The sequence below is a fragment of the Turicimonas muris genome, from assembly GCF_002221595.1.
GTDB lineage: Bacteria > Pseudomonadota > Gammaproteobacteria > Burkholderiales > Burkholderiaceae_F > Turicimonas > Turicimonas muris.
Genome location: NZ_NHMP01000008.1, coordinates 1 through 107,171, shown reverse-complemented (window position 1 = coordinate 107,171; position 107,171 = coordinate 1). Strand labels below are relative to the sequence as shown.

Below are 107,171 nucleotides of genomic sequence, written 5' to 3'. Positions count from 1 at the left end.
TTTGCTATCTGCTTCTTTCAGCCTGTACATCACTGCACACACCTTGCAGATTCGCTAGCTCTTCCCACTAGCGGGCGAGCTCGGGACTTTCACCCTTTAGATTGCACTCATGCCGAGCACACAAAAAGAGGGACCGCCTTTCGGGCGGTCCCTCTAAATTTTGTGCTGTGTCTAAACCTAATCTTCTTTTTCCATCAGTTCTCTCTGGCGATTGAAAAATTCTTGAATCGTATTGATACCGCGTTTCTGAAGAATAGCGCTTCTTACCGCAGCTTCAACCAACACAGCTAAATTTCTGCCGCCCCCGACAGGAATAATCATGGTTCGAACCTGCTGCCCGAGAATTTCTGTATACAGTTCGGTTTCTGGCAGACGATCCATTAATTCCCCTTGCTCAAACTGTTTTAATTCAGCTACCAGATCAAGCTTCATCTTTCTTCTGACAGAAGTTTCACCGAAGATGGTTTTGACATCTAAAAGACCGATTCCGCGAACTTCTAATAAGTTGGCTAATAGGGCAGGGGCGGAACCTTCAATTTGATTAGGTCCTCTTTGAATAAAGTCCACAACATCGTCTGCAACGAGCCCGTGGCCTCGTGTGACTAGTTCCAAACCCAATTCGCTCTTGCCAATGCCGCTTTGTCCAGTCATCAGAACACCAATTCCGAACACATCCATGAACACCCCGTGCATAGAGCACGAAGGAGCGGCTAACCGCACCATGTTATGGCGGATATTTGTTAAGGTATCCTCAGCACACGCATCAGAAGTGAAGAAAGGAATGTTCTCTTCAATGACAGCTCGGACAAAATCTTCAGGGAGCTCTAAATCTTTACAGATCACGAAACCGAGACTATTGTTTTTTCTGAATTGCTGAACGATACCTAGTCTGTCCGGTACTGAAAGACCTTGCAGAAAGGCTACCTCTGGCGCCCCGATAATGTGAAGTCGCTCGGGATGGATGATGTTAAGAAACCCAACATACAAAGAAGGATAATGAGAGCTTTGAGCGTCTGAAAGAAAGTTTCTGCCGTTTTGATTCTTGCCGTAAAGCCATTGGAGCTTGAATTTTTTGCTGCAAAGCTTGATTAGTTCTTCATATGTAGCCATAGTGTGCGTTTGCTCCTATTTTTCTTTATCGTCCGAATGCTGAGCACACCACTGATTGATAACTTCGGCAAATTCAGCCACGGTGGATGCTTCCTTCAGTTTCTCTCTTTCTTGTTTGTCAGAGAAAATTTCTGAGATTTGAGCAAGGATTTGGAGATGCTCGTCCGTTTCCTCTTCGGGAACAAGCAGAAAAAAGAAGGCTTCAATTGGTTCAGACTCGGTATTGTTTTCGAGACGATCGTTCAATCGAATAAACAGAGCTCGAGGCTGATCCAGATCTTTCATTCTGCAGTGAGGTACGGCTAGTCCATAACCTAAATAAGTGGAACCTAAGCGTTCACGTGCATTTAAACCGTCAAAAATTGCTTTTTTATCCAGGTGGTAGAGCAGGCTTAAAGTCTGGGCACCTAACTCAAGAATTCTTTTTTTACTTGAGGCAGAAATACCCAGAAGAATATTATCGGGTTTTAAAAGGGCACAAAGTTTAATCATTTTATGGACTCATCATGGTCGAACTTTATTCTAATTCATTAGCATCGTTTTCTTAGCGATGCAGGGGGCAAACCGAGAGCTTCTCTATATTTCGCAACGGTTCTGCGGGCCACTGTAAAACCTTTCTGCTCTAGGAGCTGTGAGAGTTTGGCATCAGACAAGGGCTTGGCTGGGTTTTCCCCGAGAATTATCTTTTTTAGCTCCGCTTTAATAGCCGAAGCCGAAACTTCTTCATCAGATTTTCCCGCGGCAAAGTGAGATGAAGAAAAAAAGTATTTCAGTTCAAAAGTTCCGCGGGAACAAATTAAATATTTCCCTGTTGTAATACGGGAGACGGTTGATTCATGAATTCCTAACTCATCAGCGATTTCTCGAAGCACCAAAGGTTTGAGTTTTTCCGGGCCGGTTTCAAAGAAATCTCTCTGTCGATTAACAATGAGTTCGGAAACGTTTAGCAATGTGGTTTGTCTCTGCTCAACGCTTTTAATAAATTGACGGGCTTCTTCTAAACGCCCTTGCCAAATTTTGGTATCTCTTTCAGTTTGCGTGCTGGAAAAGGCATCTGCATACATTCGGTTCAGGGAAATTTTTGGAGCATTTCGAATTAGTTTCGGTTTCCACTTCCCTTTGACTTTTTCTACTTTGATTTCGGGGAGAACAAAATTGATCTCAGGGTTGGAAAAACGAGAAGTAGGCCGAGGGTCAAGATGCGAAATCACATACAAAGCTTCTTCGAGCTCCTGTTCATTGCAGTCTAAGGTCTTCTTCAACTTTTCTACCTGACGTCTTGCGACCTGCTCAAGATAACTTTCAATGATGCGAAGAGCTAAGTCAGCTGTGCTTTTTTCAATCTCTTTGCGAAGCAGAAGAGTGTTGATTTGAAGAGAAAGTACTTCTAGGCAATCTCTTGCTCCGATACCGGCAGGATCAAAGGTTTGAAGAAGATGCAGAGAACTTTTCCAATCTTCGAGTGAAAAATTGTTCTCTGCCGGAAAAGAGTCTTTGATTTCTTCAATGCTTTCTGTCAGCAGCCCCCGGGAATCTAAGGCGCCGATAATCCATTGAACTCTCAGACTTTCCTCAAGACTGATTTTTAAGCAGGACAGCTGTTCCAGCAGATAGGAGGTCAGAGACTGAGGAGCCTCTTCCCAATCCCAATCTTCCTCTTCAACCTCGGTCCGAAACCCAGACTCCCATAACAGCTCTCCTTTGTCTTCTCTTTCTGCTTCTTGTTCCTCAGAGGAACTTTCTTCTGCAGTAAGAAAAGGATTTTCTTGGAGCTGAGTGGAAATCTCCTGGATAAGTTCCTGCGTAGGCAGCTGAAGAATCTTTAAAGCCTGCTGTAACTGGGGAGTTAGAGCAAGTTTTTGAGTTTGCTTTAAAGATAGACCGATCAGCATGATTTACATACGGAAGTTCTTGCCTAAGTACGCTTTGCGGACCAATTCGTTTTCGATAATGGCTTCAGGTTTGCCGGAGGCTAAGACAGTACCGTCGCTGATAATGTAAGCGTGATCACAGATGCCCAAAGTTTCGCGGACGTTATGGTCAGTGATGAGAACGCCGATGCCTCTTTCTTTGAGGAAGTGAACGATTCTCTGAATTTCAATAACGGCAATTGGGTCAACGCCGGCAAAAGGTTCGTCCAGCAGAATAAAGCGAGGCCTTGCGGCCAAGGCACGGGCAATTTCCGTTCTTCTTCTCTCACCTCCGGACACGGTGGAAGCAATACTCTTGCGAATGTTAACAATCTGGAGTTCATTGAGAAGCTTTTCTAATTCTTCCTTAATTTCCTTAGAACTCAGCTTGGAGCCATCCGGATTGACTTGAAGTTCCAAAATAGCCTGGATGTTTTCTTCCACGGTTAGTGAACGGAATACGCTGTTTTCCTGAGGGAGATATGTCACCCCGAGTCTGGATCTCTTATAAATCGGCAAATGTTGAATAGACTTGCCGTTTAAGAGGATTGAACCGCCGTTTGTAGAGACAAGACCGACAATCATGTAGAAGGTGGTGGTTTTACCTGCACCGTTCGGACCCAATAGCCCTACGACTTCACCGCTTTTTACGCTGATGGAGACGTCTTTAACAACGGTGCGGTTGCCGTAAATCTTTTTTAAATTGACAGCTTCTAAGACACTGCGGGTGCCGTCATCTTTACGTTCTTCCGTCATTGAGTAACTCTCGTGTTACGTTCAAGTTCAACGCCTTTGGAGCGAGCAGGGCTGGCAGAAGAGTCTCTCGGAGCAATGACCGTGCTTACACGGCCGGCAGAACCGCGGGACTTGTCGCCGGTAATATCAGCGGTGGAGTTTGTCATGTTGTAGACAATGCGGACACCGCGGCTCCGATCTTTGAGTACTCCGTTTTCTGTTCTGAAGACTTCGGCGTTGTTGGTGAGAATCAACTGGTTAGATTTTTCGTTATAAGTAAGCTTATCTCCCTCTCCGTGCATCCATTCTTCTACGCCGGGCGTCTGCTGATCACGTCTTTGTTTAAAACGGACCAGTTTCCCTTTTTCCGGAGTCATAACCGCATGACGAAACCCCTGAGGGTCAATGGACAAGACAAGCTTAGCACCATGAATCTCTAAAGTACCTTGGTGAACTGCCACGTTGCCCGTGTAAATAGCCACTTGTCTAACGTCGTCTCCATCGAACTTGTCAGAGAATATCTGTACGGGTTTGTCAGAGTCTCCCGATTCTGCAAAAGAAATCATCGGGAGCATTAGAGTTAGGGCTACGGCAAAACTAATACGCTGGAAGTTCATTTTAGTGGCTTTATATAGTTGTCCAATTCTCGTAAATCCTGTCTATTGTAATTTCTTTTTAGGAAATTGGTATGAAAGACTTTTTCTCGATTTGTGGCCCGAGAAACGAATGAGCGGAATTACTGAGCGTTTTTCGATGCCTGACTTTCGTTCTTATTCAAGCCGGATTGAATGGAGCGGGGCATAAATTCACTTTGAACCCTTGAACGCAATTTGAAAGTGCGCTCAACATTGTCAAAGTCCATCCCAATACCTTTGGAGATATCGCTCCCTCTTGTCAGCGTGACCGGCTTGTCAGAAGAGTAAACATCTTCATCCGGGTAGGCGTCAAGCTGGCTTGTTTCTAGGCGGCTCGCGGGCTTGTCGCCATGTGCTTGCTGACGGATATCAACATTGTTATAGAAATGAAGTGTTTCTCCGCCGGAGACCATTTCACCGGAATCAGAACGGGCCGTTACCTGGGGCTCGTTTGGGTTAAGGGAGTAGTACTCAGGAAATTCAGCTGTGGCATGGCCGTCCGAATAGTGATCTATTCGTTTAGCAAATACTTTATATGAGGCTCCCCCGGATTTATCAAATTTGGTCACTGTAATATCGTGAGCAATAAAGTCAGGAGAATTTAGATCGGAGAGATGGCCTTGGCCTTCCATTTCTGCTTTAACGGAATACCAATAGCTCATGCCTACCAAGGTAAGCAGGAGTGCAACAGCGATGATGGAAGTAAGACGATCTCTCATTAACTAGATTTCAATCCCAAAGCGTTTTTGAACAACGGAAGCAAATTTATCTTGTGAGTTTAGAATAAATTCGGCTAATTCGCGAACTGCCCCTCTGCCGCCCGGATATGTGGAGACCCAAGCAGCTTTAGATAATGCTATTGGTGCGGCATCACATGGAGCACATGCTAACCCGACTAACGGGAACAAGCAGAGGTCCGGAATATCGTCTCCCATGTAAGCAACATTCTGCGGCTCAACATTGGCTTGTATGCAAATGTTGGTAAAACCGACCCGTTTGTCTTTTTCGCCCTGCATGACGAGCTTGATGCCGAGCTCTCTTGCCCTTTCTTCGACGATATCGGAAGTGCGGCCGGTACAAATAGCCACCGCAATGCCGGCGTCTTGAAGAAATTTAATTCCCAATCCGTCACGTACAAAGAAAGACTTAAAAAGCTCTCCGTCTCCGCTGATATTGATGCAGCCGTCGCTCAGGACACCGTCGACATCAAGAATAACTAGCTTAATCTGTTTAGCAATTTCTTGAATTTCCATTAGATCACCTTTGCCGTCATGAGATCGTGAATATGAAGGGCACCGATAAGTTTGTTGTCTTTATCTACCACCAGAAGCTGATTGCGCAAAGTTGTTTCAAGGACTTTGGCGGCTTCCATTGCCAAAGCATCTGCGGTTGTTGTTGACGGATGCTTCGTCATCACGGAGGCGATAGAGATTGGACGGATATCGCCGACTTTTTCAATGAGTCTTCTTAAGTCGCCTTCAGTGAAAATTCCGACGACTTCATTGGCTTCATTGGTGATGGCAGTCATGCCAATCTTCTTGCGCGTAATTTCTTTCACGGCATCGAGGACGGAGGCACTGTCTTTAACAACAGGGAGATCGTCTCCCGTTCTCATGACATCCTTGACATGTGTGAGTAAGCGGCGTCCCAAAGCTCCGCCCGGATGAGATCTTGCAAAATCTTCCGGTCCGAAACCTTTAGCGTCTAAGCAGGCAACGGCTAAGGCATCACCGAGTGCTAAGGTTACGGTGGTGGAAGAGGTAGGTGCCAAATTCAGAGGGCAGGCTTCACGTTCAACATGAATATTCAGGTTAACCGTTGCATGATTGGCTAACGGATTTGAATCGGAACCGGTAATAGCGATAATTGGTGTGCCCTCTCGAACAATCGTCGGAACAATCGCCAAAAGTTCGGAACTCGAACCGGAGTACGAAATAGCAATGACGACGTCTTCTTTGGTGATCATTCCCAAGTCGCCGTGGGCGGCTTCAGCGGCATGAACAAAAAATGCCGGTGTACCGGTGGAGGCTAAAGTCGCAGCTATCTTGCGGGCAATATGGCCGCTCTTGCCGACCCCGCTGACAACGACGCGCCCCTTACAGGCTAAGAGGATTTGAACAGCCTTAATGAAGTTTTCATTGAGAGTGTCGGAGAGGTGGCAGATGGCTTGAGCTTCAGCTTGAAGAACTGCTTTGCCGAGTTCGAAGATCCCTTTTGTTGAAGAGGTTCCGTTCATTTTTGTTTCGCAAAAAATAGGTTAAGGATGAATTATAGTCGGGAGGAAAAGAAGTCTCCTTAGGAGCCTCTTAACTTAGTAAAAAAAGTTGAAAACTGAAGCCCGCTTTTTGCGCTTGCGCATAAACAAAAAGCCTGTCAAAACTGTGTCCCGGCGCCGTGTCAAAAGACAATTAATGATTGAGAATTTTTGCTAAGAAAGCCTGTGCTCTCTCGCTTCGTGGAGTAGAGAAGAACTCTTCTTTCGGAGCTTCTTCAACAATTTCGCCTGCGTCCATGAAAACGACTTTATCTGCAACCTTACGTGCAAAGCCCATTTCATGAGTAACTACCATCATGGTCATGCCTTCTTTAGCCAGCTCAACCATAACATCCAGCACTTCGTTAATCATTTCCGGGTCGAGAGCGGAAGTCGGTTCGTCAAAGAGCATGCAGATCGGATCCATTGCTAGAGCTCGAGCGATTGCGACGCGCTGCTGCTGACCGCCGGACAGCTGCATTGGAAATTTATGGGCGTGCTTGGCGAGACCGACTCGATCAAGCAGTTTTAAACCTCTTTCAATGGCTTCATCGCGAGTTCTTTTCAGGACCTTCATTTGCGCAAGAGTAAGGTTGTCGCAAATGGTCAAATGAGGAAAGAGTTCGAAATGCTGAAAAACCATGCCGACGTGAGAGCGCAGTTTAGGCAGATCGACACTAGGAGCACCGACATCGACCCCATTTACGAAAATGCTTCCGCTTTGGAACGGCTCAAGGGCGTTGACGGTCTTAATCAGGGTGGATTTTCCGGAGCCGGAAGGCCCGCAGATAACGACAACTTCGCCTTTTTCGACCGATGTGGAGCAATTGCGGAGAACTTGAAAGTCTCCGTACCACTTGCTGACATTTTTTATCTCGATCATAGGCATAGTCGCATTTCCCGTCTAATTTAAATCTAGGTCTAAAGTATACATTTTGACTATCAATGAAGGCTAAAATCCAAAAGCTAAATTTTGGAGAACTTATGGCAGACAATTCAAACAAAAAAGACAATCAAGTTCCGTCACTTCCTGATTGCGATGTAACTTTCAGAGTGATGCCGATGCCTCCTGATACCAATCAGTATGGCGATGTTTTCGGCGGCTGGATTATGAGCCAGGTAGACTTGGCAGGAGCTTCCGTTGCAGCCCGCAGAGCACGCTGCAGATGCACCACCGTTGCAGTAACCAACTTCGTTTTCAAAGAGCCGGTATGGGTCGGTGACGTTGTCTCTTTCTACGGAAGAATCCTGAAAGTAGGCCGAACCTCTGTCACCGTTGACGTAGAGGTTTTTGCAGAAAGACTTCACAAAGACAATCATAAGATTGTGAAAGTGACCGAAGCTCAGCTGGTATACGTTGCTATCGGACCGGATGGCAGACCGCAACCGGTTGACAGACCTGACGAAGAAAATACTGCTGTTCCGAACAGAGACATTCTTCCTCATGTTCGTCAGCAGGTGCCTGACAAGAATTAATGAGCTGAAAATAGATCAACTAATTAGGTCGTGGTCTCGCTGGAGAACACGACCCAAATTCTTCTTACTTCTACGGCTTAATCAAAATTTGGTTTTCTTTTTTCCATAAATGCGTTAAAGGCTTCTTTCATTTCTGCGCCGTCAACTAATTGGTCAAAAGTTTCTTGTTCAAGCTCTTTTTGTTCCTTTGTTCCCGACAAGTACGCTGCCTTCAAAAGACGTTTGGTAGCATTCAGCGCTTTAGGAGGAAGATTACCTAAGCGGGTTGCAGCCAGGAAAGTCTGAGGGAGAACTTTGTCGTCTTCGAGGACATGATTGATAATGCCCATGGCAATGGCCTCGGAAGGACTGATAGGTTCAGAAAGAAGAATCTTCTGTGCTGCAAGTTTGTATCCGGCGCTCTTAACCGCGAGAAGGCTGATGCCGTACAACGGTGTTTTGCCAAGAGCAATATTCGGCAGGGAAAATAAGGCGTGTTCTCCGCAGAACACTAAATCACAGTGATAAAGAAGCGCGACGCCTTCAGCGACGGCAGGACCTGTCACAGCAGCTAGTATCGGCTTTTCGACATAGTCCAATGCATCGATCACTTTCTGGAAGGCTTTTAGGATTTCTTGAGGCTTGTTGAGCATCTCATCAATGTCTAAACCGGCGCAGAACACATTGGTTTCACCTGAAATGACAATCGATCGAACGGCATTGTCTTCATTGCATTCCAAGAGCTGCTTTTTTAATTCATTGCACATCTCGATATCGAGAGTGTTTCTTTTGGCCGGACGCTGGATAGAGAGCCGAGCGGTCTTATCTTCAATTGTAGTAACAACAGGCATTTTTTTTTAACTCCACAATATTCTTTTTATTCTGAAGATGTTTTAAAGGATGTAGTCTGAAAACTCACCATTATGGTCTTAACTATCGGGAAGTGCGTGACGAAAGTATACGAGATACTTTATTTTTGGCTTGGGTTATCCTCTATTCAAAAAAAATTTCCTGGTGGTAATCTCGAATAATGATGAAAAGAATTATTCGATATATCCCAGCGATCTTATTGCTTCTGGCTCTTTCTTTTGTGCCTGCCCACGCAGAAAAAGAGCCGGAAGCAGTTGTCTCCATTGGTTTGCTGGACTCTTTTAATCCGGAAGTTGAACGGGAATTGATTCTGCCGACAATGGAATATCTTAAGCAGAAGTTCCCTCAGATTCGCTGGAGTTTGGTTCATCTCAATACATTGAAACCTGTGGCTTCCGTTGAACAGTCAAAAGCAGATTTCGTTTTCTCTTCGGCAGGAACCTTTCAAGAGCTTCACCAAGTTTTAGGCTACAACCACGTGGTTACTTCAAAAAGCGTGTTCTCAGATAATCCTTCCGAATCCGTCGGCAGCGTTTTTATTGCCCGGAAATCCCGCGAAGATCTAAAAGATATTCCGTCGCTGAAAGGGAAAGTAGCTGTCGCTTCTCAGCCTAATTCATTTGACGGATGGCTGATTGGCACCCACGAGATTGCCAAAGAGGGATACGATCCGGATAAGTTTTTCTCGAAAGTTATCTTTTCTCATTTCCAGTTTCCGGATTCTTTGGCTATTCTTGCAGCAGGTAAAGCTGATGTTGGGGTCTTTTCCGCTTGTTTGCTAGAAAAGCTGGAAAAGGAAGGTTTGGTCAGCACGGAAGATTTCAAAATCATTTCTCCTAAAGACAAGGAGTCTTTGAAGTGTTCACATTCAACGGAACTTTACCCCGGAATTGTTTTGTCTACGGGAGAAAATACAGATCCGAAACTTGTTTGGGAAGTGACTTCGGCTCTTCTTTCCATGCCGAGCATTAATAACAGCGAGTGGACCATCAGCCAGAAGTTCTCTAAGGTCAACCAGCTGTATCAAGATCTCAAGATTGGGCCTTATTCCTATCTCAAGGAGCAGTCCCTTTCCGCCCTTTGGCAGCGATTCAAGAATGTCATTTTGATAATTGCCGGTATTGTTCTTATCTTAATTGTCAATGAGATTTATTTGCGTTCTGCCGTGGCTTGGAGGACTCGACAGCTCAAGTCAGCTCTCAAAGAAAAAATTAGAGCTGAAAGAGATGCAAGAGAAAAAGGAAAACAGCTGGCTCAAATGGAAAAATTCGGCGTAATTTCTCAAATGTCAGGAATGTTGGCTCATGAGCTCCAGCAGCCGTTGTTGGCAATCGGTAATTTCACAAGCGGCCTGAAGATGTATATGAATAAACAGGAAAGGCTCGACAAGGTAAGCTCGGAGGCTATACAGCACATTGAGAAGAATACGAAGCGAATAGCCGATATTGTCGGCCGAGTTCGATCCTACGCTAAAAACAAAAGAGGACAGTTTGAATTGGTAGATTTGGCTGAAATTGCCAAGAGGGCGTTGACTAGCGCGAAGGGTTCGGCATTTGCTGATATTCCAATCCGGCTGAAGGTTCCTGCCAAGGCTGAAGTATACGGCCAGCCTCTTGAGCTGGAGCTAATTATGGTCAACTTGCTGAAAAACGCTTGCTCTGAGGTGAAAAAAGTCAAAGATCCGCAGATTGTTTTGTCCATTGAAGATGAAGGGAAGTGCTGGAGGGTGAGCGTTAGAGACAACGGACCGAAACTTTCCCCACAAGAATTTCTTAGACTCAGGCAGATGGGCGACAGCGTGAAAGATGACGGATTGGGAATTGGATTATCGTTGGTTCGAGGCCTATGCGATTCTCATGGCGCCTCTTTGAGTTTCAGTCAAATAGAACCGCAGGGAATTTGCGCTGCGTTTGTAATAGAAAAAAGGAGTGATGATGGAGCCGATCGTAAGAATAATTGATGATGACGAAGAGGCACGAGAATCCACTGCCTTTCTTCTGACAATGGCCGGATGGTGTACGCAGACTTATGAGAGCGCCCAGAGTTTTTTAGATAACGATGATGTTTCGGTACCGGGCTGTATTTTGCTGGATATACGGATGCCCGGAATGACGGGAATGGAACTTCAGTTAAAGCTGAGCGAAGATCACGTAGAGCTTCCGATTATCTTTTTGTCCGGCCACGGAGATATGTCGATGGCGATTCATGCCTTCCGCATAGGAGCTGCAGATTTCTTGGAGAAGAATGTCACATCCGAGGAACTACAGGCAGCCGTGAAGAAGGCTGTAACTGCATCAATGAAGAACTTTTCGTCTAATTGCGAGAAGAAAAAACTCCTTGAACTTTATGAAAGCCTCACGCCGAGGGAAAAGCAAGTCTGTGTCGGGGTGGCTCAAGGAAAACTCAACAAGGTAATTGCTTACGAATTGGATATCGCGGAAAGAACCGTGAAGATGCACAGAAGCCATTTGTTGGAAAAATTAGAGGTCAAAAGCCCGGTGGAACTGGCATTCTTGTTGAAGAGCATAGGAGTGTTGGATGCTGAATAGGCGAAGATTTACTCATTTGGCTTTGGTTTTGCCGACTGTTCTGGCCTCTCCCGCAGTATTAGCCAAAAGACCAAAGAAAACCAATAGCGTCATCGTGATCGGGGGAGGAGCTGCCGGGCTTGCAGCTGCGATCTCGGCAAAAGAACATGGCGCTGCAGCAGTAACAGTTCTCGAAAAGGCCTGTTTTCTCGGAGGACATACGGCTTTTGCCGGCGGTTCCGTTAACTTTGTTGATCCGGAAAGACAGAAGAAAATGGGTATCAATGACTCAGAGGAGTTATGGCAAAAGCAAATCATTGAAACCGGAGGTGGGATCAATGATGTTGAACTGGTTAGAACACTAGTTTCTTCCGCAACGGGGACTGGGAAATGGTTGGAAGACATGGGAGTTAAGTGGCTTCCGATGGTGTATGAAGCCTGGTCAGGGAAGTTCCCTCGAGCTCATCAAATTGCCGGGAAAAGATGCGGGATGGAATACATTCGCTGCCTCGCTAAGAGAGCAAAGCAGTTGGGTGTGCAGATCATCTTGAATGCCGAAGTTATTTCTCTTGATTGTCAAAAGAAAGGCGGCTGCACTGTAACCTACAAGAAAAATGGTCGCTCGCTTCCTCTAATGTCCGATGCAGTTGTTCTGGCTACCGGCGGTTTCTCTGCGAACCAAAATATGAGAATGCTTTATGACCGGCGCCTTGATGAAACGGTAGGAACCACGCTTAGTGCTTTTAATTTTACCTATGACGGCTCCACGGGTGAGGGCATCCAGATGGCTCAAGCTCTCGGCGCAGAAGTCTGGGATATGGAGTATATGCAGCTGATTCCGCTGAACGGAGGGCGCCTGCTTGACTATTCTGGCGGCGAAATTTTTGTTGATTCTTCGGGTAAAAGATTTATTGATGAAGCAAGTGAGGTTAGATATATTGCCGACGCGTTCTTAAAGCTTCCGGATAAGACGATGTGGGTCATCACCGATTCGACAACTCGCAAAAATTCATCTTTTGAACAAAAACTGATGACTGGGGTCGTGCAGGAAGCTGATTCCGTCCGAGAAATGGCTAAAGCCATGAATGTGCCTGCCTCCGTGCTGCAGGCTACTTTGGGCGAGTATAACGAGAGCATTCCCAAAGCCAGTGCGGGTGCAGAGAAGAATATTGTTAAACAGCCTCTGTTGACTCCGCCTTTCTACTTCGGAAAGGAAAGATTTGATTTGCATTTTTGTTGCGGCGGCCTGGCTATTAACAGCAAAGGGCAAGTTCTTCGAACCGATGGTCAGCCGGTGCCTAGACTGTATGCTGCCGGCGAGTGCACGGGCGGTATTCACGGGAAAGACAGACTCGGAGGAGACTCATTAATCAGCTGTTTTGTTTTTGGAAGAATTTCCGGAGCATCGGCTGCAAATACCAAAATCTAGTATGCACTTTGGTGCATATGCACTAACGGACATTTTGAGAAAAAGGCCCGATCTTTAAGCTTCTACTTAACAAAGAAACCCAAATTAACCCAATAGGAGCTTAAAGATGAAGAAAACATTAGTTGCATTATTCGTAACAGGTTACGTTGGAATCGCATTTGCCGATCAAGTCGTTGATACCGATATCGTTGTCGTCGGTGCCGGCGGTGCAGGTTTCTCTGCAGCCGTTGCAGCAGCCGAAGCAGGTGCAAAAAACATCGTTTTGTTGGAAAAGAATCCGGTTGTCGGCGGTCATACCGTAATTTCCGGCGGTTCCGTTAATGCTGTTGACACCAAGCGTCAAAAGGCCATGGGCATTGAAGACAGCGCTGATAAGATGGCTGCTCAAACATTGAAGGCCGGTGACTACCGTGCTGACCCAGCTTTGGTTAAGACTTTAGCTGATAACTCCGAAGCAGCAATTAACTGGATGGAAGGTCTTGGTGTTCAATGGAATCCTCGCGTATTCGAAGCTTGGGGCGGTTTGTTCGCCAGATCTCACAACTCCGGAGATAAGAATGCCGGGCATGATTACATCCGCGTTTTGAATAAAGCAGCTAAAGCTCACGGCGTACAGATTAAAACCAACACAAAGGCTGTTGAACTTCTTCGCAAAGACGACCAATCTCCGGTTACAGGCGTAGTCGCTCAGGCTAAGAACGGCGAAAAAATTACATACAACGCTAAGGCAGTTGTCCTCGCAACCGGCGGCTTTACAGCTAATGTTCCGATGCGTATGCGTTATGACCGTCGTCTCGACGCCAGCTTCAAGACAACAGCTAATCCGACAGGTAAAGGATTTGACGGTTCTACCGGTGATGGTATCAACATGGCTACTAAGGTTGGAGCTGATACAGACGGTATGAACTACATCCAGCTTATCCCATTTGTCGGCGGCCGCGTTATTGATTATGTGGGAGGGGACATCTTCGTTGATCCTCAAGGCAAACGCTTTGTAAACGAAGGCGGCCGCCGAGACGCAATTGCTGATGCAGTTCTTGCTCTTCCGGGACGCACTATGTGGGTTATTACCGACGACCAGTCTCTCAAAGGCGCCTCTTTGGAAACCAAACTGAAGAAAGGCATCGTATTTAAGGCCGACACCGTCGAAGAAATGGCCAAGAAGATGAATGTTGATCCGAAGGTTCTCCAACAGACACTCGATCGTTACAACGAATTTGCTGCTAAGAAAGAAGATCCGGACTTCGGTAAGACAACATTTACTCAGTTGATTAACAAACCTCCGTATTATTTCGGAACCGAAACTCAGGACGTTCACTTCAGCTGCGGCGGTTTGAGAATTACTCCTCAGGCACAAGTTGTTGACGTTAACGGCAAGGTTATCCCGGGGCTTTATGCAGCTGGCGAAACTACCGGCGGTATCCACGGTACAAACCGTGCAGGCGGAAATGCCCTTATCGATAACTTTGTATTCGGAAGAATCGCCGGCCAACAGGCAGCGGCAACTGCAGCTAAGTAAGGTGGTACTATGAAGTTCAGACTATTAATCCTCTGTCTGTCATCCTTTCTGGTCTTGGCTTTGAATGCCAATGCAGCCGGGATAGCCGACAGTCACATGAAGAAGAGTATCCCCTGCACGTCTTGCCATAAGACAATGAAGGGCGGAGACGATGTCGAAAGGACTGATTGTTTGAAATGCCACAATGAGGAACAGCTCAAGGTCGCAGGTGAAAAAATCAAGCCTAAATTTGACAACCTTAACCCTCATAAGCCGCATTTCGAAGATTTGGCTTGTACAGAGTGTCACAAAGGTCATGCCGAACAGGTTAACTTCTGCGCATCCTGTCACGGCAACCGTTAATCTCTAAATAGTTCTCCTTGGTTACGAGACACCTTCGAGTGTCTCGTTTTCTTAGAAGTTTTAATCGGCAGCCTCTTCAGGCAATTCAAGGGAGAAAAGGTTAATGTGCGGATCTGTCTCATCTTCAGTTTGACTGTATCCGCGTTTTTGCATCATCTTGGACATGCCCCCGTTATCTTTGAGAACGTAGCCCACCAGTTCAGTCAGGCCTCTTGAAAGAGCTTCTTCTTCCAAAGCAGCCATCAAAAACTTAGACAGTCCCTTTCTTTGGTAGTTGTCTGCGATAGAAATGCCGAATTCTGCAGATTTACCGTTGGGAAGCAGCGAGAAGGTAGCTTCACCTACAACGGCAGGCCGTGTCTTGGAAGGTTCAGTCAGAATAATTGTGTAGGAGCGGTCAGGATCATTGGTCAAAGCTCTGGCAGCAATTTCTTCCGGCGTTGTACTTAGTCCATGGAAGCGCAGGCGCATGGAGCTCTCCGAAAGATTCGTGATGTAGTTGGTGAATCCTTCAATATCTGCTGGCTGGGCTTGTCTGAGGAGCAATTCTCCGAAGTCTCCTGAAATTTTCTTCGCCGGCTTGGAAAGCACCGTCGGAAATACTAAATGTTCCGCTTTAGCAGAAGGTCTCAGCGGTTTGTCCCAAATAGCGGCATGGGCATCTAAAACAATGGCGGAGTCCGGGCCTACAAGAAGAGGATCAATTTCAATGGACTTCAGAGCCGGGATGGAAACAGCAGCCTGAGAAAGACGCAGAAGGGCAGTGCAGAGCAATTCTTTGTTGACTTCAGGGAAGCCCTTGTAGGCTGAAAGCAGTTTACTGATTGAAGGAGCTTCCAAGAGCTGGAGGGCATCTGACTTGGAGATAGGAGCGAAGTTGAATTCTTCTTTGAATCCTAAATCCCCGTATAAGCCGCCTACTCCGATGTAAACAACGGGACCAAACTGTTTGGTGTTTCTCATTCCGACTTTCAGTTCTCTGGCGTAGGCATCGCTGAGGGTTCTCTGGATGGTGACGGCGAAATCTTCTTCGGGAATGTGGTTTTCTCCGGCTTTAGTCTGAAGTGCCTTATAGGCGTTTCTTAGTTCTTTTTCGTTGCGGATTCCGAGGATTACTCCGCCGATGTCGCTCTTAGAAAGAATTCCGTCACTGCGGATCTTCAAGGCAACCGGAAAGCCGAGAGCTTTCGAGGCCTCAATAGTTTCGCCTAAAGAGCCGGCATATAACGAAGCGGTTGTTTCAAAGCCGATACTGGCTAGGAGACGCTTAGCTTCTTCGTCATAAAGAATATTTCGATCTTCTTTTTTAGCTTGCTGGATAATCTTTCTGGCGCCGGCAAAGTTTCTATCCGACAGAGACTGCGGTGGCACGGATAATGCGCTCTGGCTTTTTCTAAAGTTAAAGAATTTTTCTGTCAGCGAAACGGATAGGCAGGCATTCTTTATTCCTTCCAGAGCAAGAATGCCGTTGGTCAGCAAGTACTTGATGGCCGGCTCAATTTCGTGAGATCCTAGCCATGCAGTGATAACTGGCTTGGATGCTTGTTTAATGATGGGCGCAATGGCTTTAGCAATCTCTACCGGTGAAATTAAGGGATTGGAAACAAAAGCCAAGAGAACGCCGGAGCAGTTTTCTTGCTTTAAAGAAAAATCCAAAATCTGAGAAATGATCTTCGGTGAGGCATCTACACCGACATTAATTGGGTTTGCAAACGGGAAAAGTACTTTAAATTTCGTGCTGATAACTTCCGCAGCTTCGGGAGGAATGACTGCCGGCACGATTCCGTAGGCGCCCATTGTATCGGCAACCAACGTATCCAGTCCTTTACTGTTGACGATGCTGTATAGGGCGCCGTCAAAGAATGCTTTTCTTAAAGAGAACGCCTGGATTGCATAAGACAAGTCATAGATGGAGTCTAGGAGGAGGGCTCCGGAGCGTTTTAAGGCTTTTTCGATTACATCGTGATGATCTTGCGGACGGCCGTTGTTGTTAATGACGATGTCGCCCGAGAGTGAGGATTTCCCGCCTTTAAGCAGAATGACCGGTTTATTTTTCGCTGCCAGACGAATGGCCGAGAGCATTCTTCTCGGATCTTTAAAGTTTTCAACGTAAAGAACAATGCACTGTGTCTGATTATCTTGAGCTAATAAGTCAATGTAGTCGGCTGTCGTTAATGAATACTCCAGCCCTGGATCGATAACGTAAGAGAAGCCGCCTTTACAGCTGGAGGCAATGTTAATGATCGTGTGCACGAGTCCGGGAGATTGACTGATAAGGCCGATATTGCCTGCCATCGGCATGTGAGGAAGGAAGGAGACGTTTAGTGCGGCAGGAGGGTATAGGTAGCCTAGGGACTGAGGCCCTACGATGTACATTCCGGCCTTTTTACACTCGTCAAGTTTGTTATAAAAATCTTCCGTGAGTTCTGTTTTCGGGAAGCCTCCACAAAGAAGTACGGCTTTGACTTTTTCCTCTAAAGCGGCGGTAAGGATTTTGACGTAATGCTCCGGAGGACAAACAATGACGACTAAGTCCAGGCTCTGCTTAACGGCACTTAGCGTGGGATAGCATTTATAAGATCCTAGAGTTTTGTATTTCGGGTTGATCGCAAATAAGTTGGCAGCTCCGTGCCCTGCAGTCAGATGCTCCCACATCGTTGTCCCAAGGCTTCCGGCTTTCTCACTGGCTCCCACAACAGCGATGCTTTTAGGATTGAATAGAACGTTCAAATAATGCCTAAAGTCCATTTTGTTTGCCTTTCAAACTTCCACCTTGGGAAGTTTAAACGAGCGGAGGAGAAGATTTGAACAATATGATGCTGACAGCCAAGATAGAGGAACATCTTTCAAATATCTGGTTTGAAATGAGTAAGATTCCAAAAGCAATATCAGAATAAGTGGTAAAAATGAAAAAAGACGAAGAGAAGTATTGGAAAAAGCCCGACGGCTCCTTAGTGTCTTGTACTGAAAAAGTAAAAGTTTTGAATGAGAATTTTGACGAGATCAAGCATCTTCTCCAGGATGCTATCGATGATGCCGTCTTAATGGGTTGTTCTGAAGAAAATGTTAAAAAGATTTATCTGGACCTGCTTAACTCCACAAAAGCAGCTTATCCAGAGATCAAATAGGTGAAGATTATGACGAAATACCTCAACTGTTTGAAAGCCGTTGCGTTGGCTTTTGTATTCGGGCTGCTTGCAGCGTGTGCCCATCCCGATTCAGTGAATTTGGGAACTTCCTATGATTCCGTAATGGACAAGCTCGGAGCTCCGGATTCAAGAACAGTTCTGCCGGACGGGACTCTTCGATTGGTTTACTCTCTGCAGCCAATGGGTCAGCAGTCCTACGTCATGATTTTTAATAAAGAAGGGCATTTAATTTTCAAAGAGAATCTTCTTCAGCAGAAGTACTTCAATGAAATCAAACCCAAGATAATGAACGAGCAGGATATCTACAACATGTTCGGACATCCTTGCGAAAAGTGGACTTACGCACTATCGGGCGAACATACCTACATGTACCGCTTTCAAGATGGCGGTATGGACTGGGCTTTATGGGTTGACTTCGACAATAAGACAAATGAAGTTCTCAGATACGTCATCAGCATTGATCCTTGGACCCAAAGAGACGGGGATGACGATAAAAATATCTAAGTTTGGATATTATTGCGCCTCTTCTTTTTTCCTAAGCAATTAAATGTCTGTACCTCAACGGCACAAATTCGGTTTTAAGGCATGGCTGCCCACTATTGGGCTGGCCTTTGCTGCTTTTGTATTCAATACTTCGGAATTCCTCCCGGTCGGCCTTCTCCCTAATATCGCAGAAAGCCTTCATGAGACGACATCTCAAACCGGCTTAATTATTACTGTCTATGCCTGGGTAGTAGCTTTGATGTCGCTTCCTCTGACGGTGATGACGGCAAAGTTAGAAAGACGAAAGCTGTTATTGGCACTGCTCCTTCTCTTTGCAGGAAGTCACTTCATTGTTTTGTGGGCTGATACGTTCGTGAAACTGATGGGCGCGCGAATTTGCGTTGCGTTCACACATTCCATTTTCTGGTCCATTATGACGCCGTTAGCGGCGAGAACAGCGCCGTTCGGCAAACAATCTTTGGGACTGGCGGCGGTCATGGGCGGAAGTATCGTTGCTACAGTTCTTGGTGTGCCTATCGGTACGAGATTAGGACAAGAAGTGGGCTGGCAAGGCGCTTTCTTTATTGTCGGTATTGCTGCTCTTATCGTTTTAGTACTTATCTATTTCGTGCTTCCGATTTGTCAGAGTGATAGAGCCGGATCTCTGAAGAGCCTGCCGGTTCTCTTTAGACGTCCTCCGATTGTCCAGCTGTATCTTCTGACCGTTACCGTCGTTTTAGGACAGTTTACGGCTTATTCCTTTATTGCTCCGATTCTGATGAATATCGGTGGCGTGAGTGAATCAACCACTGTTGTGGCGTTGTTTGTTTATGGTATTTCGGGAATTTTAGGAACGGTAATCGGCTCTAAATTTGTCGATAAACATACCTCATGGGCTCTTGTCATTCCTCTTTTCATTGTGACGTGCTCTTTAGCCTCCATTACGATGCTTGCCCCTCACTGGAACGCTTTCTTGGTCATGGCCGTTTTCTGGGGTGCAAGTACCACTGCCGTTATTCTGGCATTTCAAACGATTCTGCTGCGTTATGCGAAGGATGCTGCAGACGTTGCCACAGCGCTTTTCAGCGGAATCTTTAATATTGGAATCGGAGGAGGTGCCTTCTTGGGAAGTCATCTTTCGGTTGCATTCGGCTTTTCTTCGCTCGGGTATGCCGGAGCGGCGTTGGTCGGTATTTGTCTGCTCGGCTGCCTTATTTTGTGGATCACAAAGGGAAACGCAATCCTCGGCGCACAAGAAAAGGTGTAGCTATTAGATGTCTTAACTAAACAAAAACGCGGCCGAAGCCGCGTTTTGTGCAGAAGCTAATCAGAAATTAATCGTGCTTGTGTTCGTTGCGAAGACGAATATGAAGTTCTCTGAGCTGCTTTTCATCAACCGGAGAAGGAGCTTGTGTGAGCAAGCACTGCGCACGCTGTGTCTTCGGGAAGGCGATGACGTCGCGGATGGAGTCTGCACCGGTCATCATGGTAACGATACGGTCGAGACCGAAAGCGATACCGCCGTGCGGAGGAGCACCGAACTGGAGAGCGTCAAGCAGGAAGCCGAACTTCTGTCTGGCTTCTTCCGGACCAATCTTCAATGCATTGAAGACTTTGCTCTGGACGTCTGCCTTGTGGATACGGATAGAACCGCCGCCGATTTCCCAGCCGTTAAGAACCATATCGTAGGCTTTGGCTAAGCAATGTTCAGGATCGGTAACCAATTCGTCTTCATGGCCGTCTTTCGGGCTTGTGAACGGATGGTGGCAAGCAACCCAACGATCTTCTTCTTCATCGAATTCGAACATCGGGAAGTCGATGACCCAAAGAGGTTTCCAGCCTTCTTCGAACAAACCGTGAGATTTACCGAAGTCGCTGTGACCGATCTTCAGGCGCAGAGCACCGAGAGAGTCGAAGACGATCTTCTTACGGTCAGCACCGAAGAAAATAACGTCGCCGTCTTCAGCACCGGTTCTGTTGAGAATCTCAGTAAGAACTTCATCGCTCAAGTTCTTGACGATCGGGCTCTGGAGACCGTCTCTGCCCTTGGCTTTTTCGTTGACCTTAATGTAGGCCAAGCCTTTGGCGCCGTAAATCTTGACAAAGTCTGTGTAGGAGTCGATTTCGCTGCGCGGCATCTGAGCACCTTGCGGAACTCTCAAAGCCATGACACGGCCGTCAGACAATTCTGTAGCGGATTTGAATACCTTGAAGTCAACGTTGGTCATCAAGTCTGTGAGCTCTGTGAGCTGGAGCTTGACTCTCAAGTCAGGTTTGTCGGAACCGTACTTGTTCATGGCGTCTGCATAAACCATGATCGGGAACGGATCAACTAAGTCAACATTAATGGTTTCTTTGAATACGTGACGAACCAAATTTTCCATAATGTCGCGGATTTCCTGCTCGTTAAGGAAGCTGGTTTCGATATCAACCTGTGTGAATTCAGGCTGTCTGTCGGCACGTAAATCTTCGTCACGGAAGCACTTAACGATTTGATAGTATCTGTCAAAGCCTGCGCACATCAGCATCTGCTTGAAGAGCTGAGGAGACTGTGGCAAAGCGTAGAAGTGGCCGTCGTGAACACGAGATGGAACCAAGTAGTCGCGGGCACCTTCCGGTGTGCTCTTTGTCAGCATCGGAGTTTCGATGTCGATGAATCCGAGTTCGTCCAAATGACGGCGGAAAGCCATGGCTGCTTTGTAGCGCAGTTTCATGTTGCGCTGCATTGGAAGACGTCTCAAGTCCAAAACACGGTAGGTTAAACGAGTTGTTTCGGAGAGGTTTTCGTCGTCTAAAAGGAACGGAGGTGTGGCTGAAGGATTCAAAATCTTCATTTCTTGAGCAAGCACTTCAACGCCGCCGGAAATCAGATTGTCATTACGAGTGCCTTCAGGACGCGGTCTGACAAGACCTTTCACTTCAATAACATATTCATTACGGACTTTGTCAGCCGTTTCAAACACGTCGGGACGGTCCGGATCACAAACCACCTGAACAAGACCTTCTCTGTCGCGAAGGTCGATAAAGATAACACCGCCGTGGTCGCGGCGACGATGGGCCCAACCGTACAGGGTTACGGTTTTACCGATGAACTTGTCATCAATAAGGCCTGCATATTCTGTGCGCATGAAGTACTCCGCAAAAATTAGACCCCTATTAAGGAGTCTTTATAGTGTCAATCCGACATATTCTAAATTAACTGATAGTTAAGTTCCAAATTCGGCTCAGGTTATTTTTCGGGAGCACTTCTTAGGAATAACTACTTGCTTTCAGAGGATTTGTTTTCGTTTGCATGTGAAGCGGGAAGAGCGGCGGAAGAGCCTCCCTTGAAATCAGTCGCATACCAACCTTTGCCCTTCAGTTCGAATCCGGGAGCAGAGAGCTGCTTGACCAATGTTTCTTTCCCGCAATGCGGACAATGAGTCAGCGGATCGTCAGACATTTTTTGCAGTGCGTCTTTTGTATATCCGCAGTTAGAACACTTGTAAGCGTAAATTGGCATTTCAAAAAAATGATTAAGTCTCAAAGGGAAAGCATTATAGTTTTTTGAAAGCACTGCTATTGAAAACCTCAGAATGTTTTGAGCAAAAAGAAAAGCCGCATCGTCTGCGGCTCTTCTTCAAAATGAGAGTTAACTAATCAAAGATTAGTCGTCTTCATCCTTACGCTGGAAGTTCGCAGCCAATTCCATCTGTTTCTGGACTGGAACCGGAGCGTATCCGGAAAGTTCCATGGAGTAGCTGCCTGCGCCTTGAGTGATGGCATTCAAGCGTGCTGCATAGCCGTCGAGCTCTGCCAAAGGAACAACGCCGGAAATAATCATCATGCCGCCTGCCATGTTGGCTGTGCCTGTAACCTGACCGCGTCTGCTTGCCAAGTCACCGGTGATGTCGCCGATGGCGCTGTCGGGAGCAACGATTTCAATATCGACGATTGGTTCAAGAAGAGTCGGTTTAGCTTTTGCAATGGCATCAAGCATAGCTTTGCGGCCGGCAGAAACGAAAGCAACTTCCTTGGAGTCAACTGGGTGGCTCTTACCGTCATAGACGACAACGCGGACATCGTGAACCGGGTAGCCGGCGACATAGCCGGAAGTTAAAGCTTCACGAACACCCTTTTCAACGGCTGGAATGAAGTTATAAGGAATAGCACCGCCTTTGACTTCATCAACGAATTCAAAGCCTGTTCCTCTTTCTTTCGGTTCGATGCGCAGATAAACTTCACCGAACTGACCTGCACCGCCGGTTTGTTTCTTATGACGAGCGTGGCCTTCCGCACCTTGTGCAATAGTTTCACGGTATGGAATGCGCGGCGTGCGTGTGTTGACTTCGAGTTTGAACTGAGCGGCCATTCTTTCGAGAACGCTCTTCAAGTGCTGTGCGCTAATACCGCGAAGAACGGTTTCATTCAAGGTAGTATCGTGCTCGAGTTCCAATGTTGGGTCTTCGGAGAGCATCTTGTTAAGAATGTCAGACAATCTGCCTTCATCGCCGCGGCGTGCCGGGGCAATTGCCAAGCCATACATCGGTTTCGGGAAGCTTAGCGGTTTCATGCGGATATTGTCGTGATCATGAGAGGCATGAATGACGCTGTCGAAAACCAATTCATCGATCTTGGAAATAACGCCGATATCGCCCGGAACCAGTTCGCGGACTTCTGTAGTTTCCTTACCCTGAAGAATCATCGGGTGAGAAACCTTGATAGCTTTCTTGTTGTCGCCTACGAAGAGCAAATCATCACGGCGCATTGTGCCCTGATGAATTCTGAATACGCCGACTTTGCCGATGTACGGGTCGTTAACAACTTTGAATACATGAGCAACCAATGGAAGTTCCGGATCAGGAATTAACTTGATGTCGTTGCCTTCAGCATCTGTGAACAACGGATCGTTACTTTCAGCAGGGTTCGGGAGATGGCGGACCATAACGTTAATCAGATCGTCAACACCGGCGCCTGTCTTGCCGGAAACGAAGCAGATTGGAATGATGTGGCCTTCACGAAGTGCTTGAGTCAATGGGCCGTGAAGAGTAGAAGGATCTGCATTGCCTTCTTCCAAATATTTTTCCATGGCCTCATCATCTACTTCAACAACCTGTTCGATGAATTGACGGTGTACTTCTTCAACGCTGAGGAAATCCGCTTCGCCGTGATCTTTAGCAAAGCAGTCGATAACGCGTGCTCCGTTGTTAGCCGGAAGGTTAATCGGCATAACTTCATTACCGAAGGCTTCCTTCAATTCTTCGATGAGTTTCGGAAGATCGACGTGTTCTGCATCAATTTTGTTGACGATAAGGATTCTGTTGAGATTGCGTTCTTTTGCCCAGTCCATCATTCTGCGTGTCATGAGCTGGATGCCGGCTGTGGCGTCAACAACAATGGCTGCTGTTTTGACAGCATCGAGAGAGCCGAGAGCCTGCCCGACGAAGTCAGGGTATCCCGGGGTATCAATCATATGAACGCGGACTTCAGTCCCATCTTCTTTATCGGCTTCGAAGTGTGTGCAGGCTGCTCTCAAGGAGTGCTGAACGGCTTTTTCAAGTGGGTCAGAATCGCATACTGTCGTTCCTCTTTCGACAGAGCCGCATGTAATGATCATTCCGCTCTTGGCAAGAATGCCTTCTGCCAACGTGGTTTTGCCTGAGCCGCCATGACCAAGTAATGCAACTGTTCGAAGATTTTCGGTTGAGAAGATGGGCATAATTACTCCCTAATATTTATGAAAATGCTAAAAATTATCTTTGGATTGTGTACCATGACTCAACGTTTGTCGAGAGGTATTTTTAAAATTTTTTAAATCTCTCTCAATAGGAGTCGAGTGCAATGCAAAAAAAGACCTACTGCGGAGATTGTTCTCCCGAAGAATTCCAGAAATTCGAACCATCTTTCAGACAGCTTATTAGCCTTGCTAATAAAGAAATCTTGCCGAGATTTTTATGCGGCATCGCGGTTTTAGAGAAGAGCGATCACACACCGGTTACTGCCGCGGACCGCAGAGCAGAGAAGGTGATGAGAGAGTGGCTCGAGCAGGAGTATCCGCATCATGGAATTTACGGGGAAGAATTCGGAATTAAAGAACCGGTTGGAGATTTTCCTCATTACCGCTGGATTTTGGACCCTATTGACGGAACTAAGAACTTCATCACAAATGCTTTTCAGTTCGGAACATTGATTGCACTGGAAAAAGATAACGGCGATGGTTTTAAACCTTTGATCGGCGTTATTTCACATCCGCAAGTCGGAGCTTGGCTTATCGGAGATGGCAAAAAAACGGTTCTGCATTTGTCCGATAATCAAGAAATTTCCTGCGAAGTGAGAAACACCACGGACCTTAGCCAGGCCACATTGCTCACTAGTTCTCACTGGACCACTCCCGAGCAGCACGGAACCAAAGTGATTCAAGACCTTATTGACCAAGTAAAACTTTATCGGACCTGGGGCGACTGCTTCGGTTATTTCGCCGTAGCTACCGGCGGAGCCGATATCATGCTGGACAATGAATTGAATTATTGGGATGTAGCAGCGGTTGTCCCTGTTATCGAAGGAGCTAAGGGTGTAATTTGCAGTACAAGCGGAGGAAATCCTCTTAAAGAGCTCTCTGCCGTGGCATCTAATCCGGGTTTGATTGACAAGGTCTTAGACGTTCTAAACAATAAGAACGGCTAGCCAGTTGGTGTTGACTTCAAAATTGCTCTCTGCTTCTTTTCTCAACCTGGGATAAGAAGCATTTTTCCTTTGATTTTCAATAGTAAAAATGCGTTGCATAGGAAACAACTATTTTCAATGTGAAAAACTTGGTTTCTTACTGATTCGGATTTAGTTGAGAAAATCATTTCAGGAATTAGATTAGAAGAAACCTATGATGCCCAGGATTTATCTACTTTCAGCCGCATGCTTAGCCGCTTTGTTGACAGGATGTGTGACTACTCCTGATTTCGAAATGAGCCCTGAGCAAAAATCCGTCATTCCTTCCCAATGGAATGCTCCTGCATTAAATCCGCATCTTTCTCAAGATACGGCCGATTGGTGGAGTTCTTGGGAAGAAGCAGAGCTTTCGGATTTGATTTCCCGTGCGATGTCGGCCAATACCTCCGTCAAAGAGGCTCAAGCTAATCTGAGATATGCCATGGCTGGCTTGACGGTAAGCGGATCAAATTTAGTTCCTAAAGTTAACGGAACCGGATCGGGCGGACGCAGTCACTCCAAACGTACAGGCGCTAACAGCTTTTCAATCGGAGTGAACGGAAGCTGGACTATCGATGCCGGTGGAAACTATGCAGATTATTTGGCGAGTAAAGCAGATCTGATGTCTGCGGATGCTTCTTTAGGAGATGTTCAAACAGCGATTGCCGCTCAAGTTGCCGCAGCCTATGTCAATCTTCGTCTAGCCCAAAGGCAAGTCTCCGTGGCCGAGCAGAATCTAAAAACTCAGAAAGAGGCTTTGGATATTGCTGATTGGAGATACCGCTCAGGTCTTGTAGATTCTACAGACGTTGATCAGGCGCGCACCTCTTTAGAGCAGACCCGTGCCAGTATCCCTTCTCATAAAGCCAATGTTGTAAGAAACCGAAACCTTTTGGCGAAGCTGACAAGTCAAAAACCGGAGAGCATCGGAATTCTTCCCGTAAAGCAGATTCCGGTTCCGCCTAATAATCTCAGTCTAAGTATTCCAGCCGATACTTTGAGACATCGTCCGGATGTTAGGGCCGCTGAGGCAGACGTCATGGCCGCAATGGCTCGTCATACATCGGCAAGGTCCGCTTTATTCCCAAGCTTAACCATTAACGGAAGTTTGGGGTTGGCAGGAGTGACGGTTGGAATGTTGGGAGACCCCGGGACTCATAATTCTTCGATCTTGGGTTCTATCAATTTACCGATTTTTAATGCCGGGGCACTCCGGGCACAAGTTGAGCAGCGAGATGCTCAGGTCCAGGCTGCTAATGCCAGGTATGAAGCAGCTTTGCTCACGGGTATCCAGGAAATAGAAGATGCATTAAATGACATCTGGGCGGTCCAACAGCGGATCAAGTCTCTGCAAGTGGCGGTGGAATCCGCTAAACGGGCCGCAACGAATGCCAGACAGAATTACCAGGCCGGGCTGCAGGATTTTACGGTTGTTCTTACTACACAAAGGACACTGTTGACTGTCGAGGAGCAATTGGCCCAGACGGAGGCTAACCTCTCCTTGTCTTTTATCGACCTGTATAACGCACTTGGCGGCGGATGGAAAAGTTCTTTGAACCAGAAGGAAGAAAACGATGTCAGAAAATAAAAATGATAAGAAAGATATAACATCTCTTCTCGGAGATTCAGTTAAAAAACCGGTCTATAAGAGACTGTCTACTTGGCTTATTTTGGCTGTCCTGGCGGGAGGAGCCTACGGGGGATGGACATGGTACCAAGATTCCAAATCCTCGAAAGTGTCTTACGTAACTGCGAAAGCAGAAAAAGGAAATCTTTCCGTTGAGGTTTCGGCCAACGGGACTATTCAGCCGGTAAGGACAGTCAGTATCGGCAGTGAACTCTCAGGCATTGTTAGAAATGTAGCCGTTGACGTCAATGATCACGTAAAGGCCGGCGACGTTTTGATTGAACTGGATGATACTAAGCTGAAAGCTTCCGTAGAGCGCGCTAAAGCTAACTTGGAGTTGTCAAAAGCGGCTTTAGCCGAGGCTAAGGCAACTTTGAAAGAGGCACAGGCAAAACTTGCTCGTTTAAATGAGGTCAGAAGACTTTCCGGCGGAAAGAGCCCGAGTAAGACCGAAATTGACAGTCAGGTTGCCATAGTGGCGAGAGCAGAGGCCTCGGTTCAGAGTGCCGAGGCAAAAATTATTGACAGTGAAGAGGCCTTAAAGTCAGCACAGTCGGATCTCTCCAAAACACAGATTAAGTCTCCTATCGACGGGATAGTTCTCACAAGAAAGGTTGAGAACGGTTATGCCGTTGCAGCAAGTTTGCAGGCAGTAGAACTTCTGACAATCGCAACCGACATGAAAGACTTGGAACTTCAAGTAAATGTCGATGAAGCAGACGTGGGAGTTGTTAAACCGGGACAGAGAGCCTATTTCACGGTCAGTGCCTATCCGGACAAAAAGTTCCCTGCAGACATTACCAAGGTTGCCTTCGGATCAACTAAGACGGATAACGTTGTTACCTATGTGACCTATCTGTCGGTCAAAAATTCGGACTTGATGCTGAGACCGGGTATGACCGCAACTGCAAATATCCAAACAGTTGCGATTAAAGACGGCCTGCTGGTGCCGAATACCGCTCTTAGGTTTAAACCGGTCACAAAGACTGAAAACAAAGCCCCTACAATGAGCATGTTCGGGCCTCCTATGCACAACAGAAAACAGAAAACGGCCGGAACGGTTTCCAGTTCCTCCGTTACCAGTAAACCAGCTACCGTCTATGTGATTAAAAATGGAGAACCTACGGAACTGCCTCTGACTATCGGTGTGAGCGACGGAAAGGTCACGCAAGTTCTAGAGGGAGATTTGAAACCCGGACAGGAAATTATTATCGATCAACGCAGAGGTGCATGATGCCTCGAAACGAAACGCCTTTAGTCGAGCTTAGAGGTATAGGGAAACGCTACGGTTCGGGAGAAACTGCGTTCAATGCCCTCCAAGACGTAAATTTAAAAATATACGACGGTGAGTTTGTAGCTATCATGGGACCGAGCGGTTCGGGAAAATCAACTTGTATGAATCTCATTGGAGCTTTGGATACTCCGACTTGCGGTCAATATCTATTCAACGGTTATCACGTAGAGCATTTCTCGCGTGACCAACGCGCCCTTTTAAGAAGAAAATACTTGGGATTTGTGTTCCAAGGATTCAATTTGCTTGCCCGCACAAGTGCCTTGGAGAATGTTGAACTTCCTCTTCTCTACCGCGGAGAACCGGCAAAGGTGCGTCATGAGCGAGCCATGGAAGCTCTCGAAAAAGTAGGATTGACGCCATGGAAAGATCATACGCCCGCTGAATTATCCGGAGGTCAGCAGCAGCGCGTTGCAATCGCACGAGCTATTGTGACAAGGCCGAAACTTCTTTTGGCCGACGAACCGACGGGAAGTTTGGACTCTCATCGAAGTGTAGAAATTATGGAACTTCTTCAGCAACTTAATGAAGAAGAGAAAATTACCGTCGCGTTGGTTACCCATGAGCCGGATATGGCCGAGTACGCCAAACGAAAAGTTCACTTTCGTGACGGACGCTTGGCTTCCGATTCTGCGGAGGAGTTCACATGATTGGCAACGCTTTATTACTAGCTCTGAGACAAATTTTCCGCAATCCTCTTCGCTCAATGCTGACGGTGTTGGGTATTGTGATTGGCGTGGCGGCCGTTATTACGATGGTCACGGTCGGTAATGGAGCTACTCAGCAGGTTCGCGATCAAATCGCATCTCTAGGCTCGGACACTTTGATGATCCGTCCGGGACAAAGAATGGGTCCAGGCCAATCCATCGGAGCTCCGTCTTTTAAAGAAGCAGATGCAGAAGCCATTTCACAGCAAATTGCCGGTATTCGTGCGGTCGCTCCTTCCAGAAGTAATTCAACCGTTGTCGTTGCCAATGGAAAAAACTGGCTGACCACCGTCGTAGGGTCTACCAATTCGTACTTTGATGTGAACAATCTGACTTTGAAAGAGGGCAGATTTTTTGAACCGGCTGAGGTGCGGGCCGGAAGTGCTGTATGCGTAATTGGTCAGACATTGCAAAAAGAACTCTTTGACAATCAATCCGTTCTTGGAAAGCTTGTTCGCATTAAAGGGTTCTCTTGCCAGGTAGTCGGACTGTTGGATGCTAAAGGACAAAGCGGATTCGGTCAGGATAAAGACGATATTGTCATCATCCCCTTAAATACTTTCCAAAGACGTTTGAGCGGAAATGTCCGTGTGCCGTTGATAACAGTAGCAATTGAGCCTCAGAGTGATATCGAACGCGTGAAAGAGGGCGTAAGACTGCTTCTAAGAGAAAGACGTTCTTTGTCCTCGGGCGATGCAGACAACTTTAACGTGTTAGACACCTCTGAGCTCATTGAAACTATTTCCAAGACTAGTCAGGTAATGACGATGCTGCTTGGGGCCGTGGCTGCCGTCAGTCTTTTGGTTGGCGGCATCGGGATTATGAATATTATGCTCGTCAGCGTAACGGAGCGTACTCGCGAGATTGGTGTGCGATTGGCCATCGGCGCGATGGAAAGAGAAGTGCTTCTCCAATTCTTGATTGAATCCATTATGTTGGCTTGTTTAGGCGGATTAATTGGAATTGTGCTTGCGTTGGTCGCTTCTATCGCATTGACTTCCTATATGCAAGTCCCCTTCGTATTCAGTCCGGCGATTAATTTACTGGCATTTGGGTTTGCTGCGTTTATTGGAGTTCTTTTTGGTTATTTCCCGGCCAGAAGAGCAGCAAAGCTCGACCCGATTGAAGCGGTTAGACACGAATAAGAGGTTTAGATTTCAGGAAGGAGATCAGCGAATTGAATAAGTTCGCTGATGTCCTTAATTCCAAGTTTATGAAAAATTCTGCTGCGGTGAGTTTCTACTGTACGAATGCTGATGCCCGTTATTTCGGCTACTTCTCGGTTAAGCAGACCTTTGGCAATTAGGTCAGCGATTTCAATTTCTCTCGGTGTAAGAGTTCTGAGTTTTTCTTTAATTTCCGTCGGTTCCAGAGAAGCTCCGTTTTTTAATTTGTCAATTTTGATAGCGCGTCCGATTGACTTCAAAAGTTTTTCTTCGCTGACAGGCTTTTCCAAAAAATCCACAGCACCAGCATGCAGCGTATTTACTGCTGTGTCGATGCTGCCATGTGCAGAGAGAAAAATAATCGGAAGGCGGTACTCTCTTTCGCTCATTTCTCTTTGAAGCTCGAGACCGGTCATGTCGGGCATCCGAATATCCAAAATTAAACAGCCGGGAACGGACGGAGCGTCCTGGACGAGAAAATCTTTTGCAGAAGAATAAGCCGCTACTCTCCAGCCCTGAGCTTTCAGCAGAAAAGATAACGCATTACGAAGATCATCGTCATCGTCAACAATTCTTATCAGCGGTTGTGCCGGCTTCTTCATTCTTCTCCTTCCTCTCCAAGGCAAGGAATCTGGATTTCTACAATCAGTCCCTTTGGGATATTTGGTCTGAATGTTATTTTACCCCCGTGGGCCTCAATAATGCTTTTAACTATCGGAAGTCCTAATCCTAAGCCTTTTGCTTTAGAAGAATTTAGTGGCTTTTCTATTTTCCAAATTTCTTCTTGGCTCATGGCCTTTGCTTGATCGGAAATCGTGATTAAAGCTAGACCTTTTTCAGTGGAAATTGATATATCTATTGGGAGTATCGAGTCTGTATTTTGGGCTTCAAGAGAGTTTCTAAGAAGGTTGACCAGAACCAGTTCCAGTTCAAGCTTATCTCCGGAAACTAGGATGGAAGATGGTCCTTTTAACCGGATGTCAACTTGGTTCTTTCGGCTGGTTCGGAAGTTCAGAATGGATTCTTGGACTACCGTTTTTAAATTAAGAACTTGGTTTCGGCTGCTTTTAGATTTCGAGTAACTTCTAACTTTTTCGACAATAGCGTTTATCTTGCTGCACTGTTGATCAATAAGATAGACCGCATTTTGAATATCTTCTGCATTGGCCTTAATCGCACCAACTCCTCCGTCGATAATCCGCTGAATTCCTCTTCCGTACAATTGAATCGAAGCTATTGGTTGGCGTATTTCATGAGCGAGCATCCCGGACATCAGACCTACTGCTCCCATCTTTTGTAAACTTTCAAGGCGAGAGTTTGCTTCCTCAGCTTGGTGAAGAACCTTTGTATGTTTTTTATGCGCTTTCGACAGTTGCACCGTTTTGATTTTAATCAGTCGTTCACAGCGGATAACGTGTGCAATTAAGCCTGTTATGCAGACGAAAAGCAGCATAATCCAAGGCCAATACTCGTTAAGGAATCGCTTTAACGTCCATTCACGTAGATAAGCCCAAGGTCCGAGCTTAAGATCTTTTAGAAGGGTGTCGACAGAATGATAGTCAGAGGCAGGGCTCCAACGGACACCATTACTGCTTGGAGGAATCGCCAGCAGCGTTTGAAGCAGCTCGCGTGCTTGTGCAGGAGAGATTTTGGGAGTGATAGAAATCGTCCACGAAGGATAGAGAGATGTGGAGTGTGAGCAAGCTAAACGGTTTGACTTACGGTCTCCGATAATTTTGAAATCCTCTTTTTTGTAGCCTGCTTTTTCAAGCATATCTTCGAAATAGCAGAGTCTGAGAAAACCTACGTCGGCTGTCCCGTTTTTCAACGCTTCGAGAACGTGTTTCATTCGATGTTCTTCTCCGACAAATATCTGCTTTGAGAAGAATTTTTCAGGATCGTAGCCTTTTTTGGAAATCTCGTGCATTCCGATGTGGTAACCCGAAAACCCCGTCGGAGAGTTCGCTGCCAGAATTTTTCCTTTTAAGTCCTTGACCGTTTGAAGATCCGTTCTGTCTGCTCTTGTCACAAAAGCTGTCCCCTCGCTCTGGTTGGGATCCGGGTAGCGAGGCGAGGACAGGGCTACTAGATCACGGACGCCTTCGGGAAGCAAGCGTCTGTACATCCCTGCGCTTGACTGCATGAAGTCAACTTGGCCTGCCTTAACGGCTTCTTCAAGTCCTTTTAACGAGTAATAGGTGACTTTGACGTTATCAGGACCAAACTTGTTCTTCAAAGTTTGAATGGTGGTTTGCAGAAATTCTTCGTTGGTATTAGGTACTCGTGAGGAAATACCCATACGAAGAGGCTCCGCAAGGCAAACAAGCGGAACCATGATCAAGAATGCGGCAAGAACAGTTTTCTTCAAAGTCAATTTCTAAGAGGCTGGCATGCTGAATTTAAATTGATGACATTCGTTACATTCCAATTTTTGCTGTTTGTGAACTCCGTGGCAAGCCTTACACTCGAGATCACCTAGATGGTTTGCATGGACGTTATTCGGCTGCATATTCTTTGTGCGTTCGGCAAGCTGTTCATAACTTCCATGACAGCTTTGGCATTTTGCCGTTTTTACTCTTTTAGCCGGAGGAACTTCTTGGTGGCAAGCCGCGCACTGAATTCCTTTGGAAGTGTGGGCCGTTAGAAGAGCATCTTCTGCGGCATAAACTGCCGTAAAACCAAAGGCGAGAAGTAATAAAAATAAAAATTTCTTCATGGTGAGCTAATGGATTAGATAGCTCCTCCATTTTGGAGGAGCTTGCAGGAGAACTAAGCCTTACCGTTTGCGCGTTTTGCGGCTTCTTCGCCGGCGATGCGGCCCCAGATTACGGCAGCTGTAAGCTGAGAACCAACAATGTAGTCGGAGTAGAAAATACCGCCGATAGCATTGCCTGCTGCATACAAGCCGGGAATCGGTTTGTCTTCAGTGTTGAGGACTTCAGATTTAGCTGTAATCTTCGGACCACCGAATGTTGCTGTCATACCGCCTTGGAATGGAAATGCCATGAACGGACCTTTTTCGATTAAACGTGGTTTTTCCAAAGTATTCGGAGGTGTCAAAGTAGCAGCTTTACCGGCTTTAACTGCATCGTTATATTCTTTAACTACATTGACAACGGTGTCCACCGGAAGGCCGGCTTTTTCTGCCATCTCGGCAACTGTGGCACCTTCATAGATAGGAGCTTTGGCACGTTTGTATCTGTCAATACGTGTCTTAACGGTTGGAATGTCAACGACTTGGCTGTCGATGATAATAAAGGCCCAGTTTTCAGGAATGATCTTCGGCATCTTTTGAGCAACGGAAACATACGTTTCAACTTCGTCTAAGAAACGAGTGCCGTCATTTTTGACCAAGATTCCATAGTTAACCATTGTGGAAGGATTTGCTCTTGTTGGTCCATGGATCGGGCCGGCGTGGAACTGGTTCATGTTGACATACTTCGGAAACAGATGCTGAGTCAGAGTGATGTTCTCGCCTTGCAAAACGTTGGAGCCGCGGATCGGCATCCATGCAACATCGCCGCCCATATATCTGCAGACCATTTCTTTGTTGGCGTGGAAGCCGCCGGTACAGAGAATGACGCCGCCTTTGGCTGCGTAATCGGTAACTTCTCCGTCTTCATCGACTACTCTTACGCCTGTTACGCGCAAGGCAGGATCGTTCAGAAGAGAAATGACTTTGCTTTCGAAAAATACCGGAATCTTCTTGGCTTTGACGGTGTCAAGCATCTGTTTGGAAAGCTGTGCTCCGCCCGGTTTCAATTTGCCGTCAACAACGTGGCCTCTGTTTCTGCCCGGGAAGACTTCTTCGACGATTGGTTTCCATTTGATGCCGCAAGTGTCAGTCAGCCATTGAATAGCACTTCCTGACATTTCGCAGTACTGACGTGTTAAAGCTTGGTCGCCGCGCTGCTGAGAAACGATCATCATATCTTTGTAGAAGTCGTCCAAGGTGTCCTTCATATTTTGCTGTTTTTGGACGTACGTATTAGTTGCATTGAAGTGACCACCGGCAAAGATTGTGTTTCCGGCAGGACGAGACATCTTTTCGAAAATAGCGACTTTGGCGCCTTTGTCAGCGGCTTCAATAGCAGCTGCCATTCCGGCACAACCGCAGCCAACTACGATCACGTCGTAGTCTTGATTCTGTTTAGCTTCGGCACTCTGTGCATGAGCAGCCATCGGCAATAAAGAGGCAGCAGTGGCAGCTGTGCCGGCGAGACCGCATTTAAGGAAAGAGCGTCTTTTGACTTGTGTCATCTTTTTCTCCTTGGTTTGAGGTTATCTTTTGTTGACAAGGAGAAGTTTCCGCATTTTCATACGTACGTAGTTTGAGATAGATCAAGAATTCTTCAAATAGTTCATAAAAAGTCTGAAATTTGACCTTATTCTCGGTGTTTTTTCTAATGCTCATGCGTGAGCAAGACTCCTGGTAATCCAGTCCAACTAAGGAGAAACTTCTCAAAGATGTGCTTTTTTGTACGAGAATCTCGGATATGGAAAAGACAACAACGGCTGCAGTTGCAGCACAAGATATAAATAACACTCTGGCACCTCAAAAGTCACGAGGTGCTTTTTTCGGTATTGCATTGGCCTCCTTAGCCTCCGTATTTTGGGGAGGAATGGGCGTGTCCGTTCAATATCTCTTCGAAAATTCCTCTATCCAGCCCTTGGAACTGGTTGGACTGCGGCTTTTGGCTGCCGGATTCCTACTGGTGGCTATTAACTTTGTGGTCGCAAGAAAAGTGTTAATGGCACCTTTTTCTTCCCGAGCTGCATTACTTGGGATTGCGCTAAGCGGGCTGGAGATACTAGGCGGTCACCTAACGTTTTTCTTTTCTATTTACCATTCCAATGCAGGTACCGGAGCAATTTTTTTAGCTTTAGTGCCCTTAGCAGCAGGTTTTTACTTGGTTTTGCGGGGCAAGAAAAGTTTTACTCAAAAAGAATTGTTTTGCTGCACGTTGGCCTTTTTCGGAGTGCTTTTACTGGTTTCCAAGGGTAATTTTCTTACTTTTGACTTGAACTGGCAGGCGGTATTCTGGGGTTTGCTCTGTGTTGGACTTTCTACGGTTTACTCTATCCAGCCGAAGACCCTTATTGATAAGTGGGGAGTTATCCCTGTAGTCAGTTGGGGTTTGTTGTTCGGCGGGATCGTTGGATTTTCCATTACGAGGCCGTGGGATGCCCTCTTTACGTTTAATCTTGCCGGACTTTCTGCCTTCTTGTTCATTGTGGTTTTCGGAACCGTCGCAGCCTTTTGGCTTTATCTGGAAAGTTTGAAATATTTGTCGCCGGTTATCGTTGGTTTGGTGGTGTGCTTAGAACCATTATCCGCTTTTATATTCGGTGTTGCCTTTATGGGCTTAAAACTTGGTTTGGCGGAATGTTTGGGTATTGCTATGGTCCTTGCCAATGTGGTTATTCTTTCGATAGGAACCGGACAGAAAAAGATAGGCAAAAGAAAAGCCGCCTAAAAAGACGGCTAATGAGACCTTCTCTTTTGAATTAGAACGGAATGTCTTCGTCATCTCCTCCGAAAGGATCTGCGTTCGGAGCAGGTTGCGGAGCAGCCGGTGCCTGTTGAGCCGGGCGGTTGTAGGCGGGTTGTTGATAAGCCGGAGCCTGCGAAACCGGTTTTTCAAAACCTTGAGCCGGTGCTTGGCGAGCTCCGTACTGCTGAGAATTAAAAGCGGGTTCGGAGCTGTAAGAGTCTGCCGGATAAGAAGAGGCGCCGGAGTCGGATCTGCGATCTAAGAATTGGAAATTCTCACCCATGATTTCTGTGGCATAGTGAGTAACGCCGTCTTTTTCCCATTTGCGTGTTCTCAATCTTCCTTCAACGTAAACGGCAGAGCCCTTTCTAAGATATTTTTGAATGGTTTCTGCCTGCTTTCCGAAGAAAACGATGCGGTGCCATTCCGTCTCTTCTACCAGTTGGCCTGATGCCTGGCTGCGGTAAGAGCGGGAAGTGGCAACGTTAATCGTCGTAATTTGCAAGCCCCCTTCCGTTGCGAAGCGGGTCTCAGGATCACGGCCTAAATTGCCGATGATAAGTACTTTATTAAGAGACGCCATTGGCTTTCCTTGAAAATTTCTACAGATCAAAACATTTTAACAGAGTCGAAAAAATTAACTCTGAGAACAGCGAGTTTAATCGCCTCTCACGCCTATTTATGTCTTTTTGAGCTTGTCGAGAGGGGTGAGGAAAATGAAAATTTTTCATAAAAAATGTATAGTTGCAAATCGCAGAAAAAAATCATGAAAGAGATTGTTATACAAGGGGCACGAACCCACAATCTGAAAAATGTGGACTTGTCCCTGCCAAGAGGCAAACTGGTAGTCATTACAGGACTTTCCGGATCCGGTAAGAGTTCTTTGGCATTTGATACGTTATATGCCGAAGGACAGAGAAGGTATGTGGAAAGTTTGTCTACGTATGCCCGTCAATTCTTGGAACAAATGGAAAAGCCCGATGTAGATCACATTGAAGGGCTTTCTCCGGCAATTTCTATCGAGCAAAAAAGTACAAATAGAAGTCCGCGTTCAACGGTCGGTACTATTACAGAAATCTACGATTATTTGAGACTGCTGTTTGCAAGAGTGGGGGTTCCTCACTGCCCGACTCACGGAACGGCGCTGCACGCTTCAAGCGTAAGCGAAATCGTAGACAGAATTATTGAGTTTAAGGAGGACGGCTCCAAACTCATGATAGTCGCACCGGTTTGCCGTGCCTCTTCAAAAGTTATCCGACATAAAACGGAAGACCTCCAAAGCAGAGGCTTTACCCGTTTTCAGATAGACGGAAATGTCTGCACGGTTCCGGATTTGCCTGCACTCGACGATGATGAAAACCATCAGCTCAATGTCGTTGTAGATCGTCTTAAAATGCGCCCCGATATTCGTCAGAGATTGGCCGAGTCCATTGAAACGTCTTTGCTTATCGGTGACGGCATGGTTCTTATCGAGGACTTGGAATCGGGGCAAACCGAACGTTTTTCAAACAAGTTCGCTTGCCCGGATTGCGGCTTTACGATGGATCGGTTAGAACCCAACATGTTCTCTTTCAATAGTCCGGCCGGAGCTTGTGAAGTTTGCGGGGGACTCGGGGAAGCCGAAGAATTCGATGCGGAAAAATTTATTTCTCTTCCGGATTTGTCGCTGAAAGATGGAGCGATCGACGGCTGGGGGATGCTCAACCCATATAACTATCAGTTGCTGGAAGCGGTAGCCGTTAAATTTAATATTCCTCTGACAGAGCCGTGGAACCGCCTCTCTAAACAGCAGCAAGATATTATTTTGTACGGCTCCGGTAAAGAAGAAATCCCGGTCGTATTCAAAGACGGAGAGGGAAGAGAAATCCAAAGGAACCAGCTCTTTGAAGGTGTTATTCCGATTACGAAGAGAAGATTTGACGGAGCCTCAAATGAAGCATTAAAAAAGGAGCTCGGAAAATACCGAACTCTCAGACCGTGTTCTGCTTGCTGCGGTTCGCGGCTTAATGTGGCTTCTTCGAATGTTCGAATCGGAGAGGGTCAACAGCAGAGAACAATTTCTCAAATAACAAGCTTATCTTTAAAAGAAGCTCTCGAATACTTCAAAAAACTCTCTTTGTCAGGGGCAAGAGCAGAAATCGGCGGAAAGCTGATACAAGAAATAATTAGCAGGCTTGGGTTTTTAAATAACGTCGGGCTCGAATATTTAACATTGAGTCGTCCTGCTGCAACGCTTTCCGGCGGAGAGTCTCAGCGTATCCGTTTAGCCAGCCAAGTCGGTTCTCAGCTTTCCGGTGTGATGTATGTTTTAGATGAGCCTTCGATCGGTCTTCACCAATGCGATAACGACAGGCTGATTGCTACTCTGAAAGGACTCAGAGACTTGGGAAATTCCGTTATTGTCGTTGAGCATGATGAGGATACCATTCGTGAGGCAGATTACATCGTTGACATGGGGCCCGGGGCCGGAAGACTTGGCGGTGAAGTAATCGCACAAGGAACTCCGAAAGAAGTGGAAAAGAATCCGAATTCGCTTACAGGGAAATATTTGACGGGCGAATTAAAGATTCGTACTTTGAAGAAGACCAAGCCGGGAAAAGATTTCATCAAAATTTACGGAGCTTCGGGCAATAATCTTAAAAACGTTGATGTCAGCATTCCGGTCGGCTTGATGACGGTGGTTACCGGTGTGTCCGGGTCCGGTAAATCTACGTTGGTCAATGAGACGCTTTATGCGTATGCGGCAAATGTCTTAAACCGTGCGAAAAAGACGCCCCAGCCTTTTGAAAAAATCGAAGGATTGGAAAATTTCGATAAAGTCATTCACGTCGATCAAGATCCTATTGGAAAGACGCCTAGATCTAATCCGGCGACATACTGCGGTATTTTCGGTCCGATCAGAGATTTGTTTGCGGAAACGCCGATAGCCAGAGAAAGAGGGTATGGTTCGGCACGCTTTTCTTTCAACGTGAAGGGCGGACGATGCGAAGCATGTGAAGGAGAAGGGCTGGTTAAAGTCGAAATGAACTTCCTTCCTGATATGTACGTGCCTTGCGATCACTGCCACGGAATGCGATATAACCGTGAAACGTTAGAGGTTCTGTACAAAGGGCTTAATATCGCCCAAGTATTAGATTTAACAGTTGATCAGGCGGCTGAGTTTTTTGCTGCCGTTCCTGTTATTTATAAAAAACTTCAAACCCTGCAGGAGGTCGGCCTCGGCTATATCAAACTAGGCCAAAGCGCTACGACTTTGTCGGGTGGAGAAGCACAACGAATTAAGCTAGCATTAGAACTAGCCAAGAGATCAACCGGCAAGACTCTTTATATTTTGGATGAACCGACGACAGGTTTGCACTTTAAAGATGTGGACATGTTATTAGCGGTACTTGAAAAATTAAAGAAAGCAGGTAATACTTTACTAATTATTGAGCATAACTTGGAAGTGGTTAGAGAAGCTGACTGGGTGATTGACATAGGCCCGGGCGGTGGAGCGGATGGCGGTCAGGTGGTCGCTGTCGGCGCCCCGGAAACAATAAGCGAAAACCCCTCTAGCCGAACAGGTAAATATCTAGGAAACTTGACAAAAAGAAGAGGTTCCCTTGAATAAGAGCAAAGATAAATTCGAGCAGCTGTTAATGGATTCATTTTATGCTGCGATTGATGCGGCAGACCCACATAAGGTCGTGCCTCCGCACGTTCCCGTTGGTTTTGAAGGGGACGTGGTAGTTGTCGGCGCAGGCAAAGCTGCTGCCAGTATGGCGGCTGCCGTTGAGGAAACATGGCCTGAAAAAGATCTAAGCGGTGTTGTAATTACACGCTACGGCCACGGTGAAAAGACCAAGAAGATTAAGGTATTGGAGGCAGCTCACCCCATTCCTGATCAGTCCAACCTGAAGGCAACTCAAGAGATGATGCAGCAGGTTGATAAATTGAAAGAAGGCGATTTGCTTCTCGCCTTGATTTCAGGTGGCGGCTCTTCTCTTCTCTCTCTTCCGGTGGAAGGCGTCACAATCGAAGATATCCGTAAAGTGACTGAAGATCTTCTTCGCGCCGGAACATCAATTGATCATATTAATGCCGTTCGCAAGCACGTCTCCCAGGTTAAAGGCGGAAGACTGGCTCTTGCGGCTCGAGCTCGCGGCGCCGAAGTTCTTTCTCTAATTATCTCTGACGTTGTGGGCGATAATCCTTCCGATATCGCTTCCGGTCCCTGTTCAGAAGACTTCTCCACTTATGCGGATGCATTGTGGTACCTGAGCCAAGCCAGAGTAGATACACCTAAGGCAATTCTCGAACATTTGCGCAACGGTGCTCGCGGTGCAATTGAAGAAACACCGAAGATCGGTGATGTGAGAATGCGCAGCGTAAAGAACAAGATCGTTGCTAATTCCTTCAAAGGTCTTCAAGCTGCAGCTGCCTTCTTCAAAGAAAACGGGATGCGTCCGGTTATTATCGGCGACGATATTACGGGCGAAGCCAGATCAGTGGCTCTGCAAGTTTCTCGTAAGGTTCGTCTTGAGTACTCCAAGCCTCGTAGAAAACCGGTTGTCCTTCTTTCAGGCGGTGAATGTACCGTTACCTTGGACAAAGGAAGAATCGGCAAGGGCGGACCCTGCTCTGAATTCCTCTTAGCATTAGCCCAAGAGCTTCAAGTAGATTCTATTTACGCGATAGCTGCTGATACGGACGGTGTGGACGGTAACGGTGAATCTGCCGGCGCAATGCTCAGGCCCGACACTATGAAGAGGGCTAAAGAGATGAACCTGGACCCGGAAGTATTTTTGAAAGAACATAATGCACACGAATTCTTCCGATTGCTGGGAGATTCTCTGGATACCGGTCCGACTCGAACAAATATCAATGATTATCGTGCGATCCTGATCCCCTAAGAATTACCACCAACCTTCCGTAAGGAAGGTTGAGTCGTCTTTGTAAGCTGGTTTGACAACTTATAATGTCGAAACTTGGTTAGTTACTACCTTCAAAACATACTATTTTTGATCCAAAGGAGGCCGCCGCAGATTCACAAGCTGACACGGCGGAAGAAATGACTGCTTCATCAACTATGTTCCGTTTAGACGCTTCACGAGCTTTATCAGACTTCCGTACTGAAAGGCTCTTAAAGAAAATTCGTCAATTTGTTCCGGGAGTGGCAACACTCAATAGCCGGTACATTCACTTTGTCCATACTGCAGACGAACTTTCTGTCCTTGACATGACACGTCTGAAAGACATCCTCAATTACGGTGAAGAGTGCTTGGTTACTCATACCCCTAACAAATTCTTGGTTGTTCCTCGTTTAGGAACTGTTTCTCCTTGGGCCTCCAAAGCTACTGACATTATTCATAATTGCGGCTTGAATCAGGTTCTGAGAGTAGAAAGAGGCACTTTATACGAGCTGACTTTTAAAGAACCACGTCTTTTGACAGACAAGGAAAAAGAGCAAATTGCTTCCGTCATTCATGACAAGATGACAGAAAGCGTTGTTGATCCGGATGTTTCTGCTGAAGTCGTTTTTGGTGAAGCACAAGGCGAACCGATGCGTACGGTCGATATTCTGAAGGAAGGCAGAGAAGCCCTCGTTAGAGCAAATGGCGAGTTCGGCTTGGCCCTGAATGAAGACGAAATTGATTATTTAGTCGACGCTTTCACAAAATTGGAACGTAATCCGACAGATGTCGAATTGATGATGTTTGCACAAGCAAACTCTGAACACTGCCGTCATAAGATTTTTAATGCTAAGTGGACAATTGACGGCAAGGACAAAGATAAAACTTTGTTCGGCATGATTCGCGAAACTCATAATGCCCATCCGGAAGGCACGATTGTTGCTTACTCCGATAATGCAGCCGTATTTGAAGGCAGTGAAGTGGATCGTTTGTATCCGAGAGGGAATGAATCTGCTTTAGGCGGCCGAGAATATTCTTATGAGAGTGAACCTACTCACACCGTTTTTAAGGTCGAAACTCATAACCATCCGACTGCTATTTCGCCGTTCCCTGGAGCCTCTACCGGTTCCGGCGGCGAGATTCGTGACGAAGGAGCCACCGGCCGCGGTGCACGTCCGAAAGCAGGTTTGACCGGTTTCACCGTTTCCGCATTGAATCTTCCGGGCTACGGACAGAAATGGGAAACCGATAAAGACGTTGCTGTTGATGGGCCGGAAACGGAAGAACTCTATGGTTCCCCAAGCCGTATTGCCTCTTCCCTGGAAATTATGACTGACGGTCCTTTAGGAGGCGCCGCTTTCAATAATGAATTCGGACGCCCGAATGTTCTCGGTTATTTCCGTGCATTCCAGGCGAACGTCGGCGGAAGACGCTACGGTTACCACAAGCCGATTATGTTGGCCGGCGGTATCGGTAATATCAAGGAAGGCCAGACTCATAAATTAGATTTACCCACCGGGACATACTTAGTTGTTCTCGGCGGACCCGGAATGCGTATTGGTATTGGGGGAGGCGCAGCTTCCTCTATGGCCTCCGGCTCTAACTCCGAATCGTTGGATTTTGCCAGCGTTCAGCGCGGCAATCCGGAAATGGAAAGAAGAGCCCAGGAAGTTATCGATAGATGCTGGGAAGCCGGTGAAAACAATCCCATTTTGGCTATTCACGATATCGGTGCAGGCGGTCTTTCTAACGCTATGCCGGAATTGGCAGACCTTTCGGGTAGGGGCGCCCATCTTGATTTAAAGAAGGTTCCGGTTGAAGAATCTGGAATGAGCCCGTTGGAGATTTGGTGCAACGAGTCACAAGAAAGATATGCCTTGGCAATCGATCCGGGCAAACTGGAGCAATTTGAAGATTACTGCAAACGCGAAAGGTGTCCGTATGCGATCCTCGGACAGATTAGTGCCGACGACAACTTAGTGGTTGATTCCATCAAGGAAGGAGAAGAAGCCGTTGACATGCCAATGAGCGTTCTTCTCGGTAAGACTCCTAGAATGCATAGAAACGTCGAGTCCGAAGCCCCTTTGAAGATGAAGAGCAACTTGGATGTTGATCTTAAGGAGGTCATCCACGATATTCTTCGTCATCCGACCGTTGCCAGCAAGAAATTCTTAATTACCATCGGTGATCGAGCTGTCGGCGGATTGACTTGCAGGGACCAGATGGTCGGTCCATGGCAGGTTCCGGTAGCCGATGCTGCCGTTACAGCCCTCGGCTTCCACACTTACAAGGGTGAAGCGATGGCAATGGGAGAAAAGACTCCGTTAGCCATTTCCAATGCTGCCGCGGCCAGCCGTATGGCAATTGGCGAAGCATTAACAAACTTAGTTAGTGCAGATATTGATTTAGACAGAATTATTTTATCTGCCAACTGGATGGGTGCTTGCGGACAACCGGGACAGGATGCTTCCTTGTTTGCCGGTGTAGAAGCCGCCAGCACATTCTCCCAAGAGTTAGGAGTCAGCATCCCTGTCGGCAAAGACTCCCTTTCTATGAAGACGTCTTGGAAAGATGCCGAAGGAAAGGACAAGAGCGTCACTTCTCCGGTTTCATTGATTGTATCTGCGGCCGCTCCGGTTAAAGACATCCGCAATACTATGACTCCGCAGTTTGCCGATAAGGTTCTTGACAGTTCATTGCTTTTAATTGATCTTGGTCAAGGTAAAGACCGTATGGGCGGCTCCATTTATTCCCAGGTTACTCAGCAGTTTGACTCTGAGACTCCTGACGTCGACAACGCAGCCGACTTGAGCAAGTTCTTGAAAGTGATTAGAGAGCTTGCATCTAAAGGCGTTATTTTGGCCTACCACGACAGAAGCGACGGCGGATTAGCTGCTACTCTCTGTGAAATGATGTTCGCCAGCCGTATGGGTGTAGAACTTGTAGCTGACGGGTTGATTGCTAACGGCAGGAACTTAAATGAAGCCCTCTTCAATGAAGAACTCGGTGCCGTCATTCAAGTTTCCAGAGGCCGTGCTCATGAAGTTAAGAGCGCTTTTGACAATGCAGGACTTGGCCACTGCCTGGTTTATCTCGGCAATATTCTTCGTGAAGAAGAATTCTCCATCTATTTGAGAGGCGACTGCGTATTCTCAGAAGGACGCAGCTCCTTAGAAAAACTGTGGAGTGAAGTCTCTTGGCAAGTCGCTCGCCAAAGAGACAATCCTGCTTGTGCAGACAGCGAATACGCATTGATTGACTCTAAGAAATGCGGACTGGTTTTGGCCACAGGTTTCGATCCCGAAGAAAACATTGCCGCTCCGTTTATTAATTCCGGAGAAAGACCGAGGGTTGCAATTTTGAGAGAGCAGGGCGTCAACAGTCAGAATGAAATGGCCAGCGCCTTTATGCAAGCCGGCTTTGACGCCGTTGACGTTCACATGACAGACCTCTTGGAAGGCAGAACTGATTTGCTGTCATTTAATGGTTTGGCAGCTTGCGGCGGATTCTCCTACGGTGACGTTTTAGGCGCCGGCGGCGGTTGGGCTAAGACAATTCTGTTCAACGAACGTCTTAAAGAGCAGTTTGTGAAGTTCTTTGAAAACGGCAATACCTTTACCTTGGGCGTCTGCAACGGCTGCCAGATGATTTCTCAATTGAAATCTTTGATTCCGGGTGCACAACACTGGCCGTCTTTCGAGAGAAACCTTTCTGAACAGTTTGAAGCTCGTTTAGTCAACGTCAAGATTTTGCCGTCCCCGTCTATTCTCTTTACCGGAATGGCCGGTGCAGTTCTCCCTGTGGTTAATGCACATGGGGAAGGTCGAGCATTCTGGGCAAATCCAGCAGATGAAGAACTTGCAATTCCGGTAGCCTGCTATGTGGACGAAACACAAAATCCAACCGAGATTTATCCGCTGAATCCAAACGGTTCAAGACTTGGAAGGACTTCTTTCACAACTACGGACGGCCGTGCGACAATCATCATGCCTCATCCGGAAAGAAGCTGGCGATCTGTTCAGCTGTCTTGGAGATCTCCGCTTCTGCGTGATGTCTCTCCATGGGCACGCATCTTCCAAAACGCAAGGGTTTGGTTAGGCTAGTCCTAAATGGATTTCCAAACTTGGCTGAGTTTTGCCGGAGCAAGTTTCATATTAAGTCTTGCTCCGGGGCCGGACAATATTTTTGTCTTGATGCAGTCGGTCATTTACGGCAGATCCGCAGGGCTGAAGATTGTTTCGGGATTATGTACCGGACTCCTGGTTCATACTTTGTTAGTGGCTGTGGGAGTCTCGGCTCTTATTCGTGCTTCTGAGACCGCTTTCTTCTGTTTAAAGGCAACAGGAGCTCTTTATTTGGCCTATTTGGCTGTCATGGCTTGGAAAGCTCCGTCGACTCCAATGGCCGAAGAAAAAGGCGAAGTTAAAGAGGCGATGTCTTTCAGTAAATGGTGGTCCCGCGGTTTCATCATGAACCTGACTAATCCCAAGGTCATCATCTTTTTCTTGGCCTTCTTCCCCCAATTTTTGCTCCCCGGAGAGAACACCGAGGTTCAGATTTTGATGATGGGATTAACTTTTATCGTTGCCACGGTAATTGTGTTCGGTGCAATTGCGTGTTTTGCGGAATTCGTCAGAGAAAAGATTTCGTCTGCGCGTGTACAACAGATTATTAATCGTACAGGTGCAGTGATTTTCATGGGATTAGCCGTCAGTTTGGTGTTTTCCGTTTGATTTCGGTCAGGCAAAAACGAGCTGCCTCTCGATAAAGAGCAGATAGAAAAGAAGGAGGAATTTGCCTCCTCCCAATTACCACTTAACGCTGTTTGCTTACCACCGCAATCAAACTTTCTCTTTATTAATTTTCAACAGAACAAATCCTATAAAGACTCCTAAACAAGTTAGTGCACAGCCGCATAGGTAGACATAGGAATAAGACCCGTCAATGGCGAGCACTTTTATTAGCCACGGGCCAATAATGCCGGCGAGTGAAAAGCCGTAGAACATTAAGCCGTAGTTAGTGCTGTTGTGTTTTGTTCCAAAAACTGCGGCGGTAAATCCCGGATATATTCCCATGAGAGAACCGAACGCAAACCCAATGCAGGCGAAAGCGGCGTAGAAGAGGAATAGATGGTCTGCATCTGCAAAGACTAACAACGATAAACCGGCTGCTGCCCCGATGGCAGCCCCAATTAAGGTTGGCAGCTGACCGAATTTATCGGAAAGTACGCCTGTGACAAGTCGGGCAAATGTATTGACCAAAGCGATGAAAGCAACAGCACCGGCGGCTGCAGCTGCGGAATAGCCGATTTGAGTGCGGGCAATTACTGCGGCATGAGAAAGAATCATCATTCCGCTGACGCCGCAACAAAGAAGGAATGCAAACATCAGCCAAAACCTAGGCCTTTTGAGCATGGAGAGAGTATCTACGTCTAAGGATGCGAAGTTGTTGGTTGGTTTTGTCCAACCTTGCGGAACGAAGTCGGGCGGACATTTAATGCTCAATAATCCGCCTAAGACAATTACTGTCCCGAAAACAATTCCCAGAGATTCAAATGCAAACGAAATTCCGTTTGTAGCGATAAGGTACTGGCCGATAGGCGGCACAATCACGGAACATAGACCGTAGAAGCCGGTAGTTAAACCGCCCGCAAGACCGCGATGGTCCGGAAAGAATTTAATGGTGTTGTTAACGGCAGCGCCATAAGTGAAGCCAAGTCCCAAACCAAAAATTAATCCATATGAAATAAGGAAGGAAAGGAAAGTCCCGGATGCTCCGGAAAAAAACATCCCGGCTCCGATGAAAAGACCTCCTACAACAATCACGGCTTTTGGTCCCAGACGATCCACAAAATAACCGCCCAATATCATCGGGATTGGCGCAAGACCGTTGCAAACGCTAAAGGCTATTGCCAGATCTCCGGCGGTTATGAGAGAGCCAGTCAACTCTGAAAGTTGCTGAGCTTTCGGGCCGGCAAAGACGCTCCACGCATAAACCGAGCCGGTGCAAAGATTAATCAAACAGGCGATGGCCAATAAAGTCCAACGTTTATGAGTGAAGTTTTTCATTTTATTCTTCCTTCTTAGCAGAGATCTTCCATACGATTGTTTAGTTCTCTCCAGGTCTGAGCCTGACTGGTTAAGAAACCTTCAATGAGTTCGTCAAGTTTTTGTATAAGTCCCTGCGTATTATTTAGCATACGTTGAATTTCAGACTTTTGAGGGCCGCCCAAGGTTCTGCGAGATTCTACTATTTGAGTGGGATCTATAGCTGAAAAGAAGGCTGATTCTGTCAAAGGGAAAGGTCTCAGGCTAAGATTCTTTTGCTCAAAGAAGGCTTCCCATTGCTCTAAAACCTGTTCAAAATTTACGTTAAGAGGAGTCAGTCCTTCTTTCTTGGCAAAAGTAACAAAGAAGCTTGCAAAACCATGGCTGGTTCTGAAGTCCATTCCGTTTTTAGTGAGTTGATCGGCAATCTCTTGAGTACAGGACCAGTCCGAATTTATTTCGTTCAGAGCTCTTTCTTTGTTGATTCGGATCCCGGAAACTATAGTGGAAAAAGTTCGCAGGACTTGGAATGCGTCTCTGCATAGCTCTGCAATTAGTAAATCGTCGCGCATATCCGGCATTCCGGTTGAAAGATTCTGTGCTCTCAAGAGCCAGCTTTGAGTCTGCGCTGTAACAACTGCGGCGTCACGACGGCAATCGTTGACGTAGCCCGGATTGCGTTTCTGCGGCATTGCGCTGGAGATATATGTGCTGCCGTTTAAGCAAAGCAGTACCCACGGCGAAGCTTGACTGTATTGAACGGAAAAATCCGCTAGGAAAGAGTTGACGAGTGCCATCAATGAAGCGGTGCATTGAGACAATTCCAAAGGCAGCGTGTTTCCTGCAATCTGTCCGGCATCGAATGCGTTGACAGCGGGAGAGTCAAATCCTAAGAGTTCAGCCATGCGGTCTCGGTTCAAAGGCCAGCCTGAACCGTTCAGGACCCCTGATCCCATAGGACATATGTTGTACCGAGAGAGACACTGCTCCAGTCTTTCTGCCTCACGCAAGAAGGCACTGCAGAAGGCGAGAATGTAATGTGCATAGCGGTTTGGCAGGGCCTGGACGCCGTTTGTGTAAGCAGGAACTACGGTATCTTCTTCTCTTTTAGCAAGATCGTAAAGAGCAGAAACTACAAGGTGGATGCCATCCAATATTTTGATGATCCTTTCTTTGTTCAGACCTGCATTTACCGTGGCAAGAATATCTTGACTGGATCGGCCGATATGAATAACCGATGCGTTCATGCCGGCCCGATTGAGCATTTCCGGTTCAAAGGCAATATAGGTTTGGGCCGGGGCAATCTTACCCTCATGCTCATCTTTCTGCATGGAAAAGAGAGCTGTTGCCAGAGCTTGCGCTAATTCAGGGCTGAGAAGACCTTCTTCGAGGTTGCTCACCACGGAAGCCTGATTGATTCGATAGAGCCAGTCTGCGGTGGTTCCGACTTTAACTCGGGAGTCTTTGGCCTCTAAGTTGTCTTGTGGCCGAGTCATTTGAAATCCAAGCATTTGTTCTTGACCTCGCGGGGGCCCTTAGGCCCCGATGAAAAAACTAATTATTCTGAAAAAAGTTTAGAAACGGTGCATCAAACCGGCAATGAATTCTCTGGAGTGAATATTCTTTGTTTGCCAGTCAGCATGCTGCCAAAATGCTCCGGTGATGGCATAAATGCTTGTTCTCTTGGAAAGAGGATATACGTATCCTAATCCGCCGTTGATTCTGTTGAACTTGTTATTCGTTGTAGTATTTTGGTTCTCACCGAAGGAGTAGCCGACGGATACCTTAACTTGTCCGGCACCGAGTTTAAATTCCGTACCAGTGGAGAAAGCCCATGCTTTGAAACCATTATTTGTACCGACTTTACCTTTATTGCTCTGTTCAGCCAAAATCGGTGCAAATTCTTTAGTTGAGTAGCCGCCGATGTAAGCAATATTTTTCATATATTGAGCGGTACCGAAAAGCTTGAAGCTGTCAAATTTATAGTGACCGCCTAAGAGAACTTTGTAGGCATCTTTCAGTTTCCAGTTGCCTTCTTTAAGGGCTGCGCTTTGAACGTTGAGCCAGTCTCCGGCTAATGCAACAAAATACTTAGGCTGCGTGTAGGTGAAACCTAAAGCCATATAGCGGTTGGTTTTCGAGGTTCCTTCAGTTTCGCTGGAGGCTCCGTTAGCGTACTGATAATGGATTTCGAATCCTCCGAAGGACGGAGAACGGTAGTTGACCATATTGTCATGACGAGCTGACGCAAGCGTGCCGACGAACTTCCATCCGCCTGTCATGTTCCCCCAACCTGCGCCGAAAGGATTGACCCGAGAGTTAAAAAGGCCGGTAGTTCCGGAGCCGGTAAGCATGGCAGGCATACGGCCCATTTTTAAGGTTCCGTAAGTTTTAGAGGAGATGCCTAAGGAGGATTCTCTCTCAAAGGCTTTACCGGAAATATATTCTGCACCGTCGTCCGCAAGGAAGCCTTGTTCAAGATGGGCTATTACAGCAACATCCGGAGTTAAATCTTCGCGGATCTTGAGGCCCCATGTTGACACATTGCCTGTGCCTTCCATGTATCGAGTTGAAGCGCCGTTTCGAGCGACTTTACCGTCTGCATTCAAAATATTAGGTGCACGTTGTCCGACTGGGCCGGCCATTCCTAAGTTTGCATTCTCATGTAAAACAGTCACGCCTTGATCTAAGAAACCGAATAGTTCTACCTTGGATTCAGCGTGTGCAAGAGATGCAGCAGCAATGGCGACGGAGATAACTAGAAGTTTTTTCATTTTATTTTCCTTGAAAAGAGGTAAAAGGGTTGGCTGGAGTTAGATGACGACTAAGGATTTAAGCTTCTATTGAGTCTTGTTAGGTTTGGTGTAACTGAAAAAACCGGAAGGTTTTTCCGTTCATAAAAAGAAAGACCTTTATCGGTGCAGAAAGCAGTCGGCGTTCCTGAATGCAGGATTCCTCGACTTAAAAGAGTCCGGCCTTGAACGATAACAAATTCTGCTTTACCGGTCTGAGGATTGAAAATCGTAATATCCGCATCTGCACCAATCGACAGGTGACCTTTGTTTTCAAGATTCAGCATACGTGCCGGCATTAAGCAGGCTTTATGAACGAATTCCTGCATCGTGAATACACCCATGCGAACAAATTCAATGCCGGTTTTGAGTGTGACGTTACGAGGAATGCACCCGCCGTCAGTTGCTAATGCATCTACGGTGAATTCATTAGCGGGATATCTTCTCCCAGCGGCAGCCAGTAGGCGAGATGACAGAGGATTGATGTTGTCGAAGCTTCCTGAGACTTTGGAATCTTGTTCATCAAAGAATTCAACGCCTTCTTGCCCTTCGATCAAACAGGTTTCGTGATTGATGTCCTTCATGACGGCAAGAAAACCTTTGCGGATTGCGGCGCGTACGCCTTCTCTGTCTTCTGAAAAATTATTCTTTCTCAGACAATTCAGCACAATCTTGGACTTCGGAATTCCATTTTCATCACAAATCAGATTGGCTCCGTTTCTTGGAGAAAGATAACTCTCGCTGATGATTGCCGGGTTTTCTTGCAGGAGTTCTAAAGCTTCCATCGTTTCACTGGGAGGGCTGGCAAATGAGCCTCTGCAGTAAGCATTAATATGAGGAAGGTGAAGGAAGCCGCCTGCAGCAGCTGTTACAGCTTCGCGCATACCTTTCATGTCGGAGCCATTTTCCGTGGAGCCGGCATGCCATGCGATATAGATACCGTTGTCTTGGCAAAAACGCACCATCCGTTTTGAAGCTGCCGGAGTCAGGGGGAAATGACCGCCGAGTATCTTGACACCGTAGCTGCCGTTGCTAAGGGCGTTTTCAACGAACTGTCGGATCTCTTCCGTAGAAGGGTCGTTGTTGGCAATATTTGTTCCGGGAATGATGGCTTCCAGTGTGCCGTATGTGATTCCTGTTCCAAATTTAAGCGCTGTTTTTGCTATATCTTGAGAGGTCCCGCTCATGTCCAGGGCAGTTGTTACACCGGCTCGAGTCAGCATATTGAAGCCGCAGGAACTGATGCCTAAATGAACATGGGTATCGATAAGACCTGGGATAGCTGTAAGGAAGTTCCCCTCTATAACAGTACTGGCTTCTTCTTTATTTAGTCCTTGTGCAACGGCGGTGATTTTGCTGCCTTTGATGCCGATGTCAGACTGAACGTTGAACTTGTTCAAAGAGTCAACTGCTTGGACATCTTTTATAAGGAGGTCGAATCGTGTAGGCATAACATTTCCCCTGGTACTGTGCTAAACCATGATCAAAGCTGCGAAGACGAGAGCAACGAGCATTCCGACGCACATCCGTTTGGAGATTTCGACGGGGCTGACTTTGGCTATGCCTGCCACGATAATGATGCAGCCGGCAATTGGAGAAGCGGTACGGCCTAATTGACCGGCAATGGCGCAGAGAAGACCGAGAGTTTCAGGATTCATGCCGAAGGAAGCTGCGTGCGGAGTGACGGCTTGGTTGAATGCCCAGATTGCAGCTTCGCCGGAACCAGTTAATACGGCCAGCAGGAATGGACCGAAGGAGGCACCCCAGCGAGCAATGTCATTGGATTCTTTAAGGAGGTCAATAAAGGCGGGAACTAAACCAATCTTCTGCATGCCCAGCGCAAAGACGCCGGCTGCAATAATAAGACCGATAACAGAAGCGTAACCTGATCCCATGCCTTTGAAAAAACTTTTGATAAGTTCATTGGGATGACGGAAACTGATAATCGCGATGTAGGCGACGCCGAGCAACATAGAAGCAACAACGTCCAGAGAGCCTTTCGGCAGCCAAAGAGTACCGCAAATCAAGAGGACCATGGGCACTAAAGGAGCCGTGGCTTTTGCTAAATTGATCTTGAATTCGCCTTCTTTTTCTTCAGAAACAAATTCTGCCAGTTCTGCGGCTTCCGGTTTGTTGTCTTTAAAGAAGAAGATCATCACTAAGGTGCTGACGATTGCGGCAACCAACATTGTTGCGACGATGTAAATCGCGTTATTGGAGATGAATTCCATTACCGGAGTGTTGCCGAGTTTGGCGATGTAGATATCGTGAGCACAGCCTGGGTTCAGAAGTAAGCCCATCATTGTCCCGCCTCCGATAGCCGCTGCTGCGCCTGCAGGGCGGATCCCGGCTCGAATCATGATAGGAATGAAGGTTGCACCCACTGTGGCTGCTGTTCCGGCCGCACTCATAATGGCGATGTTAACGAGGAAGGTCGTAAACATGCCTGCAAAAATCAACAGACCGCCAATTTTTCGAAGAGGTGTTGCAAGTAAAGCTACTAAGTGCTGGTCGCATTTGGAATAGGTAACGGCAGCAGCAAAACCCATAGCCGCACAGATTGGAGGAACGAGATTTGGATTAACCATTCCTTTGACGAAACCTTTGAAGGCATCCATGGGTGAACCGGCTAACAAACACATGATTGCACCGGCTAAAAAGAGAGTCAGGCGAGCATCGCACTTTTTGACGATTGCGTAGATCGCCGCACAGATAATTAGGATAGAAACGAGGATTTGCCAGGACATTTTTGTTTTCCTTGGGATTTGAATTTCATTGGAATAACGAGATGTTGGTGGTTAGTCTATGGCTTTCTCTTATTGACGAAAAGAACAAAAAAACCGATTATTAATTGTCGGAATTGCAATTTATTTCGAGGGTTCTTTCGAATCTTTTCTTAAATGCCAGGAAAGTTCAAAGATCTTAGTTGCGGATTCTGCAATTAAAATTCTGCAAACGGCAATTAGAGATTGAAAAATGGACAGACGATTTGATCTTGAGGCGTGGAGGCACTTTGTATTAGTAGCAGAAAACGGAGGTCTTAACCTCGCTGCTAACGTTCACAATATTGAGCCGTCAACTTTGAGCCGAAGCATAAAAAGCTTGGAAGCTTCTTTGGGACGCCCGTTGTTTGTCCACGGCAAAAGGCCGTTGTCTCTGACCATTTTCGGACAAGAGGCCTTAAAAGAGGCTCAAAAACTTCTTGCTCAGCACCGCGTAATGCTTGAGACTTTACTAAGTAGTAAAGAAAAAATGGAAGGCGTTATCAGGCTGGCAATCCCCGGCGGGATCGGACCGGGAATGGTTACTCCTAGGATTCTAGAGTTCCAGCAGATTTACCCAAATGTTGAGTTCGATGTCGTACAACTGCATAAAGGGGCAGTATTAGATCAGACATTTTCTGATGGCGAAACTCTTCCTCATCTGACCGTAGGCTATAGCACTGGTGGTTCTCTTGCAGGTCTGGTTTATCGATATGTTGGGAAAATGGATTTTATTCCCTGCTGTTCTCCACGCTATTTGTCTCAGTACGGCAGCCCCCAAGATCCTGACGAATTGGTCAATCATAACGGGTTGATATTTAAGGGTTCTACCAGAAAACCTACAGAGTTTTTGGTTAAGAACGGTGTCCGTAAGTTAATGAGTTGGGACAAGATTTTTACTTTTGAAACTGTGGTGGACATGAAAAATGCTTGCCTTCTTGGTGGTGGTATTGCGGCCGATATTCCTCTAATCCATTGTATCGATGAGCTGGAAGCCGGGACGCTGAAAGTTGTTTTGAACGGATGGAGGAGACCTTCCTTGGGTTGCTATATCTTTTCTCCGGAACAGTTTTGGGAGTACGAAAGAGTTCGGGTTTTCGGAGAGTGGTTGGCACGTAGTCAAACAGAGGAAATTGCCAATCTGCATCGAAGATTTGATCAACTCGGCCAAGACAGCTGTGTTTAACAGCTGAGAAAGAATTTTCTGCTCTTCTTCAATGTTTTTCTGCCTATTTCACTCTCCTCTTCGACGGTTGCTCAGTTTATTCTCGGCACGATCTATCTCATGATAATAAGTGATTATCATGGACTGAACTTTGTCAGACGTCCGAGTTGGACCGTCTAAAACATCAGATTTGAAAGCTGTTATGCTTGAGTCGTTGGCGCTCTTTGATGGCAGCCTGTAAATTTAGTTTGGGAAACAAAATGTCGGATCAAGAAAGAAATTATAATGATCTTTTCGAGATAGCCATTATTAATAGCAAACCTTGTACAGGAGAGCTGTTCAATTGGGCTGCTTTCAAAGCAAGTGAAGTTAAAGAAAAGAAAGATCTTCCTCCATATTTGATTTTCGGACCTCTTGATGAGGGGACATTGGTAATCAATGAAGATGGTTGGTTCGCACAATGGAAGGATGCCGAGCAAAAAGCCAAGGTTACGGTGAACTGGAGAAAGGATACCAAAATGTATTCCGTTTCTCAGGTTTGGATGGGCATTGAGGGAAGTGCCGTTGAAGCTTCTGATGATCAACCTTTTCCTCAGGTTCTCGCAAGCCTTTATGAGGACGGTTTTCCAAAAGACTGGGAACAAAAAGCTAAAGAGTATTTCGAAAGCAAATACCGTATTTCCTGGTTAAACAGCCCCGATGATCTTCCTTGTACTTTCGGACTCCCAAACGGGACTTTCCGAGTGTTGGAATTTCCAATTCTTATCAAAAATATTAGAAACGCCCAGCATATTTTGATGCATCTGAGCGAAGAGCATCTGCCCTACGGATTCTTCGCCGTAGCACAGCTGACGGCTCAGAAAGTCTTCTATGAAGTGGGAAAGGCACCGGACTGGACTAATGATATCGGTTTGGTGTTGACGCAGTCGATTGGAGAGACCGGCTTAATTCCAACGGATATTCCGCAGCGCGAAAAGATCGATGAAAAAGATTACAACGTGCTGAGCAGACAGGTCGTTATGCTTCAGATTTCTATTCCGTTCGCAGGCCTATCTTTTATGCTTAAGAAGCTTGCCGAGACGCCCATGCCGATTGTTACAACGCAAGAAATGCCGCTCAGAAGGGAGCTTACACCGGTCATTCTTCCGGTCAATCTTGATGAAGTTACCGACAGTTTTACCGTCTCCGATCAAGAGCAGGGCATTAAGGTTGTGACCGGATTGATGAAGACTCAGCGTCCTTTCGCAGAACTTCTCGGGAAAGACAGCCAAAAACAGATCGAAGAATTGGAAAAATTCTCCGATGAAATGCTTGATAAACTCTCAGGCGATATTGAGGAGGAATCCAAGAAATAGGAACACAGAAAACGGGATAAACATTTCGTTATCCCGTTCCGACAGAAGGCGCTGCAGCAGCGCCGTTCTACTAATTTTTAATTGTTTTGATTTCCTTGGTTCTTTGTATAAGCTCTGACTTCAAAGCCCATCATCAAAGCTGCCCAACCATCGAAGATCAATTCGATAGCGACAAAGATACCGAAGATCCAAGGTGCGCTTTGCGGCCAGCCCCACCAGAGGCAGATGCCTAACAGGAAGGAAACGACAGCAGAGAAGAGCATCAAGCCCCAGCCTTTTGTATCGGTGTTGCTCAATGCAATCCAGCACTTAACAAGACCGACGGCGACAAAGTAAGAAGCCAAGAATAATGTCAATGTTTCTGCACCGAAAATCGGGTAGAACATCAAGATTAAACCGGTAACGGCGGTCAATAATGCAAGAATAATGGCAGCCGTTCTGGCCCCCCATCCCTGAGCTTTCCAAAAAAGTGCGAGACCGGTTGCACCGCTGACGAGAAGCATGGCGCCGACGAAAATCGTGACGCCTACGGAGAACGCAATCGGAGCAAATAAACCGATGGTACCAAGGACGATGGAGAAGATGCCCCAACCAATCATAGAACCGGAGCTGTTGCGAAGCGGCAGGAGCAATTCACGGACGATACGAGCATTGACGGGATCGCCGGGCATAGGATTTTGTTTGTTGTCTGACATGATTTTTTTTCCTCTTATTCGGATACCTCAATGATGAATTCATTGGAGGCGAGTAAGAGGAAAAACAAACCACTCTGAGTAAATGGACACTACATGATCGCCCAAATTATGATCGGATGCGCTTCTCGATACTTAAGCCAAGTGCCTTCAGAGACAAGTGCACTTCCATGACAAAAAAGATGGTCGAAGTGACAATGAAAATAACCGCGGTCAAAAGAATAGTGGACTTCCAGACCTCAAGTTTGAGGTTCAAAATGTTTTCCAGAATGGAGACTAGAACCAGAATTCCGCTGAAGGCTGCAGAAATTGTTACCGCCAGAATGGCATTCTTCAAAAGATGGCTGCGTTCGTAGATGAGGTTAATTGCTCTTTCTAAGTCGCTGTCTTTCCTAGGAAGAATTTTCTTTCTTTCCTTTAAAAGCTGTCTTACTCTGTCTGTTGTGTGGTTGTATCTCGCTGACATCGCTAACAGCAAAAGGCCTACACCCGAAATTAGAGTAATAGGAGTCAAGGCATTCGATAAAGTTGCTGCGTAAGTTACCATGATTCACTCCTTATTGCGGTCTGTCGTGATGATGAACGGATACACCGAGAGCACGTACGGAAATCTGCACTTCGCTTACGTAAATGCAACTCGACAGTACGATGAAAATCACGGAAGCTAACAGCATGGCCGATTTCCAGACAGAGAGGTCTAGATTAAACAGATGCTCAATCGTAATGAAAAGAACCTGCAGACTGCTGAAAGCTGCTGAAAGCGCAACGGTCAGTACGCCGTTTTTTAAAAGTTTTGCACGGCGGTAAATCAGGCGAATGGAATTTTCTAATTCCTCATCCACTTCATCAGGAGAATCTGAACGTTCAGCCATCAATTGACGAATGCGGGTGGTGGCATGTCCGTAACGTGCAGACATGGAAACAAGCAAAAGCCCCACGCCGGAAATCAGGGTGATGGGAGCTAATGCATCGGCTAATGTTGTTGAAAATTCGACCATCGGGAGAAGAAGTTTTGTTCTTAAAATCTCTATTCTAATTCGATGGACCTTGGATTTATGCAGTATTGGCTTCGGAGAAAAAAGAGGATAAAACTTTGCTTACTTCTCATTTTGAGGGCCAGAGTCTGAGATAGATAGCACGTTAACTGATAATTTATGGCCTAGAGTTGGCCTTTTGGTTCTTTCTTTTAAGAAGGCTGCCTTATATCCAAGAAAGAACTCATCCGATACAATGTATTTGGCTTGTTTCTAGAGGGAGTTGATAAAGTGGATTTGACTGGGCAATTTTTAATTGCAGCACCGTCTATGCAGGATCCTAGATTCCAGGAAACTTTGATCTATATGATCGAACACGGCAAGGACGGAGCAACCGGTATTGTGGTTAACCGACCAATCGGAATGACTCTACAAAGTCTTTTTACTCAGTACTCTTTTCCTCGTAAAGTTGAGGAAATGCCGGTATTTTGGGGCGGCCCTGTAGCTCCTCACCAAGGGATTTTTCTTCATCCTGACGAAAAATTGTGGATGAGATCGATGAGATCAGGACCGGGGGTAGTAACAACCGTGTCAGTTGATATTTTTGACGATATCCTCAAAGGCACCGGGCCTTCTAATTTTTTGTGCGCCGTCGGTTACGCAGGATGGGCCGTAGGTCAGTTGGAAGATGAATTGGGCCGAGAAGATTGGTTAGTTGCACCTTTCAATAAAGAGATACTCTTTGAGATGCCTTATCAGATGAAATATGACGCCGCATTGGCAGAATTGGGAATTGATGTGAATCAATTCAAATCAATGGAAGGTATCGTCGGCCATGCTTAAAGAGAATTCATCTCTTCCTCGGAAAGTCGTCGAAAAACTATCGGAAGACAGCATTATTTTGGCTTTCGACTATGGATTAGCCCGAATAGGGGTCGCAATCGGCAACACGGTTGTCAAGGACAGTCGCCCTCTAACCATTATTCATTGGAAGAAAAACCAAGAAAAGTGGAAGCAAATTACGCAGATCATGGAGGATTGGAAGCCGGCGTTGGTGGTCGTCGGTGTCCCTCGCCATAAGGACGGCGCACCTAACTCAATGACCCCTGTCTGTGAAAACTTTGCTAATCAAATCAACGGCCGGTTCAATGTGTATGTAGCAAGAGTGGATGAACGCTTTTCCTCAGTTGAGGTAGAAGAGGGCTCAGATGACTACATTGACGATCTGGCAGCTCAGGTCATTCTGGAACAGTGGTTCAGAGAAAATTTTATCGATAACGTAAATTAAAAAAATCATGAGAATCTTGGTTGGTGTTTTCCGTATGGTTTCGCTTCTTACCTATTCTCTGTGGGTTTTGTTTGTCGCTTATACAAAATTCCAGAGGGTGGATAAGAAAGAACAAGGCCGGATGATTAAAGAATACAACTGCCGCATTTTGGCGATGGCAGGCGTAAAAACGGCTTATACCGGCAGTCTTCCGAAAAGTATGCTGGAGTATGGCTTAACCGAGGAAGCCCCGGGAGAAATTATTGTCTCTAACCATATTTCCTGGGTCGATATCTTCTCGTTGGATTCTGCCGTTGCAAGCCGTTTTGTGGCCAAAGCTGAAATTGCCAACTGGCCGATATTCGGAAAGATTGCTCAGGCGATCGGAACACTCTTTATTAATCGTTCCTCTAAGAGAGCGATTCTTCAGATTAATACGGACATTCAAGAAGCTTTGCAAAGGAAAGAAGTCGTAGCTCTTTTTGCTGAGGGAACGACCACATTCGGAAACTCTTTGCTTCCCCTGAAATCCAATTTCTTGGCTCCTGCGGTCAAAGCAGGTGCAGTTGTGCAGCCAATGGTTCTGGTTTATACAAGTGAAGGTGTTCCGACAACTAGAGTGGCCTTCTGCGGAGATGTGACCCTTATGGGATCTCTTTGGAACGTTGTTACGACAAAAGATCTTGTTGCAACAGCCCATTTTTTAAAGCCGATTGACACTAAAGGCCTTGATCGTCATCAGGTGGGAAAAATTTGCGAGGAAAGAATGCGCGAAGAGCTTAGACGTGTTTGGGGCGAGCGTTTCTTAGAACATGACCCCAACGAGGCGAATGCCCTTTCCAAAGCAATAAGCCATTCTTAGAAAACTTCTAACCTATGACCTAGGGCCTAAAGAGTTTAAAATCTGACAAACCTTTGTTAACCCAAAATTAAAGACAATGAAACCTGTAAGAAAAGCGATTTTCCCCGTTGCTGGTCTCGGCACTAGATTCCTTCCTGCGACCAAGGCTATGCCGAAAGAAATGCTTCCCGTAGTGGATAAGCCCCTTATTCAATACGCCGTTGAGGAAGCTGCTAAGGCAGGCATCACCGATATGATCTTTATTACCGGCCGTCATAAACGTGCTATTGAAGATCACTTCGACAGCGCTCCTGAATTAGAAAGAGATTTGGAAGTTAAAGGTAAGACAGCGCTTCTCAAGACTCTAAGAGATATTGTTCCCTCCGGAATTAATTTCATCTTTATCCGTCAGCCGGAACCTCTTGGTCTCGGCCATGCAGTGCTTTGCGGTGAGCCGGTAATCGGTAACGAACCGTTTGCTGTCATTCTTGCCGATGACTTGATTGATTCTAAGAAGCCGGTTATTGAGCAGTTAATGAAGACTCGTGAAGATAAGGGCGGCGGCAGCGTTTTGGCCGTTCAAGTCGTTCCTCGTGAAAAAACTAAGGATTACGGTATCGTGAAGGTAGCCGAAAAGGGCGACGTGACTAAAGTTGAGTCCATCATCGAAAAACCGGATCCAGATAAAGCCCCGTCCACCTTGGCTGTTATCGGCAGATATATTCTTGAACCGGAAATCTTTGACAGTCTCAAGAAAATTCCTAAGGGAGCAGGCGGTGAAATTCAATTAACTGACGCAATTGCCAGAGAATTGGAAAAGAAGAACACCTATGTTTGTTCTTACGAAGGTGAAAGATTTGACTGTGGCTCCAAGCAAGGATTTTTGAATGCCACAGTTCACTTCGCAAGAAAAGACGGCTATAAGATCGCGTAAGAAATCTTGAGAAAAAGAAAGCGGCACGCTCGATTATGCCCGGCACGCCGCTTTTTCTTTGGTCTCGGCCAATGGATCTTGAGATATATAAGCTCGTCTACTTTGCTTCCGCGGAAGTCTGACGAACTTTCTTTAATAACTTTGTGGTGCTTCTGTCATGTTCAAAGGCGACCGTTACAACCTCTCCGCCGTAAGAATGGACAATTTCAGCTTCGGGAAGATCTTCAATCTTATAGTCGCCACCTTTTACATAAATGTCTGGTTTGGCCTGACGAACAGCTTCCAGCGGAACTTTATCCGGGAATATAACCACTAAATCAACACTTTCGAGGGCGGCAAGAACAGCAGCTCGATCTGCTTCCGTATTAATTGGTCTGTCGTCTCCCTTGCCAAGCATTTTGACGGATTTGTCGCTGTTGACCGCAACCACAAGGCTTTTTCCTAATGATTTAGCTTGGGCAAGATAAGTAACATGGCCTCGGTGCAGGATGTCGAAAACGCCGTTGGTAAGAACGACGGGTTTAGGAAGCTTGCCTACCGCTTCAGCCAAGTTTTCCATCATCGTAATTTTTTGTTCAAAGCTTGGGGGAGGAAGGTGAGTGGTCATAATTGTTCAGCGGCCTCTAAAAGATTTTTAGCGGTTTGGGTGCAGCAATCCTGCTTGTCAAAAGGTTTAAAGCCGTCGCTTTGCACTAAGATGCGTGTCGGTATGTCTGCGCGCATCGCGGCGGTCATGTCGCTGTTTTTGTCTCCGATAAAGATGCTCTGAGTCATGTTGATGTTGAGATCTTCTTGAGCTGCCAGAAGCATACCGGGCGCCGGCTTTCGGCAGCTGCACTCTTGCAGATAAGGAGCAAAAGCCTTTTCCGGATGGTGAGGACAAAAATAAACTGCCAGTAAGGGAGTGTTTTGCTTAGCTAATACCCCTTCAAGCCAGCAGCATAATTTTTTGAATTCAAAAACGGTATATTTCCCTCGTCCGATACCGCTTTGATTGGTAATGAGCACGGGTGCATATCCTTTTTCGACTAACACCCGAATGCCCTCTAATGCGCCTTCAACAAAATCAAAATGCTCTTTTTTGCTGACATAGGCGTAATCAATGTTGATTACACCGTCCCGATCAAGAAATGCAGCTTTGATCGGGGCTGGCGCTTTTCTGGAGAATAGAAATTTATAAACCATCGGCCGTTTATGGATACTTCTTAAGAAGCTCAAGCATATAGGCTTTTGTGCCTTCTTGAACGGTCTTAAAGGGCTTGTCATAGCCTGCGGCTCTCAAATGAGTTAAATCGGCTTGAGTAAAGGCCTGATATTTCCCGACAAGAGCTTGAGGGAACGGAATGTATTCGATGAAGTCATGGGCGACAGCATCTTCTAAGGTTAAGGCCTCTTTGCCTTCTTGTTCTCTCAAAGTATTGACGACGGTCAATGCAACGTCATTGAAAGGTTGAGCATGTCCCGTTCCGCAGTTGTAAATGCCGGTGATGGATTTGTCTAAGCAGAACATATTGACGTCTATGACGTCGTCAATATAGACGAAGTCGCGTTTCTGGTCGCCGTTGGCATAGCCGAGACAGCCTTCGAACAGTTTGACTTTACCGTCCTTTCTGAATTGGTGGTATTGATGGAAAGCAACGGAAGCCATACGGCCTTTGTGCTGTTCCATACGGCCGTATACATTGAAGTAACGAAGACCTGCAACCGGGGCTGTTAGGCCTTTCTGCATTTCTCTGCGAAGAACTTGGTCGAAGAGGTACTTGGAGTAGCCGTAAACGTTTAGCGGTTTTTCATAGGCTACATCTTCTACGAACACGGACGATGCACCATAAGTTGCAGCCGAAGAAGCATAGAAGAACGGGATCTTCTTAGCCTGACACCAGTTAAACAATTCCAAGGTGTAGCGGTAATTATTTTCCATCATGTAATGGCCGTCTAACTCCATGGTATCGGAGCAGGCGCCTTGGTGGAAAATGGCTTCAGGAGCGGTGATTTCGCCTTTTTTGACCAAGTCAATAAAGACTCTCTTGTCCAAATAGTCGGCGATTACGGTATCGGCTAAGTTAGTGAACTTGTCGGACTTAGTCAGGTTGTCTACGGCAAGAATATCGGTAATGCCGCGCTGGTTGAGTCCTCGGACAATGTTGGCGCCGATAAAACCGGCTGCCCCTGTAACAATAAAACTCATGATTAATTCCTTTAGTTAATTATTGTTTGCCAAATAATTCTTCGAAGGTGACGGTAGCAGTTCCTAATTTTCCAACAACAATACTGCCGGCTCTGTTGGAAACGGTGACTGCAGTGCGCCAGTCGTACCCGGCGGCAAGCATCACGCCGAGAACTGAAATAACGGTATCGCCTGCACCTGATACATCAAAAACTTCCCTAGCCTGGGCCGGAACGCTCCAGCTGCCGTCTTCGTCAAAGAGCGTCATTCCTTCTTCACTTCTAGTCAGCAGAAGTTTTTCGAGTTTGAGTTCTTCTCTCAAGTTTTGAGCTCGGTTTTGCAAGTCTTCTTCATCACGCCATTGTCCGACAACCTGGGCAAGTTCACTTCTGTTAGGAGTGATGCAGGTTGCATATTTGTAGCACGAGTAATCATCGCCTTTCGGATCAATGAGAATTGGTTTTCCGAAGGTTCTTCCTTGAGCAATGATTTTTGCGATTCTGTCGAGGCCGCCTTTCCCGTAGTCAGACAAGATAACGGCGTCATGATCCGGAAGCAGAGAAGCGAAACGAGACTCGTGCATGTCGAGAGCTAATCCCTGAACCTGTGACTCGAAATCAGTCCGCAGCATCTGTTGATTTCGGGCGAGGATTCTGAGCTTCACCGTGGTTGTAGTGTTGGGATCTTTATAGAGACACGGACGGACGTTGCTTTTTTCCAAAAGCTCCATCAATACGTTGCCCGCTTCATCATCTCCGATGACGGCTAATAAGGAAGTAAGCGAACCGAGGCTGGCCGAGTTTCTTGCTACGTTAGCCGCACCGCCGAGACGATCTTCTCTTCTTGTTACCTTAACAACGGGAACGGGGGCTTCAGGAGAGATGCGGGATGCATCTCCGAACCAATAACGGTCCAACATTGCATCTCCAACCACAAGGATGGATGCCGCTTCGATTGCTTTCTTATTAATATTTTCTAATTCCATATTTTCGGACCTTCTAAGTTGGATTGATTTTACGCTTACACGCTCCAACACAAAAATAAGATAGTTTTTTTCGCCCGAGAAAAATGTCACAGAATTTTGTGATTTTTAACATAATTTCAGCAAACCGCCTCCTTCTTTGGGCTCTTCTCGAGCTAAATGTTTCTAAATTGTCTGCAAATCATTAAAATGACGCGAAGTAAGTATTAGGAGGACGGGTTGATGACAGTGATCTCACAATCCATATTTAAGGCCTACGATATTCGAGGCATTGTTGATAAAACTTTAACTGAGGATGTTTGTTTTTTAGTTGGCCAAGCCCTCGGAACAAAAGCAAGAGAAAAGGGGGTCAGCCACATTTGCGTAGGAAGAGACGGACGCTTGAGCGGGCCTAGACTTCAATGTGCTTTGATGCGCGGCATTCGAGAAGCGGGCATTGGTGTCTATGATATCGGCGCAGTTCCTACACCCGTCCTTTATTTCAGTACGGTCTATTTAAAAACAGGAAGCGGCGTTGCTGTTACCGGCAGCCACAATCCTCCCGACTATAACGGACTGAAGATGATGCTAGCCGGCGAAACTTTGTACGGAGAAACTATTCAGGATCTCTACAAGGCTATTGTGGCAGACATACTCTATACAGCAGAAGAAAAAGGAAGCTACGAAAAAGTCGACGTGCTCCCGGCCTACATGAAGTCCATCACCGATGATGTGAAGTTCTCCCGTCCTATTAAAATAGTCATTGACGCAGGCAACGGCATTGCCGGCCCGACTGCGGCAGCTTTATTCAAAACACTGGGTGCGGAAGTTGAAGAGCTCTACACCAATGTTGACGGCAATTTCCCTAACCACCATCCGGATCCTTCCAAACCGGCTAATTTGCAAGATTTGATCAAGGCTCTTAAAGAAGGCGACTCCGAAGTTGGTTTGGCTTTTGACGGCGACGGCGATCGTCTGGGCGTGGTAACTAAAGACGGCGAAATTATTTATCCGGATCGTCAGGCAATGCTTTTTGCAGGCGATATTCTCTCCAAGCGTCCGGGTGCCACTATTGTTTACGACGTCAAGTGCACAAGAAACATCAAGCCGTTCGTTGAGTCCAGAGGCGGTAAAGCCGTGATGTCCCGCACCGGACACTCCTTGATTAAAGCAAAGATGAAAGAGGTCAATGCGGATTTCGCCGGTGAAATGAGCGGACATATTTTCTTCCATGATCGTTGGCCCGGATTTGATGACGGAGTCTATGCCGGTACCCGCATGATTGAAATTCTGACTCGCTTTGCCGATGCAAATGAGCCGCTGAAGAATCTGCCTAATGCTGTTAGCACACCGGAATTACAGATTCCGACAGCTGAAGGAGAAAATTTCGAATTGGTCGAAAAAATTAAGCAAAATGCTAAGTTTGAGGATGCCAAAGATATCATTACCATCGACGGCATCAGAGTTGAGTGGGATGATGGATTTGCCTTAGCCCGTCCTTCTAATACCACTCCCGTCGTTGTTTTGCGCTTTGAAGCAGACAGCGAAGACGCCCTTAAGAGAATCCAGCAGAGATTTAAAGACGAGATTTTGAGAGTAGAACCGAATGCCAGAATTCCTTTCTAAGACCCAGGCCGGATTGGCCGAAATTTCAGCTTACAGTGACGAATACGAGAAAAATCCTCCCAAGCTTCTCGGCGGCGACCATACGTTGGAAGCCTGCGGGGTAAAGGTCGACATTTCCCGCCAGCGCTTAAATGAAGAAGAATTAAAGCATTTATACCGTATTGCGGAAGACGTTCATCTGGTTGAGCGTCATCGCAATATGATGCAAGGTAAGCAAGTTAATTCTTCAGAAAAACGCGCCGCTCTCCATACTCTTCTAAGAGATCCGGAGTCTTCTCTGCCGCAGGCTGAAGCCGTCCGCAAGAATCTTGATGAGATGCGCAAATTCGCTTATGAAATCCGTCAAGGTTTATGGAGAGGCACTACAGGACAAAGAATTACCGATGTCATTAATGTCGGTATCGGCGGGTCCTTCGCAGGGCCACACTTTGTCTACGATGCCTGCCAGGACATGAACACTTCCTCAATTGCTGTTCATTGGGTAAGTAACGTTGACGGCTGGGTGCTGGTCAATCTTCTCTCTAAGCTGTCAGCCAGCACTACTTTGGTTATTGTTTCCAGTAAGAGTTTCGGTACGGCTGAAACTTTGCTGAACGCTGAAACCATCCGCAACTGGTTTATTCAGCAGGGTATTGAAGGGGAAGAACTTTGCAAGCACTTTGTGGTTGTCTCTTCCAATGAAAAAGCCGGAGAAAAAATCGGGGTGCCTTGCGCAAGACGTTTCCCTATCTGGGATTGGGTCGGCGGACGCTTCTCTGTTTGGAGCGCAACAGGCCTGCCGCTGATGATTGCTTTAGGTCCGACACACTTTGATGAATTCCTTCGCGGTGCGCATCAAATGGATATGCATTCCATTGAAAGCGAACCTGAAAAGAACCTGCCTTTAACTTTGGCTTTACTCAGTATCTGGAACTCTATTGCGTTAAATGCCGGGACCTTATGCTTCCTTCCTTATGAGCACCGTCTGCGCCACATGATTCAATGGCTTCAGCAGCTCCAGATGGAAAGTTTGGGCAAGAGCCGTCTAACAAACGGAGAACTGACCTTTTTCCCTACAGGCCGTATTGTTTGGGGCGGTTTAGGCAATGATGCCCAGCACACATTCTTCCAATGTCTGAGACAGGGCGTTGCCAGAACGGCTATCGACATTCTTTGGGCGGACAGACCTGCTCACAGCCTTACCGTTCATCATGACTTTCTTTTGGCTAATGCCAAGGCTCAGGCCAATGTTTTAGTGACCGAAGACGATGATTCTTTGGCCATGAACACGGTCAACGTCATTCGAGTTAGGGACATCAGCCCATACTCCTTAGGAGCTTTAATGGCTATGTACGAACACAAGACTACGATGCTCGGCAACTTGTTCGGCATCAATCCGTTCGATCAGCCCGGAGTCGAGTTGGGTAAACGGCTTGCCCGCGACATCATGAACGAAGAGCAGTAAGCGTAATATTGATGCATTCTCGTTTAAAAAGGCGGGAGTGCATTTTTTTTACAAAAGGCGTCCCTTGAATATATTGATCGTAAAGACCTCCTCAATGGGAGACGTAGTCCATGCTCTTCCCGTATTGGCGGATATCCGAAAAAATATCCGCGGAGTGAGGATAGATTGGCTTGTAGAAGAGCCGTTTGCAGATATTGTCCGTCATACGCCCCTTGTCGATGAGACCATTATTTGCAACGTGAGGAAATGGAGAAGGTCTATTTTCTCCAAACAAACTCGAGAAGAAATCCAAGCCTTAAAAAAGAGACTTCAGGAAAAGAAATATGATCTTGTCATTGATCTGCAAGGTTTAATCAAAAGTGCGGCAGTTGGAAAACTCGCGAAGTCTCCGATAGCTGGGTACGATAGAGCCTCGATTAAGGAACCGGTCGCTTCTTGGATGTACGATAAGACTTACCCGGTTTCCAAGAAGCTCTCGGCCGTTGAAAGATGCCGGCAGTTAACTGCTCAAGCCCTTGATTATGTTCTGCCGGATACGGCACCGGTTTTCGATTTCTTATTCTCATCAGAGAAGGTTGAAAACAAGCAGGCGATTTTCTTTGTGAATACGAGCCGCAAAACGAAGCTTTGGCCCGAAAACTACTGGATTGAACTCGGAAGACTGCTGACCGATGAGGGATGGAAGGTTTTTTTTGCTTGGGCAAGCCCTGAAGAAAAAGAACGCGTAGAAAAAATTAAAAATGCAATCGGTCAGGATGCATTTGTTCTTGCTCGGATGAAAATTGGAGAGTTAATGAAATTTACGGCAACCTGCGAGCTTGTGGTCGGGGTAGATACCGGAATGACTCATCTGGGATCCGCAATGGGGCTTCCTACAGTCGGCATTTTCAGAGACTATCCGATCGAGTTAGTGCCTTTGATGGGCGAGGGTAAAAAATGTGCTTTGGGCGGTGTGGACGCCTGTCCTGAAGTTAAAGAAGTCTATGACGCTGTTAAAGAGGTTCTCTCATGAATCCGATAAGGCCTATCTACAGCAGCCTTTTGTACGCTGCTTGTCCATTGGCGATGTTATATCTTCTTAAGAGGGCAAGAAAACAGCCGGAATATAAGCAGCATTGGTCAGAAAGATTTGGATTGGCTTCTTATCCCAAACCAAAGAGTTTGCGTGTGAGAATTATGATCCACGCAGTATCGGTCGGAGAAACAAGAGCTACGGAAACTCTTGTGGAAGCCATTTTAAAGAAATGGCCGCAAGTCGATATTATCTATACGCACATGACGCCTACCGGCCGAGAAGTCGGAGAGAAGATTGCCCGCCGCTATGGAGACAGAATCACTCAAAGTTATTTGCCGTATGACACCCCGTTTGCAGTGAAAAGATTCCTTCAGCAAGTTAGGCCCTCTCTTATCATCATGATAGAGACCGAAGTCTGGCCTAATTTGACTTTTTATGCAAAGAAAAAAGGCATTCCTTTAATTTTAGCCAACGCACGGCTTTCGGAAAGATCGCTGAAAAAGGGAAAGAAGGTTCGTGCCTTAATTAAGCCGGCCATGCAGCGCTTAGATATTACGCTGGCTCAGTCCGAAGCCGATGCTGAGCGTCTTAGAGAAGCCGGCTGCGATCCTGTCGTGGTTCTCGGCAATTTAAAGTTTGATTTCACGCCTAATCTTCCTCAGCTTCGAACTGCAATCGAGCTGCGTAAGCTTTTGCAAAGGCCACTGGTTTTATTTGCCAGTACCAGGGAAGGGGAAGAGGAAAGGTTTGTGAAGCTTATAGAAAAACAGGAAAAAGACGGCTCAGGTCCTAAACCCTTGTGGTTAATCGTTCCGCGGCATCCCCAGAGGTTCGAGCAGGTCAGAAAACTCATTGAAGATCATGGACTAACGGTTGCAAAGAGAAGTAATCTCCGTGATTGGAGGACGGTTTTCGGTGCAAATGGTCCGCAAGTTATCCTTGGAGACAGCATGGGCGAGATGAATTTCTACTATGCACTGGCCGATGTTGCCGTAATGGGGGGCAGTTTCGGACCATATGGGTCTCAAAGCGTTATCGAACCGTGCGGCATTGGGGTGCCTCTTATTGTGGGTCCGAGCATATTTAATTTCCAGACAGCCATTGAAGAAGGGAAAAACGAGGGTGCGCTTCTTCAGGTCAAAGATGAAGACGACGCCATGAGGGCTGTTGAAGAGTTATTAGAAGACAAGGCAAAACGAGAAGCCTTGTCTAAACAAGCACTTTTATTTTCTGAAAAGAAAAGAGGCGCTACTAAGAAAACGATGGCAGTTATTGACGAAATTTTAAGCGGAGGTGAAGGAGATGAAGAGTAAGTGCCCGAATGTAGTATCAATAGCAGGAGTTGATCCCTCGGGAGGTGCTGGGATTTTGGCTGATATTAAAACTATCAGTGCGCAGAGAGCTTATGCCTGCGGAGTTGTTACGGCTCTGACTGCACAAAACACCGTTGGTGTAACGGCGGTATTTCCTATTCCGGTGGACATGGTTGCAAAACAGATTGATACTCTCTTTGAAGATGTTGCAATCGATTCCGTCAAAATTGGAATGCTTTTCGATTCTGAGCTTATTAAAACCGTAGCCGAAGGCTTAGAAAAATGGAATCCTCATTACATTGTTCTAGATCCGGTGATGGTTGCTAAGAGCGGAGATCCTTTACTTCAGCAAGAAGCCATTGCGGCTTTGCGCGAATATCTCCTTCCGATTTCTACAGTGATCACTCCTAATCTGCCTGAAGCTCAGATTTTGTTGGGCTGGAAAGGAGAAATAGATTCCGATGAAAAGATGGAAGAAGCCTGCCGCTTATTGTGGAAACTGAAAGGCTCTCACGGCTACGTTTTCTTGAAAGGAGGGCACCGTGAGAATACCAAGACAGCTGAAGACTTCTTATTTGACGGTAAAAAGTTCACTAAGTTTTCTTCCAAACGGATTGCCACAAAGAATACTCATGGCACCGGCTGTGCTTTGTCATCGGCTATCGCGGCTCTTCTTCCTCAAACGAAGACCGTAAAAACCGCAATGAAAAAAGCTAAAAAATTTATGGATAAAGCCATTGAAGGATCTGATGATCTAGAGGTCGGCCACGGTCACGGTCCGATTAAACACTTTTATAAGTACTGGAAATAGATAGAAGGTTACATAAATTTACACTTACAAAATTAGAAGAATCAAAAAAGGCTTGCATAAATAAAAGTGTTCCTGTAATATTTACGTCTCTGGCGAATTAGCTCAGTTGGTTAGAGCAGAGGAATCATAATCCTTGTGTCCGGGGTTCAAGTCCCTGATTCGCCACCAAGATACCGCCCGCAGTTCAAAATATTGGATTGCGGGTTTTTCGTTTTCCAAATACTTATCTCAACCTCAATTTAATTAGCGTACAAAATAATATTTTCAATATCTGGAATCAGAATTTCTTTTTGATTTCTGCAATTTTGGAAATGCAAAAGACCGCTATGAAGTAGCGGTCTCGGTGCCGAGGAGAATTTATCGATTCAAGCAAGTATTAGTAGTTGGATAGAAGTTCAATTCCGTCAGCCAGATTGCCGGAGAAGATTCTGTCCTTTTCTACGAAAGGAACTTTGCTTCTATATGCGTCATATAACTTCTGGGTCGCCGGAGCTAGCTTAACCTCTTGCTGCTCTTTGCGTAAGTCAACAGCTTGTGCAGCATGCAGAAGTTCCATTGAATACAGAGCCAACATGTTTTCGGCCGAACGGTTAAGTCTTTCTGCAACTCTAGGAAGATTAGAGGCCGAGTCTTCAATATTGCCTTCAACCGGAGCTCCGTCGAGAGATACTGGATTTGCTAAATCAACGTTTTCTGCATAGATCGAAACCATGGTGTCTTCGGTCGCACCGAAATTATGGCCGTTCTGATTTGTCTTCGCCGTTAAGTAACGCGGAAGTCCGGAGAAACGATCTTCGTCAAGACGAATGGTTCTCTGCATGCAGTTATGAGCAAGATGTCCGAGAGCAATTGCGCTTTTTTGAGCTGCAATTGCAATTGGAAGCGGTTCAAAATTTGCAGAAGGAATAATTGCGCCTTTGAGACCATTTCCTTCCACGAAATATTGTGCGACTTGTGAGGATTCTGAATCCTCCGGAGAGGCGTTCAAAATTACTCCCGGATTGTCATCTGACGAATTGATCTGAACATCAATCAGCTCATCGAGCTCTTTTAAGGATTTGAGTGCTTCTGAGTAGGTATAGACAGTAGTGCGGAAGCTGAGAGGATCCTGTAAATTGCGCTTGGAGTTTTTGTCCCAAAGGTAAGAACCTTTCAAAGCTGCTCTGAAATCCTGAGCGGCTTCTTGAAGTCCGGGCAACGGATGGGAGCTTACGGATTGGACAAGGAAAGGAGCAACATTGCCGTTCATTCCTTCCAATGTCAGGCCGAAAACGGTTGGTGTAACTTTAACGACTTGGCGTAACGTCTTAACGGCATTCATGGTTAAAGCCATACCGATGGAATTGTTGGAGAGAATGCCTAATCCGTCTTTGCCTTGCGGTACCAAGGGTCGGATCTGAGCATTCTTTAACGCCTCGGCGGCTGGAAGTTCTTTTCCGTCGACAATCACTTTCCATTCACCCATCATGGTTGCGCCGATATGAGAGGCAAGCGTGATGTCAGCGTCTCCAATGGAACCGCGCGCCGGAACTACCGGTGTAATGCCTTTGTTCAGAAAAGCTGCATAAAGCTCTGCAACATACGGCTGAACACCGGCTCTTCCGGTCAGCAATGTATTTAATCGAATAACCATCGAAAGTCTGACTAACTTCGGATTTAAGGCAGGACCGAAACCGACGGAATGAGAGCGAAGAATGTTTCTGTTGAATTCCGTGCTGGCTTGCTTAGCTTCTTCTGTAAGTTCGCCTTTAGCGTCAAAAAGATGATGATCTTTGTTAAGGCCCACTCCAACTGTTAAGCCGTAAATTTCAGCACCTTGTCTCGCGGCTTCATTAACGAGATTGAAGGAGTCTGTCAGATGCTTCATTGCTTTGGAATCAATTTTGACCTCTTCTCCGTTTGCGACAGACCAAGCTTGATCCTGCGTAAGAGAAGAACCGGTCAAAGTAACGGCAGCGAGAGAGGCGGAGGACATAAAAACCAAACCAAGAGAAAAAGCCAATTTACGTAGTTGCATTGTACTGTTCCTTGAGTGAATGAGGATTGAGGAAAAAATTTGATGTGAAAATCATAAAATAAAAACCAACTAGTCGGTTTGTTTTTAAGCAACATATCCCCATTAGTAAAAGTACCAGCTTATAAAATAAAACTTTTAAAAACAAAAAGATAATGAATTAGTTATGATACAAAATAAGTGTTTTTACTTACTACGCTAAAAATAAAATATACCGAACAGTCGGTTTTTAAATATAATTCGTTTTGTCACAATTCACTCACAAATTGAGAGCTTCGTATGAACTACAAATCCACTATTCTTGCAGCAGCTACTGCTTTAGTATTCGGTACAGTTTCTTTCCAAGCTTTTGCCGCCCCGGTCACAACTGAAGGAACAGGCGTAGGTAAACATGGAGACGTTACCGTTGCCGTCACCTTTGATAACGGCAAAATCCAAGACATTAAGGTTTTAAAAGAAAAGGAAAACCCGGTTCTTGCTCAGAAGGTTTACAAAGATCTTCGCTCTGACATTATCGCTTCTAACTCCACTGATTTAGATGACATTTCGGGTGCTACTTTCTCTTCTAAAGGCTTGAAACAGGCTGTTGAAGATGCCGCTAAGAATGCTGGTATTAAGTTGTCTAAAGGTGATAAGAAAGCTATCAAGAAAGTAGAAAAGGCATTGCCTAAAGTTAATAACTACGACGTTGTGGTAGTCGGTGCAGGCGGTGCAGGTTTCTCTGCCGCTATTACCGCTAAGAACGCAGGTGCCAACGTAGTTCTTTTGGAAAAAATGCCGGCTGTCGGTGGAAACTCCCTTATTTCCGGTGCTGAAATGAACGTGGCAAAGAACTGGGTTCAGCCAAAACTCGGCATCAATGACGACTCTCCTGAGCTTCATGCTCAAGATACCTTTAAAGGCGGCGATAAGAAGGGCGATATGAAGGTTATCAACGTCATGACACATAATGCTCTTGATGCTGCTAAGTGGTGTAAGGATTACATCGGTGTTAATTTCGAGCCCGACAATCTTTTCTTCTTCGGCGGCCACAGCCGCAAACGCGCATTGATTCCTGAAGGCCATACAGGAACGGAATTCATTTCTAAGTTCATGCACAAGGCAGAAGAACTCGGTATTCCTGTAATTACTAATATGAAGATGGTTGATCTCATCAAAAACGCAGAAGGCAGAGTTGTCGGCGTTAAGGCTGAGATGAACGGTCAGGAATACACATTTAATGCTAAGGGTGGTGTTGTCTTAGCTACCGGCGGCTTCGGTGCTAATGCCCAAATGGTTAAAAAATACAATCCGAAGATTGATGAACGCTTCAAGACTACGGATGCGCCCGGATCAACAGGAGAAGCTCTTTATATGGCTGAAAAAGCCGGTGCCCAGTTGGTTAACATGGGATATATCCAAACTTATCCTATTTGCGACCCGATTTCCGGTGTGATTGAATTGATCGCAGATGCACGCTTTGACGGTGCTTTGATGCTGAATCAGGATGCTAAGCGCTTCGTTGAAGAACTTGACCGCCGTGACGTTCTTTCTCATGCTATCTTGAAACAGCCGGGAGGCTATTGCTGGGTGCTCTGGAACGACAATATCGGTAAGATTTCCAACACTGTTAAGACCCACACTAACGAATACGAAGCCTTTACAAAACAAGGCATCATGAAGACTTGTGAAGATTTGAAGTGCATCGCTGACTTTACAAAGATGCCGTACGACCAGCTTGTTAAGACAATTGATAGAGTTAACACCATGACAGGCAAAGGCAATGATAAGGACTTCAATCACAGAAGCGGTCTGATGGATATGAGCCAAGGTAAGTACTATGTTATCAAGGCAGTTCCTTCTACTCACCACACAATGGGCGGGATCCGAATCAATGAAAAGGCCCAAGCTTTGACAGCTGACGGTAAAGTCATCCCTGGTCTTTGGGCAGCCGGTGAAGTTACAGGTGTTACTCACGGTACTAACCGTTTAGGCGGTAATGCTTACACCGATATCATCGTTTTCGGGCGAATTGCCGGTCAAGCAGCAGCCCAGGCAGCTAAGTAATAAAAAGTTCCATAAGGATCTTTACTAAAAGGGAGGGCTCGAAGCTCTCTCTTTTTTATCTCATGAGATAAAGTATCTTCCTGTGGGAGACCGTGAAAAACTTTGAAGGAATTTCAAAATGGCAAGTGATAAGGCTCTGCGGACCAGACAATCTATTATCGAAGCGGCAAATGCTCTTGTAGCTTCCGAAGGCATTAGTGCACTGACCATGGATAACGTGGCCAAGAAGGCCGGGCTCAGCAAAGGCGCATGCACTTACCACTTCAAAAGTAAAAGAGAACTTCAGACGGCTCTTTTAGAGAACTACGTCCATCACCTTGATGAGCAGCTCAATAAACATGAAGAACTATTTGAGGGTGAGCCTTCTGATACTTTACTTTCCGGTTATATCCAGTGGTTTAGAAGTTTCAATCTAGACAATCACGGTTGGGCCGCCGTCGGTACTTCTCTGCTGTCTGAATATTGTAAAGATGAAGAGCTAATGAAGCCGGTCAAAGAGTGGTACCAAAAACTTTTTGAGAGAATTGAGCAAGCACCTAAGGAAAAACAAACCGCGCTTCTCATTGGGATTATGGCGCTGGAAGGATTTTTCTATACTCACAAATTCGGAGTCGATCTTGTTTCTCCCAAAATGAAAAGAGAGGCATGGAATTTTATGGTGACTTCCTTGATGCCGTCTAAAGTAAAAACCAAAAAGAGTGCGGCAAAATAACTTAAAACTGTAGGTATTTGAAACCACTAGTTCTTTGAAACAAAACAGAAATAATTTTTTGTTAGCATAGTTAGCTTGAAAAAAGCTATTTTAGGAGCCGAAAAGGTCAGAATTTCAGACCTTGAGGCTCCGAATTATTTTGAGGAAAAATCGTAAGACATTTATGAGTACCTACGCTATCGGCGATGTGCATGGCTGCGCACAAAGTCTGAAAGAGCTTCTTGCCAAACTCCCTTCGGACGGCAATATTGTTTTTATCGGTGACGTAGTCAACCGCGGCCCTCAGTCGTTAGAAACCTTGAGAATCATTCAGGGGCTGGGAGAACGTGCGGTCAGCATTCTAGGCAATCATGAGCTGCATATGCTGGCCGTTTATGCCGGTAAAAGAGAGCTTCACCGAAAAGATACCATTAAGGAAATTTTCGATGCTCCGGACGGAAAAGAATTAATGGACTGGATCAGAACTTGGCCGATGGCTCTGGATGTAGAAGATGTGCTTTGTGTCCATGCAGCCTGTCATTGGAAATGGAACAAGAAGAAGACCCTAAAACTGGCTCATGAAGTGGAAAATTATCTGCGCTCTGATAGTTGGCAGGAAAATATGGGAGAGCTTTTCGGCAAGACTCAATGGAGTAAAGAGCTTGAAGGATTCAAAAGATTACGGGCGATTATTAATGTTCTTACCCGCACTCGTTTTCTCACCGCAAACGGCGAGATGGATTATGACGCTAAGCTTTCTCCGGCAGAAACGTCATCGGAACTGATTCCTTGGTTCAAGTATCCCGATAGAAAAACAGCCGAGGACAAAGTAACCTTTGGCCATTGGTCAACTTTAGGCTTGATAGAATGGCCCAACATTTATCCCTTAGATACGGGTTGTCTTTGGGGCGGTGCTTTAACGGCAAGAAATTTAGAAAATCCTGAGGAGATTTTCCAAGTCAAAGCACCTTTATATGTAGCACCTTTTTAGCAGAATCGGCGTCCTGCTTTCTTTGACGTCTCTTATTAGCCACCGGATATAAACCGTGAACGCGAAGAAAATTTTTATTAAGACCTTCGGTTGCCAGATGAATGAATATGATTCCGGCAAAATCTCTGACATTGCTGTCTCCAACGCCGGCTACCAGCCAACCGATAACATCGAAGAGGCAGATTTAATCGTATTTAACACTTGCTCCATCCGAGAAAAAGCTCAAGAGAAGGTTTTCTCTGATTTAGGCCGAGCAAGAGAACTGAAAAAAGAAAAGCCCGAGCTGAAAATTGCCGTCGGGGGTTGTGTTGCCAGTCAAGAGGGCAAAAATATTATTCGCAGAGCCCCGTACGTTGATATCGTATTTGGGCCGCAGACCTACCACAGACTTCCTGAGTTGCTCAAAAAACGCCAGGAAACTAACCGTCCTCAGGTAGATATCAGCTTCCCTGAGATTGAGAAGTTTGACCATCTTCCTAAACCTCACGCCGATGCGGCAACTGCATTCGTTTCCATTATGGAAGGCTGCAGCAAATACTGTTCTTACTGTGTTGTGCCCTATACACGCGGAGAAGAATTCTCCCGTCCGCTGCAAGATGTTCTGCTTGAAATTATTCAGCTTGCCGAACAAGGCGTTAAAGAAGTTACTCTTCTCGGTCAGAATGTCAATGCCTACCGCGGAGAAGATCCTGACGGTGAACTTGTTGATTTTGCTCTTCTTCTCGAATACGTTGCGGAAATTGAAGGGATTGAACGTATCCGTTATACCACCTCTCACCCGAAAGAATTCTCTAAGAGACTGATCGAAGCCTATGGAAAGATTCCTAAACTTGCCAATCACGTTCACTTGCCGGTTCAGGCAGGAAGCGACAGAGTTCTGGCAGGTATGAAGCGCGGCTATACCGTTCTCGAGTACAAATCTATCGTCAGAAAACTCCGCCAGATCCGGCCGGATATCTGTATTGCTACAGACTTCATCGTGGGCTTTCCAAACGAAACTGCGGAAGATTTCGAAAAAACAATGAAACTGATTGAGGACGTGAAGTTCGATGCCAGTTTCTCCTTCGTCTATTCTCCGCGCCCGGGAACTCCGGCTGCAGAGATGCCCGATGACACTCCGCAGGAAGTTAAACTTGAGAGATTGCAGAGACTTCAGGCATTGAATACCAAACATGCTCAAGAAATTTCGCAATCCATGGTGGGTAGCATTCAGAGAGTGCTTGTGGTTGGTAAGGCCAAGCGCGGAGAAAATATGCTTAGTGCGCGGACCGATAACAATAGAATTGTTACCTTTAATGGGGACGAGAGCTTAATCGGTAAAATGATAAGTCTCAAAATAACTGATGTATATCCGCATACATTAGGTGGTGAGATCCATGAATAAAAGCAAAGCAGAAACCAAATCAAAAGAAGATTTAAAAAAGCTTTCTGTTTCTTTAGACATTAACAATAGCGATCTGGCAAGTTTGGTCGGTCCGATGGACACTAATATTGCTCAGATTGAAACTTTCCTCAATGTCGACATTTCTCGGCGCGGCTCTGTCTTTACTGTGGCAGGTCCGTTGGAAGCGGCAAGGAAAGGCGTACAGGCTATTTCCGATTTAGCAAAAGCGGCTCAGAATAAAGCCGGCGATTTAGGCACTGAGGACATTCAGCTTTACTTTGTCGGTTCTAAGACAAGTCTCGAAGAAGAGATTACGGAAGAACCGACTCCTGAGCTTCGTACAAGGCGCAAGGGTTTGACAGGGCGTACACCGATGCAAAGGGCCTACATCAGAAATATCATGAGTCATGATATTTCTTTCGGTATCGGGCCGGCCGGGACGGGGAAGACTTATCTAGCTGTCGCCGCTGCCGTCGATGCGTTTGAAAAGGGAGAAGTTGAAAGAATCGTGCTGACTCGTCCGGCTGTCGAAGCCGGTGAAAAACTCGGTTTCCTCCCGGGAGATCTTTCACAGAAGGTCGATCCTTATCTTCGTCCTTTGTACGATGCACTCTTTGATTTATTGGGAACAGAAAAGACTCAGCGCTTGCTTGAACGGCAAAATATTGAGATTGCTCCTTTGGCCTACATGAGAGGGAGAACTCTCAACTCTTCATTTGTAATTCTGGATGAAGCTCAAAACACAACTCCGGAACAGATGAAGATGTTTCTGACGAGAATAGGCTTCGGATCCCGGGCGGTAATTACCGGCGACTCCTCTCAGATTGACTTGCCGAGAGGCCAGAGAAGCGGATTGATGGATGCGGCAAATATCTTGAGAGATGTCCGCGGCATTTCCATCACCTACTTTACGGCGGCTGATGTAGTACGTCATCCTTTGGTTGCAAGGATTGTAGAGGCATATGACAGAGCACAAAAAAATGGTGAAAAAAGAGACTAAAACTCCCGTTTTTAATTTTTCTTTTCAGCAGCTTTCAAAGTTTGAGGACTTGCCTTCTCGCTCGAAAATGGTGAGATGGCTGAAGAAAGCTTTGGCTTCAGACTCTATGGTGACGGTTCGATTCGTTGATGAAGAAGAAGGAAGAGAACTCAATAACAGCTACCGTAAAAAAGATTACGCGACCAACATTCTGACTTTTGATTATGTTAGAGAACCTGTCGTGGAAGCTGACCTGGTTGTATGTGTTCCTGTGCTTAGAAAAGAAGCCTTGGACCAGAACAAAACATTGGAGGAACATTTAGCTCATTTGCTTGTCCATGGGGCTCTCCACGCCTTGGGCTACGATCATATGAATGACGAAGAGGCCGAAGTGATGGAGCGCAAAGAAACCGAAATCGTGATGGATTTGGGTTTCAAACCTCCGTATCCCGATAGGAACTACGTATAGTTTTTGCTTCGAAAAAACAATAGGATTTCCTATATCATCGAGCTATTGTGTTCAAAAGTTAAAAAATATGTCAGACAACCCGGCACCTGTTCAAAAACCCCGTTCTTTTTTTGAGAAGCTTTCTGAAAAACTATTTCACGAACATCCTGAGACCAAAGAAGAATTTATTGAAAAACTCCAAGACGCTCACGGAAAGAAAATCTTAACCGATGACGCTTTCCATATGATCGAAGGGGTGCTGGAGGTAGCCGATCTGAGAGCTGACGATCTCATGGTCCCCCGTACCGAGATGCAGGTTATCGATATTTCCGATGACCCGATGAACTGGATTAAGCAGGTCATCGCAGCCGGTCACTCTCGTTTTCCTGTCGTTGACGGAGATAGAGACAACGTGGTCGGGATTCTGCTTGCGAAAGATCTTCTGAAACTTTTCGTAGATCCTAATTACAAGGTGTCCGAGCATCTTCGCACTCCGGTTTTTATTCCGGAGAGCAAGCCGGTTGATATCCTTCTTAAAGAATTTCGTCTGAAAAGAAACCATTTAGCTTTGGTCGTGGATGAGTTCGGTTCAGTGTCCGGTCTTATCACGATTGAAGATGTACTCGAAGAGATCGTTGGAGAAATTGATGACGAGTTTGATGTCGATCAAACTGCCAACGATATCATTCAAATATCTCCCGGGAAGTGGCGTGTTAAAGCTTCTACGCATATTGAAGAGTTCAACAGACATTTTGAGACACACTTCTCCGATGATCACTACGAAACTGTCGGAGGCTTAATTTCTGATGAGCTAGAACATGTTCCGCATGTGGGAGAAGTCGTGATTATCGGAGGATATCGTTTCAAAGTTACGAAAGCGGTGGCCCGAAAGGTTCAGATGCTTTTAGTTGAAAAGGTTGAGGGGCCGAAGCCTGAGAAGGTTTCTGAAGCTCCAACCGAACAAAATGACTCGAAAGATTAATTTTCTTGAAATCTGCGGATTTGCGCTTGTCCTAGGTGCGGCGCAAGGTTTCTCTATCGCACCGCACTGGGCTTTAATTCAACTTCTGAGCTTGGCCGGAATCTGCTTTCTTTTTTTGTATTCCTCCTCAGTTGCTCGGAGCACCTTTCTTGGATTTTTATTTGGACTAGGTTGGTTTAGCTCCTCCGTTTACTGGATTTATTTTTCTATTCATGACTACGGCTACCAACCTGCATGGGTTGCGGTAATCGCGGTTGTGGCTTTTGCTTCTTTGCTGGCAATTTTTCCTGCGGCAGCCGGGCTGCTCTCAGGTTTGGGCTTAAGGGATCGCAGCAGAAAAAATTGGGTTTTCTTCCTGTTGATTGCGCCTGCAGCTTGGGCTTTAACAGAGTGGCTGCGCACATGGGTTCTTTCCGGTTTCCCTTGGGCAGCTGGTGCTTACGCTCACATCGAAGGACCTCTTAGTGTTTTTGCTCCCGTAATTGGCGCAACCGGCATTAATTATCTTGCAGCACTGACAGCGGGACTTATCTGTCTTTTCGTTCTTTCTATGAAAAGACGGGATATCTGGACGGCTAATTTAGTTGCTGTCGCTTTCCTTGCTCTTCTGGGTTCGGCTTTTCTTTTGAAAGAAAAGACTTGGAGCGAGCCGGGAGAAACTGTCAATTTCCGTTTGATTCAAGGCGGGATTGCGCAGAACGAAAAATTTTCTCCGATGGGGACGGAACAGTCTTTCGCAAGATATACCGAAGAGATGAGTGCTCCGGGCCTTAAAAAGGATGCCGTGATTGTTCTGCCTGAGACTATTTTCCCGATTCCTTTTGACAAGCTCCCTACAAAAATGCTTAAAGAGCTGACAAAAGTAACGGAGGAAAAAGGCAATCCTTTGATATTGGGCGCGTTTATCCGTTCTCCGGAAGGCGGCTATGCCAACACCGCAATTTTGATTGAAAAGGGCAGCAAGTTCGGCTTCTATTTTAAAAAACATTTGGTTCCGTTCGGAGAGTATGTACCTTTCGGTTTTCGTTGGTTCATCGATATGCTGGGTATTCCAATGGCAAACCTTAAGGAAGGAAACGTTTCTCAAGAACCCTTTACGGTCGTAGATCAGGTCAGTGTGGCTCCAACCCTGTGTTATGAAGATTTATTCAGCGAGACTATCAGACAGTGGTGGAGCAAAGGCGAGGCCCCGGGTATTTTGATTAATCTATCTAACCTCGGCTGGTTCGGCGATTCCGCAGCTTTGCCTCAGCACTTGAGTATTTCTCGAATGAGAGCTAAAGAGTTTGCCCGTCCGATTGTACGTGCCACTAATACGGGGGCGACGGCAGCTATTAATGAAAAAGGGCAGATCATTGCTCGTTTACCGTTCATGGTGCCCGGAAAACTTGATGTGGCCGTCACAGCGGCAATCGGGAAGCCAACGCCCTATGCGAGTTTAGGCGATCTGCCCTCGGTTCTTGTTATGCTTTTATCATTGGTAGCAGGAATCGGACTGTCTTGGTGCCGCAAGCCTAAAGCTTCTTCTCAGCACTAGAAGAAGGTTTGCTGTACTTTTTCTCTAGTTCTTTGAGAAACTTTGCAACTTCGGGGGCATCCCACTGGGCATAACCAGCAACCATTGCGATGATTTCTCCGTTTCCATTGAGGATAAGGTTTGTGGGAATACCGCTTATAGGCAGGGCGGACGGGACAGACACAGTTGGATCCAGCCAGGTTTGAAATCCTTCGTACTTCTTCTTCTCAAGGAATTTCAGAACTTGATTGGTCGTCTGTTCAAGGTTAACACCCATGATCATTACATTGGATCCTTCAAGTTTCTTTTGCATCTTGGCTAATGCCGGAATTTCTTGAATGCATGGCATACACCATGATGCCCAAAGATTTAGGATCAGAACTTTGCCATGATATTTATTTAAGTCGACCTCTTCTCCATCTTTGGTAAAAAGTCTTACCTTCGGCATTGCAACCGGGTTATGTAAGGGTACGAACCCGCGCAACGCTGCAGGAACCTGAATGTCTACGGTAACGGTTTCTTTGGCTGAAGAATCTGCCCAGGAGGCTGTAGGAAGTGCGATTGTTAATCCTAAGCTGAGGAGGCAAGTTAAAATTTTTGTTTTCACAAAATCTCTCTTTTTCTGCAAACTAAGTTACTCATATTATGGGGAGAGAATGGGGCTGATGAGCCAAAAAAATTTGAAAATAAATTAAAAAGTCGTTAGCCAAGAGTAAAAAGTTAGAATTTTGCGGATTCCGATTTTGACCTTGAGACCTTCTCAAGCAGTCAAGCTCGCAAGCCTGATTCGAAATCGAGACAAGTTTTTTCCCGTATGCTGCGTCGCTAATGAAGAAGAAAGGAAGATAATGGAAGAGACTTGGTACGAGAAACTCAACCTATGGAAAACTTATCTTATCCGTTAAACAGAAACCTTTCAGCCGCTCAGATGGTAAAAAGGATTCAGGCCTTTAATAGCGTTTTGCATGCCGTTCGTTTTTACAAAAATCCAAACGCAGACTGCTCTATACATCTCCTTGTTAAAGACAATATTGGTGTTCGAGATTGGCCGTCTTCTGCCGGATCTTTTGCCTTAAAGAACCTCAGATTGCCGGATGCTTTCTGTATTGAACAGCTGAGAAAAAATCCACGTATAGATATTTTTGGAAAGACACATCTGACAGAACTTGCTGGTTTTGTTACTTCATCGGTTTTAAAAAGAGGGTATTCGGAACTGGGCGGATTCGGAAGAAATCCCTACGGCGGTTGTTTTCCCTGCGGAGGTTCTAGCGTTGGTTCAGCCGTAGCCGTCAGTGCAGGTTTCTGTGATGCTGCGCTGGGGACAGAGACACGGGGCAGCATCATGATTCCGGCAATGTATAACGGGGTCTATGGTTTTAAACCTACGCGAGGTTCGATCTCTCGAACGGGAATCATACCTTTGTCCTCTTCCTTCGATGCTCCCGGGGTTTTGGCACGAAATCCGGAACTGCTTAAAGAAGTTTTCTTGTCGATGACAGGCTACGATTCCTCCGATCCCCAATCGTTTGATTTCTCTTTTTGTCCCAAACCGTTCATTCGTTCGCGCCCTAGGCTCCTCTTCCTAAGGAATTCTTCACAAGTGTCCTCAGCCTTGAACTTCTTTTTTATCCGGTTGACCGATCTTGGAATCTCTGTAGTTGAACTTGAGACGCCTCAAATTGTGTTTGACTATAAAGAGATCAGCTCAAGCGACATTAAACGGGATATGACCAAGTTTCTGGAACCCTATGGAAGCGCTTCTGAACCGAAGAGTTTCCGAGAATTAGTCGAGAAGTACCGTAGCCGACCCGAATCTCATCGGTATGGGATGGAACGTCTGGAAGATGCCTTAGCAATGCGTGAACCGAAAGACAAGGAATTGGCGAATCGCAACATAGAGAAAGCGAACGACCTCATTGAGAGTTTGTTACTTAAATATGATGCCGACTATATTGTTTCTTCTGAATATTTAGATTGGTGGGCAATCGGAGGCGGTCCGACTATCGCCTTCCCTGTGGACTTAGGAAAGACACCGCCGGGATGCCTGATGGTTGGTACAAGACGAAATGGCGATCTGGCGTTGTTGAGCCTTGTTAAAGCGATGATTTCGGTATGGCAATAACTTCGCGGAAGTGTGCGTGCGGAAAAGGAGGAGGTATTTTCTTGCCTTCCGGTGCTAATCATCCTTTTATTTCATTAAAATAATCAGATTGGCATGAATTCATGCAGAGTTCACCTTACCTAAAAGATTATGATTACCTTTCAAGAAGTCATCCTGCGCTTGCAGGAATATTGGAACAAGCAGGGCTGTGCCTTGCTTCAGCCTATTGATATGGAGGTTGGAGCCGGAACCTCTCATACCGCAACATTTTTAAGAGCCTTAGGTCCGGAACCGTGGAGAGCCGCCTACGTCCAGCCGTCCCGCAGACCAAAAGATGCACGTTACGGCGAAAATCCAAATCGTCTTCACCAGCATCATCAGTTCCAGGTGGTTTTAAAGCCGTCTCCTACAGACATCGTTGACAGATACTTGGGTTCGCTCAGAGCACTTGGTATCGATACGGAAGTCAACGATATCCGTTTCGTAGAAGATAACTGGGAAAATCCAACTCTTGGCGCATGGGGTTTAGGCTGGGAAGTCTGGATGAACGGCATGGAAGTTACTCAGTTCACCTATTTCCAACAGGTCGGCGGTATTCCTTGCAAACCGATTACAGGTGAAATTACATACGGTTTGGAAAGACTTAGTATGTATCTTCAAAACTGCGACAACGTATTTGATTTGGTTTATACCCGCTGGTCCGACGGAGAGAAAGAACATGTCTTGACCTATGGTGATGTATTCCACCAGAACGAAGTTGAACAAAGTCATTACAACTTTGAAGCCAGCGATCCGGAAAAACTCTTAAAGCAGTTCGATTATTTCGAAAGCGAAGCCAAGCGCCTGATGGACTTGAATTTAGCTTTGCCGGCTTATGAAATGGTTTTGAAGGCCGGACACACTTTCAATCTTTTAGATGCCAGAGGCGCTATCAGCGTTACTGAACGTGCCGCCTATATCGGCAGAATCCGTCAGATCTCCCGCTCTGTGGCTCAAAGTTATTACGATTCCCGCGAACGTTTGGGCTTCCCAATGTGTTCCAAAGAAGGCTAAGAGGTAAAGAAAAATGAACTCCTTATTAGTAGAAATCCAAACAGAGGAGCTCCCTCCGAAGGCTCTGAAAAAATTATCAGATGCTTTTTCTCAGGAAGTCTTTACTCAATTGAAGAAAGCAGACTTTTTGCTGCCGGACTCCAAGATGAAAGCCTTTGGCGCTCCGCGTCGAATTGCCGTTTACATTACTGACGTTTTGGCGGATTCTCCCGATAAACCATTCAGCCAGAGACTGGTTCCAAGCAAGATTGGTATCGGTGCAGACGGAAAGCCTACTGCGGCTCTGATTAAGAAATTAGCAGCTCTCGGTGTACAGGCTGACGTCTCTGAACTTAAGGTCGTCAATGACGGCAAACAAGACCAGCTTTACTATGAGGGTGTGAAGAAAGGCGAGAGCTTGGAAAAAGGCCTCCAAAACGCTCTCGACTATGCGGTAACTCACCTTCCGATTCCAAAGATCATGAGCTATCAGCTGGCTAATGGAGAGACCGTTGAATTTGTTCGTCCGGTAAAGCATTTGCTTGCTCTTTACGGCGATAAAGTATTGAATGTTTCTTTGTTTGGATTGAAAGCCGGAAACCAGACGGCAGGTCATCGCTTCCACACCAAAGATTTGTTGACAATTAACTCTGCGGACACTTATGAAACCCAGCTTGAAGAGCAGGGCAAGGTGATTCCTTCCTTTGAAAAGCGGCAAGACAAAATGGTTGCGGCTTTAAAGAGCGAAGCGGCAAATCTGAATGCACAAATCATCATGCCGGAAGACTTGGTCAATGAAGTCGCTTCCTTGACTGAATGGCCCGTCGTTTATGTCTCTTCATTTGATGAAGATTTCTTGAAAGTTCCGGAAGAATGTTTGATTCTGACAATGCAGCAAAACCAAAAATATTTTGCCTTGCGTGATCAGAACGGCAAACTTATCAATAAATTCTTAGTAGTTTCTCAGATCAATGCCAAAGACGGCGGCGCTGCGATCCAGTCCGGTAATGCGAGAGTTGTCAGAGCCAGACTTGCAGATGCTAAGTTCTTCTTTGAACAGGATCAGCTCGAACGTTTGGATTCTAGAGTTCCCGGCTTGGAACACGTTGTTTATCACAACAAACTGGGTAACCAGCTTCAGCGCAGTGAAAGAATTCAAAACATCGCTGAAAAAGTTGCTGAGAAGCTCGGCGCAAATCCCGAACTTGCAAAACGTGGCGCCAAATTGGCTAAGGCCGATTTGCGTACATTGATGGTCGGTGAGTTCCCTGAGCTCCAGGGTATCATGGGAGAATACTACGCTCTGCATGACAAAGAAGATCCGATCGTAGCCGTTTCCATTAAAGAACACTACTATCCGAGATATGCCGGCGGTGAATTGCCGAGCACTCCCGAAAGCCTTTCCGTGGCATTGGCAGACAAGCTTGACACATTAGCCGGTCTATTCGGTATCGGTCAGATTCCAACCGGAGATAAAGATCCATTTGCATTGAGACGCCATGCTTTAGGTGTTTTGAGGATGTTGATTGAAAAAGATCTTCCGCTAAGCTTGGATGATTTGATTTCTATTGCTGTGGCTGAAGAGCAGAAGATTGACGGCGTTAAAGATGCTTCCCGCGAGCTCAAAGACTTCTTCTATGACCGCCTTAGAGTCATGCTCAAAGAAGAGGGTGCACAAGCTCTTGAAGTGGAAGCCGTGCTTTCCGTAGAACCGAAGTACCTGCGTGAAATCTCTGCACGTCTTAAAGCGTTGCAAGCCTTTAGAAAACTCGAAGAGGCAGCAAGCTTAAGTGCCGCAAACAAGAGAATCGAAAATATCTTGAAGAAGAGCAAAGACAGCATTCCTGAGAGTGTTGACGAAAACCTTCTTGAAGCTCAAGAAGAAAAAGACCTTTATAAGGCTTTGGTTGAAGTTAATAAAGATCTTGAAGGTAAGTTTGAAAAAGGTGAGTATGAGGCTATTCTCCTTGATCTGGCTCCCCTCAAGGCTCCGGTTGATGCCTTCTTCGACAAGGTAATGGTCAATGTGGATGATGAAGCCGTAAGACGCAATCGTCTTGCTTTGCTCAAAGAGCTGCATCGTTCAATGAACCAAGTCGCTAAGCTCTCCTGCTTGGCGTCCTAATTTCTTTTAGAGGTTAATCATGAAGCTGACTGCTTTGGTTCGTTCTATATTGTTTTGGTTCGTCTTTGCAGTCAGCATCTTGATTGCAGGATTCGTTCTTCTTACCGCCTCTCTTTTTTCTTCCAATAAGGAGAAGTGCTACGACATTGTCCGGGGATGGTGCAAATGGATTATTCAAGCCATGGGCAACATCTGTAATGTTAAGTTCAACTTTGAGAATATGGATTCCATTAAAAATATGGGGCCCGTTGTTCTCTTAAGCAAACACCAATCGGGCTGGGAAACTTTGGCCCTCTTTGGTTTTGTTCCCCGCAGAGTTAGTTTCGTCTACAAAAGAGAGCTTCATAAACTTCCGGTTTTCGGCTGGGGTCTGGCCTCCTTAGGAATGCTTAGCATTGACCGCAGTCACGGGAAAGCTGCATTCGAACATATTAAAGAAGAAGCCCCCAAGTATTTTGAAAAAGGCTGGGCTATAGTTCTTTTCCCCGAAGGGACTCGTACAAAACCGGGACAGACTGTTAAATACAAATCCGGCGGTGCAAGAATCGCCATTGATACCGGGACTCCTGTCGTGCCTATTGCTTTGAACTCCGGCAGATGCTGGCCGAAGGGAAGCTTCATTATTTATCCGGGTCATATCCAAGTTATTTTCGGACCTGAAATTCGTCCTGAAGGGAAGACCGTTGCTCAACTTAATGATGAAGTTCAGAATTGGATTGAAACTCAAATGAAGGTCATTGATAAACCTTAATCCTGAAGTCTATGTCCGATATTAGCGATCTAATCGATAAAGATCTGCTCAATCCGAAAAAATTGCTTAAATTCTGGAATGAACTTCGAGAAGAGCAGAAATTCTGGAACTTATTTGATGCGTTTAAAGATGGGAAGATAGATCTTACGGAAGAGGAAGCTCTCTGGGAGGATCTTCATACGGGTATGAGCGGCGAGCCTCTTTCTCCGAGACCGGGAAGGCCGGAACCTGGTCAAAAAAGGAAAGTTCAGCCCAAAAAGAAAGTTCAGAATGGATACAAGAGGACAATACTTTTAAATGGACAGCCTCTTGAATATATTCTGAAAAGGTCAACAAGAAAGACGATTGGCTTAGTTATCTCTGAGGGTGTGTTAACCGTTAAAGCTCCTCATTATGAGCCAATACTCTGGATTGAAAAGGTTATCGAGGGCCACTCAGCTTGGATTGAAAAAAATCTCTGCAAGGCTCCCAATAAAAAGTATGAAAGAATCCGTGAACCGTGGCTTTCTGCTTGGGAGAATAAATGCATCAAAGTTGTTGGCATCCAAGAGCCTGTCAGAATAGAGATCTCTGCCAAGAAGGTGAGGAAGTCTTTTGACGAGTCGACGAACACCTTTTATTTCTTTTCAACGGAAGAAGTTGATCAAGCGATTTTCTACAAGGCTGCTTTAGAGTTTGTGAAGTATTGGGCACGTATTTATTTAACGGACTTGACTCATAAAACAGCTGAAAAGGATGCCTACTTCAAAGAAAGACTTAAAAAGGTCAAACTTTCTTCGGCTGAGACTCGATGGGGTAGTTGTTCTTGCTTAGGCAATGTCAATCTCAACTGGAGATTGGTTTTGACTGAGGAAAGCCTGTGTGAATATGTCATCATTCATGAGCTTTGCCATCTGTACTATTTGGACCATAGTCCAAGCTTCTGGAACAAAGTCCTTGAAAAATGTCCGGACGCGATGGAGCGCAGAGCAAAGCTAAGAACTTTCCACATCTGCGATCCTGTTAAATAGGTTTAGTCCTCATCACAACACCTTTTTAGTTCGATAGATGTCGAAGAAAGTGTAAGGAAAAGGCTGCTCCCCGGTTGAAATGCCGGATGGAGCAACCGAATGAACAATTCAGTTATTCCGGCGTAGCCGAGACGCAATCATTAAGCAGGATGCCTTTGCTCTCCAATAAATTGGTCAAAGCCACAAAAGACGGCATACTGACAGCTTCTGCTCGGGCTCCGGGATCAATGCCGGCTTCTTCTAAAATTTCCGGGCCGAAATATTTGGCAAAGTTGTTCTTCAGCGTTTTTCTCTTCATCGAAAAAGCCTGAGCGGTCACTCGTTCAAATAACTTTTCATTAACCGGAAGCGGAGATTCCAAAGGAATCATTCGCACGACGGAAGAGATGACTTTCGGAGGAGGAGAGAAGGCATCAGGAGGAACGTCAAAAAGCTTGACGATCTTGTATCGGTGCTGAAGCATGACTGACAAACGTCCGAAGGCCTTATGACCCGGTGTGGCTGCCATTCTGTCTACAACCTCTTTTTGAAGCATGAAATGCTGATCAATGACTCTGTCTGCTAATTCCATTAAACGGAAGAGAAGAGGGCTGGAGATGTTGTAGGGAAGATTGCCGACGAGCCTTATTTTTTCACCCGGCTTGATAAGCGCAAAATCAACTTTAAGAACATCAGCCTCTATAAGAGCCAGTGCCTCAGGCTTAAACTTCTTTTGCAGCCACTGGGCTAAATCCTTATCGATTTCGATACAGGTAACGCAACCTGCGTCTCGAATCATCAAGCGTGTAAGAGCTGCCTGTCCAGGGCCAATCTCAACAATATTTTGACCCGGCTGTGCATCAACGGCGGAAGCAATTTTTTCAATCCAGAAATCATCGTGAAGGAAGTTCTGTCCGAAATTCTTTTTAGCCTTGTGGCTTTTTAATACAAGTGCCATAGTAAAAAACGCCTGGTTTTTCCAGGCGCTTCATGTTAATCCTGAGGGCGAGCGATACGTTTATCAACGTAGGCTTGGTCTCTCAGTTGTCTTTCCCAATCCAGAGTCGCTTCATTGATTTTTTGTTCTCTCAGATTGTCTCTGGCTTGACTGCGAAGTCTTTCATTAACGCCTTGCTGTGTACGTCGGTCTGTAACTTGGATCAAGTGATAGCCGAAAGGAGTTTTAATCGGTTCACTGATTTGACCTTTTTGAAGCTTGTTGATTTCTGCTTCCAGTTCCGGAGGAAGGTCGCCTTCATAAATCCAACCTAGATCTCCTCCGCGAGTGCCCGAAGGATCGGCAGAGTGAAGACGGGCCAGGGTCTGAAAATCAGAGTCGCCGCTTTCAATTCTTTCCTTAATCTTCTTCATGCGTTCGACAACAACATTCTCTGGTGTCACGTTTGTGGGACGCATAAAGATTTGGCGAACACGGGTTTGTTTGACGGATTGAACTTCCGCTGCATCTCCCGGATCTCGGCTGCCTAAGACCTTATAAATGTGGAATCCGGATTGCGCACGAAGAGGTACGATATCGCCGGTTTTCGCGTTCTTAAGTGCGTCGAAAAGGGGCGGGGGAAGCGTATTGGCAGTCTTCCATCCCATGTTCCCGCCTTCCATAGCGTCAGGGGAGCGAGAGTATCTGGCAGCGAGCTGACTGAAATTGCCGCCCTTGCGTGCACTTTCCAAAACTTTGTTGGCTGTTCTCTGAGCCTCTTCAAATTGCTCTCCGGAAGGATTTTCCGGGAGGCTGACTACAATTCTCTGCAGATTGTATTGACGGCGTTTCTCAGGTCCGAGTTGATCTTTAATGTACTGATCGACTTCGCTTTCCGGAATCTTCACCATGTCATCAACTTCTCTCTCGCGTAAGCGGTGAGTCAGAAGATCGGCTCTGATTTCTTTTCTAAAGTTATTGAAAGTAATACCGTCAGCCTGCAGTCTTTTTTCTAACTGAGGAACGGTCATGTTATTGTTGGCAGCAATCTGTTCGATAGCCGAGTTCAGCATATTGTCGTCAACACGTACGCCCGTTTCTCTGGCTTTCTGTTCGATGATTCTTTCCAGAATCATTCTTTCCAGAATCTGATCTCTCAGAGCTTCCATCGGCGGCAATGCAATGTTTTGACGGCGCAGATTCAAAGCAGTCTGGTGAACGCGGGACTGCAGTTCCATCTCTGTGACGACATCGTTGTTAACAACGGCGGCTATTCTGTCAACGGGAATAATTTTAGAGGTCGGCTGGGTCTCTTGCTTGGCGGCTTTTTGAGCGGACACCGGTCCGCTGGCTAAAGCAGCTAAAGAAAGGCTGAGAACCAAACTCAGAAGTTTAATTTTCTTCATTGCTGTTTTATTCATAGTAATCATATCTTCCAACTTCTATCGGTCTGGGACTGAGAGGTTGATAGCCGGTAATACTCTGTTGGAGTGCTTCAATCGGGCTTGATCCGAAAGCGCCTAAACCAACGAGCTCTAACTCGAAGAAGAAGTTGGTTGTGGTGCGCCCAGCACTGCGTACGTACCTTTGAATGGCTGAGCGGAAAATCCAACACCCCTCACGATATTCAAGACCAATTAAAGAATCAATGACTTTTTTGTCACGAATTGAGTAGTTGTAACGGCCAAGGGCATACAAGTCTCTGGTGACCGGCCATTGGAACGAGAGGTCAAGCTGCTTGATGTTCGAGTTATAAAAAGCCTCTCTGGTATCAGTCGGATCGTAGTTATAGCGGTAATACAATCCGATATTGCTGTATTTCGCAGGGTTGTAGCGAACACCGGCAGTTGTTTTAGAGAATTTTTTCCACAGAGTGGAGTATTGAACCCCAAGCTCAGCCTTCCAATCTTTAATGAGCGTGAACTCGGTCATGCCGATAATATCGCTCTTGAGGTTTTTCCGATTGATTTCATTCCAGTAAATATCGACTTTTTCGTCGGTAAAGTGGTACCGCTGGCCAACGGTTGCACTGAACCAGTCTTTTCCGGTCTGAGAATCAATAAACCGGGTCGTCAAAGCTGCCGTGAGCTGATTGGCATTTGAAATACGGTCGTAACCGATAAAGCGGTTAGGAGAAAAGAGCTGAGCAAAGTTCAAGTCAGCCAATGACGAATCAAAGTTCGGCAAGTGGTTCTGAGCTCGATAGGGGATGTAAGCATAGTAAAGTCTGGGTTCGAGAGTTTGCTCGGTCTCTCGTCCAAGGACTATAGTATTTCTCTCAAAAACCAATCCGGAATCGAGCGTGAAGATCGGGATGGTTCGATGAGAGTTCTTGTAGATATCTACGTTGCCCGAATTGTACTTACGACCGGTGATGTCACCATACCAAGCCATGCTGTATTCGAAAGACGGAGTTAAGAACCAATAAGAGCCCATCATCGGATAGCTGATGGTGCTGTTGAGCATGACACGGTTTCCGTCTCCGCTTCGAGTTCTTCCAATCGGCTCGCCTCTGTAATTGAAGTTATTTCCATGTCGGAAACGTGTAGCCGTAAAGTTGGAAAGAAGCGAGAAGCCTTTCACGTCGGCGCCATACGCACGGAAATTAAATTCCGGAATTTTTTCGTAAGGCTGTTCCGTCCACTCGTTATCCGGTCTTAAAGTTTGGTTTTTATAAACTCCCAGAGAGGTGCTCCAGTATGTTTTACCATAGCTCAACCAGACATTCTGCGGCAGAACGTCTTCACTAGACTGCCTTAAGTTCGTGGAGAAGTCGGAGATGTAGTTGTCATCGGAGACTCTCTGATAATTTACGCCAAGTCCTACACCGCCCCACAAACGCTGAGTGTGTTTCCAAGCAAGAGAATATCTCTTCTTTTTGGTTTCTCTGTCATGGAACAAAATATCATAATCAAGCTGACCGCCGAAGGTCGGCTGCAAGTACCGGAATTGGTTGCCGAGCATAAAGCCGCGTTTTGACATCGGCTTGAGAACCATGGTGTAGTCATAGTTCGGGGCAATGTTCCAATAATAGGGAATCTCAACATTGAAACCGAACGTGGAGTTTGCACCCATCTTCGGTGTCAAGAAGCCGCTCTTTCTTTTCTCGCCAATCGGGAAAGTAAAGTAAGGTGAGGCAAAAATTGGAACGCCGCCGAGATAGAGACGAGCGTTTCGTCCGTCTGCGGTTTCTTCCTGCTGGTCAATATCGAGCGTAGAAGCTTCAATCCACCATGAGTTATCACCTTCTTTGCAAGTGGTAATCATGGCGTTGCACATCTTCACATTGCCATCGCCAAGTAATTGGACTTCATCAGAGGAGCCTCGGACATTATTAGGCAGATAACGGAATTTAGCATTAGGCATGCTGCCGCTTTCCGCATCAAGACGATAGGTAAGTTCCGGACCCTCGAATACTGTTCCTTGCCGTGCAACTAGAGCATTGCCCTGCGCATACACTTCATCTTTTGAGAAGGTATAAGTAATCTTATCTCCCTTCAGGACAGCTCCTGCTTTTCGGACTTCAGCTTCATCGGTCAGAATAATCTGCTCTTCAGGGATAGAGTGCATCTGATGAGAACGAAGATAAATATTTGTATCATCAGTGTCGGTAGGTGCGTTTACGTCAAGCGAACGCGCCATGTTCAAGTTAATCGGAAGTGCTGTGCCGTAAGCTGAAATTTCAGCATGCACAGCAGAGCCTGCCGCAACAAAAAAGAGGGCGGCAATAGAAGCAGCTACAGGCGTCACTTTCACAACTCTGGTAACAAGTTTTCGCCGTTGAGTAAGTCGAGTCATTAAAATTGCACGGAATTGGGTGGCTAAATTATAAAGGCAATAGTTGTTGTCTTGCTTATTCTGAAAAGAGGTATTTTCTGATGGAATGTCGTGAACAATTAAACAAATGGCTCGCTTTGGTTTCCCCGACTTACGGTCTTCAGCCGGAGACTTTGACTTATGCCTCCTCAGATGCAGGATTCAGACAATATTTCCGTATTCAGGGAACCGGCCGCAGCTACATCATCATGGATTGTCCGAAAGAAAAGCAATCCATGAAAGAGTTCGTCAAGGTTGATAAAATTATGAAGACTGCCGGCCTGAACGTTCCGGAAATTTTTGAGGTCGACTTTGAAGGCGGCTTCATGCTGCTCTCCGACTTAGGAACTAAAACCTATTTGGATGTTTTAGATCACGATAATGCCGACCGGCTCATGGATGATGCAACGACAGCCTTGGTCAAACTTCAGGTTGCCAGCAAACCGGATGTCCTTCCGCCCTACAGCGCCGAGCTTCTAAGAAAAGAAATCAATTTGTTTACCGAATGGTTTTTAGAAAAGCATCTCCATATGGAATTGTCCGAACTCGAGAAAAAGCTTCTGGAGAGAACTTTTGATTTGATCATTGCTAAAAATTTGAGTGAGGCCAAGGTATACGTTCATAGAGACTATATGCCGAGAAATTTGATGCCGGAGCCTGTGGATAACCCTGGTGTTCTGGATTTCCAGGATGCAGTCTACGGGCCTATCAGTTATGACATTGCAAGTCTCTGCCGCGATGCTTTTATTTCTTGGGAAGAACATCAAATCATCGATTGGACGATTCGTTACTGGGATAAAGCAAGAAAAGCAGGACTACCCGTTCCTGCAGATTTCGGAGCCTTCTGGAAAGATGTTGAGTGGATGGGGCTGCAGCGCCATCTGAAGGTGTTGGGTATCTTTTGCCGTTTGTCTTACAGAGACGGTAAAGATAAATACATCGGCGATCTTCCGCGCTTTATCAATTATGTCTCTAAAACTGCCGCCCGTTATGATTCATTAAAACCGCTGGCAAACCTTATGGACAAGATCCAGAATAAAGAAAAGCAAGTAGGTTATACGTTCTGATGAAAGCAATGATCTTAGCCGCAGGCCGAGGTAAACGAATGCGGCATCTAACGGATTCGATGCCGAAGCCGTTAATCAAACTTTGGGGACGCCCTTTGATTGAGTGGCAGATTTTGGCTTTGAAAAAAGCGGGCTTTAAGGACATTGTTATTAATGTTGCCTACTGTGCCGACAAGCTGCTGGAATATCTTGGAGACGGTTCAAAGTACGGGGTAAGGATAACTTTTTCCATAGAAGGATATACTCACGAAGAATCCTTGGAGACTCGAGGCGGAATCGTTAAAGCGTTAGACAAGCTGGTTGAGCAAAACAGAAGTGAGCCTTTCGTTGTCGTATCCGGAGATATCGTCACCGACTTTCCTTATAAGTCTTTAAAAAGCGCAGCAAAGAAAATCTCTGAGGGCCAAGCTAAAGCTCACTTGGTGTTGGTTCCGAACCCTTCTTATCATGAAGGCGGAGATATGGGACTGGAAAAAGGGAAAATTACTCGTCAACAGAAACAATATACCTATGGGAATATTGCTGTTTTCTCTCCTTCAATTTTTAAGGATATTCCAAGTACTAAAACTCCGCTTTTTCCATGGCTTTACGATTTTGTGGATCAGGGGCTGATTACCGGCGAAATTTATGAAGGTAATTGGGCAAATGTCGGAACCCCGGAAGAATTAGAAAAATTTGAAAAGCTGCCTCCGTATTGCTATGAATAATATCCAAGTAGGTTCAGTCAGTATTGCCGGTCAAACAATTCTGGCCCCTATGGCTGGGTTTACCGATCTTCCTTACCGCAAAATTTGCAGACAATGGGGAGCTGCCTATGCAGTTGCTGAAATGGCCGCTTCCAAAGATAACCTTCAGCACACCGCCAAAACTTCTTTCAGGATGAACTTGGATGGAGAACCATCCCCAAGAGGAATTCAGCTGATCGGTTCCGTTCCTGAAGAGCTTGCAAGAGCAGCTAAGAGAGCGGAAAACGCCGGTGCCGACATCGTAGATTTAAATTGCGGCTGTCCGGCCAAGAAGGTGTGCTCGGTAGCATGCGGATCAGCACTTTTAAAAAATCCGGATTTGGTGGAATCCCTTCTTCAAAGTATTGTGAATGCCGTTTCCGTTCCGGTAACCCTCAAGTACAGAATTGGGTGGAGCACATCCGATATTAATGCAGTGGATTTGGGGAAAAGGGCTGAAGACGCAGGAGTAAAAATGCTGGTTCTGCACGGAAGAACCGGGGAGCAAGGCTTCAAAGGACATGCAGAGTATGAAACGATACGGCGTTTAAAACAAGCCGTTTCCATCCCTGTTATCGCCAACGGGGATATTGATGCCGCAGATAAGGCATTGGAAGTGCTTAAAGCCACTGGGGCTGACGGTGTAATGATTGGCAGAGGAGCACTTGGAAATCCTTGGATTTTTAGCCAAATCAATTCTCTGTTATCGGGAACAAGACAATTTATACTTAGCAAAACTCAAATTGAGGAAACAATCATTGGGCATATCCGTTCTCATCATGCCTTTTACGGAGAAGTCCTTGGTCTTAAAACTATTAGAAAACACCTGAATTGGTACCTCAAAAGATTTAATGCGGACGAGAAAGATATTCGTAAAGTTTTATTAGCCGGAAATCCGGACGAACAGATTGATCTGACCCTTCTGTTGCTTGAAAGGTTGGATCTGTCTATTAATCTCTTATGAGGAGTGGTTTTTACATGAAAAAACAAGCATTAATTAGCTGTTCCGATAAGTCAGGTGTGGTCGAGTTCGCAAAAGAACTCTCTAACCTTGGTTATCACATTTTATCTACTGGCGGTACAGCAAAATTGATTGCTGAAGCAGGTATTCCAGTACAAGAAGTTGCTGACTATACCGGTTTCCCAGAAATGTTGGACGGCCGTGTTAAGACATTGAATCCGAAGATTCATGCAGGGCTTCTCGCTCGCCGCTGCGTTCCTGAACATATGCAGGCTCTTGAACAGTTCAAGATTGACCCGATTGATATCGTTGCCGTAAACCTCTATCCGTTTGAACAAGCAATTGCCAATCCAAACTGCACTTTCGAAAACGCTATTGAAAACATTGATATCGGCGGCCCGACAATGATCCGTGCAGCTGCTAAGAATCATGAAAGCGTTGCCGTGATTGTTTCCCCCGGAGACTACAGAAAAGTTATCGAAGAAATCAAAGAAGTCGGCCATGTAACTCCTGAAACCAGACTGGAATTGGCTAAGAAAGTGTTCGTTCATACCGCTCACTACGACGCCATGATCTCTAACTATCTGACAAGCATGAAGGGCTCGGACGTTTCCACACGTACCCGCTTCCCTGAATCTTTGACTCGTCAGTGGGTTAAAGTCCAGGATATGCGCTACGGCGAAAATCCTCATCAGGCAGCCGCTTTCTATAGAGAAAAACACGTTGCTCCGGGACTTCTTGCCGGCTATGACCAGATCCAGGGTAAAGAACTTTCTTACAACAACATCGCTGACTCCGATGCTGCATGGGAGGCTGTCAGAAGTTTTGACACACCGGCTTGCGTTATTATCAAACACGCAAATCCATGCGGTGCAGCCATCGGTGTAGACGCTGCTGAAGCTTATGCAAAAGCCTTCAAGTGCGATCCGACATCCGCATTCGGCGGCATTATCGCCTTCAACTGCAAGGTTGGCCAAGAAGCAGCAGAAGAAGTCTCCAAACAATTTGCTGAAGTTATTATTGCTCCGGAATTCACACCGGAAGCTCTGGAAATCTTCGGCAAGAAGAAGAATCTTCGCTTGTTGATTGTTGCTAACGGCTCCGCCCACAACGATTTCGATATGAAGAGAATCGGCGGCGGACTCTTGGTTCAAACACCGGATAGCCAGACAGTCAAAGAAGAAGATTTGAAGGTGGTAACGGAGCTCCAGCCTACTAGCGCTCAGATTTCCGACATGATGTTTGCTTGGAAGATTGCTAAGTTCATCAAATCCAACACCATCGTCTTCGTGAAGAACGGCATGACTTTAGGTGTAGGGGCCGGTCAGATGAGCCGCGTCGACTCTGCCCGCATCGCATCTATCAAGGCAAAAGAAGCCGGTTTGTCCTTGCAGGGCAGCATTGCGGCTTCCGATGCGTTCTTCCCGTTCAGAGATGGTTTAGATGTAATTATCGATGCCGGTGCTAAGGCTGTTATTCAGCCGGGCGGTTCCATCAGAGACGAAGAAGTTATTGCTGCTGCAAATGAACGCGGAATCACAATGGTATTCACAGGTGAACGCCACTTCCGCCACTAAAATTTGTAGCTAACTAGCACAAAGAGACCATTGAGTAAATCGGTGGTCTCTTTTTCTTAACACTTCTTAACCCAAAATGTCCACAGATATAGGTTTTGTGTAACAAAAAAAATTAATATACTTCAGATTAATTTTGTAAAGAAAATATTCCTACGTGGGGATGAGCAGGAAATAACTATGACAGTTCAAATGTTTAAGAGACGTTTGCTTCTACAGGGAGCAGGGCTGATGGCCGGGCTGGCCGCTTCCGGTTTGGCGTGGGGACAGTTCCAAGTAGATATTCTCGGAGTTGGAGCAAATCAGTTTCCAATCGCAGTTCAACCATTTGAAAATGAGTCTGCTTGTCCGGAAAATATTTCCAAGATCATTTCTAATGACTTGGTACGAAGCGGCGTTTTCCGTTTAGTTGAGGCCGGATCAGCATCCGGAATCGATGTCGAGCCTGATTGGAAGGCTCTGACTGCACAAGGAGCAGATGCAGACGTAGTTGGCAGCATCCAGAAGACAACGGATAACCGCTATGAGATTAAATTCAAACTATTTGATGTGGTTAAAAAGCAGGAAACAGACCAGGCCTCATACGTCTGCCCGGCTGATGATTTGCGTTTAACAGCACACCGCATTGCCGATAGAATCTACGAGAGAATTACCGGAGAAAAAGGCGACTTCGCTACAAGAATAGCTTTCGTACGTCAGGACGGACGGCATATGTTCAATATTATGGTTGCCGACAGCGATGGGCACAATCCTAAAACTGCACTGAAGAGCCGTGAGCCGATTATGTCTATTGCGTGGTCGCCTGACGGCAGAAGAATTGCCTATACCACTTTCGAAACCGGTAAGCCGACTGTTTGGCTTCAAAATCTGACAACCGGCAAGAGACATCAGGTTGCTGCTTTCCGCGGCAACAACAGTGCTCCTGCTTTCAGCCCGGACGGTTCCACCTTAGCAGTGGCTCTTTCTAAAGACGGCGGTACAAAAATCTACTTGCTTAACCCTGAAGGCATGAATCTTCGTCCGTTTACGGAGGGAGATAGTATCGATACTGAGCCGACCTTCTCTCCTGATGGAAAATATATTTATTTCACTAGCGACAGAGGCGGCAACCCGCAGATTTACAGAAAACCTGTGGCAGGCGGTTCAACAGAACGCGTCAGCTTCGGCAATGCCTATGCTGTCAGCCCGACTGTGAGCCCAAAAAATAACGAGATTGCGTATATTGTTAGAGCCGGAGGAAACTTCCAGCTTGTCCAACAAGATCTCTCTACCGGTAACGTAATCCCCCTTTCTCAACTTGGTAAAAACGAATCCCCCAGCTATTCCCCTAACGGAAATATGATTATCTTCGCTACTGACGAAGGAGGTAAGGGAGTGCTCTCGACGGTATCTACCGATGGAAGCTCTCGTTCCCGCTTGTCAGGCTTAAGCGGAGACATTAGAGAACCCGCCTGGGGACCGACCATTCGATAGGAAATTAAAAATGAATCTTCAACGTTTTTCTTTGGCAGCTGCTGCTGTTTTGGCTGCCTTATCTTTAACAGCCTGCTCTAGCATCGATTTAGAGAAGGATAAAGATGCTGCTTCCGTTACAGATGCAACAGAAGTGGAAAGAATGCTCAATGCTAAAGACGGCCCTTTAGCTAAACGCGAAATTTACTTTGATTTTGACAGCTACAGCGTCAGCCCGCAGTACATGCCGATCGTAACTAATCACGCTAAATTCTTGGCCAACAACAAGAATGTTAAAGTTATGCTGGAAGGCAATACTGATGCCCGCGGCAGCCGTGAATACAACTTGGCTTTGGGACAAAAACGTTCTGAAGCCGTTAAACAGCGTATGACATTGATGGGAGTAAATCCTGATCAGGTAGAATCTATCAGTTTCGGTAAAGAACGTCCAAAAGCTTTGGGCGATACTGAAGAAGATTACGCACAGAACCGTCGCGTCGATATTCATTATTTAGTCGGTAACAAATGAGAACTAGCTTACTTGCCTCTTCCTTGATCGTTTTTGCAACTCTTGCCAATCCTGCGCATGCTCTCTTCGGAGATGATGAAGCAAGAAGGGCGATTGTCGAATTACGCGCCCAAATGCAGACCCAGCAGGAAACGCAAATGCGGCTGTACGAGCGCATTGAGTCGCTGACAAAAGAGGTTAAAAACCTCAGAGGTCAGCTCGATGACCTGAAAAATTCCTATGGGAAACAGCAGAACATGGTCGGTGATCTGAATACCAAGATTCAGGAAATGGATCCGAAGGTTCAAGCCAACCAGGCTGCGCAGGATAAAAAGATCCAACAGAGGCAAGAACTCGATAACGCTTTGAAATTGTTGAATCAAAGTGCGTATGCTAAAGCTATCTCCGCATTCAATACTTTCATCCAGAAAAACAGAGGTTCCGAGTTCTATCCGGAAGCTATGTACTGGTTAGGAAGCAGCTACTATGGAAAGGGAGACTTCAAAAAAGCTATCGATACAGAGTCAGCTTTAGTGAAGAACTTCCCTCGCCATGCAAAGGTACCCGAAGCAATGCTGATTATCGGTATGGCTCAAATGGATACTAAGAAAACGGAGGACGCTAAACAAACGTTCCAACAGTTAATCAAGCGTTTCCCGAAGAGCGAAGCCGCGAAGATGGCAAAGAGTCAAATGTAATTGCCGTTAAGCACAAAAGAACAGGACCGTTAAGGTCCTGTTCTCATTTTGAAGGATATTGACTCACCCTCAGCTGTTTTGGCCTTTATTCTAAGCATACAAAGAAAAAAGAGGCCATTATGTCTACCAATAAAACCAATCAGACAGTTCCCCCGCAAACTCCGCCTGTTGCGGGACTGCCTCCGCAAGACAGTGCAACAACCTTAGGAAAAGAGTCCGTGGGTTCATTGTGTTGGTTCTTAGTGCTTTGTATGGTTGCCGGCTTTTTGACGGGTTTGGCAGGAGGATACTTCCAATACTTCCTTTATATGGCCGACAAATACCGTAATCAACTTGCTTCTTGGGCCCATACCGCCGGCACTTTTGAAGGTCTTCTGACATTAATTGCAATTTGCGTCGGCTGCGCCGTTGTCGGAAGATTCTTGGTTCGTTTTGCGCCGACTGCCGGAGGAAGCGGAATTCAATACGTTGAGGCCATGTGGCACAACGAACATGAGCCGGCACGCCTGCCAATCCTTTTTGTAAAATTTTTCGGCGGCCTTTTGACGCTGGGAAGCGGGATGGCACTTGGCCGAGAAGGTCCAACCGTCCAGATGGGGGCTTCCATCGGCGGTACTCTCGGCAGAATCTTCAAGCTGGACTATACCAAGCTGAAGTTTTTAACGATTGCCTCCGCAGGCACCGGTCTGGGAGTGGCTTTCTCCGCACCATTGGGCGGGGCCATGTTTACTTTTGAAGAAGTGACCAAGGATATTAAACCGAGTTTGGTAATTTCTACCATGCTTTGTGTACTTGTAGGCTGTTCTACTTCTATGACAATTCTCGGGGCTCAGCCGGATTATGACGTTATCCAAAGATCTTTTGCTATTCCGAATGTTAAGGAAGTATTTGCCTTGATTTTGTTCGGCATATTTATCGGAGCAATGGGAGTTCTGTACAACAAATCCGTACTGATTCTTTTGAATCTCAACGATTATTTCAAACATGTTCTGCCGGAGGTTAAGGCAGGCATTGTTGGAATCGTGGTTGCTCTGCTTCTTTGGTATGCGCCTTACTTAGCAGGCGGCGGTGATAATTTGGGTCAGGATATGCTGAATTACGCCTATCCTATCCAGATTGTATTGATCTTTGGTCTTATTCGTTGGATCTTTGCACCGCTTTGCTATTCAACAGGGGTGCCCGGCGGATTGTTTTCTCCCTTGCTTCTCATGGGCGGGATTTTAGGCCATGTGTTTGCTTGGGCTCTTGGATTAGTAGGGATAGAGGTCAGTCCATTGGCCTTCTGTGCGGTCGGTATGAGCGCATTTTTCGGGGCGACAATTCGTGCGCCCTTTACCGGGGTGCTCTTGATTCTGGAAATGACCGCTTGCTGGGATCTGACGTTGGCTATGATCGGCGCCAGTGCGGTAGCTTTCTTTACCGCTAAGTGCTTGAAGGATCTGCCGATTTACACGGCTTTGAGACTTAGAATTCCTGAGGTTAAACAACTTCAGAAAGAAGGAAAACAAGTGCTGTTTGGGTAAGAACAAACAAATTGTTGCCTTATGAGCGTTTATCTTAAGGTTAAAGAGATAAACTCTAGCTGAACGAGAGTATAAAAGGGCGGGGCTCGTCTCCGCCCGAATCTATTTTTTTCTTTTTGGAGAAATTTGTTATGGCTCAGCCCTTAGAAGGAGTCAATGTTTTAAGAAATCCTTACGTTAATGAAGGAACTGCCTTCAGTAAAGAAGCTAGGGAAAAATTAAAACTCCGCGGTCTTTTACCGCCCAGAATTTTGACAATCGAGCTTCAAGCCAAAAGATTTATGGAAAGAGTGAGAGAGACGGATGACAACTTGGTCAAATATGAACTCCTCGATTCTTTACGCCATAGAAATCGTACGCTTTACTTCTATGTGTTAATCAATCACATCGAAGAATTAATGCCAATCGTCTACACACCAACAGTGGGCAAAGCCTGTATGGACTATGACCATATTTTCCGTAATACCGACGGTCTATATGTTTCCATCGAAGATAAAGGGCAAGTTGCTGAACTTGTCAGCAATTGTCCGCAGGAAAATGTTGACATTATTGTCGTTACCGACGGTGAAAGAATTTTAGGTCTCGGAGACCTGGGTACCGGCGGTATGGGTATTCCAAAAGGAAAGCTTTCCCTCTACACAGCTTGTGCCGGTATCCATCCGGAACGTTCTCTGCCTGTTTGCATTGACGTTGGCACAAACAATCCTGCATTGCTCAAAGATCCTCTGTATCTTGGTCTGCAACATCCCAGAGTTGACGGAGACGCATACTACGAACTCTTAGAAGAATTTATTTTGGCCGTTCGCAAACGTTGGCCGGGTGTATTAATTCAGTTCGAAGACTTTGCTAACCGCCACGCATTTAAACTCCTTGAAATTTGGAGAGACAAGGTTACTTGCTTTAATGATGATATCCAAGGCACAGCTTCCGTTACTGTCTCCGGATTCATGTCTGCAACAAAAGCCAAAGGAACAAAGGTTTCCGACGAAAAGATTTTGTTCTTAGGCGCCGGTGAAGCCGCTCTCGGCTGCTCTAATTTACTTGTTCAGGCAATGATTGCCGAAGGTTTGACGGAACAGCAGGCAAGAGACAGAATCTTCCTCTTTGATTCTAAGGGCCTTGTTGTTTCTTCAAGAGACAACTTGTCTCATGACAAAGCACTTTATGCCAAAGATGTGGAACCTTGCACAACTTTCTTGGATGCAATTGAAACCGTTAAGCCGACAGCTATCGTAGGTTTGGCCGCTCAGTCCGGTGCCTTCAACGCATATGTATTAGGCGCAATGGCAAGATTGAATGAACGTCCTATCATCTTTGCTTTGTCTAACCCGACATCCAAAGCAGAGTGCACAGCACGTGAAGCTTATACGTATACAGAAGGACGTTGTCTCTTTGCTTGCGGCAGCCCCTTCCCTCCGGTTGAATTAAACGGCAAGACTTTTGTTCCTCGTCAAGGCAACAACAGCTACGTCTTCCCGGGAATCGGCTTGGGAGCCTTGTACACTAAAGCCAGTTTAATTCCTGACGGCGTGTTCTTGGCAGCTGCTCGTGCATTGACTGAAACTGTTACAGACGAAGATTTGGCTAACGGAAGCCTCTTCCCGTCTTTGACAGAAGTTCGTTCAGTATCTCGTCATATCGCACAGAGAGTTGCTGAATATTGCTTAGAAAGCGGTATCGCCCAGATCGAAAAACCTGCTGATTTGACGGCTGCTTTGGAAGACTACATGTACAAACCTAAGTACCTTGACTAGTCTTCTCTAAAGGTTTTTGAAAAACTGCTGAGTCTTCGGAGTTCTGAATCTCAGCAGTTTTTCTTTTAGGAATAAAAAATCCCGCAGAACAAAACGCTGCGGGATTTTTACGAAGAAGGATTAAGAACTCAGCCTACTTTTCAACGATGCGGATATCTTCGTGCGCGGCTTTCTTTTCCTTCTGAAGCCTCTTTTCTTCTAAGAACTCTTCGCCCACCTTGATAGCTTCGTCCATGTCTCCGACAAGATACTTGCCTAGTGTCTTGGTCATGCCAAGACGTTCCATTTGTTTAAGAGGATGGCCGTTCGCACCGGCAATAACCAAAATCTTTCCGTGAGCCAAAAGGTTCTTCTGGAATTTCTCAATAATATCGAGAGCGCTGTTATCGATAGAGAGAAGATCCGTGAAATTGAAGATAATGACGTCCGGAGAATGAGGATCAATGATGTGCTTCGGATCCGTCACGATTTCCAGTTTGGAAACTGAGCCGAAGAACAATGCGCCTTCCATAACCCAGGCTTCAATGCCGTAGGAGGCATTAAACGGCAGATGCAGAGGAAGCACGCGCGTCAGGGTGTTCATTCTGTAAAGGAAGAACACTGCAGCTGTCATCAGACCAACTTCTACGGCAACGGTCAAGTCGAAGATGACTGTTAGGAAGAAGGTTGCCAAAAGAGTAGCCTTGTAGGACATAGTGAATTGTCTGAGTCGGATAAACTCGTGCCAATTTCCCATGTTAAAGGCCATGAAGAGAAGGATGGCAGATAAGCAGGCTAAAGGTACGTTAGAAGCCAACGGAGCTGCAACAAGGACAATAATCAGCAAGGTGATACTGTGAACCATGCCTGCGACAGGAGAGACCGCACCGCTCTTAATGTTGGTAACGGTACGGGCAATTGTGCCGGTAGAAGGCAAACCGCCGATAAACGGCACGATACAGTTTGCAATGCCTTGTCCCATCAATTCTTGATTAGGATCATGACGCTCATCTGTCATCGCATCGGCTACGCGGGCACAGAGAAGAGATTCAATGGCGCCGAGCAGTGCCAGTGTCAAAGCAGGTCCGATAAGCTGATTAAAGGAGGTCCAAGAGACTTCAGGCAATTGGAGTTTGGGAAGACCCTGAGGAATGCCTCCGAACTTGGAACCGATAGTCTCCACGGGAAGGTCCATGAACGTCACTGCAGAAGTCATGATGATTAGCACAATGACGGTACTGGGGATTCGTGCCATCCAGCGTTTCCAAGGGGCACCTCCCTGGGTCCAGCTTCTCGGCCAAAGGAAAACAATAATTAAAGAAAGAAGACCGATGCCGACGGCGTATGGATTAACGGTTGAAATTGCTCCGTATAAAGTGGAGATTTGACTGAAAAAGTCAGCCGGCATTTTAGCGATATCAAGGCCGAGAAAATCCTTGACCTGTGATAAGCCGATAAGAACCGCAATACCGTTGGTAAAGCCGATAACAATGGATACGGGAATGAAGCGAATAAAACTTCCTATCTTCAGCAGCCCCATAATAAATAGGAAGATGCCGGAGATAAAAGTTGCCGCTAAAAGACCGCCTACGCCGAACTGAGCAATGATGCCGTAGACAATAACGATGAAGGCACCTGCCGGACCTCCGATCTGCACTTTGCAGCCGCCGAGCAAGGAAATTAAGAATCCTGCCACAATGGCCGTATAAATACCCGCTTCAGGAGTCATGCCGGAGGCAATGGCAAAAGCCATGGCAAGCGGAAGAGCAACCACACCTACCGTCAGACCTGCAGACAGGTCACTGGTAAATTTGTTAACGGAATAATCTTTAAGAATATTAAAAGAGGCAGGGTGGAAAGTTGCTAGCGGAAAGCGATGCAAAGCATCCACAATATGCTGACGTGCAGTCATTTCTAAATTTCGTTGGCAAGTGAAGATTGAAGTTTTGAGAGTGTATCCCTCAAAAATAGAAAAACTCTAACTTTCGGTAGAAATAACAGGTTTTTGACCGAAAGTTAGAGTCAATTAGGTGATTTTACTAGTGCAAACGCATGCCCGGTTTAGCACCGCAATCAGGGTTTAACAGATACAAGCCGGAGGTCTTCTCACTGCCGTCAGAAGCAGAAAGAAGCATTCCTTCAGAAAACTGACCCATCATTTTGCGAGGTTCAAGGTTAGCAACAATGACCGTCAATTTACCGATTAAGTCTTCGGGTTTATAGAAATTGGCAATACCGGAGAAAATGTTTCTTGTTTTTCCTTCGCCTACATCCACTGTCAGCTGAAGGAGTTTCTTGCTCTTTTCAACTTTAGTGCAGTTGACGATTTTTGCTACACGCAAATCTAATTTAGCGAAATCGTCAAAGGTGATATTGGGCTGTAGGGGTTCAAAGACGAATTCATCTTTGTTTTCATCGGAGACTGCCTCTTTAGCTTTTTCTTCAGCTTTTGCTTTGTTAGCAGGGTTGCTGAGTTCAAATAATTGTGTGAGCTGGTCGGGAGTCGCACGCGTCATCAAATGCTTGAATGGCTTGATGTGAGTTTCGGCATTTAATGAATTTTGGACGGTTTCCCAGTTCAGGTCGCAGCAGCCGAGGAAGTCTTCAACCTGAGAAGCAGTTCTCGGAAGAACAGGCTTCAAATACAAAGTCAGAAGACGGAAAGCTTCCAAGACGATAGAGCATACGGCATGAAGCTTAGCGCGGTTCTCTTCGCTCTTTGCTAATTCCCACGGTTTTTGACTGTCAACGTATTCATTGACTTTATCGGCAAGTTCCATGACTTTTCTCATGGCCTTGTTATATTCTCTGGCCTCATAGAAATCTCTAATGGCGTTCGAGAAGGACTTCACATCGCTGACGAGGTCGCTGTCAGTAATCGCATCAGCATCGACTTTGCCGTCGAATCTCTTGAGGATAAAACCGGCGGAGCGGCTGGCAATGTTTACATACTTGCCGACCAAGTCGGTGTTGGCTCTTTGGATGAAGTCTTCGGGATTGAAATCGATATCTTCAACCTTAGAGTTGAGTTTGTAGGCCAGATAATAACGGAGCCATTCCGGATCCATACCTAAATTCAGATAGGCGATAGGATCAAGGCCGGTTCCGCGGCTCTTACTCATCTTTCTGTTGTAAACGGTTAAGAAACCGTGGCACCAAACATGATCCGGGGTCTTGAAGGGCTTGCCGGAAAATTGAAGCATTGCCGGCCAGAAGAGAGTATGGAAGTAGGCAATGTCTTTTCCGATAATGTGGATCTGTTCAGTTGTGGAAGTTTCTAACAAGGCTTGGAAGTTAATTCCTTTTAATTCGCAATAGGCTTTTAAGCTTGCGAGGTAGCCGATAGGGGCGTCGAGCCAAACATAGAAATATTTGCCCGGTGCATCAGGAATTTCGATGCCGAAATAGGGAGCATCACGGCTGATGTCCCAATCAGAGAGATCGCCGTCTTTTCCAAGCCATTCTTCTGTCTTAGCGATAATTTGCGGCTGCAGTCTTAACGATCCGTCGGCAGCAACTCCCTTGGTCCAATCTCTCAAGAACTCTACGCATTTTGGATCGGAGAGCTTAAAGAAGTAGTGAGTACTTTTCCTTAATTCAGGTTTTGCTCCGGAAAGAGCCGAATAGGGTTCAATGAGTTCGGTCGGAGCATATACTGCACCGCAGACTTCGCAAGAATCCCCGTATTGATCTTCGGCACCGCACTTAGGACATTTGCCTTTAATGAAGCGGTCAGCCAAAAACATCTTCTTTTCCGGATCGTAGAACTGTTCAATATCCTTTGTATAGATCAAACCGGCGTCTTTGAGGCGATGATAAATTTCGCAAGAAAGTTCGGTATTTTCTTTGCTGTCTGTGGAGTGCCAGTGATCAAACTTGATGTAAAAACCGTCAATGTACTGTTTGCGGCCTTCGGAAATTTTCTTAACGAAAGCTTCCGGAGAGATGCCTAATTTTTGGGCAGAAATCATGATTGGCGCACCATGTGCATCATCGGCACCTACAAAGTGGACAGTGTTGTCGCCCATGCGTTGATGACGGACCCAAATGTCAGCTTGAATGTACTCAACAATGTGGCCCATGTGAAAATTACCGTTCGCATATGGGAGAGCGGTAGTCAGGAATATGGTGCGTTTACTCATGTTTAAAGTTCTGCTAAAGATTTAGTTAACGTGAAACTCTTAATTTTACTCTTTCTGGCAGAGCTTCTTCTTGCTGCGATCAGCTGACCAACAGAAAATCAGGCACATTGAGTAATTCTCTTTTTGAGCATTGAACTTCAGTCTTACTTTTGCGGCCGAAGTCTCATTTGAAGCGCTGGGTTTCATAGAATATGTCACAACTTTTTTTGATCCGTTTTGAAACAATCAATTAGGGTATCTCTTTGGTCGTGAGGTAAACTTAACAGATCTTTTTCAGAACTAATAACTGGAGTTCTACATGGACGAAAAAATTGAACAAAAAGTTCGCCATCTTTTGAAGGAAGTAGTTGATCCAAACACCGGAAAAGATTTGGTGGCTTCCAAGTCAGTTAAGAAAATTGAAGATGTCGACGATAAGTTAAAAATTTTAATCGACCTTGACTACCCCGCAAAAACACAAATTCCCGTTGTCAAGAATCTTGTTGAAGCAAAATTGGCAGAGAATCATATTGAAGCTGATGTTGAAGTTAAACAGAACATCATCGCTCATCAAGTTCAGAGAGGCGTAAAGGTATTTGATAACGTCAGAAACGTTATCGCTGTCTCCTCCGGCAAAGGCGGAGTGGGCAAGAGCACCGTTGCAGCTAACTTAGCGCTGGCTCTTCAGGCAGAAGGTGCAAAAGTCGGTTTGTTGGATGCTGATATCTACGGTCCGAGCCAGCCGACTATGCTTGGTCTTAAAGGCGGTGCAGTTACAAAAGACGGCAAGACTCTTGAACCGTTAGACGGTCATGGTTTGCAGGTTGCTTCTATCGGAGTACTCATTGATCCGGACGAGCCGATGATTTGGAGAGGTCCTCTTGCGGTTTCAGCTCTTCAACAGTTGATTAAGCAGACAAACTGGCACGATCTCGACTATTTGATTGTAGATATGCCGCCGGGAACAGGCGATATTCAGCTTTCTCTTTCTCAGGAAGTGCCTTTGACCGGCGCTATCGTGGTCACAACTCCTCAGGACATCGCTTTAATGGATGCCAAGAAGGGTTTGGTCATGTTTGAAAAGGTCAATGTTCCAATTCTCGGTATTATTGAAAATATGGCTACTCATATCTGCAGCAAGTGCGGACATGAAGAACATATCTTCGGTGAGGGCGGAGCTAAGAAGATGGCTGAGCAATACGGCGTCAAATTTTTGGGCGAAATTCCTTTGGACATCAATATCCGCCTCAGCATGGACAAGGGTGAGCCGATTGTTGAAGCTGCACCTGACAGTAAGGTTGCTCAAGTTTATAAAGAAATCGCTAGAAAGGTCGGTGTTCTTGTTTCTGAAAGAAATAAAGACTATTCCGCTAAGATGCCTTCCATCAAGGTTTCTAACGACTAATCTTCATAATTAAAAAAAGCGGCCGAGGCCGCTTTTTGTGTGCTCGGCATGAGTGCAATCTAAAGGGTGAAAGTCCCGAGCTCGCCCGCTAGTGGGAAGAGCTAGCGAATCTGCAAGGTGTGTGCAGTGATGTACAGGCTGAAAGAAGCAGATAGCAA

91 protein-coding genes and 1 tRNA gene are annotated in these 107,171 nt (G+C 46.1%); 54 read left to right on the top strand and 38 right to left on the bottom strand.

Annotation, left to right across the window (positions count from 1 at the left end):
- Positions 1 to 177 precede the first annotated feature (177 nt).
- The 9 genes from hprK to ADH67_RS10975 all read right to left on the bottom strand — a co-directional run bounded on the left by hprK (position 178) and on the right by ADH67_RS10975 (position 7,527).
- Positions 178 to 1,110, bottom strand: a complete 933-nt coding sequence (gene hprK / locus ADH67_RS11015; protein WP_066594187.1) for an HPr(Ser) kinase/phosphatase — start codon at positions 1,108 to 1,110, stop codon at positions 178 to 180.
- A gap of 15 nt (positions 1,111 to 1,125) precedes the next feature.
- Positions 1,126 to 1,602 carry a PTS sugar transporter subunit IIA gene (locus tag ADH67_RS11010; RefSeq protein ID WP_066594186.1) on the bottom strand — a complete coding sequence of 159 codons (477 nt, stop codon included), beginning with the start codon at positions 1,600 to 1,602 and terminating at the stop codon, positions 1,126 to 1,128.
- Positions 1,603 to 1,640: 38 nt separating this feature from the next.
- Entirely contained in the window at positions 1,641 to 3,002 is a 1,362-nt protein-coding gene (gene rpoN / locus ADH67_RS11005) for an RNA polymerase factor sigma-54 (protein WP_066594184.1), read from the bottom strand.
- 3 nt (positions 3,003 to 3,005) lie between these two features.
- Positions 3,006 to 3,776, bottom strand: coding sequence for an LPS export ABC transporter ATP-binding protein (lptB, locus tag ADH67_RS11000; RefSeq protein WP_066594182.1), 771 nt, complete (start codon positions 3,774 to 3,776; stop codon positions 3,006 to 3,008).
- Positions 3,773 to 4,372, bottom strand: coding sequence for a lipopolysaccharide transport periplasmic protein LptA (gene lptA / locus ADH67_RS10995; protein WP_066594180.1), 600 nt, complete (start codon positions 4,370 to 4,372; stop codon positions 3,773 to 3,775). Before lptA ends, lptB begins: the two co-directional genes overlap by 4 nt.
- 119 nt (positions 4,373 to 4,491) lie before the next feature.
- A complete protein-coding gene (gene lptC / locus ADH67_RS10990; RefSeq protein ID WP_066594178.1) occupies positions 4,492 to 5,109 on the bottom strand; it encodes an LPS export ABC transporter periplasmic protein LptC in 618 nt (205 codons plus the stop codon).
- 3 nt (positions 5,110 to 5,112) lie between these two features.
- Positions 5,113 to 5,643: a KdsC family phosphatase gene (locus tag ADH67_RS10985; RefSeq protein ID WP_066594176.1), complete on the bottom strand. Its 531-nt coding sequence runs from the start codon at positions 5,641 to 5,643 to the stop codon at positions 5,113 to 5,115.
- Positions 5,643 to 6,626, bottom strand: coding sequence for a KpsF/GutQ family sugar-phosphate isomerase (locus tag ADH67_RS10980; protein WP_066594175.1), 984 nt, complete (start codon positions 6,624 to 6,626; stop codon positions 5,643 to 5,645). The genes ADH67_RS10985 and ADH67_RS10980 overlap by 1 nt, the downstream gene beginning before the upstream one ends.
- A 172-nt stretch (positions 6,627 to 6,798) precedes the next feature.
- Complete coding sequence (locus tag ADH67_RS10975) at positions 6,799 to 7,527, bottom strand: amino acid ABC transporter ATP-binding protein (RefSeq protein ID WP_066595933.1); 729 nt, start codon at positions 7,525 to 7,527, stop codon at positions 6,799 to 6,801.
- Between the two features lie 101 nt (positions 7,528 to 7,628).
- Here ADH67_RS10975 and ADH67_RS10970 point away from each other — a divergent pair, with 101 nt between their 5' ends.
- Positions 7,629 to 8,120, top strand: coding sequence for an acyl-CoA thioesterase (locus tag ADH67_RS10970; RefSeq protein ID WP_066594173.1), 492 nt, complete (start codon positions 7,629 to 7,631; stop codon positions 8,118 to 8,120).
- Between the two features lie 77 nt (positions 8,121 to 8,197).
- Here the strand turns inward: ADH67_RS10970 and ADH67_RS10965 are convergent, their stop codons facing one another.
- On the bottom strand, positions 8,198 to 8,950 hold the full coding sequence (locus tag ADH67_RS10965; RefSeq protein WP_066594171.1) for an enoyl-CoA hydratase-related protein: 753 nt from the start codon (positions 8,948 to 8,950) through the stop codon (positions 8,198 to 8,200).
- Between the two features lie 179 nt (positions 8,951 to 9,129).
- Here ADH67_RS10965 and ADH67_RS10960 point away from each other — a divergent pair, with 179 nt between their 5' ends.
- The 5 genes from ADH67_RS10960 (at position 9,130) to ADH67_RS10940 (ending at position 14,787) form a co-directional block, all read left to right on the top strand.
- Positions 9,130 to 10,929 carry a sensor histidine kinase gene (locus ADH67_RS10960; protein WP_066594170.1) on the top strand — a complete coding sequence of 600 codons (1,800 nt, stop codon included), beginning with the start codon at positions 9,130 to 9,132 and terminating at the stop codon, positions 10,927 to 10,929.
- Entirely contained in the window at positions 10,904 to 11,518 is a 615-nt protein-coding gene (locus ADH67_RS10955) for a response regulator transcription factor (protein WP_236578565.1), read from the top strand. The genes ADH67_RS10960 and ADH67_RS10955 overlap by 26 nt, the downstream gene beginning before the upstream one ends.
- Positions 11,508 to 12,926, top strand: coding sequence for an FAD-dependent oxidoreductase (locus tag ADH67_RS10950; protein WP_066594166.1), 1,419 nt, complete (start codon positions 11,508 to 11,510; stop codon positions 12,924 to 12,926). Before ADH67_RS10955 ends, ADH67_RS10950 begins: the two co-directional genes overlap by 11 nt.
- 106 nt (positions 12,927 to 13,032) lie before the next feature.
- Positions 13,033 to 14,445, top strand: a complete 1,413-nt coding sequence (locus tag ADH67_RS10945) for an FAD-dependent oxidoreductase (RefSeq protein WP_066594165.1) — start codon at positions 13,033 to 13,035, stop codon at positions 14,443 to 14,445.
- A gap of 9 nt (positions 14,446 to 14,454) precedes the next feature.
- The gene (locus ADH67_RS10940) at positions 14,455 to 14,787 is read left to right on the top strand and encodes a cytochrome c3 family protein (protein ID WP_084081526.1); all 333 of its coding nucleotides are present in this window, start codon (positions 14,455 to 14,457) and stop codon (positions 14,785 to 14,787) included.
- Between the two features lie 60 nt (positions 14,788 to 14,847).
- Here the strand turns inward: ADH67_RS10940 and ADH67_RS10935 are convergent, their stop codons facing one another.
- Positions 14,848 to 17,535, bottom strand: coding sequence for a bifunctional acetate--CoA ligase family protein/GNAT family N-acetyltransferase (locus tag ADH67_RS10935; protein ID WP_066594161.1), 2,688 nt, complete (start codon positions 17,533 to 17,535; stop codon positions 14,848 to 14,850).
- A gap of 158 nt (positions 17,536 to 17,693) precedes the next feature.
- Between ADH67_RS10935 and ADH67_RS10930 the strand changes: the two genes are divergently transcribed.
- The 3 genes from ADH67_RS10930 to ADH67_RS10920 are packed head-to-tail and all read left to right on the top strand — an operon-like array spanning position 17,694 to position 19,686.
- The gene (locus ADH67_RS10930; RefSeq protein WP_066594159.1) at positions 17,694 to 17,915 is read left to right on the top strand and encodes a hypothetical protein; all 222 of its coding nucleotides are present in this window, start codon (positions 17,694 to 17,696) and stop codon (positions 17,913 to 17,915) included.
- Between the two features lie 9 nt (positions 17,916 to 17,924).
- Positions 17,925 to 18,440: a hypothetical protein gene (locus ADH67_RS10925; RefSeq protein WP_066595930.1), complete on the top strand. Its 516-nt coding sequence runs from the start codon at positions 17,925 to 17,927 to the stop codon at positions 18,438 to 18,440.
- Positions 18,441 to 18,483: 43 nt separating this feature from the next.
- Entirely contained in the window at positions 18,484 to 19,686 is a 1,203-nt protein-coding gene (locus ADH67_RS10920) for a sugar transporter (protein ID WP_066594157.1), read from the top strand.
- Between the two features lie 67 nt (positions 19,687 to 19,753).
- On the opposite strand, the gene aspS is transcribed toward ADH67_RS10920, so the two are convergent.
- From aspS to fusA, 3 genes are all read right to left on the bottom strand, one after another.
- A complete protein-coding gene (aspS, locus tag ADH67_RS10915; RefSeq protein WP_066594155.1) occupies positions 19,754 to 21,547 on the bottom strand; it encodes an aspartate--tRNA ligase in 1,794 nt (597 codons plus the stop codon).
- Positions 21,548 to 21,678: 131 nt separating this feature from the next.
- Entirely contained in the window at positions 21,679 to 21,921 is a 243-nt protein-coding gene (locus tag ADH67_RS10910) for an FmdB family zinc ribbon protein (RefSeq protein ID WP_066595928.1), read from the bottom strand.
- A 144-nt stretch (positions 21,922 to 22,065) separates the two neighbouring features.
- Complete coding sequence (gene fusA, locus ADH67_RS10905) at positions 22,066 to 24,117, bottom strand: elongation factor G (protein WP_066594153.1); 2,052 nt, start codon at positions 24,115 to 24,117, stop codon at positions 22,066 to 22,068.
- A gap of 122 nt (positions 24,118 to 24,239) precedes the next feature.
- Here fusA and ADH67_RS10900 point away from each other — a divergent pair, with 122 nt between their 5' ends.
- The 5 genes from ADH67_RS10900 (at position 24,240) to ADH67_RS10880 (ending at position 29,870) form a co-directional block, all read left to right on the top strand.
- Positions 24,240 to 25,082: an inositol monophosphatase family protein gene (locus ADH67_RS10900; RefSeq protein ID WP_066594151.1), complete on the top strand. Its 843-nt coding sequence runs from the start codon at positions 24,240 to 24,242 to the stop codon at positions 25,080 to 25,082.
- Positions 25,083 to 25,275: 193 nt separating this feature from the next.
- Positions 25,276 to 26,688 (top strand): efflux transporter outer membrane subunit, encoded by a 1,413-nt coding sequence (locus tag ADH67_RS10895; protein WP_236578564.1) that lies wholly within the window; start codon positions 25,276 to 25,278, stop codon positions 26,686 to 26,688.
- Positions 26,675 to 27,961 carry an efflux RND transporter periplasmic adaptor subunit gene (locus tag ADH67_RS10890; protein ID WP_066594150.1) on the top strand — a complete coding sequence of 429 codons (1,287 nt, stop codon included), beginning with the start codon at positions 26,675 to 26,677 and terminating at the stop codon, positions 27,959 to 27,961. The genes ADH67_RS10895 and ADH67_RS10890 overlap by 14 nt, the downstream gene beginning before the upstream one ends.
- On the top strand, positions 27,961 to 28,668 hold the full coding sequence (locus ADH67_RS10885) for an ABC transporter ATP-binding protein (RefSeq protein ID WP_066595923.1): 708 nt from the start codon (positions 27,961 to 27,963) through the stop codon (positions 28,666 to 28,668). The genes ADH67_RS10890 and ADH67_RS10885 overlap by 1 nt, the downstream gene beginning before the upstream one ends.
- The gene (locus ADH67_RS10880) at positions 28,665 to 29,870 is read left to right on the top strand and encodes an ABC transporter permease (protein WP_066594148.1); all 1,206 of its coding nucleotides are present in this window, start codon (positions 28,665 to 28,667) and stop codon (positions 29,868 to 29,870) included. Before ADH67_RS10885 ends, ADH67_RS10880 begins: the two co-directional genes overlap by 4 nt.
- A gap of 5 nt (positions 29,871 to 29,875) precedes the next feature.
- Here the strand turns inward: ADH67_RS10880 and ADH67_RS10875 are convergent, their stop codons facing one another.
- The 4 genes from ADH67_RS10875 to ADH67_RS10860 are packed head-to-tail and all read right to left on the bottom strand — an operon-like array spanning position 29,876 to position 34,151.
- On the bottom strand, positions 29,876 to 30,493 hold the full coding sequence (locus tag ADH67_RS10875) for a response regulator transcription factor (protein ID WP_066594146.1): 618 nt from the start codon (positions 30,491 to 30,493) through the stop codon (positions 29,876 to 29,878).
- The gene (locus ADH67_RS10870; protein ID WP_066594145.1) at positions 30,490 to 32,259 is read right to left on the bottom strand and encodes a sensor histidine kinase; all 1,770 of its coding nucleotides are present in this window, start codon (positions 32,257 to 32,259) and stop codon (positions 30,490 to 30,492) included. The genes ADH67_RS10875 and ADH67_RS10870 overlap by 4 nt, the downstream gene beginning before the upstream one ends.
- A 9-nt stretch (positions 32,260 to 32,268) precedes the next feature.
- Positions 32,269 to 32,607, bottom strand: coding sequence for a cytochrome c3 family protein (locus ADH67_RS10865; RefSeq protein WP_066594143.1), 339 nt, complete (start codon positions 32,605 to 32,607; stop codon positions 32,269 to 32,271).
- 53 nt (positions 32,608 to 32,660) lie between these two features.
- On the bottom strand, positions 32,661 to 34,151 hold the full coding sequence (locus ADH67_RS10860; RefSeq protein ID WP_066594142.1) for an FAD-dependent oxidoreductase: 1,491 nt from the start codon (positions 34,149 to 34,151) through the stop codon (positions 32,661 to 32,663).
- A 236-nt stretch (positions 34,152 to 34,387) separates the two neighbouring features.
- Here ADH67_RS10860 and ADH67_RS10850 point away from each other — a divergent pair, with 236 nt between their 5' ends.
- Positions 34,388 to 35,368, top strand: coding sequence for a DMT family transporter (locus ADH67_RS10850; protein ID WP_084081525.1), 981 nt, complete (start codon positions 34,388 to 34,390; stop codon positions 35,366 to 35,368).
- 31 nt (positions 35,369 to 35,399) lie between these two features.
- Here ADH67_RS10850 and ADH67_RS10845 read toward each other — a convergent pair whose 3' ends face one another.
- Entirely contained in the window at positions 35,400 to 35,969 is a 570-nt protein-coding gene (locus tag ADH67_RS10845; protein ID WP_066594139.1) for a single-stranded DNA-binding protein, read from the bottom strand.
- 183 nt (positions 35,970 to 36,152) lie between these two features.
- Between ADH67_RS10845 and uvrA the strand changes: the two genes are divergently transcribed.
- The 4 genes from uvrA (at position 36,153) to ADH67_RS10825 (ending at position 45,011) form a co-directional block, all read left to right on the top strand.
- A complete protein-coding gene (uvrA, locus tag ADH67_RS10840; protein ID WP_066594138.1) occupies positions 36,153 to 38,996 on the top strand; it encodes an excinuclease ABC subunit UvrA in 2,844 nt (947 codons plus the stop codon).
- 28 nt (positions 38,997 to 39,024) lie between these two features.
- Positions 39,025 to 40,278: a glycerate kinase type-2 family protein gene (locus ADH67_RS10835; protein ID WP_201415727.1), complete on the top strand. Its 1,254-nt coding sequence runs from the start codon at positions 39,025 to 39,027 to the stop codon at positions 40,276 to 40,278.
- A gap of 158 nt (positions 40,279 to 40,436) precedes the next feature.
- Positions 40,437 to 44,381, top strand: coding sequence for a phosphoribosylformylglycinamidine synthase (gene purL, locus ADH67_RS10830; protein WP_066594134.1), 3,945 nt, complete (start codon positions 40,437 to 40,439; stop codon positions 44,379 to 44,381).
- Positions 44,382 to 44,387: 6 nt separating this feature from the next.
- Positions 44,388 to 45,011 (top strand): LysE family translocator, encoded by a 624-nt coding sequence (locus tag ADH67_RS10825; RefSeq protein WP_066594133.1) that lies wholly within the window; start codon positions 44,388 to 44,390, stop codon positions 45,009 to 45,011.
- Between the two features lie 108 nt (positions 45,012 to 45,119).
- Here the strand turns inward: ADH67_RS10825 and ADH67_RS10820 are convergent, their stop codons facing one another.
- The 5 genes from ADH67_RS10820 to dcuC all read right to left on the bottom strand — a co-directional run bounded on the left by ADH67_RS10820 (position 45,120) and on the right by dcuC (position 51,864).
- A complete protein-coding gene (locus ADH67_RS10820; protein ID WP_066594131.1) occupies positions 45,120 to 46,346 on the bottom strand; it encodes an L-lactate MFS transporter in 1,227 nt (408 codons plus the stop codon).
- Positions 46,347 to 46,360: 14 nt separating this feature from the next.
- Entirely contained in the window at positions 46,361 to 47,821 is a 1,461-nt protein-coding gene (locus ADH67_RS10815) for a lyase family protein (RefSeq protein WP_158212641.1), read from the bottom strand.
- A gap of 78 nt (positions 47,822 to 47,899) precedes the next feature.
- The gene (locus tag ADH67_RS10810; RefSeq protein ID WP_066594123.1) at positions 47,900 to 49,099 is read right to left on the bottom strand and encodes a porin; all 1,200 of its coding nucleotides are present in this window, start codon (positions 49,097 to 49,099) and stop codon (positions 47,900 to 47,902) included.
- 50 nt (positions 49,100 to 49,149) lie between these two features.
- On the bottom strand, positions 49,150 to 50,568 hold the full coding sequence (locus ADH67_RS10805) for an amidohydrolase family protein (protein ID WP_066594122.1): 1,419 nt from the start codon (positions 50,566 to 50,568) through the stop codon (positions 49,150 to 49,152).
- Positions 50,569 to 50,589: 21 nt separating this feature from the next.
- Complete coding sequence (dcuC, locus tag ADH67_RS10800; protein WP_066594121.1) at positions 50,590 to 51,864, bottom strand: C4-dicarboxylate transporter DcuC; 1,275 nt, start codon at positions 51,862 to 51,864, stop codon at positions 50,590 to 50,592.
- Positions 51,865 to 52,093: 229 nt separating this feature from the next.
- Here dcuC and ADH67_RS10795 point away from each other — a divergent pair, with 229 nt between their 5' ends.
- Both ADH67_RS10795 and ADH67_RS10790 read left to right on the top strand, forming a co-directional pair.
- Positions 52,094 to 53,065, top strand: coding sequence for a LysR family transcriptional regulator (locus ADH67_RS10795; protein ID WP_066594120.1), 972 nt, complete (start codon positions 52,094 to 52,096; stop codon positions 53,063 to 53,065).
- A gap of 239 nt (positions 53,066 to 53,304) precedes the next feature.
- Positions 53,305 to 54,399 carry a hypothetical protein gene (locus ADH67_RS10790; protein WP_236578563.1) on the top strand — a complete coding sequence of 365 codons (1,095 nt, stop codon included), beginning with the start codon at positions 53,305 to 53,307 and terminating at the stop codon, positions 54,397 to 54,399.
- 77 nt (positions 54,400 to 54,476) lie between these two features.
- Here ADH67_RS10790 and ADH67_RS10785 read toward each other — a convergent pair whose 3' ends face one another.
- The 3 genes from ADH67_RS10785 to ADH67_RS10775 form a co-directional block, all read right to left on the bottom strand.
- The gene (locus ADH67_RS10785; RefSeq protein WP_236578562.1) at positions 54,477 to 55,094 is read right to left on the bottom strand and encodes an HdeD family acid-resistance protein; all 618 of its coding nucleotides are present in this window, start codon (positions 55,092 to 55,094) and stop codon (positions 54,477 to 54,479) included.
- Between the two features lie 106 nt (positions 55,095 to 55,200).
- Positions 55,201 to 55,638, bottom strand: a complete 438-nt coding sequence (locus tag ADH67_RS10780) for a DUF2721 domain-containing protein (RefSeq protein WP_066594117.1) — start codon at positions 55,636 to 55,638, stop codon at positions 55,201 to 55,203.
- Between the two features lie 10 nt (positions 55,639 to 55,648).
- Positions 55,649 to 56,089, bottom strand: a complete 441-nt coding sequence (locus tag ADH67_RS10775; protein ID WP_066594112.1) for a DUF2721 domain-containing protein — start codon at positions 56,087 to 56,089, stop codon at positions 55,649 to 55,651.
- 267 nt (positions 56,090 to 56,356) lie between these two features.
- Here ADH67_RS10775 and ADH67_RS10770 point away from each other — a divergent pair, with 267 nt between their 5' ends.
- The 4 genes from ADH67_RS10770 (at position 56,357) to galU (ending at position 59,107) form a co-directional block, all read left to right on the top strand.
- Positions 56,357 to 56,908 carry a YqgE/AlgH family protein gene (locus ADH67_RS10770; protein WP_084081523.1) on the top strand — a complete coding sequence of 184 codons (552 nt, stop codon included), beginning with the start codon at positions 56,357 to 56,359 and terminating at the stop codon, positions 56,906 to 56,908.
- Positions 56,901 to 57,353, top strand: a complete 453-nt coding sequence (gene ruvX / locus ADH67_RS10765; RefSeq protein WP_084081522.1) for a Holliday junction resolvase RuvX — start codon at positions 56,901 to 56,903, stop codon at positions 57,351 to 57,353. Before ADH67_RS10770 ends, ruvX begins: the two co-directional genes overlap by 8 nt.
- A 7-nt stretch (positions 57,354 to 57,360) precedes the next feature.
- The gene (locus ADH67_RS10760; RefSeq protein ID WP_066594110.1) at positions 57,361 to 58,194 is read left to right on the top strand and encodes a lysophospholipid acyltransferase family protein; all 834 of its coding nucleotides are present in this window, start codon (positions 57,361 to 57,363) and stop codon (positions 58,192 to 58,194) included.
- A gap of 76 nt (positions 58,195 to 58,270) precedes the next feature.
- Complete coding sequence (galU, locus tag ADH67_RS10755; RefSeq protein WP_066594108.1) at positions 58,271 to 59,107, top strand: UTP--glucose-1-phosphate uridylyltransferase GalU; 837 nt, start codon at positions 58,271 to 58,273, stop codon at positions 59,105 to 59,107.
- 97 nt (positions 59,108 to 59,204) lie between these two features.
- On the opposite strand, the gene rfaE2 is transcribed toward galU, so the two are convergent.
- The 4 genes from rfaE2 to rfaE1 are packed head-to-tail and all read right to left on the bottom strand — an operon-like array spanning position 59,205 to position 62,259.
- Complete coding sequence (gene rfaE2, locus ADH67_RS10750; RefSeq protein ID WP_066594106.1) at positions 59,205 to 59,714, bottom strand: D-glycero-beta-D-manno-heptose 1-phosphate adenylyltransferase; 510 nt, start codon at positions 59,712 to 59,714, stop codon at positions 59,205 to 59,207.
- Complete coding sequence (gmhB, locus tag ADH67_RS10745) at positions 59,711 to 60,292, bottom strand: D-glycero-beta-D-manno-heptose 1,7-bisphosphate 7-phosphatase (RefSeq protein WP_066594104.1); 582 nt, start codon at positions 60,290 to 60,292, stop codon at positions 59,711 to 59,713. The genes rfaE2 and gmhB overlap by 4 nt, the downstream gene beginning before the upstream one ends.
- Positions 60,293 to 60,299: 7 nt before the next feature.
- Positions 60,300 to 61,295, bottom strand: coding sequence for an ADP-glyceromanno-heptose 6-epimerase (gene rfaD, locus ADH67_RS10740; RefSeq protein WP_066594102.1), 996 nt, complete (start codon positions 61,293 to 61,295; stop codon positions 60,300 to 60,302).
- 19 nt (positions 61,296 to 61,314) lie between these two features.
- On the bottom strand, positions 61,315 to 62,259 hold the full coding sequence (gene rfaE1 / locus ADH67_RS10735) for a D-glycero-beta-D-manno-heptose-7-phosphate kinase (RefSeq protein WP_066594101.1): 945 nt from the start codon (positions 62,257 to 62,259) through the stop codon (positions 61,315 to 61,317).
- Between the two features lie 219 nt (positions 62,260 to 62,478).
- Here rfaE1 and ADH67_RS10730 point away from each other — a divergent pair, with 219 nt between their 5' ends.
- From ADH67_RS10730 to ADH67_RS10705, 6 genes are all read left to right on the top strand, one after another.
- Positions 62,479 to 63,861, top strand: coding sequence for a phosphomannomutase/phosphoglucomutase (locus tag ADH67_RS10730; protein WP_066594100.1), 1,383 nt, complete (start codon positions 62,479 to 62,481; stop codon positions 63,859 to 63,861).
- On the top strand, positions 63,842 to 65,305 hold the full coding sequence (gene pgi, locus ADH67_RS10725) for a glucose-6-phosphate isomerase (RefSeq protein WP_084081521.1): 1,464 nt from the start codon (positions 63,842 to 63,844) through the stop codon (positions 65,303 to 65,305). Before ADH67_RS10730 ends, pgi begins: the two co-directional genes overlap by 20 nt.
- 37 nt (positions 65,306 to 65,342) lie before the next feature.
- A complete protein-coding gene (waaC, locus tag ADH67_RS10720) occupies positions 65,343 to 66,317 on the top strand; it encodes a lipopolysaccharide heptosyltransferase I (RefSeq protein WP_255202350.1) in 975 nt (324 codons plus the stop codon).
- Positions 66,314 to 67,633 (top strand): 3-deoxy-D-manno-octulosonic acid transferase, encoded by a 1,320-nt coding sequence (locus ADH67_RS10715; RefSeq protein WP_066594098.1) that lies wholly within the window; start codon positions 66,314 to 66,316, stop codon positions 67,631 to 67,633. Before waaC ends, ADH67_RS10715 begins: the two co-directional genes overlap by 4 nt.
- The gene (gene thiD / locus ADH67_RS10710) at positions 67,623 to 68,444 is read left to right on the top strand and encodes a bifunctional hydroxymethylpyrimidine kinase/phosphomethylpyrimidine kinase (protein WP_066594096.1); all 822 of its coding nucleotides are present in this window, start codon (positions 67,623 to 67,625) and stop codon (positions 68,442 to 68,444) included. Before ADH67_RS10715 ends, thiD begins: the two co-directional genes overlap by 11 nt.
- A 91-nt stretch (positions 68,445 to 68,535) precedes the next feature.
- Positions 68,536 to 68,612, top strand: a tRNA-Met gene (locus tag ADH67_RS10705).
- Positions 68,613 to 68,820: 208 nt separating this feature from the next.
- Here the strand turns inward: ADH67_RS10705 and ADH67_RS10700 are convergent.
- Positions 68,821 to 70,461, bottom strand: a complete 1,641-nt coding sequence (locus ADH67_RS10700) for an HAL/PAL/TAL family ammonia-lyase (protein WP_066594092.1) — start codon at positions 70,459 to 70,461, stop codon at positions 68,821 to 68,823.
- Between the two features lie 276 nt (positions 70,462 to 70,737).
- Here ADH67_RS10700 and ADH67_RS10695 point away from each other — a divergent pair, with 276 nt between their 5' ends.
- The 8 genes from ADH67_RS10695 to lnt all read left to right on the top strand — a co-directional run bounded on the left by ADH67_RS10695 (position 70,738) and on the right by lnt (position 79,516).
- Positions 70,738 to 72,504 (top strand): flavocytochrome c, encoded by a 1,767-nt coding sequence (locus ADH67_RS10695; RefSeq protein WP_066594090.1) that lies wholly within the window; start codon positions 70,738 to 70,740, stop codon positions 72,502 to 72,504.
- A gap of 118 nt (positions 72,505 to 72,622) precedes the next feature.
- Positions 72,623 to 73,216: a TetR/AcrR family transcriptional regulator gene (locus tag ADH67_RS10690; RefSeq protein ID WP_066594088.1), complete on the top strand. Its 594-nt coding sequence runs from the start codon at positions 72,623 to 72,625 to the stop codon at positions 73,214 to 73,216.
- 163 nt (positions 73,217 to 73,379) lie between these two features.
- A complete protein-coding gene (locus tag ADH67_RS10685; protein ID WP_066594086.1) occupies positions 73,380 to 74,186 on the top strand; it encodes a symmetrical bis(5'-nucleosyl)-tetraphosphatase in 807 nt (268 codons plus the stop codon).
- A 55-nt stretch (positions 74,187 to 74,241) separates the two neighbouring features.
- Positions 74,242 to 75,570, top strand: a complete 1,329-nt coding sequence (miaB, locus tag ADH67_RS10680; protein ID WP_066594084.1) for a tRNA (N6-isopentenyl adenosine(37)-C2)-methylthiotransferase MiaB — start codon at positions 74,242 to 74,244, stop codon at positions 75,568 to 75,570.
- Positions 75,563 to 76,570, top strand: coding sequence for a PhoH family protein (locus ADH67_RS10675; protein WP_066594082.1), 1,008 nt, complete (start codon positions 75,563 to 75,565; stop codon positions 76,568 to 76,570). Before miaB ends, ADH67_RS10675 begins: the two co-directional genes overlap by 8 nt.
- Positions 76,551 to 77,018, top strand: coding sequence for an rRNA maturation RNase YbeY (gene ybeY, locus ADH67_RS10670; protein ID WP_066595908.1), 468 nt, complete (start codon positions 76,551 to 76,553; stop codon positions 77,016 to 77,018). Before ADH67_RS10675 ends, ybeY begins: the two co-directional genes overlap by 20 nt.
- A 67-nt stretch (positions 77,019 to 77,085) precedes the next feature.
- Positions 77,086 to 77,979, top strand: a complete 894-nt coding sequence (locus tag ADH67_RS10665; RefSeq protein WP_066594080.1) for an HlyC/CorC family transporter — start codon at positions 77,086 to 77,088, stop codon at positions 77,977 to 77,979.
- Complete coding sequence (gene lnt, locus ADH67_RS10660) at positions 77,963 to 79,516, top strand: apolipoprotein N-acyltransferase (RefSeq protein ID WP_066594079.1); 1,554 nt, start codon at positions 77,963 to 77,965, stop codon at positions 79,514 to 79,516. Before ADH67_RS10665 ends, lnt begins: the two co-directional genes overlap by 17 nt.
- Here lnt and ADH67_RS10655 read toward each other — a convergent pair.
- Complete coding sequence (locus tag ADH67_RS10655; RefSeq protein WP_066594078.1) at positions 79,494 to 80,102, bottom strand: TlpA family protein disulfide reductase; 609 nt, start codon at positions 80,100 to 80,102, stop codon at positions 79,494 to 79,496. The two genes, lnt and ADH67_RS10655, sit on opposite strands and share 23 nt — an antisense overlap.
- A 273-nt stretch (positions 80,103 to 80,375) precedes the next feature.
- Between ADH67_RS10655 and ADH67_RS10650 the strand changes: the two genes are divergently transcribed.
- The 5 genes from ADH67_RS10650 to ADH67_RS10630 all read left to right on the top strand — a co-directional run bounded on the left by ADH67_RS10650 (position 80,376) and on the right by ADH67_RS10630 (position 86,514).
- Positions 80,376 to 81,617, top strand: a complete 1,242-nt coding sequence (locus ADH67_RS10650; protein ID WP_066594077.1) for an amidase family protein — start codon at positions 80,376 to 80,378, stop codon at positions 81,615 to 81,617.
- Between the two features lie 129 nt (positions 81,618 to 81,746).
- Positions 81,747 to 82,649: a glycine--tRNA ligase subunit alpha gene (gene glyQ, locus ADH67_RS10645; protein WP_066594076.1), complete on the top strand. Its 903-nt coding sequence runs from the start codon at positions 81,747 to 81,749 to the stop codon at positions 82,647 to 82,649.
- Positions 82,650 to 82,662: 13 nt separating this feature from the next.
- Entirely contained in the window at positions 82,663 to 84,753 is a 2,091-nt protein-coding gene (gene glyS, locus ADH67_RS10640; RefSeq protein WP_066594075.1) for a glycine--tRNA ligase subunit beta, read from the top strand.
- Positions 84,754 to 84,772: 19 nt separating this feature from the next.
- Positions 84,773 to 85,504 carry a lysophospholipid acyltransferase family protein gene (locus ADH67_RS10635; RefSeq protein WP_066594073.1) on the top strand — a complete coding sequence of 244 codons (732 nt, stop codon included), beginning with the start codon at positions 84,773 to 84,775 and terminating at the stop codon, positions 85,502 to 85,504.
- A gap of 11 nt (positions 85,505 to 85,515) precedes the next feature.
- Positions 85,516 to 86,514: a M48 family metallopeptidase gene (locus tag ADH67_RS10630; RefSeq protein WP_066594071.1), complete on the top strand. Its 999-nt coding sequence runs from the start codon at positions 85,516 to 85,518 to the stop codon at positions 86,512 to 86,514.
- A 112-nt stretch (positions 86,515 to 86,626) separates the two neighbouring features.
- Here ADH67_RS10630 and rsmA read toward each other — a convergent pair whose 3' ends face one another.
- Genes rsmA through ADH67_RS10615 form a run of 3 tightly spaced genes read right to left on the bottom strand, consistent with a single transcriptional unit; the run spans position 86,627 to position 91,228 of the window.
- A complete protein-coding gene (rsmA, locus tag ADH67_RS10625; RefSeq protein WP_066594069.1) occupies positions 86,627 to 87,451 on the bottom strand; it encodes a 16S rRNA (adenine(1518)-N(6)/adenine(1519)-N(6))-dimethyltransferase RsmA in 825 nt (274 codons plus the stop codon).
- Positions 87,452 to 87,486: 35 nt separating this feature from the next.
- Positions 87,487 to 88,860 carry a peptidylprolyl isomerase gene (locus ADH67_RS10620; protein WP_236578561.1) on the bottom strand — a complete coding sequence of 458 codons (1,374 nt, stop codon included), beginning with the start codon at positions 88,858 to 88,860 and terminating at the stop codon, positions 87,487 to 87,489.
- Positions 88,844 to 91,228: an LPS-assembly protein LptD gene (locus tag ADH67_RS10615; protein ID WP_084081519.1), complete on the bottom strand. Its 2,385-nt coding sequence runs from the start codon at positions 91,226 to 91,228 to the stop codon at positions 88,844 to 88,846. The genes ADH67_RS10620 and ADH67_RS10615 overlap by 17 nt, the downstream gene beginning before the upstream one ends.
- Positions 91,229 to 91,308: 80 nt before the next feature.
- Here ADH67_RS10615 and ADH67_RS10610 point away from each other — a divergent pair, with 80 nt between their 5' ends.
- The 9 genes from ADH67_RS10610 (at position 91,309) to maeA (ending at position 101,508) form a co-directional block, all read left to right on the top strand.
- On the top strand, positions 91,309 to 92,313 hold the full coding sequence (locus tag ADH67_RS10610; protein ID WP_066594066.1) for an aminoglycoside phosphotransferase family protein: 1,005 nt from the start codon (positions 91,309 to 91,311) through the stop codon (positions 92,311 to 92,313).
- On the top strand, positions 92,313 to 93,020 hold the full coding sequence (murU, locus tag ADH67_RS10605; RefSeq protein WP_066594064.1) for an N-acetylmuramate alpha-1-phosphate uridylyltransferase MurU: 708 nt from the start codon (positions 92,313 to 92,315) through the stop codon (positions 93,018 to 93,020). Before ADH67_RS10610 ends, murU begins: the two co-directional genes overlap by 1 nt.
- Positions 93,013 to 94,002, top strand: coding sequence for a tRNA dihydrouridine synthase DusB (dusB, locus tag ADH67_RS10600; protein WP_089275754.1), 990 nt, complete (start codon positions 93,013 to 93,015; stop codon positions 94,000 to 94,002). Before murU ends, dusB begins: the two co-directional genes overlap by 8 nt.
- Before the next feature lie 14 nt (positions 94,003 to 94,016).
- Positions 94,017 to 95,576 (top strand): bifunctional phosphoribosylaminoimidazolecarboxamide formyltransferase/IMP cyclohydrolase, encoded by a 1,560-nt coding sequence (purH, locus tag ADH67_RS10595; RefSeq protein WP_066594062.1) that lies wholly within the window; start codon positions 94,017 to 94,019, stop codon positions 95,574 to 95,576.
- Positions 95,577 to 95,753: 177 nt separating this feature from the next.
- Entirely contained in the window at positions 95,754 to 97,046 is a 1,293-nt protein-coding gene (gene tolB, locus ADH67_RS10590) for a Tol-Pal system beta propeller repeat protein TolB (RefSeq protein ID WP_066594060.1), read from the top strand.
- Positions 97,047 to 97,056: 10 nt separating this feature from the next.
- Positions 97,057 to 97,554, top strand: coding sequence for a peptidoglycan-associated lipoprotein Pal (gene pal, locus ADH67_RS10585; protein WP_066594058.1), 498 nt, complete (start codon positions 97,057 to 97,059; stop codon positions 97,552 to 97,554).
- On the top strand, positions 97,551 to 98,231 hold the full coding sequence (gene ybgF / locus ADH67_RS10580; RefSeq protein WP_066594056.1) for a tol-pal system protein YbgF: 681 nt from the start codon (positions 97,551 to 97,553) through the stop codon (positions 98,229 to 98,231). The genes pal and ybgF overlap by 4 nt, the downstream gene beginning before the upstream one ends.
- Before the next feature lie 119 nt (positions 98,232 to 98,350).
- The gene (locus ADH67_RS10575) at positions 98,351 to 99,754 is read left to right on the top strand and encodes a ClC family H(+)/Cl(-) exchange transporter (protein WP_236578559.1); all 1,404 of its coding nucleotides are present in this window, start codon (positions 98,351 to 98,353) and stop codon (positions 99,752 to 99,754) included.
- A gap of 131 nt (positions 99,755 to 99,885) precedes the next feature.
- Positions 99,886 to 101,508, top strand: coding sequence for an NAD-dependent malic enzyme (gene maeA, locus ADH67_RS10570; protein ID WP_066594054.1), 1,623 nt, complete (start codon positions 99,886 to 99,888; stop codon positions 101,506 to 101,508).
- Between the two features lie 133 nt (positions 101,509 to 101,641).
- On the opposite strand, the gene ADH67_RS10565 is transcribed toward maeA, so the two are convergent.
- Complete coding sequence (locus tag ADH67_RS10565; protein ID WP_066594053.1) at positions 101,642 to 103,399, bottom strand: SulP family inorganic anion transporter; 1,758 nt, start codon at positions 103,397 to 103,399, stop codon at positions 101,642 to 101,644.
- Positions 103,400 to 103,526: 127 nt separating this feature from the next.
- Entirely contained in the window at positions 103,527 to 105,629 is a 2,103-nt protein-coding gene (gene metG / locus ADH67_RS10560) for a methionine--tRNA ligase (RefSeq protein ID WP_066594051.1), read from the bottom strand.
- A gap of 298 nt (positions 105,630 to 105,927) precedes the next feature.
- Between metG and apbC the strand changes: the two genes are divergently transcribed.
- On the top strand, positions 105,928 to 107,013 hold the full coding sequence (gene apbC, locus ADH67_RS10550) for an iron-sulfur cluster carrier protein ApbC (RefSeq protein ID WP_066594047.1): 1,086 nt from the start codon (positions 105,928 to 105,930) through the stop codon (positions 107,011 to 107,013).
- Positions 107,014 to 107,171: the final 158 nt, after the last annotated feature.

Coding starts and splice junctions, on each gene's coding strand:
- metG (WP_066594051.1), bottom strand. CDS start 105,629: ATGAGTAAACGCACCATATTCCTGACTACCGCTCTCCCATATGCGAAC.
- ADH67_RS10960 (WP_066594170.1), top strand. CDS start 9,130: ATGATGAAAAGAATTATTCGATATATCCCAGCGATCTTATTGCTTCTG.
- ADH67_RS10565 (WP_066594053.1), bottom strand. CDS start 103,399: ATGACTGCACGTCAGCATATTGTGGATGCTTTGCATCGCTTTCCGCTA.
- ADH67_RS10965 (WP_066594171.1), bottom strand. CDS start 8,950: ATGCCTGTTGTTACTACAATTGAAGATAAGACCGCTCGGCTCTCTATC.
- ADH67_RS10945 (WP_066594165.1), top strand. CDS start 13,033: ATGAAGAAAACATTAGTTGCATTATTCGTAACAGGTTACGTTGGAATC.
- uvrA (WP_066594138.1), top strand. CDS start 36,153: ATGAAAGAGATTGTTATACAAGGGGCACGAACCCACAATCTGAAAAAT.
- galU (WP_066594108.1), top strand. CDS start 58,271: ATGAAACCTGTAAGAAAAGCGATTTTCCCCGTTGCTGGTCTCGGCACT.
- ADH67_RS10925 (WP_066595930.1), top strand. CDS start 17,925: ATGACGAAATACCTCAACTGTTTGAAAGCCGTTGCGTTGGCTTTTGTA.
- purH (WP_066594062.1), top strand. CDS start 94,017: ATGAAAAAACAAGCATTAATTAGCTGTTCCGATAAGTCAGGTGTGGTC.
- ADH67_RS10820 (WP_066594131.1), bottom strand. CDS start 46,346: ATGAAAAACTTCACTCATAAACGTTGGACTTTATTGGCCATCGCCTGT.
- ADH67_RS10935 (WP_066594161.1), bottom strand. CDS start 17,535: ATGGACTTTAGGCATTATTTGAACGTTCTATTCAATCCTAAAAGCATC.
- pal (WP_066594058.1), top strand. CDS start 97,057: ATGAATCTTCAACGTTTTTCTTTGGCAGCTGCTGCTGTTTTGGCTGCC.
- ADH67_RS10890 (WP_066594150.1), top strand. CDS start 26,675: ATGTCAGAAAATAAAAATGATAAGAAAGATATAACATCTCTTCTCGGA.
- ADH67_RS10955 (WP_236578565.1), top strand. CDS start 10,904: ATGGAGCCGATCGTAAGAATAATTGATGATGACGAAGAGGCACGAGAA.
- lptB (WP_066594182.1), bottom strand. CDS start 3,776: ATGACGGAAGAACGTAAAGATGACGGCACCCGCAGTGTCTTAGAAGCT.
- glyQ (WP_066594076.1), top strand. CDS start 81,747: ATGATTACCTTTCAAGAAGTCATCCTGCGCTTGCAGGAATATTGGAAC.
- ybeY (WP_066595908.1), top strand. CDS start 76,551: ATGGTGAAAAAAGAGACTAAAACTCCCGTTTTTAATTTTTCTTTTCAG.
- ADH67_RS10620 (WP_236578561.1), bottom strand. CDS start 88,860: ATGATTACTATGAATAAAACAGCAATGAAGAAAATTAAACTTCTGAGT.
- ADH67_RS10980 (WP_066594175.1), bottom strand. CDS start 6,626: ATGAACGGAACCTCTTCAACAAAAGGGATCTTCGAACTCGGCAAAGCA.
- ADH67_RS10635 (WP_066594073.1), top strand. CDS start 84,773: ATGAAGCTGACTGCTTTGGTTCGTTCTATATTGTTTTGGTTCGTCTTT.
- ADH67_RS10835 (WP_201415727.1), top strand. CDS start 39,025: ATGGATTCATTTTATGCTGCGATTGATGCGGCAGACCCACATAAGGTC.
- ADH67_RS10715 (WP_066594098.1), top strand. CDS start 66,314: ATGAATCCGATAAGGCCTATCTACAGCAGCCTTTTGTACGCTGCTTGT.
- ADH67_RS10730 (WP_066594100.1), top strand. CDS start 62,479: ATGACAGTGATCTCACAATCCATATTTAAGGCCTACGATATTCGAGGC.
- ADH67_RS10895 (WP_236578564.1), top strand. CDS start 25,276: ATGATGCCCAGGATTTATCTACTTTCAGCCGCATGCTTAGCCGCTTTG.
- ADH67_RS10940 (WP_084081526.1), top strand. CDS start 14,455: ATGAAGTTCAGACTATTAATCCTCTGTCTGTCATCCTTTCTGGTCTTG.
- ADH67_RS10815 (WP_158212641.1), bottom strand. CDS start 47,821: ATGACTCGGCCACAAGACAACTTAGAGGCCAAAGACTCCCGAGTTAAA.
- apbC (WP_066594047.1), top strand. CDS start 105,928: ATGGACGAAAAAATTGAACAAAAAGTTCGCCATCTTTTGAAGGAAGTA.
- ADH67_RS10785 (WP_236578562.1), bottom strand. CDS start 55,094: ATGTCAGACAACAAACAAAATCCTATGCCCGGCGATCCCGTCAATGCT.
- murU (WP_066594064.1), top strand. CDS start 92,313: ATGAAAGCAATGATCTTAGCCGCAGGCCGAGGTAAACGAATGCGGCAT.
- ADH67_RS10795 (WP_066594120.1), top strand. CDS start 52,094: ATGGACAGACGATTTGATCTTGAGGCGTGGAGGCACTTTGTATTAGTA.
- ruvX (WP_084081522.1), top strand. CDS start 56,901: ATGCTTAAAGAGAATTCATCTCTTCCTCGGAAAGTCGTCGAAAAACTA.
- thiD (WP_066594096.1), top strand. CDS start 67,623: ATGAAGAGTAAGTGCCCGAATGTAGTATCAATAGCAGGAGTTGATCCC.
- ADH67_RS10930 (WP_066594159.1), top strand. CDS start 17,694: ATGAAAAAAGACGAAGAGAAGTATTGGAAAAAGCCCGACGGCTCCTTA.
- ADH67_RS10575 (WP_236578559.1), top strand. CDS start 98,351: ATGTCTACCAATAAAACCAATCAGACAGTTCCCCCGCAAACTCCGCCT.
- fusA (WP_066594153.1), bottom strand. CDS start 24,117: ATGCCCATCTTCTCAACCGAAAATCTTCGAACAGTTGCATTACTTGGT.
- ADH67_RS10975 (WP_066595933.1), bottom strand. CDS start 7,527: ATGATCGAGATAAAAAATGTCAGCAAGTGGTACGGAGACTTTCAAGTT.
- lptA (WP_066594180.1), bottom strand. CDS start 4,372: ATGAACTTCCAGCGTATTAGTTTTGCCGTAGCCCTAACTCTAATGCTC.
- tolB (WP_066594060.1), top strand. CDS start 95,754: ATGACAGTTCAAATGTTTAAGAGACGTTTGCTTCTACAGGGAGCAGGG.
- ADH67_RS10690 (WP_066594088.1), top strand. CDS start 72,623: ATGGCAAGTGATAAGGCTCTGCGGACCAGACAATCTATTATCGAAGCG.
- ADH67_RS10695 (WP_066594090.1), top strand. CDS start 70,738: ATGAACTACAAATCCACTATTCTTGCAGCAGCTACTGCTTTAGTATTC.
- ADH67_RS10920 (WP_066594157.1), top strand. CDS start 18,484: ATGTCTGTACCTCAACGGCACAAATTCGGTTTTAAGGCATGGCTGCCC.
- purL (WP_066594134.1), top strand. CDS start 40,437: ATGACTGCTTCATCAACTATGTTCCGTTTAGACGCTTCACGAGCTTTA.
- ADH67_RS10790 (WP_236578563.1), top strand. CDS start 53,305: ATGTCGGATCAAGAAAGAAATTATAATGATCTTTTCGAGATAGCCATT.
- ADH67_RS10630 (WP_066594071.1), top strand. CDS start 85,516: ATGTCCGATATTAGCGATCTAATCGATAAAGATCTGCTCAATCCGAAA.
- dusB (WP_089275754.1), top strand. CDS start 93,013: ATGAATAATATCCAAGTAGGTTCAGTCAGTATTGCCGGTCAAACAATT.
- ADH67_RS10950 (WP_066594166.1), top strand. CDS start 11,508: ATGCTGAATAGGCGAAGATTTACTCATTTGGCTTTGGTTTTGCCGACT.
- ADH67_RS10760 (WP_066594110.1), top strand. CDS start 57,361: ATGAGAATCTTGGTTGGTGTTTTCCGTATGGTTTCGCTTCTTACCTAT.
- lptC (WP_066594178.1), bottom strand. CDS start 5,109: ATGAGAGATCGTCTTACTTCCATCATCGCTGTTGCACTCCTGCTTACC.
- ADH67_RS10810 (WP_066594123.1), bottom strand. CDS start 49,099: ATGAAAAAACTTCTAGTTATCTCCGTCGCCATTGCTGCTGCATCTCTT.
- ADH67_RS10825 (WP_066594133.1), top strand. CDS start 44,388: ATGGATTTCCAAACTTGGCTGAGTTTTGCCGGAGCAAGTTTCATATTA.
- ADH67_RS10865 (WP_066594143.1), bottom strand. CDS start 32,607: ATGAAGAAATTTTTATTTTTATTACTTCTCGCCTTTGGTTTTACGGCA.
- dcuC (WP_066594121.1), bottom strand. CDS start 51,864: ATGTCCTGGCAAATCCTCGTTTCTATCCTAATTATCTGTGCGGCGATC.
- gmhB (WP_066594104.1), bottom strand. CDS start 60,292: ATGGTTTATAAATTTCTATTCTCCAGAAAAGCGCCAGCCCCGATCAAA.
- ADH67_RS10685 (WP_066594086.1), top strand. CDS start 73,380: ATGAGTACCTACGCTATCGGCGATGTGCATGGCTGCGCACAAAGTCTG.
- ADH67_RS10650 (WP_066594077.1), top strand. CDS start 80,376: ATGGAAAACTTATCTTATCCGTTAAACAGAAACCTTTCAGCCGCTCAG.
- rsmA (WP_066594069.1), bottom strand. CDS start 87,451: ATGGCACTTGTATTAAAAAGCCACAAGGCTAAAAAGAATTTCGGACAG.
- ADH67_RS10910 (WP_066595928.1), bottom strand. CDS start 21,921: ATGCCAATTTACGCTTACAAGTGTTCTAACTGCGGATATACAAAAGAC.
- rpoN (WP_066594184.1), bottom strand. CDS start 3,002: ATGCTGATCGGTCTATCTTTAAAGCAAACTCAAAAACTTGCTCTAACT.
- ADH67_RS10845 (WP_066594139.1), bottom strand. CDS start 35,969: ATGGCGTCTCTTAATAAAGTACTTATCATCGGCAATTTAGGCCGTGAT.
- ADH67_RS10850 (WP_084081525.1), top strand. CDS start 34,388: ATGGAAAAGACAACAACGGCTGCAGTTGCAGCACAAGATATAAATAAC.
- rfaD (WP_066594102.1), bottom strand. CDS start 61,295: ATGAGTTTTATTGTTACAGGGGCAGCCGGTTTTATCGGCGCCAACATT.
- glyS (WP_066594075.1), top strand. CDS start 82,663: ATGAACTCCTTATTAGTAGAAATCCAAACAGAGGAGCTCCCTCCGAAG.
- ybgF (WP_066594056.1), top strand. CDS start 97,551: ATGAGAACTAGCTTACTTGCCTCTTCCTTGATCGTTTTTGCAACTCTT.
- ADH67_RS10875 (WP_066594146.1), bottom strand. CDS start 30,493: ATGAAGAAGCCGGCACAACCGCTGATAAGAATTGTTGACGATGACGAT.
- ADH67_RS10860 (WP_066594142.1), bottom strand. CDS start 34,151: ATGACACAAGTCAAAAGACGCTCTTTCCTTAAATGCGGTCTCGCCGGC.
- ADH67_RS10985 (WP_066594176.1), bottom strand. CDS start 5,643: ATGGAAATTCAAGAAATTGCTAAACAGATTAAGCTAGTTATTCTTGAT.
- ADH67_RS10780 (WP_066594117.1), bottom strand. CDS start 55,638: ATGGTAACTTACGCAGCAACTTTATCGAATGCCTTGACTCCTATTACT.
- rfaE1 (WP_066594101.1), bottom strand. CDS start 62,259: ATGGAATTAGAAAATATTAATAAGAAAGCAATCGAAGCGGCATCCATC.
- ADH67_RS10805 (WP_066594122.1), bottom strand. CDS start 50,568: ATGCCTACACGATTCGACCTCCTTATAAAAGATGTCCAAGCAGTTGAC.
- hprK (WP_066594187.1), bottom strand. CDS start 1,110: ATGGCTACATATGAAGAACTAATCAAGCTTTGCAGCAAAAAATTCAAG.
- ADH67_RS10665 (WP_066594080.1), top strand. CDS start 77,086: ATGTCAGACAACCCGGCACCTGTTCAAAAACCCCGTTCTTTTTTTGAG.
- ADH67_RS10610 (WP_066594066.1), top strand. CDS start 91,309: ATGGAATGTCGTGAACAATTAAACAAATGGCTCGCTTTGGTTTCCCCG.
- aspS (WP_066594155.1), bottom strand. CDS start 21,547: ATGCGCACAGAATATGCAGGCCTTATTGATGACAAGTTCATCGGTAAA.
- ADH67_RS10885 (WP_066595923.1), top strand. CDS start 27,961: ATGCCTCGAAACGAAACGCCTTTAGTCGAGCTTAGAGGTATAGGGAAA.
- ADH67_RS10775 (WP_066594112.1), bottom strand. CDS start 56,089: ATGGTCGAATTTTCAACAACATTAGCCGATGCATTAGCTCCCATCACC.
- pgi (WP_084081521.1), top strand. CDS start 63,842: ATGCCAGAATTCCTTTCTAAGACCCAGGCCGGATTGGCCGAAATTTCA.
- lnt (WP_066594079.1), top strand. CDS start 77,963: ATGACTCGAAAGATTAATTTTCTTGAAATCTGCGGATTTGCGCTTGTC.
- ADH67_RS11010 (WP_066594186.1), bottom strand. CDS start 1,602: ATGATTAAACTTTGTGCCCTTTTAAAACCCGATAATATTCTTCTGGGT.
- ADH67_RS10970 (WP_066594173.1), top strand. CDS start 7,629: ATGGCAGACAATTCAAACAAAAAAGACAATCAAGTTCCGTCACTTCCT.
- maeA (WP_066594054.1), top strand. CDS start 99,886: ATGGCTCAGCCCTTAGAAGGAGTCAATGTTTTAAGAAATCCTTACGTT.
- ADH67_RS10675 (WP_066594082.1), top strand. CDS start 75,563: ATGAATAAAAGCAAAGCAGAAACCAAATCAAAAGAAGATTTAAAAAAG.
- ADH67_RS10615 (WP_084081519.1), bottom strand. CDS start 91,228: ATGACTCGACTTACTCAACGGCGAAAACTTGTTACCAGAGTTGTGAAA.
- rfaE2 (WP_066594106.1), bottom strand. CDS start 59,714: ATGACCACTCACCTTCCTCCCCCAAGCTTTGAACAAAAAATTACGATG.
- ADH67_RS10880 (WP_066594148.1), top strand. CDS start 28,665: ATGATTGGCAACGCTTTATTACTAGCTCTGAGACAAATTTTCCGCAAT.
- ADH67_RS10700 (WP_066594092.1), bottom strand. CDS start 70,461: ATGCAACTACGTAAATTGGCTTTTTCTCTTGGTTTGGTTTTTATGTCC.
- ADH67_RS10900 (WP_066594151.1), top strand. CDS start 24,240: ATGCAAAAAAAGACCTACTGCGGAGATTGTTCTCCCGAAGAATTCCAG.